This window comes from Thiohalobacter thiocyanaticus (assembly GCF_002356355.1).
In the GTDB taxonomy this organism is placed as follows: Bacteria; Pseudomonadota; Gammaproteobacteria; order Thiohalobacterales; family Thiohalobacteraceae; genus Thiohalobacter; species Thiohalobacter thiocyanaticus_A.
This window is the reverse complement of the sequence record NZ_AP018052.1, coordinates 2573566-2688908: the sequence shown is the minus strand read 5'-3', so window position 1 is coordinate 2688908 and position 115343 is coordinate 2573566. Positions and strand designations below refer to the sequence as shown.

The 115343-nt window shown below is 64.7% G+C and carries 106 protein-coding genes, 1 tRNA gene and 2 pseudogenes (2 of these 109 only partly in view); 75 read left to right on the top strand and 34 right to left on the bottom strand.

Annotation, left to right across the window (positions count from 1 at the left end):
* The 3 genes from CFK21_RS12400 to CFK21_RS12390 form a co-directional block, all read left to right on the top strand.
* On the top strand, positions 1-420 hold the 3' portion of the coding sequence (locus CFK21_RS12400; protein ID WP_096366952.1) for a cytochrome c1. Its footprint begins 324 nt before the window's first position; only the last 420 of its 744 coding nucleotides appear in the window; the start codon falls outside the window, past its left edge; its stop codon occupies positions 418-420.
* 126 nt (positions 421-546) lie between these two features.
* A complete protein-coding gene (sspA, locus tag CFK21_RS12395; RefSeq protein ID WP_096366951.1) occupies positions 547-1173 on the top strand; it encodes a stringent starvation protein SspA in 627 nt (208 codons plus the stop codon).
* A gap of 62 nt (positions 1174-1235) precedes the next feature.
* A complete protein-coding gene (locus CFK21_RS12390) occupies positions 1236-1637 on the top strand; it encodes a ClpXP protease specificity-enhancing factor (RefSeq protein ID WP_096366950.1) in 402 nt (133 codons plus the stop codon).
* On the opposite strand, the gene CFK21_RS12385 is transcribed toward CFK21_RS12390, so the two are convergent.
* Positions 1630-3042 carry an integron integrase gene (locus CFK21_RS12385; protein WP_096366949.1) on the bottom strand — a complete coding sequence of 471 codons (1413 nt, stop codon included), beginning with the start codon at positions 3040-3042 and terminating at the stop codon, positions 1630-1632. The two genes, CFK21_RS12390 and CFK21_RS12385, sit on opposite strands and share 8 nt — an antisense overlap.
* A gap of 239 nt (positions 3043-3281) precedes the next feature.
* On the opposite strand from CFK21_RS12385, the gene CFK21_RS12380 reads away from it, so the two are divergent.
* The 20 genes and pseudogenes from CFK21_RS12380 to CFK21_RS12300 all read left to right on the top strand — a co-directional run bounded on the left by CFK21_RS12380 (position 3282) and on the right by CFK21_RS12300 (position 18741).
* A complete protein-coding gene (locus CFK21_RS12380; RefSeq protein WP_157745181.1) occupies positions 3282-4514 on the top strand; it encodes an IS91 family transposase in 1233 nt (410 codons plus the stop codon).
* A gap of 104 nt (positions 4515-4618) precedes the next feature.
* On the top strand, positions 4619-5851 hold the full coding sequence (locus tag CFK21_RS12375; protein WP_157745181.1) for an IS91 family transposase: 1233 nt from the start codon (positions 4619-4621) through the stop codon (positions 5849-5851).
* Between the two features lie 970 nt (positions 5852-6821).
* Positions 6822-7208, top strand: a complete 387-nt coding sequence (locus CFK21_RS15315) for a hypothetical protein (RefSeq protein ID WP_157745671.1) — start codon at positions 6822-6824, stop codon at positions 7206-7208.
* A 100-nt stretch (positions 7209-7308) separates the two neighbouring features.
* The gene (locus CFK21_RS12370) at positions 7309-7872 is read left to right on the top strand and encodes a hypothetical protein (RefSeq protein ID WP_096366948.1); all 564 of its coding nucleotides are present in this window, start codon (positions 7309-7311) and stop codon (positions 7870-7872) included.
* Positions 7873-7896: 24 nt separating this feature from the next.
* The gene (locus tag CFK21_RS12365; protein ID WP_096366947.1) at positions 7897-8208 is read left to right on the top strand and encodes a DUF2695 domain-containing protein; all 312 of its coding nucleotides are present in this window, start codon (positions 7897-7899) and stop codon (positions 8206-8208) included.
* Between the two features lie 882 nt (positions 8209-9090).
* Positions 9091-9453 (top strand): hypothetical protein, encoded by a 363-nt coding sequence (locus CFK21_RS15310; RefSeq protein WP_157745669.1) that lies wholly within the window; start codon positions 9091-9093, stop codon positions 9451-9453.
* Between the two features lie 103 nt (positions 9454-9556).
* Positions 9557-10294: an adenylosuccinate lyase gene (locus CFK21_RS12360; RefSeq protein ID WP_096366946.1), complete on the top strand. Its 738-nt coding sequence runs from the start codon at positions 9557-9559 to the stop codon at positions 10292-10294.
* A 96-nt stretch (positions 10295-10390) separates the two neighbouring features.
* Complete coding sequence (locus CFK21_RS12355; RefSeq protein WP_096366945.1) at positions 10391-11041, top strand: DUF4145 domain-containing protein; 651 nt, start codon at positions 10391-10393, stop codon at positions 11039-11041.
* 72 nt (positions 11042-11113) lie between these two features.
* Positions 11114-12301: pseudogene (locus tag CFK21_RS12350) on the top strand (IS3 family transposase).
* Positions 12302-12409: 108 nt separating this feature from the next.
* Positions 12410-12781 carry a transposase gene (locus CFK21_RS12345; protein ID WP_096366944.1) on the top strand — a complete coding sequence of 124 codons (372 nt, stop codon included), beginning with the start codon at positions 12410-12412 and terminating at the stop codon, positions 12779-12781.
* Entirely contained in the window at positions 12778-13632 is an 855-nt protein-coding gene (locus CFK21_RS12340; RefSeq protein WP_157745667.1) for an IS3 family transposase, read from the top strand. Before CFK21_RS12345 ends, CFK21_RS12340 begins: the two co-directional genes overlap by 4 nt.
* 86 nt (positions 13633-13718) lie before the next feature.
* Positions 13719-14078 (top strand): hypothetical protein, encoded by a 360-nt coding sequence (locus CFK21_RS15305; protein ID WP_157745665.1) that lies wholly within the window; start codon positions 13719-13721, stop codon positions 14076-14078.
* Between the two features lie 169 nt (positions 14079-14247).
* Positions 14248-14529 (top strand): type II toxin-antitoxin system RelE/ParE family toxin, encoded by a 282-nt coding sequence (locus tag CFK21_RS12335; protein ID WP_096366942.1) that lies wholly within the window; start codon positions 14248-14250, stop codon positions 14527-14529.
* An 11-nt stretch (positions 14530-14540) separates the two neighbouring features.
* On the top strand, positions 14541-14840 hold the full coding sequence (locus CFK21_RS12330; RefSeq protein WP_096367609.1) for a HigA family addiction module antitoxin: 300 nt from the start codon (positions 14541-14543) through the stop codon (positions 14838-14840).
* 83 nt (positions 14841-14923) lie between these two features.
* Entirely contained in the window at positions 14924-15241 is a 318-nt protein-coding gene (locus CFK21_RS12325) for a DMT family transporter (protein ID WP_096366941.1), read from the top strand.
* Between the two features lie 98 nt (positions 15242-15339).
* Positions 15340-15663, top strand: a complete 324-nt coding sequence (locus CFK21_RS12320) for a helix-hairpin-helix domain-containing protein (RefSeq protein ID WP_096366940.1) — start codon at positions 15340-15342, stop codon at positions 15661-15663.
* Between the two features lie 255 nt (positions 15664-15918).
* Positions 15919-16458, top strand: a complete 540-nt coding sequence (locus tag CFK21_RS12315; RefSeq protein WP_096366939.1) for a PEP-CTERM sorting domain-containing protein — start codon at positions 15919-15921, stop codon at positions 16456-16458.
* A gap of 821 nt (positions 16459-17279) precedes the next feature.
* Entirely contained in the window at positions 17280-17696 is a 417-nt protein-coding gene (locus CFK21_RS12310) for a hypothetical protein (protein WP_096366938.1), read from the top strand.
* A 112-nt stretch (positions 17697-17808) separates the two neighbouring features.
* Positions 17809-18444, top strand: coding sequence for a LysE family translocator (locus tag CFK21_RS12305; RefSeq protein WP_096366937.1), 636 nt, complete (start codon positions 17809-17811; stop codon positions 18442-18444).
* Between the two features lie 54 nt (positions 18445-18498).
* Positions 18499-18741, top strand: coding sequence for a DUF4282 domain-containing protein (locus CFK21_RS12300; RefSeq protein WP_096366936.1), 243 nt, complete (start codon positions 18499-18501; stop codon positions 18739-18741).
* A 14-nt stretch (positions 18742-18755) separates the two neighbouring features.
* Here the strand turns inward: CFK21_RS12300 and CFK21_RS12295 are convergent, their stop codons facing one another.
* Positions 18756-19667: an ATP adenylyltransferase family protein gene (locus tag CFK21_RS12295; RefSeq protein WP_096366935.1), complete on the bottom strand. Its 912-nt coding sequence runs from the start codon at positions 19665-19667 to the stop codon at positions 18756-18758.
* A 137-nt stretch (positions 19668-19804) separates the two neighbouring features.
* On the opposite strand from CFK21_RS12295, the gene CFK21_RS12290 reads away from it, so the two are divergent.
* The 3 genes from CFK21_RS12290 (at position 19805) to CFK21_RS12280 (ending at position 22833) form a co-directional block, all read left to right on the top strand.
* Entirely contained in the window at positions 19805-20866 is a 1062-nt protein-coding gene (locus tag CFK21_RS12290; RefSeq protein WP_157745661.1) for an NnrS family protein, read from the top strand.
* Positions 20867-20941: 75 nt separating this feature from the next.
* Positions 20942-22045 carry a PAS domain-containing sensor histidine kinase gene (locus tag CFK21_RS12285; protein WP_096366933.1) on the top strand — a complete coding sequence of 368 codons (1104 nt, stop codon included), beginning with the start codon at positions 20942-20944 and terminating at the stop codon, positions 22043-22045.
* A 23-nt stretch (positions 22046-22068) separates the two neighbouring features.
* Positions 22069-22833: an EAL domain-containing protein gene (locus CFK21_RS12280; protein ID WP_096366932.1), complete on the top strand. Its 765-nt coding sequence runs from the start codon at positions 22069-22071 to the stop codon at positions 22831-22833.
* Between the two features lie 6 nt (positions 22834-22839).
* Here the strand turns inward: CFK21_RS12280 and CFK21_RS15295 are convergent, their stop codons facing one another.
* The 5 genes from CFK21_RS15295 to CFK21_RS12260 all read right to left on the bottom strand — a co-directional run bounded on the left by CFK21_RS15295 (position 22840) and on the right by CFK21_RS12260 (position 26736).
* A complete protein-coding gene (locus CFK21_RS15295; RefSeq protein ID WP_157745659.1) occupies positions 22840-22995 on the bottom strand; it encodes a hypothetical protein in 156 nt (51 codons plus the stop codon).
* A 187-nt stretch (positions 22996-23182) separates the two neighbouring features.
* Positions 23183-23767, bottom strand: a complete 585-nt coding sequence (locus CFK21_RS12275; protein WP_096366931.1) for a BON domain-containing protein — start codon at positions 23765-23767, stop codon at positions 23183-23185.
* 2 nt (positions 23768-23769) lie between these two features.
* Positions 23770-24366: an SIS domain-containing protein gene (locus CFK21_RS12270; protein WP_096366930.1), complete on the bottom strand. Its 597-nt coding sequence runs from the start codon at positions 24364-24366 to the stop codon at positions 23770-23772.
* Positions 24367-24389: 23 nt separating this feature from the next.
* Positions 24390-24776: a YraN family protein gene (locus CFK21_RS12265; protein WP_157745657.1), complete on the bottom strand. Its 387-nt coding sequence runs from the start codon at positions 24774-24776 to the stop codon at positions 24390-24392.
* Positions 24676-26736, bottom strand: coding sequence for a penicillin-binding protein activator (locus CFK21_RS12260; RefSeq protein WP_157745655.1), 2061 nt, complete (start codon positions 26734-26736; stop codon positions 24676-24678). The genes CFK21_RS12265 and CFK21_RS12260 overlap by 101 nt, the downstream gene beginning before the upstream one ends.
* 197 nt (positions 26737-26933) lie before the next feature.
* Between CFK21_RS12260 and rsmI the strand changes: the two genes are divergently transcribed.
* On the top strand, positions 26934-27788 hold the full coding sequence (gene rsmI / locus CFK21_RS12255) for a 16S rRNA (cytidine(1402)-2'-O)-methyltransferase (RefSeq protein WP_096366927.1): 855 nt from the start codon (positions 26934-26936) through the stop codon (positions 27786-27788).
* A 235-nt stretch (positions 27789-28023) separates the two neighbouring features.
* On the opposite strand, the gene trhP is transcribed toward rsmI, so the two are convergent.
* On the bottom strand, positions 28024-29331 hold the full coding sequence (trhP, locus tag CFK21_RS12250) for a prephenate-dependent tRNA uridine(34) hydroxylase TrhP (protein WP_096366926.1): 1308 nt from the start codon (positions 29329-29331) through the stop codon (positions 28024-28026).
* A 289-nt stretch (positions 29332-29620) separates the two neighbouring features.
* The gene (gene queG, locus CFK21_RS12245) at positions 29621-30709 is read right to left on the bottom strand and encodes a tRNA epoxyqueuosine(34) reductase QueG (protein WP_096366925.1); all 1089 of its coding nucleotides are present in this window, start codon (positions 30707-30709) and stop codon (positions 29621-29623) included.
* Between the two features lie 284 nt (positions 30710-30993).
* Between queG and CFK21_RS12240 the strand changes: the two genes are divergently transcribed.
* The 13 genes from CFK21_RS12240 to CFK21_RS12180 all read left to right on the top strand — a co-directional run bounded on the left by CFK21_RS12240 (position 30994) and on the right by CFK21_RS12180 (position 45512).
* Entirely contained in the window at positions 30994-32496 is a 1503-nt protein-coding gene (locus CFK21_RS12240; protein ID WP_096366924.1) for an NAD(P)H-hydrate dehydratase, read from the top strand.
* The gene (gene tsaE, locus CFK21_RS12235; protein ID WP_096366923.1) at positions 32480-32944 is read left to right on the top strand and encodes a tRNA (adenosine(37)-N6)-threonylcarbamoyltransferase complex ATPase subunit type 1 TsaE; all 465 of its coding nucleotides are present in this window, start codon (positions 32480-32482) and stop codon (positions 32942-32944) included. The genes CFK21_RS12240 and tsaE overlap by 17 nt, the downstream gene beginning before the upstream one ends.
* Before the next feature lie 165 nt (positions 32945-33109).
* Positions 33110-34417, top strand: a complete 1308-nt coding sequence (locus CFK21_RS12230; RefSeq protein WP_096366922.1) for an N-acetylmuramoyl-L-alanine amidase — start codon at positions 33110-33112, stop codon at positions 34415-34417.
* Between the two features lie 140 nt (positions 34418-34557).
* Positions 34558-36375 (top strand): DNA mismatch repair endonuclease MutL, encoded by a 1818-nt coding sequence (gene mutL / locus CFK21_RS12225; protein WP_096366921.1) that lies wholly within the window; start codon positions 34558-34560, stop codon positions 36373-36375.
* A 41-nt stretch (positions 36376-36416) separates the two neighbouring features.
* Positions 36417-37328: a tRNA (adenosine(37)-N6)-dimethylallyltransferase MiaA gene (miaA, locus tag CFK21_RS12220; RefSeq protein ID WP_096366920.1), complete on the top strand. Its 912-nt coding sequence runs from the start codon at positions 36417-36419 to the stop codon at positions 37326-37328.
* Positions 37329-37519: 191 nt separating this feature from the next.
* A complete protein-coding gene (hfq, locus tag CFK21_RS12215; protein WP_096366919.1) occupies positions 37520-37789 on the top strand; it encodes an RNA chaperone Hfq in 270 nt (89 codons plus the stop codon).
* Between the two features lie 29 nt (positions 37790-37818).
* Positions 37819-39138 carry a ribosome rescue GTPase HflX gene (gene hflX / locus CFK21_RS12210; RefSeq protein WP_096366918.1) on the top strand — a complete coding sequence of 440 codons (1320 nt, stop codon included), beginning with the start codon at positions 37819-37821 and terminating at the stop codon, positions 39136-39138.
* A 146-nt stretch (positions 39139-39284) separates the two neighbouring features.
* Entirely contained in the window at positions 39285-40433 is a 1149-nt protein-coding gene (gene hflK / locus CFK21_RS12205; protein WP_096366917.1) for an FtsH protease activity modulator HflK, read from the top strand.
* Positions 40433-41305 (top strand): protease modulator HflC, encoded by an 873-nt coding sequence (gene hflC / locus CFK21_RS12200; protein WP_197702953.1) that lies wholly within the window; start codon positions 40433-40435, stop codon positions 41303-41305. The genes hflK and hflC overlap by 1 nt, the downstream gene beginning before the upstream one ends.
* 59 nt (positions 41306-41364) lie before the next feature.
* Positions 41365-41550, top strand: coding sequence for a DUF2065 domain-containing protein (locus CFK21_RS12195; protein WP_096366916.1), 186 nt, complete (start codon positions 41365-41367; stop codon positions 41548-41550).
* 152 nt (positions 41551-41702) lie between these two features.
* Entirely contained in the window at positions 41703-42881 is a 1179-nt protein-coding gene (locus tag CFK21_RS12190) for an ATP phosphoribosyltransferase regulatory subunit (RefSeq protein WP_096366915.1), read from the top strand.
* Between the two features lie 140 nt (positions 42882-43021).
* Positions 43022-44335, top strand: a complete 1314-nt coding sequence (locus tag CFK21_RS12185; protein ID WP_096366914.1) for an adenylosuccinate synthase — start codon at positions 43022-43024, stop codon at positions 44333-44335.
* 157 nt (positions 44336-44492) lie between these two features.
* The gene (locus CFK21_RS12180; RefSeq protein ID WP_096366913.1) at positions 44493-45512 is read left to right on the top strand and encodes an MBL fold metallo-hydrolase; all 1020 of its coding nucleotides are present in this window, start codon (positions 44493-44495) and stop codon (positions 45510-45512) included.
* A 104-nt stretch (positions 45513-45616) separates the two neighbouring features.
* Here the strand turns inward: CFK21_RS12180 and CFK21_RS12175 are convergent.
* Positions 45617-45703 (bottom strand) — tRNA-Leu (locus CFK21_RS12175).
* Positions 45704-45795: 92 nt separating this feature from the next.
* Here CFK21_RS12175 and rnr point away from each other — a divergent pair.
* From rnr to CFK21_RS12115, 12 genes are all read left to right on the top strand, one after another.
* Positions 45796-48117 carry a ribonuclease R gene (gene rnr, locus CFK21_RS12170; RefSeq protein WP_096366912.1) on the top strand — a complete coding sequence of 774 codons (2322 nt, stop codon included), beginning with the start codon at positions 45796-45798 and terminating at the stop codon, positions 48115-48117.
* Positions 48117-48809, top strand: a complete 693-nt coding sequence (locus CFK21_RS12165) for an OmpA family protein (protein ID WP_096366911.1) — start codon at positions 48117-48119, stop codon at positions 48807-48809. The genes rnr and CFK21_RS12165 overlap by 1 nt, the downstream gene beginning before the upstream one ends.
* A gap of 333 nt (positions 48810-49142) precedes the next feature.
* Complete coding sequence (gene rlmB, locus CFK21_RS12160) at positions 49143-49898, top strand: 23S rRNA (guanosine(2251)-2'-O)-methyltransferase RlmB (RefSeq protein ID WP_096366910.1); 756 nt, start codon at positions 49143-49145, stop codon at positions 49896-49898.
* A 114-nt stretch (positions 49899-50012) separates the two neighbouring features.
* Positions 50013-50393, top strand: coding sequence for a 30S ribosomal protein S6 (gene rpsF, locus CFK21_RS12155; RefSeq protein ID WP_096366909.1), 381 nt, complete (start codon positions 50013-50015; stop codon positions 50391-50393).
* 22 nt (positions 50394-50415) lie between these two features.
* The gene (gene priB, locus CFK21_RS12150) at positions 50416-50742 is read left to right on the top strand and encodes a primosomal replication protein N (RefSeq protein ID WP_201344919.1); all 327 of its coding nucleotides are present in this window, start codon (positions 50416-50418) and stop codon (positions 50740-50742) included.
* A gap of 15 nt (positions 50743-50757) precedes the next feature.
* Complete coding sequence (gene rpsR / locus CFK21_RS12145; RefSeq protein ID WP_096366907.1) at positions 50758-50982, top strand: 30S ribosomal protein S18; 225 nt, start codon at positions 50758-50760, stop codon at positions 50980-50982.
* A gap of 55 nt (positions 50983-51037) precedes the next feature.
* Positions 51038-51949 carry a DUF2232 domain-containing protein gene (locus CFK21_RS12140; protein ID WP_096366906.1) on the top strand — a complete coding sequence of 304 codons (912 nt, stop codon included), beginning with the start codon at positions 51038-51040 and terminating at the stop codon, positions 51947-51949.
* A 34-nt stretch (positions 51950-51983) separates the two neighbouring features.
* On the top strand, positions 51984-52430 hold the full coding sequence (gene rplI / locus CFK21_RS12135) for a 50S ribosomal protein L9 (RefSeq protein ID WP_096366905.1): 447 nt from the start codon (positions 51984-51986) through the stop codon (positions 52428-52430).
* A gap of 135 nt (positions 52431-52565) precedes the next feature.
* Entirely contained in the window at positions 52566-53963 is a 1398-nt protein-coding gene (gene dnaB / locus CFK21_RS12130) for a replicative DNA helicase (RefSeq protein ID WP_096366904.1), read from the top strand.
* Positions 53960-55033: an alanine racemase gene (gene alr, locus CFK21_RS12125; RefSeq protein ID WP_096366903.1), complete on the top strand. Its 1074-nt coding sequence runs from the start codon at positions 53960-53962 to the stop codon at positions 55031-55033. Before dnaB ends, alr begins: the two co-directional genes overlap by 4 nt.
* Positions 55034-55226: 193 nt before the next feature.
* Complete coding sequence (locus CFK21_RS12120; RefSeq protein ID WP_096366902.1) at positions 55227-56549, top strand: tetratricopeptide repeat protein; 1323 nt, start codon at positions 55227-55229, stop codon at positions 56547-56549.
* A 12-nt stretch (positions 56550-56561) separates the two neighbouring features.
* Positions 56562-58340: a FecR domain-containing protein gene (locus CFK21_RS12115; protein WP_096366901.1), complete on the top strand. Its 1779-nt coding sequence runs from the start codon at positions 56562-56564 to the stop codon at positions 58338-58340.
* 27 nt (positions 58341-58367) lie between these two features.
* Here the strand turns inward: CFK21_RS12115 and CFK21_RS12110 are convergent, their stop codons facing one another.
* The gene (locus CFK21_RS12110) at positions 58368-60593 is read right to left on the bottom strand and encodes a CHASE2 domain-containing protein (protein WP_231971511.1); all 2226 of its coding nucleotides are present in this window, start codon (positions 60591-60593) and stop codon (positions 58368-58370) included.
* Between the two features lie 523 nt (positions 60594-61116).
* Here CFK21_RS12110 and radA point away from each other — a divergent pair.
* The gene (gene radA / locus CFK21_RS12105; RefSeq protein WP_096366899.1) at positions 61117-62478 is read left to right on the top strand and encodes a DNA repair protein RadA; all 1362 of its coding nucleotides are present in this window, start codon (positions 61117-61119) and stop codon (positions 62476-62478) included.
* A gap of 44 nt (positions 62479-62522) precedes the next feature.
* On the opposite strand, the gene CFK21_RS15670 is transcribed toward radA, so the two are convergent.
* From CFK21_RS15670 to CFK21_RS12090, 4 genes and pseudogenes are all read right to left on the bottom strand, one after another.
* Positions 62523-62870 (bottom strand): PilZ domain-containing protein, encoded by a 348-nt coding sequence (locus CFK21_RS15670; protein WP_369801271.1) that lies wholly within the window; start codon positions 62868-62870, stop codon positions 62523-62525.
* A 426-nt stretch (positions 62871-63296) separates the two neighbouring features.
* Positions 63297-63509, bottom strand: a pseudogene (locus CFK21_RS15665) (FHA domain-containing protein); the annotation flags it as partial.
* Positions 63510-63724: 215 nt separating this feature from the next.
* Positions 63725-65002: an HlyC/CorC family transporter gene (locus CFK21_RS12095; RefSeq protein ID WP_096366897.1), complete on the bottom strand. Its 1278-nt coding sequence runs from the start codon at positions 65000-65002 to the stop codon at positions 63725-63727.
* Positions 65003-65061: 59 nt separating this feature from the next.
* A complete protein-coding gene (locus CFK21_RS12090) occupies positions 65062-65871 on the bottom strand; it encodes a cytochrome C assembly family protein (RefSeq protein ID WP_096366896.1) in 810 nt (269 codons plus the stop codon).
* 191 nt (positions 65872-66062) lie between these two features.
* On the opposite strand from CFK21_RS12090, the gene CFK21_RS12085 reads away from it, so the two are divergent.
* The 11 genes from CFK21_RS12085 (at position 66063) to CFK21_RS12035 (ending at position 76587) form a co-directional block, all read left to right on the top strand.
* Positions 66063-66854, top strand: a complete 792-nt coding sequence (locus CFK21_RS12085) for an MBL fold metallo-hydrolase (RefSeq protein WP_231971510.1) — start codon at positions 66063-66065, stop codon at positions 66852-66854.
* A 174-nt stretch (positions 66855-67028) separates the two neighbouring features.
* The gene (ffh, locus tag CFK21_RS12080; RefSeq protein ID WP_096366895.1) at positions 67029-68384 is read left to right on the top strand and encodes a signal recognition particle protein; all 1356 of its coding nucleotides are present in this window, start codon (positions 67029-67031) and stop codon (positions 68382-68384) included.
* 855 nt (positions 68385-69239) lie between these two features.
* Positions 69240-69491: a 30S ribosomal protein S16 gene (rpsP, locus tag CFK21_RS12075; protein ID WP_096366894.1), complete on the top strand. Its 252-nt coding sequence runs from the start codon at positions 69240-69242 to the stop codon at positions 69489-69491.
* A gap of 33 nt (positions 69492-69524) precedes the next feature.
* Positions 69525-70022, top strand: coding sequence for a ribosome maturation factor RimM (rimM, locus tag CFK21_RS12070; RefSeq protein ID WP_096366893.1), 498 nt, complete (start codon positions 69525-69527; stop codon positions 70020-70022).
* A 28-nt stretch (positions 70023-70050) separates the two neighbouring features.
* A complete protein-coding gene (gene trmD, locus CFK21_RS12065; protein ID WP_096366892.1) occupies positions 70051-70830 on the top strand; it encodes a tRNA (guanosine(37)-N1)-methyltransferase TrmD in 780 nt (259 codons plus the stop codon).
* Complete coding sequence (gene rplS, locus CFK21_RS12060) at positions 70827-71171, top strand: 50S ribosomal protein L19 (protein ID WP_096366891.1); 345 nt, start codon at positions 70827-70829, stop codon at positions 71169-71171. The genes trmD and rplS overlap by 4 nt, the downstream gene beginning before the upstream one ends.
* A gap of 197 nt (positions 71172-71368) precedes the next feature.
* Entirely contained in the window at positions 71369-73135 is a 1767-nt protein-coding gene (locus CFK21_RS12055; protein WP_096366890.1) for a hypothetical protein, read from the top strand.
* A complete protein-coding gene (locus tag CFK21_RS12050; RefSeq protein ID WP_231971509.1) occupies positions 73113-73613 on the top strand; it encodes a methylated-DNA--[protein]-cysteine S-methyltransferase in 501 nt (166 codons plus the stop codon). Before CFK21_RS12055 ends, CFK21_RS12050 begins: the two co-directional genes overlap by 23 nt.
* 69 nt (positions 73614-73682) lie before the next feature.
* On the top strand, positions 73683-75563 hold the full coding sequence (htpG, locus tag CFK21_RS12045) for a molecular chaperone HtpG (RefSeq protein WP_096366888.1): 1881 nt from the start codon (positions 73683-73685) through the stop codon (positions 75561-75563).
* A 3-nt stretch (positions 75564-75566) separates the two neighbouring features.
* The gene (locus tag CFK21_RS12040; RefSeq protein ID WP_096366887.1) at positions 75567-76196 is read left to right on the top strand and encodes a DsbA family oxidoreductase; all 630 of its coding nucleotides are present in this window, start codon (positions 75567-75569) and stop codon (positions 76194-76196) included.
* Between the two features lie 7 nt (positions 76197-76203).
* Entirely contained in the window at positions 76204-76587 is a 384-nt protein-coding gene (locus CFK21_RS12035) for an RNA-binding S4 domain-containing protein (RefSeq protein ID WP_096366886.1), read from the top strand.
* Between the two features lie 369 nt (positions 76588-76956).
* On the opposite strand, the gene CFK21_RS12030 is transcribed toward CFK21_RS12035, so the two are convergent.
* Together CFK21_RS12030 and CFK21_RS12025 are read right to left on the bottom strand one after the other, a co-directional pair.
* Entirely contained in the window at positions 76957-77799 is an 843-nt protein-coding gene (locus CFK21_RS12030) for a universal stress protein (RefSeq protein WP_096366885.1), read from the bottom strand.
* Positions 77800-77815: 16 nt separating this feature from the next.
* Entirely contained in the window at positions 77816-79294 is a 1479-nt protein-coding gene (locus CFK21_RS12025; protein WP_096366884.1) for a SulP family inorganic anion transporter, read from the bottom strand.
* A gap of 276 nt (positions 79295-79570) precedes the next feature.
* On the opposite strand from CFK21_RS12025, the gene CFK21_RS12020 reads away from it, so the two are divergent.
* On the top strand, positions 79571-80005 hold the full coding sequence (locus tag CFK21_RS12020; RefSeq protein WP_096366883.1) for an NUDIX domain-containing protein: 435 nt from the start codon (positions 79571-79573) through the stop codon (positions 80003-80005).
* 111 nt (positions 80006-80116) lie between these two features.
* Here the strand turns inward: CFK21_RS12020 and CFK21_RS12015 are convergent, their stop codons facing one another.
* Entirely contained in the window at positions 80117-80953 is an 837-nt protein-coding gene (locus CFK21_RS12015) for a response regulator (protein WP_157745653.1), read from the bottom strand.
* A gap of 256 nt (positions 80954-81209) precedes the next feature.
* On the opposite strand from CFK21_RS12015, the gene CFK21_RS12010 reads away from it, so the two are divergent.
* The 5 genes from CFK21_RS12010 to trxA (CFK21_RS11990) all read left to right on the top strand — a co-directional run bounded on the left by CFK21_RS12010 (position 81210) and on the right by trxA (CFK21_RS11990) (position 87180).
* On the top strand, positions 81210-82256 hold the full coding sequence (locus CFK21_RS12010) for an AAA family ATPase (protein WP_096366881.1): 1047 nt from the start codon (positions 81210-81212) through the stop codon (positions 82254-82256).
* Between the two features lie 10 nt (positions 82257-82266).
* Complete coding sequence (locus tag CFK21_RS12005; RefSeq protein WP_096366880.1) at positions 82267-83493, top strand: vWA domain-containing protein; 1227 nt, start codon at positions 82267-82269, stop codon at positions 83491-83493.
* 235 nt (positions 83494-83728) lie between these two features.
* Positions 83729-84649 carry an HDOD domain-containing protein gene (locus tag CFK21_RS12000; protein ID WP_096366879.1) on the top strand — a complete coding sequence of 307 codons (921 nt, stop codon included), beginning with the start codon at positions 83729-83731 and terminating at the stop codon, positions 84647-84649.
* Between the two features lie 577 nt (positions 84650-85226).
* Complete coding sequence (locus CFK21_RS11995; RefSeq protein ID WP_157745651.1) at positions 85227-86681, top strand: GGDEF domain-containing protein; 1455 nt, start codon at positions 85227-85229, stop codon at positions 86679-86681.
* Positions 86682-86802: 121 nt separating this feature from the next.
* The gene (trxA, locus tag CFK21_RS11990) at positions 86803-87180 is read left to right on the top strand and encodes a thioredoxin (RefSeq protein ID WP_096366877.1); all 378 of its coding nucleotides are present in this window, start codon (positions 86803-86805) and stop codon (positions 87178-87180) included.
* A gap of 260 nt (positions 87181-87440) precedes the next feature.
* Here the strand turns inward: trxA (CFK21_RS11990) and lon are convergent, their stop codons facing one another.
* The 4 genes from lon to mobA form a co-directional block, all read right to left on the bottom strand.
* A complete protein-coding gene (gene lon / locus CFK21_RS11985; RefSeq protein ID WP_096366876.1) occupies positions 87441-89852 on the bottom strand; it encodes an endopeptidase La in 2412 nt (803 codons plus the stop codon).
* 277 nt (positions 89853-90129) lie between these two features.
* Positions 90130-91386: a molybdopterin molybdotransferase MoeA gene (gene moeA / locus CFK21_RS11980; protein WP_096366875.1), complete on the bottom strand. Its 1257-nt coding sequence runs from the start codon at positions 91384-91386 to the stop codon at positions 90130-90132.
* A gap of 10 nt (positions 91387-91396) precedes the next feature.
* Positions 91397-91918 carry a molybdopterin-guanine dinucleotide biosynthesis protein MobB gene (gene mobB / locus CFK21_RS11975; protein WP_096366874.1) on the bottom strand — a complete coding sequence of 174 codons (522 nt, stop codon included), beginning with the start codon at positions 91916-91918 and terminating at the stop codon, positions 91397-91399.
* A 133-nt stretch (positions 91919-92051) separates the two neighbouring features.
* Positions 92052-92654 (bottom strand): molybdenum cofactor guanylyltransferase MobA, encoded by a 603-nt coding sequence (mobA, locus tag CFK21_RS11970; protein ID WP_096366873.1) that lies wholly within the window; start codon positions 92652-92654, stop codon positions 92052-92054.
* A gap of 124 nt (positions 92655-92778) precedes the next feature.
* Between mobA and CFK21_RS11965 the strand changes: the two genes are divergently transcribed.
* The 3 genes from CFK21_RS11965 (at position 92779) to CFK21_RS11955 (ending at position 94607) form a co-directional block, all read left to right on the top strand.
* Positions 92779-93459 carry an SIMPL domain-containing protein gene (locus tag CFK21_RS11965; RefSeq protein ID WP_096366872.1) on the top strand — a complete coding sequence of 227 codons (681 nt, stop codon included), beginning with the start codon at positions 92779-92781 and terminating at the stop codon, positions 93457-93459.
* Positions 93460-93564: 105 nt separating this feature from the next.
* Positions 93565-94125 (top strand): ribosome hibernation-promoting factor, HPF/YfiA family, encoded by a 561-nt coding sequence (gene hpf / locus CFK21_RS11960; RefSeq protein WP_096366871.1) that lies wholly within the window; start codon positions 93565-93567, stop codon positions 94123-94125.
* Between the two features lie 5 nt (positions 94126-94130).
* Complete coding sequence (locus CFK21_RS11955) at positions 94131-94607, top strand: aminoacyl-tRNA deacylase (protein ID WP_096366870.1); 477 nt, start codon at positions 94131-94133, stop codon at positions 94605-94607.
* 7 nt (positions 94608-94614) lie between these two features.
* Here CFK21_RS11955 and CFK21_RS11950 read toward each other — a convergent pair whose 3' ends face one another.
* A complete protein-coding gene (locus CFK21_RS11950) occupies positions 94615-97422 on the bottom strand; it encodes a 1-acylglycerol-3-phosphate O-acyltransferase (protein ID WP_096366869.1) in 2808 nt (935 codons plus the stop codon).
* Positions 97423-97497: 75 nt separating this feature from the next.
* Here CFK21_RS11950 and xerD point away from each other — a divergent pair, with 75 nt between their 5' ends.
* Together xerD and CFK21_RS11940 are read left to right on the top strand one after the other, a co-directional pair.
* Complete coding sequence (gene xerD, locus CFK21_RS11945; RefSeq protein ID WP_369801269.1) at positions 97498-98391, top strand: site-specific tyrosine recombinase XerD; 894 nt, start codon at positions 97498-97500, stop codon at positions 98389-98391.
* 106 nt (positions 98392-98497) lie between these two features.
* Entirely contained in the window at positions 98498-99232 is a 735-nt protein-coding gene (locus CFK21_RS11940) for a DsbC family protein (RefSeq protein ID WP_096366868.1), read from the top strand.
* A gap of 216 nt (positions 99233-99448) precedes the next feature.
* On the opposite strand, the gene trxA (CFK21_RS11935) is transcribed toward CFK21_RS11940, so the two are convergent.
* The 11 genes from trxA (CFK21_RS11935) to CFK21_RS15420 all read right to left on the bottom strand — a co-directional run.
* Positions 99449-100312 carry a thioredoxin gene (trxA, locus tag CFK21_RS11935; RefSeq protein ID WP_096366867.1) on the bottom strand — a complete coding sequence of 288 codons (864 nt, stop codon included), beginning with the start codon at positions 100310-100312 and terminating at the stop codon, positions 99449-99451.
* A 151-nt stretch (positions 100313-100463) separates the two neighbouring features.
* Complete coding sequence (locus tag CFK21_RS11930) at positions 100464-103850, bottom strand: UvrD-helicase domain-containing protein (protein WP_172844301.1); 3387 nt, start codon at positions 103848-103850, stop codon at positions 100464-100466.
* Positions 103851-104199: 349 nt separating this feature from the next.
* The gene (locus tag CFK21_RS15605; protein ID WP_157745649.1) at positions 104200-107073 is read right to left on the bottom strand and encodes a PD-(D/E)XK nuclease family protein; all 2874 of its coding nucleotides are present in this window, start codon (positions 107071-107073) and stop codon (positions 104200-104202) included.
* Positions 107074-107258: 185 nt separating this feature from the next.
* Positions 107259-107582 (bottom strand): ferredoxin FdxA, encoded by a 324-nt coding sequence (gene fdxA, locus CFK21_RS11920; protein WP_096366865.1) that lies wholly within the window; start codon positions 107580-107582, stop codon positions 107259-107261.
* Between the two features lie 85 nt (positions 107583-107667).
* Positions 107668-108720 carry a response regulator gene (locus tag CFK21_RS11915; protein ID WP_096366864.1) on the bottom strand — a complete coding sequence of 351 codons (1053 nt, stop codon included), beginning with the start codon at positions 108718-108720 and terminating at the stop codon, positions 107668-107670.
* A gap of 13 nt (positions 108721-108733) precedes the next feature.
* Positions 108734-109765: a chemotaxis response regulator protein-glutamate methylesterase gene (locus CFK21_RS11910; protein ID WP_096367604.1), complete on the bottom strand. Its 1032-nt coding sequence runs from the start codon at positions 109763-109765 to the stop codon at positions 108734-108736.
* 164 nt (positions 109766-109929) lie between these two features.
* Positions 109930-112641 carry a hybrid sensor histidine kinase/response regulator gene (locus CFK21_RS11905; RefSeq protein ID WP_096366863.1) on the bottom strand — a complete coding sequence of 904 codons (2712 nt, stop codon included), beginning with the start codon at positions 112639-112641 and terminating at the stop codon, positions 109930-109932.
* Positions 112638-113327, bottom strand: a complete 690-nt coding sequence (locus tag CFK21_RS11900) for a chemotaxis protein CheW (RefSeq protein ID WP_096366862.1) — start codon at positions 113325-113327, stop codon at positions 112638-112640. The genes CFK21_RS11905 and CFK21_RS11900 overlap by 4 nt, the downstream gene beginning before the upstream one ends.
* The gene (locus tag CFK21_RS11895; RefSeq protein ID WP_096366861.1) at positions 113324-114595 is read right to left on the bottom strand and encodes a CheR family methyltransferase; all 1272 of its coding nucleotides are present in this window, start codon (positions 114593-114595) and stop codon (positions 113324-113326) included. Before CFK21_RS11895 ends, CFK21_RS11900 begins: the two co-directional genes overlap by 4 nt.
* Positions 114586-115050 (bottom strand): chemotaxis protein CheW, encoded by a 465-nt coding sequence (locus CFK21_RS11890; protein ID WP_096366860.1) that lies wholly within the window; start codon positions 115048-115050, stop codon positions 114586-114588. Before CFK21_RS11890 ends, CFK21_RS11895 begins: the two co-directional genes overlap by 10 nt.
* Before the next feature lie 18 nt (positions 115051-115068).
* Positions 115069-115343, bottom strand: the final stretch of a protein-coding gene (locus CFK21_RS15420) for a methyl-accepting chemotaxis protein (protein WP_197702951.1). Its footprint extends 1744 nt past the window's final position; the window shows 275 of its 2019 coding nt (coding positions 1745-2019); the start codon falls outside the window, past its right edge; it ends in the stop codon at positions 115069-115071.

The window sequence follows — 115343 nt, the reverse complement described above, 5'->3', positions numbered from 1 at the left end:
CCTGACCTGTCGCTGACCGCCCGCTCCCGCGGTCCGGACTGGATCTACACCTACCTGCGCTCCTTCTACCTGGACGATTCACGTCCCTTCGGCGTGAACAACCTGATCTTCGACAAGGTGGGCATGCCGCACGTGCTGTGGCAGCTGCAGGGCTTCCAGCAGCCGGTCTACGAGACCACGGTCGACGAAGAGGGCAAGGAGCACAAGGCGATCGTCGATCTGGAACTGGTCGAACAGGGCAGCATGAGCCCGGCCGAATACGATCAGGCCGCACGTGACCTGACCGCCTTCATGACCTATATCGCCGAGCCGATCCGGCTCGAGCGCAAGCGCATCGGTCTGTGGGTGATCGGCTTCCTGGTGATCTTCACCATCCTGGCCTACATGCTGAAGAAGGAATACTGGAAGGACGTGCACTGACAACACGTTCCAGACAGTACAGGTAAGCCCCGGGCCGGTGGCGTTCGAGTACGCCCCGGCTCGGTGCTTTTCAGGTATACTCTGCGCACGTACGCCCAACCCGGAGTCGCCCAGGAGTAAATCCAGATGGCTGTAGTCGCCAATCGCCGTTCCGTCATGACGCTCTTTTCCAGTGCCAACTGTCCCTACAGCCACCGCGCGCGCATCGTGCTGGCCGAAAAGGGCATCACCGTGGAAGTGGTCAATGTCGATCTGGACAACCTGCCGGAAGACCTGATCGATTTGAATCCCTACCAGACCGTGCCGACGCTGGTGGACCGCGAACTGGTGCTCTACGATTCCCACGTCATCATGGAGTATCTGGACGAGCGTTTCCCGCACCCGCCGCTGATGCCGGTGGACCCGGTCTCCCGCGCCAAGGCGCGCCTGGCCATGTACCGTATCGACCAGGACTGGTACGGCCTGCTGCGCGATATCGATACCAAGGGCGAGAAGGCCGCCGCCAAGGCCCGCAAGATGCTGCGCGACAGCATCGCCTCCAGCGCCGAGGTGTTCGCCGCCATGCCGTTCTTCCTCAGCGAGGAATTCAGCCTCATCGACTGCTACGTGGCCCCGCTGCTGTGGCGGCTGCCGGTCTACAAGATCGATCTGCCCAAGCAGTCCAAGGCCGTCTGGGACTACGCCGAGCGCATCTTCGCCCGCGACTCGTTCCAGCAGAGCCTGACCGACGCCGAACGCGAAATGCGCGACTGAAACTCACCGGCCGGAACGCCGCCGTTCCGCGCCGCATCTGCAAGTCCGGTCCTATGGAAGACATGAGCCCCAGCCGGCCGTACCTGATCCGCGCCATCAACGATTGGATCATCGACAACGGCCAGACCCCCTATCTGCTGATCAATGCCGACTATCCCGGCGTCGAAGTCCCGCAACAGTTCGTCGACGAGGGCAAGATCGTGCTCAACATCAATCCCACCGCCGTCGCCGGGCTGGAACTGGGCAACGAGTACATCCTGTTCAGCGCCCGCTTCCAGGGCCGCGCCTGGGAGATCGTCATCCCGCTGCCCGCCGTGCTCGCCATCTACGCCCAGGAAAACGGCCGCGGCATGATGTTCAACGAGGACGAATACGGCCCCGAGCCGCCCGACGGCGGCGGTGGCCCGGACCAGGGCAAGTCCGTCGACGACAAGGGCCGGCCCTCGCTCAAGGTGGTCAAGTAACCCCGCCCCGACCGATATCCAGCGGACTGCACACGCCCACCCCGGGCCGGTTCATCACATGCGTGTAGACCATGGTGGTGGAGACGTTGGCATGCCCCAACAGTTCCTGCACCGTGCGGATGTCGTGTCCGGCCTCCAGTAAATGCGTGGCGAAGCTGTGCCGCAGGGTATGGCAGCCCACCCGCTTGTTCAGCCCGGATACCGCCGCAGCCCGTTTTACCGCTTTCTGCAGCGCGCTCTCGTGCAGGTGATGACGACGGATCGTGCCGCCGTAAGGGTCTGCCGCCAGGCGAGTGGACGGGAACAGGTACTGCCATTTCAACTCCCGCCCGGCGTTGCGGTATTTGCGTGCCAGGGCATCGGGCAGCCTGACCTCTCCGTGCCCGGCCGCGAAATCATCGCGATGCAGCCGTTCCACCGTTCTGATCTGCTCCTTCAGTGAGTCCTGAAGGCTGATCGGCAGCGGGACGTAGCGGTCCTTGTTGCCCTTGCCGCGGTGGACATGGATGCGCCCATTGGCGAAATCGATATCCTGGACCCTGAGTCTCAGCCCCTCCAGCAGGCGCATACCGGTTCCGTACAGCAGGGAGGCGATAAGATGTGCAGTGCCTGTAAGATGTGACAACAGGACAGTGACCTCGTCCCGGCTGAGTACCACCGGCAGATTCCTCGGCCGCCGGGCGCGGACAAAGCTATCAAGATCGCCGGGATCACGTCCAAGGACCTGCTTGTAGAGAAAAACCAGGGCATTGAGGGCCTGGTTCTGGGTGCTGGCACTGACATGGCGGATGACGGCGAGATGATCCAGAAACGCCCTGACCTCGGGCGGGCCCACCGACTCGGGTGATGCCCCCTTACAGAACAGGATGAAGCGGCAGAGCCACTGCTCGTAACTCTGTTCGGTGCGGTAGGCGAGACCGCGGGCACGGATCTCGGTGGTGAAACGGACCAGCAGATCGCGGTGACTGGCCCTGACATGGTTGAGCGGCCCGCTGCCGGAGCGTTCCTTGAGATGGCCTAGCTCCTCTGGCGTCAGCTGCCTTGCCTGTGAGGGATGATCGCTGCCGAGATGCTGGGATGCATCGATCCAGTATTGCCAGTCAATTTCCTGACACAACGGGGAAGCCAGAAGGCCGCAGTACAATATCCGGATAGCATGAACGATCTGCCGAAACTGCCAGTCAGTAAGCCGTTTCCGGCGGCCTATCGTTTCCAGGTACTGGCTGATGTTTGCGGCTGAAAGGGTTCTGATCCCGCGCCCGCGTTGCGCCTCGACAAAGCCTTCGATATGCTTGACAAACCAGCGCCGCTGTTTCTGGGGGATGCCGGCATTATGCAGACATTTCAGATAATTATCATAAAAACGAACTACGGCGGGATCGCCGCCGCCAGGGGATTCGGACATATGAACACTCCTTGTTCAGGTCGGGCATCCTGCCCGGATAAACCAGTCCGGCAACAAAAATACTATGCCGAATCGGCTGTTCGCACAATATCCCGATTCCGCACTATTACCAATACTAAAGAATCCGTCTAAGACACTGTTGCACAAATAAAAGGAAGGTTAAGAGAAGTGATCGCTAACGTACATTGGCGAGCGATTACAAGATAATAGCACATAAAAAAAACACGGAGGAGGATCGCATGGAGGCGACCCTGAAGAACATCCTGGCACAGAGTTATGCGTGCTACCGGGATAAGCATGGAGTGAGTGTCGACCAACATCACGCAGCCATGGCAATAATGCAATGCTGTGAGAATGAATTGGGTTATGAGGAATGGCTGTGTGAACGGGACGGGCATATTGAGCAACAGGCCCATGCCTGCCGTCATCGCAGCTGCCCACGGTGTCAGCATGCCTACAATCAGCAATGGCTGGACAAGACGCGTGCAAGGCTGCTGCCGTGCACGCACTACCATGTGGTATTCACATTGCCGCATGAGTTGAATGAGCTTTGGCAATACAATCGCCAATGGAGCGCCGATCATTTATTCAAGGCAGCGGCGGAAACGCTACGGGAGCTGCTACGCGATGAGCGTTACCTCGGCGCTGAGGTGGGGATCCTGGCCGCGCTGCACACGTGGGGGCGGACAGCGTCGTTTCATCCGCATGTCCACATGCTGGTGACAGGAGGCGGCGTGTCGGGTGAGGACTGGCGCGAACTGAAGAAGCCCTTTTTGCTACCCGTTGGCGTACTCAAAGCCAAGTTCCGGGGGAAATGGCTGAATTGGTTGAACGTGGCCTATGCTAAGGGAGACCTGAGACTGCCGAGACATTGGCAGGACCGTGACTGGCGGCGTGTGCTTGCCCGGGTGGCACGTAAAGGGTGGAATGTATGTATCCAGGGGCCCTACGATCACGGCAGCGGCGTGACCAACTATCTGTCCCGCTACCTCCGTGGCGGGCCGATCAAGGATGCGCGGTTGATCCGTTATGACGACGAGCAGGTGAGCTTTCGCTATCGCGATCATCGGGATGGGAAAGACAAGTCAATAACGCTCAAGACTGAGGAGTTTATCCGACGGCTGCTGTGGCATGTTCCCGTGAAAGGCCAGCATAATCTGCGCTACTATGGGCTCTACGTGCCCGGAGCGCGCGACAAGCGCGATTGCGTCCGCGAGCAGCTGGGACGGCCTCGGGGTGAGGAGGTCATACTTCCGCCCAAGGCAACGCGGGTTTGTCCGGATTGCGGCGCGGCCCTACTGCACTATCGCAGCACCCGTCGCAAAAAATCCTATATAAAGAGTCCCTCGCCGGCCGCGCACGAGGTGGGGCTTGTGCAACAAGGCGTTCGAGCCGACCGTACAGGCATTGGGTGGTCCCCGCCAAGTGGGATGGATGAAAAATTTTTGGCCGGAGGGCGGCGGCTCAACTAAAACGTTGCACAAATAAAAGGAAGGTTAAGAGAAGTGATCGCTAACGTACATTGGCGAGCGATTACAAGATAATAGCACATAAAAAAAACACGGAGGAGGATCGCATGGAGGCGACCCTGAAGAACATCCTGGCACAGAGTTATGCGTGCTACCGGGATAAGCATGGAGTGAGTGTCGACCAACATCACGCAGCCATGGCAATAATGCAATGCTGTGAGAATGAATTGGGTTATGAGGAATGGCTGTGTGAACGGGACGGGCATATTGAGCAACAGGCCCATGCCTGCCGTCATCGCAGCTGCCCACGGTGTCAGCATGCCTACAATCAGCAATGGCTGGACAAGACGCGTGCAAGGCTGCTGCCGTGCACGCACTACCATGTGGTATTCACATTGCCGCATGAGTTGAATGAGCTTTGGCAATACAATCGCCAATGGAGCGCCGATCATTTATTCAAGGCAGCGGCGGAAACGCTACGGGAGCTGCTACGCGATGAGCGTTACCTCGGCGCTGAGGTGGGGATCCTGGCCGCGCTGCACACGTGGGGGCGGACAGCGTCGTTTCATCCGCATGTCCACATGCTGGTGACAGGAGGCGGCGTGTCGGGTGAGGACTGGCGCGAACTGAAGAAGCCCTTTTTGCTACCCGTTGGCGTACTCAAAGCCAAGTTCCGGGGGAAATGGCTGAATTGGTTGAACGTGGCCTATGCTAAGGGAGACCTGAGACTGCCGAGACATTGGCAGGACCGTGACTGGCGGCGTGTGCTTGCCCGGGTGGCACGTAAAGGGTGGAATGTATGTATCCAGGGGCCCTACGATCACGGCAGCGGCGTGACCAACTATCTGTCCCGCTACCTCCGTGGCGGGCCGATCAAGGATGCGCGGTTGATCCGTTATGACGACGAGCAGGTGAGCTTTCGCTATCGCGATCATCGGGATGGGAAAGACAAGTCAATAACGCTCAAGACTGAGGAGTTTATCCGACGGCTGCTGTGGCATGTTCCCGTGAAAGGCCAGCATAATCTGCGCTACTATGGGCTCTACGTGCCCGGAGCGCGCGACAAGCGCGATTGCGTCCGCGAGCAGCTGGGACGGCCTCGGGGTGAGGAGGTCATACTTCCGCCCAAGGCAACGCGGGTTTGTCCGGATTGCGGCGCGGCCCTACTGCACTATCGCAGCACCCGTCGCAAAAAATCCTATATAAAGAGTCCCTCGCCGGCCGCGCACGAGGTGGGGCTTGTGCAACAAGGCGTTCGAGCCGACCGTACAGGCATTGGGTGGTCCCCGCCAAGTGGGATGGATGAAAAATTTTTGGCCGGAGGGCGGCGGCTCAACTAAAACGTTAGCCGTAAGGTAAAAGAATTAAGTGAAACTTAACGTTAATAACTCCCCTTTGTTAAAGCGCATCTCTATGGCTATAGCTGAACATGAAGGTCCAGGCTGTACCTTGCATGTTAGTGTGTCAGGTGAACCTGTCTGGGAGAAATCCTCGAATGGGGAGGAGGTGTATGTGCGGTGGCTTTGCTGGAGCATCGAGAATGGGGATTCAGAATTGGTTCCGCCTCAGTTTGAGGTTGTGAGTCCGGAGATAACGCTGGAATGCCTAAAATATGATTTACCTCATGTGTTTAGTGAAGTTAGTGTTGTGGTCGACAATGACATTGAGGTTTGATTATACGGCTAACAATGCCATGCACCGGATAAAAATCCTTCGCTTCGCTTCGGTTTTTCACCGGTGATGCAGTGCGTTAGGGCGAAAACATGGAGATACTTGGTACGCACAAGGTTACATATGATCTATTGCGGACGCTTGCAATCCAATGTCATGCCTTAGATCTAGCCGCCTATCATCTGTTTGTCGATAGCACATGCCATGGAGGGCTAGAAAAGACAAAGGCTGCGTATCAAGAATTGTTTACGGCCAGCCTGCTAAACCTCGCGATTGGACTCCGCACCAAATTCTATCAAGGCGTCGATCACGCATCTACAGTGGCTTATGTTTCTAATTGCGGGTTTCTTTATAAATATCGAAACAACGCTGATCTCCTTACCAACTTCTCGATAAAAGATGTTTGCGACAAAATCATTCATGCTGATTCTGTGTCCAGATACTTGGAGAACGGGGTAAAGATACCGACTACCACTTTCCGAGGCGCCGAACAGGAAGGAAAGCGGTCATGGGAACTGTCAATGTCAGTCAGCCTATTTAGTGAAGGTGTACTGAACTGGATTGATGGCGTGGAGAGCGCTAATACATAATATACGATCTGGAGAACCGCTAATGAAAACATTGTACGCAGTCATAATAATGACATTGCTGCTAACTGCCTGCGCAATGAGCTTTGATACATTTAACCGTGCGCTGCCAAAGCTAAAAGATAAAAATATCAATGTTGCAATCGACTATCTTGGTATACCGGATCATGAGTATGTCGTCGCGGGAAAGAAAGTTTATGTGTGGACCACATCGGAAAGAAATCCATTTCCCACAGCTGTCACCACAACAACTACTGGAAACGCAGGAAACCAGCCTTTTAATGCAACATCAACATCTTATATTCCTGATCCTGGTCCACTGAGCTGTACGATTAAAATGCAGACCGAGCAGGATATTGTCAGACGAATTGAATATGAGGGAAATAATGGCACTTGCTTCAAGTATTCGGACCGTTTGAAGCCGCTGATAACTCAATGACATCATATGGAAAAGGCCGCCCTAACAAACGCCTCCAAAGCGACGCGGCTACGCCGCGCGCTTGAGGCGAACCGTTGTGTGTCCGTAACGAGGTACTGCTATGGCCCTTTTGGCCGAAGAAATTGTTGAAGAGTGGTTGAATAGGCAGGGTTACTTCACTATCCGTGGCATCCGTCTTGGTGTTAACGAAATTGATTTGGTTGCGGTGAAGTTCAGATCAAGCGAAAGCCCTGTCTGTCGCCATGTTGAGGTCCAGGCTTCAATGAGGCCAGTCAGCTACATCTCTAAGGTGCCGAAAGCCGCACGAAAGACTGGTCGGGCTGCGAATAGCGCAGCACGTTCGCCGGAGGAGCTTGTTAAAGGTGTCGCCGAGTGGGTTGAGGGAAAGTTCCATGCCGCCAAGAAGCGGTCGCTTATGGAAACTCTGTGGAGAGGCGAGTGGTCCTCGGAGCTAGTCATAAATAACGTCAAATCTGAGCAGGAAGTAGCGCTTATTGCCGAGCACGGAATAACCATACACCGGCTTCCAGAGATTGTTCGGGAGCTTCAAAATAACGAATTCCCCATCAAGAGTGCTGCTGGTTCAGATTTTATAGATCTATTACAGATGGGAGCCAACACACAACAAGGCGCTCTACCGGACGCTCCTTCGTCGCGCCGGTAAACTCTGCGTTATGCGTAAGTAAAAATGGATAAAGAAAAGAAAAAGAAACTGAAGGCGCAGTATAAGCAAAACGAGCAGGATGCTATCCGTGCGTCCATCCCAATGGGCATCGAAGAGTTAAAAAGTCTTTTGAGCTTTCTAAACCGGGAAGATGCTCCCGAATGTGATCATACACTTAAGGAATCAATTGAATTCCTTGAAGCTAATAATCTCAATCCAGAGCTGGTTGTTCCCTGGCTCATCGAACATGGTGGCGGATGTGATTGCGAGGTCATATACAATGTATATGATGATGTTGGGGATATTGTAGGTTGGCACCTTGATGAAGACGCATAACAAGGCGCTTAAGACGGGACCGCAAAACCGCTTCGCGGTTTCCTGCGGCCCCTTAGCTTAAACGTTATATGTCAGTGATTAAATGTTGAGCATTGTTCTTCTCTTATTTTCATTTCTATTTATTGGGGTAGGTCTTTGCTTTGCTGCCTGGGAAAGGAAAGAAATTCGAACTGATATTCCGGATCATGAATTTGAGCATTGGAGTAAAAGCCACGATAAATACGGGCCTGGTGTCGCGGTTAAGTCGCCGCCGTATTCGGTATTAACAAAACGTGGGCAGTTTTATTCAAAAGCAAAATTTGTATTTTTGGGTCTAGGCATGGTTGCCTTCGTTGTTCTTGTCGTAAACGCAAACACGTAGAAAGTGCTATATGCCATATAACAATTCGTTCAAGTCGCCCTTCGGGCTGGGACGTCGTGCTTCGCACGTCGCCCCTTAACTCAGGCGTTAGGCCCAATGAAATATATCAGGTTCTATTTTTTTACATTACTAATGGTATCCGCGTGCTCACTACCGATGCATAAAATGCAGGCCGCTTTCTCTGAAAGTCTGGAAAACACCATTGGTCGGACACTCAAAGATTTAAAGCATCATCCAGGACGAGCATTCGTGGGTGAAAGAGAGCCAACTCAAGTAAGGACCCTGGCCAACGGAAACACCCTGTACGTTTATGAAAACTACTGGGCACAGTATGGAATAGACAGAGAATCTTGCACGGTATTTCTGGAGTTTGAGTCGAAGGAAATGAGGGTCGTTAATGCCAGTTCCGAGGGGGAGGGGTGTTACAGAGCATACTGAGAATACGTGGTAGCGGGCCTAACAATTCAGCCCAGGCCGACGCCTGCTTCGCAGGCGCGGCTGGCTTCAACCGTTAGGCCGATATGAACGCTCGCCTATTTCAAAGCCTTGCCATTGTCAGCGTTGCAGCCCTTCTCGGTCTGTCGCTTGCCAAGGTTTCAGCCGCGGACCCTTGGGCCTTTTCGGTCGGGGCGGCGGTTATTGCGGCTATTGCTGTTGGCATTGCCGGGCTATTCCGGCAATCAACTGTATCGTTTGAAAAAGCCACACCACCTAGAAAGCTTCTCGGTTTACGTATTGGAGTCGTTGGTTTTGTCGTCGCACTTTGTGGCTGGTTAGTCGCAGTGTTCTTATCGGCTTCAGTTGGTTACTACATCGTGGTTCTTGGGATTGTAACAGGGTTTGTTGGCTTCCCCATCCACATCTACAACATGTTCCGCACATGAACCGCGGCCTAACACGTCGGTCGAGAGGGACCTCGGGTCCCGCTGGCGCGGGCGCCTCGGCCCCTCACCTCCAGCGTTAGGCGCTTTAACGAAGGTAATATTGATGAGCCCAGGATTCAGTGAAAGGACTTTTGAGTTCTGCTTCAACGCAGAATACTGCCAAGTCAATGCTGCCTTGCTCGCAAGCCATCCACATATTCCATCTCAGCAGATGGAGAAGGATTTAGGCTACGATGTTGAGTTCAGGTTGAACCATGGGCACTATACTCGGTCGGTGTTTTTTCAACATAAGGTTGCTGCATTCGCCGAAAAGAAAGCCGGGAGAAATGCTCATTTTTATGATGCTCACGGAGGCCCTTATTTTCGGTTTCCGGTAGATAACGAACAGCACAACACGCTGTGTGAGTTGAGTAGAACAAAAGGCAATGCTTTTTACTGCGCGCCACGCTTTCATCTAAGCCATGAGCTAGAAACACATTTCCGAGCAAATAGTATTGCAGGTAATGCAATCCTTCTTGATCCTCTTGATGTTGGTGATATTTATGATGCTGATCGTCACAACATAACATTTGCACCAAATGGTACAAATCCGACACTCCACTCTGAAGTCCGAAAATTTAAAAAGTCGTACTCTGGAGGGGAAGATAACAGACCTGAATTGAAACAGAATGTGCTGGACGAAGGTTATATTGAAGCATTGAGTCAAGAGTTGGTAATGCGTACGAGGGACTCTCGTTTTCAAGCAGCCATAACTAAAGCTGTGGAACGCTCAAAACCGATTGAGCGCGTACAATACTTGCTCGGGCATGTGTATCAAGTTACTTGGTTACTTCTTCCGTGACAAAATCGCCTAACAAGGCGCTCGTTCGGACGCAAACTACACTGCGCTTCGTTTGCGCCGCACAGCTTTATCGTTAGGTGCCAATAGGAATAGCAGATGCAGCATAAATACTATCCACCAACGTACCAGGAAAATCAGTTTCATTGTATTTATTGCAATGTTTTCGCTCGCCAATCCTGGTTCAGTCTTTATACCCATATGCATAGTAATGCTCGTGGCACCGATTTCGAGGCATCGGTATGTAGTCATTGTGGCGAACATACTTATTGGTACCAACAAAGAATGATCGTGCCATCTGATTCGCCAGTCCCACCTTCGCACCCAGATTTACCTGAGTCCTGTGAAGCTGAATACGAAGAGGCTAGATCTGTTTTTGGTCGTTCCCCTAGAGCTGCAGCTGCTCTATTGCGGTTAGCTGTTCAGAAATTAATGGCCGAACTTGGGCAAAGCGGAGAAAACATCAACAATGATATAAAGTCTTTGGTGGCAAGCGGGTTGCCAATTCAGGTTCAGAAAGCACTAGACTTTTGCCGGGTAGTCGGCAACAACGCAGTACATCCTGGTGAAATAGATCTGAATGACACTCCAGATATCGCACAAAATCTTTTTAGTATGATTAACTTTATCGTCGAAGATCGCATTACGCGGCCGAAAGAAATTGATGAGTTATATTCTCAACTGCCAGAAGGTGCAAGAGATGCGGTGCAAAAAAGGGATGGCGACGATAATGAAAAAGAAAGCACCTAACCAAGCGCCCCAGCCGACGTTGTAGTTCCCCCGCTTTAGTGGACACCTTCTGATAACTCAGGAGGTGTGAAAATGGCAAGATACACGCAACCCAGAAAGACCTGGCAATATACAAACGATTTCAAAGTTAAGGCGGTACGGCTTAGCTACCAGGAAGGAATTCAAGTCAAGCAAGTGGCTGAAGGGCTGGATATTCATCCTTTCATGTTGTCACGCTGGCGAATGGAATACCGCGACGGAAAACTACAAGAGGATGGCCGGAAACGCGTGCGAGTGGACAAAGAGAAAACGACGATTAATCTACAGGATTTATCAGAGATTGATCGACTAAAACGGGATAACGAGCGCCTGAGAAAGGAGAACGATCTCCTAAAAAAGTGGCAACGGTATCTGGCGGAACAACATCAGAACGATTTGGATTCGTCCAAAGATACCGGGAAATCGGAGTGAGGTTTCTATGCCACTGGCTGGGCGTCTCCACCAGTGGCCTTTATGCTTGGGAGAAACGCAAGCCTCGCAGCGCCACCAGGAAGATCAACAGCTCCTGAAGCATATATCGCGCATCTATTGGCGAAGCGAGGGTCGCTACGGGAGCCCCCGGGTCCATCAAGCCCTGCGACAACAGGGGGTATTGGTGGGCCGGAAGCGGGTAGAAAGGCTAATGCGAGGGCAGGTTTGAGGGCCAGGGTGACGCTGGTCACGCGCCGTCAGCCAGGACTGATGCGCTTCAAGACGGCAGGCGAGAATTTATTGAAAGGCCTGGAAGCGCCCACGGCTATCAATCAGGTCTGGGTGGCGGATGTGACGTATTTGAAAGTCAATCAGCAATGGCGCTATCTTGCTACCGTCATGGATCGATATTCGCGACGGATAATAGGCTGGTCACTGGCAGCCACGCGCACGACAAAGCTCACTCAAGCCGCCCTGGCATATGCGCTGAAGAAACGAGGGCGTCCAAGCAACATCATTCTACATACTGACAGAGGAATTGAGTTTACCGGATATGAGTTCCGAGATCTGATGAAACAGCATGGCATTCGCCAGAGCTTCAACCGTCCGGGGCGCTGTACGGACAACGCGCACATGGAGTCGTTTTATCATAGTCTCAAAGGGGAGCTTGTTCGTGGCTCGGTATATAGACGGACAAGCACATTGCGCAGATCCCTGTCCCGATACATCAATCGGTTTTACAATGCGGTGAGGTTGCACTCGGGTTTGGGCTACCTGTCGCCGATAGAGTATGAACAAAAAACAGCGTGACAAACCGGGTGTCCATTTTATCGGGGGAATATCACGCAAACTACACTGCGCTTTGATCTAGCACCACTTTGGTAGACAGTTTACCACTGTACTACTGAAGAGGGTCAAATGGGAAAAGTCATCAAGAAGAAGTACGACCGCTATACACTGGAATACAAGCTGCGAGCGATTCAGCTGGCAGACCACCCCGATATCACTGCCATTGCCGTTGCCGAATCGCTGGGGATACACCCCGTCATGTTGTATCGTTGGCGCCTGGAGAAAAAGAACGGTACCTTGCGGAGTGGATATTCAGTGAAAAAGAAATCGACAACGAAAACCAAGCCTGCGCGGGAACCAGGGGCCAACCTTGAGGCAGAGGCGGAACTCGTCAAGGCGCAGAAACGGATCAAGGAACTAGAAAAGTCACTGGCTGCAAATCAGGAGGAGCTGGATATCCTAAAAAAAGCCAAGCGGTTCTTCTCGAAAGCAAAGAAGTGAAATTTACCTTCATTGAGAAGAATCGCGATTTTCATAAAGTCTCAACACTCTGTCGGTTATTGGGCGTTTCACGTAGTGGTTTCTATGCCTGGCGCGAACGCCCTATAAGCGAGCATCGTCAATACGACAAGCAGCTGATGAAGCTAATCAAGGAGCTACACCAGGGCCTTCGTCGTTGCTATGGTGCGGCCCGAATGCATCAGGAACTGCGCCGGAGAGGCTATAGCTGTAGCCGTAGGCGCGTTAATCGACTCATGCGAGAAATGGACATCAAGGCGGCGACAACAGGACTGTATGTCTGGCGGCCAGGGCAACATGAATTTTATTCCTCAACCGGTAATCAGCTCGCGAAGATGGAAGCACCAATGCGGGCTGGTGAGCAATGGGTCGGTGACTTCACCTATCTGCGCACACGCTCAGGCTGGCTCTATCATGCCGTGGTGCTCGATCTGTTTACCCGCAAGGTTGTCGGCTGGTCATTCAGCAAGAAGCGTAATACCGAGCTCACGAAAAGCGCGTTACGAATGGCGTTGTTGAGAAACCAACCAAAATCGGGCTGTCTGTTCCACTCTGATCAGGGGATAGAATATGCCGCGCATGAGTTCCGAGATATGCTGACGGAGTCAGGCTTCAATCGCAGCATGAGTCGTAAAGGTAATCCGTTGGATAACGCCGCGATGGAATCTTTCTTTCATTCCATGAAAGCAGAGCTCATTCACCAGCGCACCTTCGAGAATGAAATCGAAGCTGTGGCTTACGTCGTGGAATATATCGAATTTTATAACCGTGAAAGATTGCACTCATCACTTGGCTATCAATCACCAGAGAAATATGAAAAACTCGGCGCTTAATGTGTCCACTAAAGTGGTGCTAGATCACTTCGTTTGCGCCGCACAGCTTTATCGTTATGTGTAACAACAAGAGAGAGGTTTGAGAAATGAAGAGTATTACTAATTTATTCTTATTTTTTGTCGTTTGGCTGCCTATTATTGCGACTGCGAGCGATGATTACAAGATCACAGGGAAGTCAGGGATCATGCATTTCGTGGCTGTAGATGCCACACAAAAAGACAATGAAGATGTCTATCGCCTTGCGGTAGGTAATGCTTGTGCTGGTAAAGCAATATGTCAGGTTCAATTCTGGGTAGGTAGTGCGCCTAGCAAATTCCCATTAACGGATGCACAGGTAGAGTCAAAATTGGTGCAGTGGCAACAGAATCTTAATACCGGGCTCCGCCGTTGGTTAGTGAAATGCAGCTCATCAAATTTATTTTCAAAAGAAAGAGAGTGCATGTAACTGGTCTAGGAGTGCGAAGTGAGCTTGTGCATCGAAGTAACACATAACACGTCGCTCCATCCGACATCGGCGCTGACGCGCCTCCTCGGCTGAGCTAGGCGTTAGAACTCACGAGACCCAAAATAGTGTTGCTTGACAATACTAACGCGATACAATAGTATTCCTCGCTATGATCAAATCGTTCAAGGGCAAGGAAGCTGAGAAGATTTATCAGGGGTGCTATTCGAAGCGGATTCCCAAAGACATTCAACGCCTTGCGGCACGGAAACTGGAAATGCTCGCTGCGGCGAGCGATCTCAAATCATTGAGAATTCCACCGTCCAACCGTCTTGAAAAACTGAAGGGTGACAGGGCAGGTCAATACAGTATACGAATCAACGATCAATGGCGTATCTGCTTTATCTGGAAAGCCGGTGATGCTCATGAGGTGGATATCGTTGATTATCATTAGAGGTGTCAGTCATGGCTAAGAGAGATTTCGATCCCATTCATCCTGGTGAAATTCTGCTTGAGGAATTCTTGCGGCCCATGGGTATATCTCAATACCGCCTTGCAAAAGATATCAGTGTGGCGCAACGCCGTATAAGCGAAATTACCCAAGGCAAGCGGTCTATTACAGCTGATACGGCGTTGCGCCTCGGTCGGTACTTTGGCATGGAGGCGCAGTTTTGGCTCAATCTTCAGTCGCGTTACGATCTTTTGTGTGCAGAAGCGGAGCTCGCCAAACGGCTGGACAAAGAAGTTACGCCCCATGCGGCATAGAAAAGGGTACTAACCAGCCCATCATGCCGACAGGAAGATCGCGCGGCTTATGGGCGACGTTAGCAATCAATAGGAGTTTCGTAGTGGGTTGGTTTTATTTGTTGCTTGCTGGCTTGTTGGAGATCGGCTGGCCCGTTGGGCTTAAGATGGCACAAATTTCAGAGACCCGCTGGACCGGAATTGGTGTTGCTGTTCTGTTCATGGGTATGAGCGGTTTCTTTCTTTTTCTCGCTCAGCGCTCAATCCCCATTGGCACTGCATATGCTGTTTGGACTGGAATTGGCGCGGCAGGCACTTTCTTGGTTGGGGTCATGTATTACGGCGATCCGGCGTCAATTCTTCGTTATCTCGGCGTCGTGCTGATTGTGGCTGGGGTAGCAACATTAAAATTGGCGCATTAAGTGCTAACAAGCTGCTCAAATTCGTTCCGGCCACAAAAGCTGTGGCCTCCACCGGACTCGCTAACGCTCGACGATTAGCGGGGCGTTAGCTGCTATCTATGAACCCGAACAAAGTCGAAAGAACCAAAACCAAGAAGCTTACCGATCTTCCGAACATAGGTCCGGCAATGGCGCAGGTTCTTGAATTGATCGGAATCGGTGTGCCAAAGGATCTGGAAGGCCGTGACGCATGGGAGCTTTATGAAATTCTATGTGAACGCACAGAATCTCGCCAGGACCCATGCGTGCTGGACATATTCATGTCCATAACTGATTACGTCGGCGGAGGTATCCCTAAACCGTGGTGGGCATATACAGAAGAGCGCAAACGCCGTTACGGTAGAATACTCAATGAAGGCCGAAATAAACGAGTACACGGCTAGCAAGTCAGCCAGTCCGGCGTGGGCATTGATGAGCTTTGATTGCGCTACGCAGCTTGAACGTAAGCATTGAAACTTGGTACTTAGTCAAGTGTAGAATTCTTTTAGCCTGTTCCCGATAGGTGTCAGTGATTTTTACACTCATGCAAAAGGCAGACTGCGCAGCCAATAATATTATCCGAAAAACAATAAGCTGAAGTTATGGCATTATTGTTGCTCGGCTGATCACTTAAGAACATTTAATAATTGGAGAAGAAAATGAAAAAAATCGTTTGTCTGTTTGTGTGCCTGTTTGTTGGGACAGCAAATGCAGGATTGATTACAGTTGACTTCCCGAGCAGCACGTCAGCATCGACGGCATCAGCCGGGGAATATTTTTTTCTCACTTCACATTCCGTTCAGGAAACTTTTTCAGGCACTGGGATAAATGGCGTCACCTCACTCGACCTGGCGCTTGAGCTTGATTACAACAGTTTGAACGGCGGTGCGTTTGTTGATTTTGATGTGCTCATTAATTCCGTAACAGTCGGCAGTTTTTCATTCGTTCAGACTGATGCGCTTGGATTATATGATTTCAGTTACAGTTTTCCGGAAATCATAGGGTCAGGAACATACGAATTGGCTTTGCAGGTTACCAATAATGTTCCAATTGGCCTTGGGTCCGTTGGGTTTTCCGAAACGAACAGCACTGCTGATCTGACAGGTGATGTTTCTGCGGTTCCGGAACCCGCAAGTATTGCATTGCTCGCGCTCGGGTTGGCTGGAATAGGGTTTTCGAGAAGAAGAAAAGCATCTTAACCAAGTGGCCATATTTAAAAGCCTCGTTCATCAACGGGGCTTTTTTTGCTGAACCAAAAAGCACTCGGACGAATAAAAGCAGCTTCGCTCCTGTTGTCGCATAGCTGCTTTGATTTGCCAATTGAAAATGGATTTTCCCGGCGTTCCCGCCGACTCTCTGCGAGATTTGCGAGGCCCCGGTTGACGCCATTGGCGTACGCCGTGTCGAGTTGCGGGCTTCTGCCTGGTGTCATCGTGACTGCGCCTGGCACTTATGTGGATTTTGTCTGTCGTTTCTGTGCTCCAAAGATGGGGGTCCCAGAAGATCCTGTCATGGCTGCGGCTCATTGCAAGCCCGCGCCGTACGAGTCTGGCAAACCCGGGAAAAACACACTGTTCGCCAGGCAGGTACCCAGGCGTGCTGCCAGCCTTGCATGTGAAGGGAAGGGCGACCGGGGCGTGCTGTATGGAGGTGCCGTAACGTTCATGCCGGCAGAAATCGTTTTCGAAGCCTGACAATGGTTAATCCCGGACGCATGTTCCGCTCACGTCGTTCGCTGCGAATACGTCGATCACGGCTGCTGCCATGCGCAGTCTCTGTAATACGGCGTCCGGCACTCCTTCAATTGCCATCTCCCCCGGCTGTCTGTGCCAGCCGCTGAACGCTGCCGGCCCTGTGCCTTGGCGGCACATGGGAAGGGGACGGCGACCGAATCCTCTCCGGTTGATTTGCATCAGGAAAGCGGGCTGGTATTCCCGTGAAATTCGTTTATGTTTTAGATGCCTGGACGGGTACCACGTCCGGTGCAGGATTTTCCGGATATTTGAGCAAGGAGTGAGTCATGAACACGAAGATGTTGACGATTTCAGCGCTGTCTGCCTCGCTGCTGCTGTCTTCCGGGCTGGCGGTCGCGGCGGATCAGGACCGCGACCAGGTCCGGGACCGGTCCGAGCAGCAGGAGCAGGTCTACGGCAGCCAGCTGATGACCGAGCAGGAGCGCAACGAGTACCGTCAGCGCATGCGCTCGGCCGGTTCCGCCGAGGAGCGCGAGCAGATCCGCCAGGAGCACCATGAGCGCATGAAGATGCGCGCACGGGAACGCGGCGTCACCCTGCCCGACGAGCCGCCTGCCCGCGACAGCGGCAAGGGCATGGGCAAAGGCGACGGCCAGGGCCAGGGCGGCGGTATGGGCCAGGGCAACGGCATGCGCAAGGGTGGCGGTATGGGCCAGGGCGGCGGCATGGGCCAGAACCGCTGATCGCGCCTTTGTCTGACTGCTCGTCCACTGACATGCGTCCGGGGCTGCACCGTCTGACGGTGCGGCCCTTTCGTTGTGTCCGGCCCCGGCGCGCGGGCGCACCTCCGGTGGCATGATTCCCCTGCCGGAGTTGGGGGCCTTTGTCGCCGCCTCGGTCCTGCTCGGTCTGGCGCCGGGACCGGACAACCTGTTCGTCCTCACCCAGTCGGCGTTGTTCGGGGCCCGGGCCGGGCTGCTGGTGGTGCTGGGGTTGTGCACCGGGTTGCTGGTGCATACCGCTCTGGTTGGCCTGGGCGTGGCGGCCCTGCTGCTGGCCTCGCCGCTGGCCTTTGCCCTGCTCCGGCTCGCCGGTGCCCTGTATCTGCTCTACCTTGCCTGGCAGGCCTTTGCTGCCGCGGCTGCGCCGGGCCTGGCAGGCGAGCGTTCCAGCCTGCTCTCCGGGGGGCAGTTGTACCGTCGCGGCATTATCATGAATCTCACCAATCCCAAGGTCTCGCTGTTCTTTCTGGCGTTTCTGCCGCAGTTCGTCGTGCCTGAATACGGCCGGGTGGGGCTGCAGGTGGGGCTGCTCGGGGCGCTGTTCATCGCGGCGACCCTGCTGGTGTTCGGTGCCGTTGCCCTCATGGCCGGGCGGCTGGGCGAGTGGCTGTCGGGATCGGTCCGGACGCAGCGCTGGCTGCACCGGCTGGCCGGGGGCGTCTTCGTGCTGCTGGCGCTGCGGCTGGCATTGCCCACTGGAACGGTCTAGGCTTCAGGGGGTGCAGAGTCAGATCACCTAACCGGGAATAAGGGAGAAACAACAATGAAAGATATCCTTTTCTTCGACAGCATGCTCACCCCCAAGATCATCACCGTGGTTTACTGGCTGTTGCTGCTGGGAGTGCTGATTTCGGGGCTGGGTTTCATGTTCAGCGGCCAGACCGGCGGCTTCCTCGGGGGTATCGCGATGATCGTCGGCGGGGCGATCGGTGCGCGGATCTGGTGCGAACTGCTGATCGTGCTGTTCAAGATCCACGACAACATCAAGCGGGTCGCCCAGAACTGATCTCCTGACCGCGCTCAGTCCGTTACCGCCTGCAGCAGTGCCAGCGGGCCGCTGGACCTGATCCGCTCGAGCTGCCCGGCCTGCATCACGAACAGCGAGCCGGCAAAGCCCAGGGCGTTGACGGAGATGCCGTCGTGGCACTCGCGGGTGCGCGGCACGGCGAGCATCCAGTCGCGGGTCAGCAGCAGGTTGTAGGGGGCGGACTGGCGGGTCTCGTCACCGAGGCTCAGCGCCTCGATGCCGATGGCCTCCAGCAGGGCGATATAGTGGTGATACAGGTCGCCGTTCCCGTGCAAGGCGTCGGGCGCCAGGCGCACGAAGGCATGCGGCAGCGGCAGGGCAGGACAGCGGACGATGCGGCCGGGCGCGTCCGGCCCGTCGAGCAGCGGCGCGATGGGCACGGCCGGGCCGGTCTCGAGCAGCGGCAGGGGGATCCACTGCAGGTGCTTGTGCGTCTGGCTGGCGCCGGCCACCCGGCCGCCGTTGTAGAAGCCCAGTCCGCCCCGTTCGCGCATGCACCAGGCCAGGGCGCTGAAGTCCGCGGGCGTGAGCAGACATTCCTGGTGCTCGAACGCCCGGGTGACGAGCAGGATGTGATGCTCGATCACGTTGAACTTGTTGAAGATGCACAGGTGCCCGTGCCCGACGGCGCCGATGGTGAGATCCGCCTCGGGCGGCAGGAAGGGATTCGACGGTCCGGCATCATTCTGCGTCTGCCGGCGCTCTCTGTCCCTGGCCTTGCGTGCCAGGCTCGATACCTGGCGCACCACCCAGGTGACGCCGTCGCGTTCCAGCAGCGCCTGCTGCGTCTCGATCGGTTGCAGCGCACCGCGCTCGAGCGCATGCCGTTCGCGTTCCAGCAGCCGCGGCCAGAACTCGCCGTGGGCGAGTGCCGCGGTCCCGGGCCTGGTTCTCTCAGGGTGCATGGCGCTAGCCTACTACAGGAACGGTTGACCGCGGCAAGGGGTTGGCCTGGATCAATTGCGGCCATCGCCGCCAACCCTATGCTGTGTCCATGCCTCAACGGATAGAGACCCCCAGGCCGGCAGGGCGGCCTCGGCGGGTGCCGCATCACATCCTGTTCCCGCTGGCGCTGGCTTTCGGCGCGCTTGTGCCGCTGCTGTGGCTGGGTCTCGGCGGCAGCGTCTTCTGGCACGCGCATGAACTCCTGTTCGGCTATGCCATGCTGATGGCGGCGGGATTCCTGGTGACCCGGGCGCGTCCCGCCCTGCTGATCGGTCTGGTCGCCGCCTGGGGCGTGGGCCGATCGGCCGCCCTGGCGCCGGCGTCGGTTGCGGCCATCCCGGCCGGCGTGGCGTTCCCGGCGCTGCTGGCATGGCTGGCCGGCCGGGCCCTGTGGCGGGGCGCCAAGCGGCCGGAGAACCGCATCCTGCCGCTGCTGCTGGTACTGCTGCTGGTGCTGGACGCGCTCTGGTGGCTGGGGGCGGTGCTGCAGCAGCCCCAGCTGCAGCAGCGGGCGCTGCTCGGGACGGTGGATCTGTTCACCCTGATGATGCTGCTGATCGCCGGCCGGGTGCTGCCGGCGGCGCTGGGCGGCTGGCTGGAACGCCGGGGCATCGCCCGGCGCGATCACCGCCGCCGGGCCTGGGAACTGCCCCTGGCGGCGGTGATGGCGGGCCAGTTGCTGGGGGACCTGGCCGGCCTGGAAGGCCTGGCCGGGGCAATGGCCCTGGCGGCGGCGGGCCTGGCGCTGGCCCGGGCGCGCGCCTGGCAGCTGGGCTATACGTGGCGGCGTGCCGACCTGTGGCCGCTGGCGCTGGGGTATCTGTGGCTGCCGGCCGGGCTGGCGCTCAAGGGGCTGGCGCAGATCACCGCTGTGCTGCCGCCCGGCCATGCCCTGCACGCCCTCACAGTGGGGGCGCTGGGGACGATCACCCTGGTGATGTCGGCGCGCACGGCGCGCCTGCAGCGTCACCTTGCGCTGGACGGGCTGCGCCTGCTCGGCCCGGCGGTGGTGCTGGCGGGGCTGGCGGCCCTGGTCCGGCTGGCGGCGCTGCCGGCGACCCCGGCCAGGGCGGCGCTGTTGTGGTCGGGGGCCGGCCTCTGGTGCCTGGCGCTGCTGCTGGGGCTGTGGCTGCAGGGGCAGGCCGCCCGGCGCCGGTGAGCCCGCTTCCCGTCGGGCTTGCGTTTTTGCCTGCGCGCCCGATACTCGCACCCTCATCCTCAGCCCGCGCGACGCATGGAGAACAGCTTGGATCCGGATTTCGATTTCAAGGACATCATCGCCAACGCCAACGATATCGTGATCGTCACCGAGGTCGCGCCGCTGGACGAGCCGGGGCCTCGCATCGTGTATGTGAACCGGGCCTTTACCGATCTCACCGAATACACGCCGGAGGAGGTGCTGGGCAAGTCCCCGCGCATTCTGCAGGGGCCGGATACGGATCCTGCGACCCGCCGGCGCATTCACGAGGCCCTGGCCCGCAACCAGCCGGTGCGCGAGGAGATACTCAACTACAGCAAGTCGGGGCGCAGGTACTGGCTGGACATGAACATCGTGCCCCTGGTCGATCCTGACGGCGGGGTGCGCTATTTCGCCGCCATCGAGCGCGACCTGACCGAGCGGGTGGCGGCCGAGGCGATGAAGGACGAGTTCATCTCCACGGTCAGTCACGAGTTGCGCACCCCCCTAACCGCGCTGCGCGGGGCCATCGGCATGCTCAATCCGCAGGTGATGCCGGAACTGTCTCCACAGGCGCTGGAACTGGTCGATATCGCCCAGCGCAACTGCGCCCGGCTGCTGTATCTGATCAACGACCTGCTGGATATGGAAAAGCTCGCCTCCGGCGGCGTGCCGTACAGCTTCGCGCCCCTGGCCCTGGCCCAGGTCATCCGCACGGCGCTGGATATCAATGCGCCCTATGCCGACCAGCATGAGGTACGGCTGGTGTTTGCGCCGCCGCGGGCGGATCTGCAGGTCATGGCCGACGAACAGCGCCTGCTGCAGGTGCTGGGCAATCTGCTGTCCAACGCGGCCCGTTTCTCCCCGCCCGGCAGCGAGGTGCGGGTGGACCTGCAGCCGCAGGATGATCGGGTGCGGGTCAGCGTCTGCGACGACGGCGAGGGCGTGCCGGAGAGCTTCGTGCCGCGCCTGTTCCAGAAATTCGCCCAGGCGCCGCTACGCTCGGGTGAACGCCGCAGTGGTACCGGTCTGGGACTGGCGATTTCACGCGGCATTATCGAACAACACGGCGGCGAGATCGGCTATTACCCGAACCGGCCGCACGGCAGCTGCTTCTATTTCGTGCTGCCGCGCATCGAGGACCCGGCCGACAGCCGCTGAAACCGTGCTGGTAGAACCCTGGTATGAATGAAGCAATCCTCTCCCGCCCGGGCTGTCGCGAATGCGTCGAGGGCAAGGCACTCGAATTCGACTTCACCATGGCGTTTCAGCCCATCGTCGATCTGCACCAGGGCAGGGTATTCGCCCATGAGGCGCTGGTGCGTGGACTGAATCAGGAACCCGCCGGGCAGATCCTGGCCCGGGTCAACGACCGCAACCGTTACCGCTTCGATCAGACCTGCCGGGTCAAGGCCATCAGCCTGGCCGCGCAACTGGGCCTGGAGGGCATGCTGTCGATCAACTTCCTGCCGCATGCCATCTACCGCCCGGAGACCTGCATCCGGACCACCCTGGATGCCGCGCAGCGTTACGGTTTTCCGCAGGAGCGGATCATCTTCGAGGTGACGGAGGGCGAGCAGGTGCAGGATCACGCCCATCTGATCGGCATCTTCGACGAGTACAAGCGGCTCGGGTTCAGGACCGCGATCGACGACTTCGGCGCCGGTTATTCCGGGCTGAACCTGCTGGCCGAGTTCCAGCCCGACATCGTCAAGCTGGACATGGTCCTGGTGCGCAACATCAACGCCGACAAGGCCCGGCGCGCCATCGTTCGCGGCATTGTCGATGTCTGCCAGGAACTGGAGATCACCCTGGTGGCCGAGGGGATCGAGACGCTGGAGGAGAAGCAGGTGTTGCTGGATCTGGGGATTGCGCTGCAGCAGGGCTTCCTGTACGCCCGGCCGGCGTTCGAAGCGGCGGCCGAATTGTCCGCGGCGGCGTTCGAATAGCCCGGGCTAGAGCAGCCGCCGGCCGCAGCGCCCGCATTCGCGTTTGACCGCGATCAGGCTCCACACGGTGAAGGCGATTGCGGGCAGCAGGAAGAAGGGCCAGTAGCCGTGGCTGAGAAAGGCGATGGGAACCAGCCAGACCAGCAGCGTGGCAGGGATCAACCAGATGTTTTTCAATACGGGCGGTTGAGTATTCCCGCAATAGGCGCATTTGTGCATTGTAGTTCTTGCCGCAAGGCCGCTCTGACGGGCAGCCGGGTTGGCGGGCTCTGACGGCCCTGTCTCCCTCTGGTGCCAGCGAGATTGCCACGATCGCCGGCCTGCCGCAAGAATATGCTCAATCCGGGGCTCAGTCGATATATTCGAACAGCTTGACCACGCGCTGCACCCCGCCGACGCTGCGTGCCTCCTCGGCGACCGCGTCCCCTTCGCGCCGGGTCAGCAGCCCCATGAGGTAGACGGTGCCGTTCTCGGTCACCACCTTGACCCGGGTCGGGTCGAAACCTTCCATGCCCTTGATGCTGAACAGGCTGGTCTTGACCTTGCCGGTGATCAGGGTGTCGCTGGAACGGCTCATCATGGAACTGGGCGCGGCCACGCGCAGTTCGTTGTATACCCGCCGTACCCGCTCGATCCCGCTCACGATCTGCTCGGCCCGCTGCTTGTAGCCCTCGGTGGGCGTCTCGCCCGACAGCAGCACCATCATGTTGTAGCTGGTCACGTTGAGGTGGGACTGTTTGTACAGTTCCTCGTCCTTGCGCAGGGCGCTCAGGGCCTTGAGTTCGATTGACTGGTCCTCGAGCACGGTGCCGGCGGTGCGCCGGTCATGCACCACGGCGACGCCGGTGGCGGTGCCGCCCACCACCAGCGGGGCGCAGCCGTTGAGGACGAACACAGCGGCAACGGCAACGAACAGAGCTTTGATGGCATACATGCTTAATTCTCCTGTCCCAGTAACTGGTAATCGATCAGGTCGCACAGACAGTGGATGATCAGGGTGTGCACCTCGCGGATGCGCGCCGCCGAGGAGACCGGTACCCGGATCTCGACGTCCTGGTTGATGAGCAGGTCCGGCAGCGCGCCGCCGTCGCTGCCGCCGGTCAGCGCCACTACCGTCATGTCGCGGTCATGGGCGGCATGCACCGCCTGCAGGATCGCGTCCGGGCTGCCGCCGGCGGCGATCGCCAGCAGTATATCCCCCGGCGCGCCCAGTGCCGTGACCTGGCGGGCAAAAACCGACTCCCACCCGAAGTCCTCGGCGATCGCGGTCAGCGTGGGGCCGTCGGTGTTCAGGGCCATGGCCGGCAGGCCCGGACGCGCCAGTTCGAAGCGGCTGAGCATGGCGGCGGCGAAGCGCTGGGCCTCGACGGCGGCGGCGCCGCTGCCGCAGCTGAGGATGCGCCGCTCATCGAGCAGCGCCCGCAGCATGGCCTCGGCGGCATGGGCGATGCCGGGGGCAACCGCTTCCATGGCGCTCTGCTTGGCGTGGATGCTGTCGTTGAAATGCTGGGTGATGCGGGCAAAGAGATCCATGGTTTCTTCTGTATTCGTATCCGTCAGCCGTCATCGGCGGAAAAGGCATTGGGCAACCAGTCGACCCGCGCGCCGCCGGCAAGTTCCCCATGCACCCCGACCACGTCGAAGCGCGGCGCATAGCCGGCCAGGCGCGGATGGGTGAGCAGAAAGTGTTCCGCGCTGCGGATGATATGCCGGCGCTTGCGCCGGTCAATGGTATCAAAGCCGTGTCCGAAGCGCGTGCTGCGGCGGTAGCGCACCTCGATGAAGGCCAGGCTGGCGCCGTCGAGCATGATCAGGTCGATCTCGCCCGCACGACAATGATAGTTACGGCTGACCAGTTTCAGTCCCCGCTGCTGCAGGTAGCGGAGCACGTAGCGCTCCACCGCCTGGCCGCGGGCCCGGGTATGGGTCGGGGGTTGCTGCATCGGACTCATCCTTGAGTGGCAATGGGGGCGTGGGGCCCGTCCCGGCCTCCGTGGCCGGGGCGGGAATGACGGGCGGCAGCGTCACCGGGACGCCGCCCTGGAACCGGGCCCAGGCCAGTTCGCGATGGATGCGGCCGGCCGCATCCAGGCTCAGCGTGCCGCTGGCGCCGGCATGCGGGCCGGTCAGTCCGCCGGGGTTGGGGGCGGACAGCCAGGCCAGCAGGTGCAGGGCGTCATGGCCGAAGGCATGCAGGCGCGGGTACTGGCGGGTGGCCTCGGGCCAGAGCCGCTCGGTGGTGGCGCGCAACGGCTCGAAGGCGGGCTCGAGCAGCCAGGGGGCGTCGCAGAAGCGGATGTCGTTCATGTCCTGGTCGCGGTCGCGCTCGATGTGGCCGGTGAAGCAGTGCGAGGTGCTGTACAGCGGCAGGTCGCTGGCGTGATGGAAACGGAACAGCGGCCGGAGCAGGCGCGCCGTCTCGGGCCGGGCCAGCAGGAAGACGAATTCGGCGTCCTGGCGTCGGCGGGGTTCGAATTCCACCTGGCGGCCCAGCAGCCTGACCAGCCGGGTGCGGCGGCTCTGGCTGGCGTCCAGGTTGAGCAGGGTGCGGACCTGGTCCGACAGGCCGCGGGCCTCGCGGCCGTAGTACTGCACCTCCAGCAGTTCGCCGCCCAGTGTCTCCCAGCGCTCCAGAAAGGCGGTGAAGACGCGCTCGCCCCAGGTCCCTTCCGGCACCAGGGCCAGGGCCCGGGTCATGCCGCTGTGGAAGGCCCGTTCGGCCACCTGCCGCGCCTCGTCCTCCGGTGCCAGGCTGAACTGGAACAGGTTGGCGGGCAGTTCGCCGGCATCGGTATCGGGGATCCAGTTCAGGGCCAGCACCGGCACTTCCAGGTGCCCGGCGCGGGCCAGTTCGGCGACCGACTCCTTGCTCAGCGGACCGATCACGAATTCCGCGCCCTCGCGGATGGCCTGCTGATACAGGGACCAGGCGCGGCCCGGTTCCTCGCCGATGTCGTAGAACCGCAGCCGCGGCCGCGGGTCCACGGTGTCCAGACTGTAGTGGGCGGCGAGCAGGCCGTTGCGGATGGCCTCGCCGGCCTCGCCCAGGCGGCCCGACAGCGGCAGGATCACGCCGACCTGGCCGGGATAGCGGCCGCGCTCGGCGACCTGGGCCTGCAGACGTTCCAGCGTGGCGGTCAGCACCGGATGGCGCGGGTTGCGCAGGCGCCAGTCCCCCAGGGCCTGGTCCAGCGCGGCCGGCGCGGCCTGGTGACGGCGGGCCAGTTGCACCAGTTCCATCCAGCCGCCGAGCACCGGGTCGCCGGCCGGACGCAGCATCTCCAGGGCCCGGGGGTTGAGGCGGGACAGGGCCTCGATGATGGCCTGCTGGTTGGCCTCGCGCTCGGCCGCGTCCTCGAGCAGCCCATCCAGCCAGATGCGTTCGCGCGCACTTTCCAGGTGATGGTTCTGGCGGGCGTAGGCCGTGGCCCGCAGCCGATGATGGCGGCGCTGCTGCTCCAGGCTCGCGGTCTCCGGCGGGGCCTGTTCCAGCTGCGCCAGGGCCGCCGCCGGATCGTCTCCGGCCAGCGCCAGGGCCGCGCGGCGCAGGTCCAGCCGGAACCGCGTCAGGGGGTCGGTCGGCCGGGCGGCGATGTCGTCGAGCAGCAACCGGGCCTGCTCCAGCTCGTCGTATTCGATCAGGATGTCCGCGGCCTGCAGCCGGTAGTCGAGGGCGCGCTCGGGCGGCGCGGTCTCCGCCGCCTGCAGGTAGAGCTGCACCGCCCCCTGCGGGTCGCCGGCGGCCAGGCGCGCTTCGGCCGCCGGCAGCGTGACCGGCGCCGCCACCGGGGCCGGGGCCTCGCGCGGAGGCTGGCCGGCGCAGCCGGCCAGTGCGGCCAGGACGAGGAGGATCAGTAACTGCGGGATCCGGAAGAGGGCAGTGGACCGGGGAAGCGGGGTCACGATGGATGCGGGCTCCGATGTTCTCTCATAAACCCGGCAATTCAATATCGAGCAAGTTCTGATCGATTTCCTATTCGTCATGCCGGCCTTCGGCGGCATGGCGGAGCGATCAGAGTTTCCTCAGATTGCCGGGTTGATTATTGTACCCTCCTTTATCGGGACGATCGAATGGATGCCGGCATGCGGCGGAGCGGACAATGAGTGAGACGGGCGGTGTGCTGTATGTGGTGGCCACGCCGATCGGCAACCTGGGCGATCTCAGTCAGCGGGCGATCGAGACCCTGCGCACGGTCGATCTGATTGCCGCCGAGGATACCCGCCATTCACGGCCGCTGCTGCAGCATTACGGCATCCGCACCCCGTTGCAGTCCTGTCATGAGCACAACGAGGCGCAGGTCAGTCCGCGTCTGGTCGAACAGCTGCAGGCCGGACAGCGCATCGCCCTGATCTCGGATGCCGGCACCCCGCTGGTCAGCGATCCTGGCTATCAGCTGGTGCGCGCGGCGATCGAGGCGGGGGTGCCGGTGCTTGCCGTGCCCGGCCCCAGCGCCCTGGTCGCGGCGCTGTCGGTGTCCGGGCTGCCCACCGACCGCTTCCGTTTCGAGGGATTTCTGCCGGCAAAGGCCGGGGCGCGCCGGGAGCGCCTGCAGGCACTGGCCGCCGAGACCGCCACCCTGGTGTTCTATGAATCCAGCCATCGGATCGAGGCCTGCCTGGCCGACATGGCCGCGGCCTTCGGCGATGCGCGTCACGCGGTACTGGCGCGCGAGCTGACCAAGCGTTTCGAACAGACCGAGCGCGGGGCCCTGTCGCATCTGCGGCAGTGGCTGGGAGCAGACGCCAACCGCCGCAAGGGCGAGTTCGTGGTGATGGTGCAGGGGGCGGAGGCGGCCACCGGGCAGGACGCGGCCGAGACCCGCCGCATCCTGGAGCTCCTGCTCAAACAGCTGCCGGTCAAGCAGGCCGCGGCAATCGCCGCCGAAATCACCGGCGAGCGCAGGAACGCCCTGTATCAGCTGGCGCTGGAGTTGGGGAACGACGAGTCTGAATGATGCGTAGGATGGATGAAGGCGCAATGCGCCGTAACCCATCTCCGGCCCGCCGCGATGGGTTGCGCTGTGCTCCACCCATCCTACAGGCTGTGGCGCTGGCGTTGGGGGCTGTATAACGGGGTGTCGGGCAGGCTACCGCGTACCCCGTAGGATGGGTGAAGGCGCATGCGCCGCAACCCATCATTCAGTCGCGCCGCGATGGGTTGCGCTGCGCTCCACCCATCCTACTCGAAATCTATGCGGCGTCTCCGTGCAGCTCCCGCGCAATCAATCCGAGCTCATACTCCCCCGGCTCCAGCGGAATCCGCACCCGGTAACCGCCGCCGGGCGCCTCCTGCATCGGGTTGCCGCCGCTGTCCTGCATTGAATCCAGCCGCAGCCGGCGGTTGCCCTGCGGCAGGATCAGTTCCAGTTCATCGCCGACGCCGAACTTGTTCTTGACCGCCACCTCGGCCAGGCCGCTGGCCGGGTCGTAGCCGCTGATCTCGCCCACGAACTGCTGCCGCACCTGATCGGAGCGGCTGCTGAGGTAATTCTGGTAGTCCTGGTCGGCATGGCGCTGATAGAAGCCGTCGGTGTAGCCGCGGTTGGCCAGGTTGTCGAGGCTGTTGAGCAACTCGGGGTCGAAGGGCCGGCCGGCGACGGCGTCGTCGATGGCCCGGCGATAGACCTGGGCGGTACGGGCGACATAGTAGTGCGACTTGGTCCGGCCCTCGATCTTGAGGCTGTCGATGCCGATTTCCACCAGGCGGTGGATGTGCTCGATGGCGCGCAGGTCCTTCGAGTTCATGATGTAGGTGCCGTGCTCGTCCTCCTCGATCGGCATCAGCTCGCCGGGGCGTTCCTTCTCCTCGATGAAATGCACCGGCGCATCGTTCAGGCTGAGCTCCTTCGGCCGGGCATCGCCGCTGGCGTCGCGTTCGCCCTCGTGGACCTGGTAGTCCCAGCGGCAGGCGTTGGTGCAGGTGCCCTGGTTGGCGTCGCGGTGATTGAAATAGCCCGACAGCAGGCAGCGTCCGGAGTAGGCGATGCACAGGGCGCCGTGGACAAACACCTCCAGTTCCATGTCCGGGCACTGCTGGCGGATCTCGGCGACCTCGTCCAGCGACAGCTCGCGCGACAGGATGATGCGTTTGATGCCGAGCTGCTGCCAGAAGCGCACCGCGGCGTAGTTCATGGTGTTGGCCTGCACCGAAAGATGGATCGGCAGCTCCGGCCAGCGCTCGCGCACCAGCAGGATCAGCCCCGGGTCGGCCATGATCAGGGCATTCGGGCCGAGTGCGACCACCGGCTCCATATCCCGGATGAAGGTCTTCACCTTGCTGTTATGCGGCAGGGCGTTGCTGGCCAGGAAGAACTGCCGGCCGGCCGCGTGCGCGGTCTCGATGCCCTGCTGCAGGTTGTCCAGGCGGCTGAAGTCGTTGTTGCGCACCCGCAGGCTGTAGCGCGGCATGCCGGCATAGACGGCGTCGGCGCCGAAGGCCAGGGCATAGCGCAGGTTGTTCAGGGTGCCGGCCGGGGCCAGTAGTTCGGGGCGGTTCATGGTGTGACGGCCTGTGGGTATGGGCTGCGAATTCTAGCACTCTATCCGACTTGGGCGGGAGTCACGCAGAGGACGTTTATGCCCTATGGGTACAAAGACGCAGAGGTTTTTATAACGAATTCTGCATTTATGCCGTCATCCCGGCGCAGGCCGGGATCCAGAAACCGCCGCGGTCACTGGATTGGGGCATGTGCCGGAATGACGGGGAGTTTTTGTAGGTCGGGTTAGCCCGCAGGGCGTAACCCGACGGGATCCGCGTTTGTGTCGGGTTACGCTGCGCTAACCCGACCTACCGGGCTGCGTCCTGTGCGTTGTTATCGCCATGCCGTGACAGCGCCCACGCCACATGCTCGCGCACCAGCTCCGAGGAATGATCGGACCGCGCCTGCAGCGCCGTGATCACTTCAGCCGATGTCGGCGCATTGCCCAGCGCCACGGCGATGTTGCGCAGCCAGCGTTCATGGCCGATGCGGCGGATGGCGCTGCCCTCGGTGCGATCGAGAAAGGTCGCCTCGTCCCAGCCGAAGCATTCGATCAGCCCGGCCGTGTCCAGGCCGTGGCGGGGCTGGAAGTCGTCCTCCGCCGTCAGCTGCGCGAAGCGGTTCCAGGGGCAGACCAGCTGGCAGTCGTCGCAGCCGTAGATGCGGTTGCCCAGCAGCGGGCGCAGCTCGACCGGGATCGGGCCGTGCAACTCGATGGTGAGATAGGAGATGCACAGGCGGGCATCGAGCTCATAGGGGCCGACGATGGCGCCGGTGGGGCAGGCATCGAGGCAGCTGCGGCAGGTGCCGCAGTGATTGTCGCCGGGGGCGTCCACCGGCAGCGGCAGGTCGGTGTAGAGCTCGCCCAGAAAGAACCAGGAGCCGGTCTGCTTGTGGATCAGGTTGGTGTGCTTGCCGATCCAGCCCAGGCCGGCCTGTTCGGCCAGGGCCTTTTCCAGCACCGGCGCGCTGTCGGTGAAGGCGCGGTAGCCGAACGGGCCGATGGCCTGCTCGATGCGCCGGGCCAGTTGCTGCAGCCGCTTGCGCAGCAGTTTGTGATAGTCGCGGCCCAGGGCGTAGCGGGAAATGAAGGCCTGCGCCGGAGACTGCAGCACGCTGTCGGCATCGGCGGCCTCGGGCCAGTAGTTCAGGCGTGCCGAGATCACCCGCAGGGTGCCGGGCTCGAGTGCGGCTGGACGACTGCGTTTGGTGCCGTGACGGGCCATATAGTCCATCTCGCCGTGGCGGCCGGCGGCCAGCCAGTTCAGCAGGTGCGTCTCGGCGTCGGACAGGTCGGTGCCGGTGATGCCGATCTGATCGAAGCCCAGTTCCGCGCCCCAGGACTTGATGTCGCGGGCAAGCTGGTCGAGGTCGTCAATGACAGGGTTCGCGGGCATGGGGAATCGGGTGTCGGGTGTCGGGAGGCAAGTGGCTGGGCAGGGCTTCGTCATTGCGAGGCGCGCAGCGCCGTGGCAATCTCCAACCGATTGAATCCGCATTATGAGATTGCCGCGCTTCGCTCGCAATGACGGATTGATCACGACGTTCCCGGTGAATTCGGAATTCTTTCCCCACCAGGTAGGTCGGGTTAGCGTAGCGTAACCCGACAGCCCGTGGCATGTTGGGTTACGGTGCTGCGCACCTGACCCAACCTGCATCGTATGCAACGATTGAGATGAGTATGCAACCCGGTTGTGAGCCGCTCTACAGCGCCGCCCAGGTCCGCGAACTGGACCGCCTCGCCATCGAGCAGCGCGGCGTCCCCGGATATGAGCTGATGACACGCGCCGGCGCGGCCGCCTTCGCGGCCCTGCGCCGGCACTGGCCGGAGGCGCGGCGGGTGCATGTGCTGTGCGGCGCCGGCAACAATGCCGGTGACGGTTATGTGCTGGCGCGGCTGGCGCGGGCGGAGGGCTGGTATGCCAGCGTGGGCTGGCTGGCCGATCCCGGACGGCTGCAGGGCGCTGCCCGCACGGCCTGGGAGGATGCGGTCGAGGCCGGGGTGACGGTCGCGCCCTTCGACGCCGGGCGGCTCACTGCCTGTGAGGTCATCGTCGACGGCCTGCTCGGGACCGGACTGCAACGCGGGGTCGAAGGCGACTGGGCCGCGGCCATCGCGGCGGTCAATGCCAGCGGGGTGCCGGTGCTGGCGCTGGACATCCCTTCCGGCCTGGCCGCCGACACCGGCCGGGTGCCGGGCACGGCCATCCGCGCCGCGCTGACCGTGACCTTCATCGGCCGCAAGCTCGGGCTCTATACCGGCCAGGCGGCGGATTATGTCGGTGAGTTGGTGTTTGCCGGGTTGGAGCTGCCGGCCGATCTCGCCGCGGACATGCCGCCGCGGGCCTGGCTGGCCGGATATGACTGCGCCGCGGCCCGGCTGGCGCCGCGGTCGCGCACGGCGCACAAGGGGGCGTTCGGCCATGTGCTGATCGTCGGCGGCCGGCCCGGCATGGGCGGGGCGGCGCGTCTGGCCGGCGAGGCCGCGGCCCGGGTGGGGGCGGGGCTGGTCAGTGTGGCCACCGATCCCGGTCATGTCGCTGCCGTGCTGGCGGCCCGACCGGAACTGATGGCGGCCGGCGTGGACGGAGCGCCGGACCTGGAACCGCTGCTGGAACGCGCCAGCGTGATCGGGCTGGGGCCGGGGCTGGGCCAGGGCCGCTGGAGCCGGGCGCTGTTCGAGCGGCTGCTGCGGGCCGAGCAGCCGCTGGTGCTGGATGCCGATGCCCTCAACCTGCTGGCGGCCGCGCCGCTGCGCCGCGACGACTGGGTCCTCACGCCGCACCCCGGCGAGGCCGCGCGCCTGCTCGGGACGGACACCGCCGCGGTCGAGGCCGATCGGGTGGCCGCGGTGCAGCAACTGCAGCAACGCTATGGCGGTGTGGTGCTGCTCAAGGGGGCGGGCAGCCTGGTCTGTGACGGCGCGGTCGTCTGGATCGCTGCCGGCGGCAACCCGGGCATGGCCAGCGGCGGCATGGGCGATGTGCTGACCGGTGTGATCGCCGGCCTGCGCGCCCAGGGCCTGACCCCGGCCGAGGCCACGGTGGCCGGGGCCGTCCTGCATGCCGCCGCCGCTGACCGGGCCGCCCGCGACGGCGAGCGCGGGCTGCTGGCCGGCGATCTGCTCACACCGCTGCGCGCCCTGGTCAATCCCGGACAGGATCACCATGCCGCGCACGATTGAACTCGACGGAGAGGCCGCCATGGAGGCCTTCGGCGCGCGCCTGGCGCAGGCGCTGCCGCCCGGGCTGCAGATCCATCTGCAGGGGGATCTGGGCGCCGGCAAGACCACCCTGGTGCGTGGCTTCCTGCGCGGTCTCGGTCACAGCGGCAGGGTCAAGAGCCCGACCTACACCCTGATCGAGCCCTACCGGATCGGTGAGCGCCAACTCTACCACCTGGATCTGTACCGCCTGGCCGATCCTGAGGAATTGGAATTTCTCGGAATCCGCGACCTGTTCGACCCGGGCGTGACCAGCCTGATCGAGTGGCCGGAGCGCGGGGCCGGGTTGCTGCCGCCGCCCGATCTGCTGATCCGCATCGAGCACCTCCCGGCGGGCCGGCGACTGTGGCTGGAACCCGGCCCGGCGCGGCGCGCGGAACTGGAATCCGGGCTCGATGCGGCCATGTGAGTCCGGAATCCGCCGGATGCTGTCCCAATGCCTTAGACCGGTTTCACAGGTTTGCCCTATATCCCCTCGATATGGAAAGAAAAACACTTGAATTTCGCCGCTGTGCGGGTTAGATTCAAAGGGAATATCACCCGCAAGCGGCCGGGGAGGGACAGCAGCATGCGGATGACAAGCCGATTCGGATTCCTGCTACTGGGGTGGCTGACCGCTCTCTGGGTCGGTGCCGCCGAGGTGACCGATGTGCGCGTCTGGGCGGATGCGGAGTGTACCCGCCTGGTGCTGGACCTGGATGCCCCGGTCGAACACAAGCTGTTCACCCTCAGCGCCCCCGACCGTGTGGTGGTCGATCTCGAAGGGGCCCGCCTGCGTGCGGACAATCTTGATGACGCCGCCAGCGGGCCGATCCGCAACCTGCGTCACGGCGTACGCAACGGCCGCGACCTGCGCCTGGTGATCGACCTGAGCGGTCCGGTCAAACCCAGAAGCTTCCTGCTCAAGCCCGATCAGCAGTCCGGCCACCGGCTGGTGGTGGACCTGGAAACCCCGGGGCAGGCGCGCCGCTCCCCCGAGCGTCCGACCAAGTCCGTCGATCAGATCCGCGCCCCGCGTGACCTGGTCATCGCCGTCGACCCCGGCCATGGCGGCAAGGATCCGGGCGCGCGCGGCAGCCACGGCACCAACGAGAAGCAGGTCGTGCTCGAGATTGCCCGCCGGCTGGCGCGACATATCGATCAGGAACCGGGGATGCGTGCCATCATGACCCGGGACGGCGACCGCTTCCTGTCCCTGCGCCAGCGCATGGACATTGCCCGCGACCACGATGCCGACCTGTTCGTCTCCATCCACGCCGATGCCTTCCGCGACCGCCGGGTGCAGGGCTCCTCGGTCTATGTCCTGTCCCGGCGCGGCGCCAGTTCCGAGATGGCGCGCATCCTGGCGCAGTCGGAGAACGCCGCCGATCTGGCCGGCGGGGTGAGCCTCAACGACAAGGACGAACTGCTGCGCTCGGTGATTCTGGATCTGTCGCAGTCAGCCAGCATCGAGGCCAGTCTGGAGGTGGCGGACAATGTGCTGCAGGGCCTGAAGCAGGTCGGCAAGGTGCATAAGGACCACGTCCAGCAGGCCGGCTTCGTGGTGCTGAAGTCGCCGGACATCCCCTCCATCCTGGTCGAGACCGCCTTCATCTCCAACCCGAGCGAGGAGCGCAAGCTCAAACAGGCCGCGCACCAGGACAAGCTGGCCCGGGCCATGCTCGCCGGCATCCGCAACTACTTCTACAGCAACCCGCCGCCCGGCACCTATGTCGCCATGCACAATCCGCGCGAGCATGTGATCCGCCGCGGCGACACCCTGAGCGAGATCGCCAGTCGCTACAACGTCAGCCTGCGGGCGCTGCGTGCGACCAACGGTCTTAACTCCGACCGGGTCTACGTCGGCCAGACCCTGCGCATCCCCGGCGCCGGCGAGGGCTGACCCGGCGATCGGGTAGGATGGGTGGAGGCGCTTGCCGCCGTAACCCATCGGCTCGCCCCGCTCCTGCCTCTTCCAACGATGGGTTGCGCTGCGCTTCACCCATCCTACGGGTCCTGCCGCGGCTCTGATAAACTGGCGGCATGTCCATCCGCCTGCTGTCCCCGCAACTCATCAACCAGATCGCCGCCGGCGAGGTGGTGGAGCGGCCGGCCTCGGTGATCAAGGAACTGCTGGAGAACAGCCTCGATGCCGGCGCCCGCCAGATCGAGATCGACGTGGAGCAGGGCGGCAAGCGCCTGCTGCGGGTGCGCGACGACGGCACCGGCATTCCGCAGGACCAACTGGCGCTGGCCCTGTCGCGCCATGCCACCAGCAAGATCGCCAGCCTGGAGGAACTGGAACAGGTGGCCTCGCTGGGGTTTCGCGGCGAGGCCCTGCCCAGCATCGCCTCGGTCTCGCGTCTGAGCCTGACCTCGCGCGCGGCGGGCGCCGAGACCGGCTGGACGGTCGAGGCCGACGGTTCCGACCGGGTCGAGACGCCGCGCCCGGCGCCGCATCCGGTCGGCACCAGCGTCGAGGTGCGCGAACTCTTCTTCAACACCCCGGCCCGGCGCAAGTTCCTGCGCACCGACGCCACCGAATACAAGCACATCGAGGACGTGGTGCGGCGCCTGGCCATGAGCCGGTTCTCGGTCGGCCTGACCCTGCGCCACAACCGCAAACAGGTGTTCCGGCTGCCGCCGGCGGCCACGCAGGAGGAGGGTGCCCGACGCCTGGCCCGGCTGTGCGGCGCACCCTTCGTCGACCACAGCCTGCACGTCAGCCAGCAGAGCGGCGGGCTGCGCCTGAGCGGCTGGGTCGGTCTGCCGACCTTCTCCCGCAGCCAGGCCGACCTGCAGTATTTCTTCGTCAACGGCCGCATGGTGCGCGACAAGCTGATCACCCACGCCGTGCGCCAGGCCTACCAGGACGTGCTCTACCACGGCCGCCATCCGGCCTATGTGCTCTACTTCGAGCTGGATCCGACGCTGGTGGACGTGAACGTGCATCCGGCCAAATCGGAGGTGCGCTTCCGCGACAGCCGCGCCATCCACGGCTTCATCTTCCAGGCCCTGCACCAGGCGCTGGCCGGGCTGCGGCCCGGCCGGGAACAGACCGCGCAGGCGCCGGTCCCGCCGCCGCGGCCCGAGCCGGCGCCTGCCGCCGAGGAACACGCGGCCGCGTCGGCCGGCGCTCGTCAGCAGGCCATGCCGCTGCGGGCCATGGAGCAGATGGCGGCCTATGCCGCGCTGCATCCTGCCCGGTCCGCGCCCGCGCCCGCGCCGGCGCCGCAGGCCGGCAATGCAGTGGAAGCAGAAACGCAGGCCGCCGAGACGCCGCCGCTGGGTTACGCCCTGGCCCAGCTGCACGGCGTCTATATCCTGGCCCAGAACGCCCGCGGCCTGGTGCTGGTGGACATGCACGCCGCGCACGAACGCATTACCTACGAGCGCCTCAAGGCCATGCAGGCCGAGACCGGCATCCGCTCCCAGCCGCTGCTGGTGCCGGTGACGGTCAGCGTGAGCGAGCGCGAGGCCGCACTGGCCGAGTCCGAGCCCGAGGTGTTCCGCGAACTGGGCTTCGAGGTGGACCGGCTGGGACCGGAGCAGCTGGTGATCCGCCAGGTGCCGACCCTGCTGGCGAGCGCCGATGCCGCCGCGCTGGTGCGCGACGTGCTGTCCGATCTGCTGGAGCACGGCGTCAGCACCCGGCTGCGCGAGGCCATGAACGACATCCTTTCCACTCTGGCCTGCCACGGCTCGGTACGCGCCAACCGTCAGCTCACCCTGGCCGAGATGAACGCCCTGCTGCGCGACATGGAACGCACCGAGCGCAGCGGCCAGTGCAATCATGGCCGCCCGACCTGGGTGCAGTTCAGCCTGGCCGAACTCGACCGGCTGTTTCTGCGCGGCCAGTGAAGTCTGTGAGTACGGCAGCGGAACAGCCCGTGGTCTGTCTGATGGGGCCGACGGCGGCGGGCAAGACCGATCTGGCCGTGGCCCTGGTCGAGGCGCTGCCGCTGGAGATCATCAGCGTCGATTCGGTGATGGTCTACCGCGACATGGACATCGGCACCGCCAAGCCCGATGCCGAGACCCTGCGCCGGGCCCCGCACCGTCTGATCGATTTCCTCGATCCCGCCGACGCCTATTCCGCCGCCCGCTTCGTCGCCGATGCCAGGCGCGAGATGGCGGCCGTGCGCGCGGCCGGCCGCATCCCGCTGCTGGTCGGCGGTACCGGGCTGTATTTCCGTGCCCTCGAGCAGGGGCTCGCCTGGCTGCCGGAGGCCGACCCCGAACTGCGGGCACGCCTGAGCGCCGAACTGGCCGAGGCCGGGCCGGCGGCCCTGCATGCCCGCCTGGCCGCGGTCGACCCGGAGGCCGCCGCCCGCATCCATCCCAACGATCCCCAGCGCCTGCAGCGCGCGCTGGAGGTGCATGCCCTGACCGGCCGGCCGCTGAGCGCCTTCCACCGGGAGCAGTCCCCGCCGGGCCGTCCGAACTGGCTGAAGCTGGTGCTCGCGCCGCAGGACCGGGGCTGGCTGCACGCCCGCGTCGAACGCCGCTTCGACGCCATGCTGGCCGCCGGATTTGTCGAGGAGGTGGAACATTTGTGCCGCCGCGGTGATCTAACCCCGCAGATGCCGTCAATGCGCGCTGTCGGCTATCGCCAGGTCCGGCAGTACCTGGCGGGGGAATATGATTATGCGGAGATGCGTCTACGGGGCGTGTATGCCACGCGTCAGTACGCCAAGCGCCAGCTGACCTGGCTGCGGGGCGAGCGCGACGCGCACCGCTATGCTGCCGACCGGCCTGGATATGCCGCCCGAATGCTGTCGCGGGTGACGCGGGAACTGTCCGGCTGGATTTGAAAAAAGTTAAATTAGATATACAGTTACAACTATCGATACCGATTGTGAAATCGCACTATTATCGCTATGCTTAGGTCTGTATTCAGCGTATGAATATGCCTCACCTTCCCCGGTCGTCCGGGGGCTCGAAGACAATGAGACAGAACAGCAGCAGTCCTGGCTGGCATAATTAGAAAAAAAGGAGAAATCAGATGTCGCGTGGTCAATCACTTCAGGAACCTTTCCTCAACACCCTGCGCAAGGAGCGGGTGCCGGTCTCCATTTATCTGGTCAACGGCATCAAGCTGCAGGGCCAGATCGAATCCTTCGATCAGTTTGTGGTGCTGCTCAAGAACAGCGTCAGCCAGATGGTCTACAAGCATGCCATCTCCACCGTGGTGCCGGCCCGCAATGTCCGGTTCAGCAACAACGGCGGCAACAGCCCGGCGGCCGATGAAGGACCTGAACCCGGGAATGTCTGACTGTCACAGCGTCCTGCGGGGTGCGTTCCTTGTTTGAACGCCCCCGCCTCGGCGAACGCGCGCTGCTGGTTCATCTTTTCCTCCCCCAGGACAAAGACCAGGAAGATATCCACGAATTCGAGGAACTGGCCCGCTCGGCCGGCGCCGAGGTGCTGGGTGTCGTCACCGCCACCCGCGGCAGCCCCCATCCCAAGTATTTCGTCGGCACCGGCAAGGCCGAGGAGATCCGCGAGCGGGTCGAGGCCGAGGCGGCCGAACTGGTACTGTTCAATCATGCGCTGAGCCCCAGCCAGGAGCGCAACCTGGAGCAACTGCTCAAATGCCGGGTGCTGGACCGCACCGGCCTGATCCTGGATATCTTCGCCCAGCGCGCCCGTTCCCACGAAGGCAAGCTGCAGGTGGAACTGGCCCAGTTGCGGCATCTGTCCACCCGACTGGTGCGCGGCTGGACCCACCTGGAGCGGCAGAAGGGCGGTATCGGTCTCAGAGGTCCCGGCGAGACCCAGCTGGAGACCGACCGCCGCCTGCTGGGCGAGCGCATCAAGCAACTCAGCCGGCGCCTGGACAAGGTGCAGCGGCAGCGCGCCCAGGGCCGGCGTGCCCGCGACCGCGCCGAGGTGCCCACGGTGTCGCTGGTCGGCTACACCAACGCCGGCAAGTCGACCCTGTTCAACGCCCTGACCACCGCTGAGGTGTATGCCGCCGACCAGTTGTTCGCCACCCTGGACCCCACCCTGCGTCGGGTGGAACTGCCGGGGCTGGGCGAGGCGCTGCTGGCCGACACCGTCGGCTTCATCCGCCATTTGCCGCACGATCTGGTGGCCGCCTTCCGTTCGACGCTCGAAGAGACGCGCGAGGCCGATCTGCTGCTGCATGTGGTCGACGTGCACGACGAGGCGAGCCGCGAACGCATCCAGGAGGTCGATGCGGTGCTGGCCGAGATCGAGGCCGGTGAGGTGCCGCAGCTGCGGGTCTACAACAAGATCGATCTGGCCGGGCTGGCACCGCGGCTGGAGCGCGACGGCGAGGGCCGGCCGCGGGCGGTCTGGGTCTCGGCGCAGACCGGCGCCGGGCTGGACCTGCTGCGCGAAGCGCTGGCCGAACGCCTGAGCGGCGGCATCGTGCGCGGCTGGATCTGTCTTCCGCCCCAGGCCGGCCGCGCCCGGGCGGAGTTCTTTCAGCGCCATGCGGTGCAGCGTGAAGAGACCGACAGCGCCGGCCAGACCTGGCTGCTGATCCAGATGCCGCGCAGCGATTTTCGTCGCCTGTGCATCCGCACCGGGCTGACGGAGGAATTACACCCGGAAGACGCGCGGGATAACCTTGCGACTGTCAGCCATGGCCCATAAAATCAGCGCTTTGTGTTTTCAGCTGACAGGGTTCACCGGATCGGCCGGTGACATGCGCGCAGCAAGCCGGCCCCTAAACGACTGTTAATACGAGATAAGCCTACGGTCGGGCGCGAGCCCGACGACCTGCAACGGAGATAATCGGCATGGCGTGGAACGAACCCGGCGGCGGCAATCGGGACCCCTGGGGCGGACGAGGTGGCAATGACCAGGGTCCGCCCGATCTCGATGAGGTCGTGCGCAAGATGCAGGACAAGTTCGGCGGCCTGTTCGGCGGCCGCAAGGGTTCGGGCGGCGGTGGCGCCGGTCGCGGCGCCGGCGGTTTCGGCATCGGTCTGATCATCGGCCTGGCGGCGCTGGTGTGGCTGGCTTCCGGCATCTACATCGTTGACGAGGCCGAGCGCGGCGTCGTGCTGCGCTTCGGTGAATACCAGAAGACGGTCGGGCCGGGCCCGCACTGGCATGTGCCTTATCCCATCGACACGGTGCTCAAGGTCAATGTCGATGCCCTGCGCACCACCCAGCACAGCGCCCAGATGCTGACCAAGGACGAGAACCTGATCCGGGTCGGCCTGTCGGTGCAGTATCAGGTCAGCAACGCCGAGAATTACCTGTTCAACGTGCGCAATGCCGACTACACCCTCAAGGAGGCGTTGGAAAGCGCGGTGCGCGAGGTGGTCGGCTCCAAGACCCTGGACGATATCCTCAGCGAGACCGGCGGCCGCCTGGTGCTGGTCAACGAGACCCAGGAACACATGCAGAAGCTGCTGGACCGTTACGGCGCCGGGCTGCAGGTGGTCAAGGCCAACCTGGAAAGCGCCCAGCCGCCGCAGGAGGTGCAGGGTGCATTCGAGGATGCCATCAAGGCGCGCGAGGACCAGGACCGGCTGAAGAAACGCGCCGAGGCCTATGCCCGCGACATCATCCCCAAGGCCGAGGGTACCGCGCAGGGCCTGATCGAGGAGGCCGAGGCCTACAAACAGAAGGTCGTCTCCCAGGCCCAGGGTGAGACCAGCCGCTTCCTGCAGACCCTGGCCGAATACAAGCAGGCCCCCGACGTGACCCGCAAGCGTATGTACATCGAAAGCATCCAGAACGTGCTGCAGAACACCAGCAAGGTGATGGTGCCGGCCGACCAGGGCAACAACATCATGTACCTGCCGCTGGATCAGCTGCTGCGGCGTGCCCCGGCCTCTGCGTCCGGACAGAACCAGTATGACAGCGACGGCTATCAGCTGCCGTCCTCGTCGGGTCAGGGCAATTCGGGTACCAATCAGCTCAGGGAGGGCAGGTAATGGCTGCCATGCGTTTTCCGCTATTGATCGTCCTGGTCATCGCCCTGGTGCTGGGTTACCTGTCCCTGTTCACCGTCGACGAGCGCGAGAAGGCCATCATGTTCCGTCTGGGCGAGATCGTGCGTTCCGACTTCGAGCCGGGCCTGCATTTCCAGCTGCCCATCGTGAACAATGTGCGCAAGTTCGACTCGCGCGTGCTGACCCTGGATTCGCGGCCGGAACAGATCCTGACCGGTGAGAAGAAGAACGTCCTGATCGACTACTACGTCAAGTGGCGTATCGAGCAGGTCGAGGATTATTACCGCGCCTTCAGCGGCCGTGAGTCCGATGCCGTCTCGCGCATGGCCCAGACCATCAAGGACGGTCTGCAGGCCGAACTCGGCAACCGTACCATCCGCGAGGTGGTTTCCGACGAACGCACCCAGATCATGCAGAACGTGGCCACCAAGGCTGACGAGAAGATGGCGCCCTTCGGCATCGACATCATCGATGTGCGCATCAAGCAGATCGAACTGCCGCCCAATGTCGCCACCTCGGTGTTCGACCGCATGCGCGCCGAGCGCGAACGCATCGCCAAGGAACACCGGGCCGAGGGCGAGAAGGCCGCGCGCATCATCCGTGCCCGGGCCGACCGCCAGCGCACCGAGCTGCTGGCCGACTCCCGCCGTCAGGCCGAGGAGATCCGCGGTGCCGGGGATGCCCAGGCCACCCAGATCTACGCCGATGCCTTCTCCCAGGACGAGGATTTCTTCGACTTCTATCGCAGCATGCAGGCCTACCGCGAGTCCTTTGCCAGCAAGCAGGACATCCTGCTGCTGCAGCCGGATTCGGAATTCTTCCAGTACTTCTCGGGCGGTACCCAGGGCCGCTGAACGCGGGCCCGGGCGCACGGCGTACCGGGTCCCGCGCCGGTCGGATGGATTGAATCGTCATGTGGAACGAGCTGCTGATCGCGCTGGCGCTGATGCTGGTCATCGAGGGGGTGCTGCCCTTTCTCAGTCCTGACGGATTCCGGCGTACGCTGGTCAGCATGATCCAGCTGGACGACCGCGGCCTGCGTCTGGCCGGGCTGGTGAGCATGCTGATCGGCCTGACGCTGCTGTACTGGGTGCATTGAGTCCTGCAACCGCTGTAGCCACGGAATCACACGGAAAGACACGGAAGGAAAGCGGCCCGTCGTAATCGTCGGAATGCCTCGAACCAATCTTGTTTCTGTCCGTGTGTTTCCGTTGTCATAATGATTTTTTTATCTGATACCTAGAACCGAAGATGAGCGCGATCAATCACTGGCTGTTGCCTGAAGGCATCGAGGAAGTCCTGCCCGAGCAGGCCTGGCGCATCGAGCAGCTGCGCCGCGGTCTGCTCGACACCTATCGCGGCTGGGGCTATCAGCTGATCATGCCGCCGATGATCGAGTTCCTGGAGTCCCTGCTGACCGGCGCCGGCAACGACCTGGACCTGCAGACCTTCAAACTGATCGATCAGCAGAGCGGGCGCCTGCTGGGGCTGCGTGCCGATATGACCCCGCAGGCTGCCCGCATCGATGCCCATTCACTCAAGCGCGAGGCGCCGACCCGGCTGTGCTACCTCGGCACGGTGCTGCACACCCGTCCGGACGGCTTCGCCGGCTCGCGCTCCCCGCTGCAGGTCGGTGCGGAGCTGTTCGGGCATGCCGGCATGGAAAGCGATCTCGAGATCATCGGTCTGATGCTGGAGACGCTGCGCCTGACCGGCATCGAGACGGTGCATATGGACCTCGGCCACGTGGGTATCTTTCGTGGCCTGGCCCGTGCCGCGGGCCTGGACGGCGAGGCCGAAACCGACCTGTTCGACGTGCTGCAGCGCAAGGCCATCCCGGAGATCGAGGGGCTGCTCGGCGACATGGACCTCAATGCGGCCCAGCGCGAGGGCTTTGCCCGCCTGGCCGAACTGCATGGCGGGCGCGAGGTGCTGGATGCAGCGCGCGAACGGTATCGGGGGATTGCGCCGGTGCAGGAGGCGGTCGACAATCTGGCCGCGATCGGCGAGGCGGTGCATGCACGCTGGCCGGAGTTGCCGGTCAACTACGATCTTGCCGAGCTCAGGGGCTATGCCTACCAGACCGGCGTGGTGTTCGCCGCCTTCACCCCCGGCTGCGGCCAGGAGGTGGCGCGCGGCGGGCGCTATGACAAAATAGGCGAGATCTTCGGCCGGGCCCGGCCGGCCACCGGCTTCAGTGCCGATCTGAAGACCCTGATGGCGCTGGGTCGGACAGCGGCGGCTTCCGACGGGGCGATCTACGCGCCGGCCGATGGCGATTCCGGCCTGAACGACCGGGTGCGTGAATTGCGCAGCCAGGGCGAGCGGGTGATCCAGGGGCTGCCCGGTGAGGCCGGCGGGGCACAGGCGCTTGGCTGCGACCGCCGGTTGGAGTTGCGGGACGGAGTCTGGGAAGTCCGGAACTTATAGAACGCATTGATTATTTCCTTACCGTCATCCCCGCGAAGGCGGGGATCCAGCGCGTAGCTGATCTACCGGACACTGGATTCCCGCCTTCGCGGGAATGACGTGACTAAAGTTAAGTACCGTTCAGGGCAGAGAGAAGCATAATGGGCAAGAATGTTGTTGTAATCGGCACCCAATGGGGCGATGAAGGCAAGGGCAAGATCGTGGATCTGCTGACTGATCGCGCCGCTGCCGTGGTGCGGTTCCAGGGCGGGCACAATGCCGGTCATACGCTGGTGATCGAAGGCGAGAAGACGGTGTTGCACCTGATTCCTTCCGGGATCCTGCGCGAGAAGGTCCAGTGCCTGATCGGCAACGGCGTGGTGCTGTCCCCCGATGCCCTGAAGGAGGAGATCGACATGCTGGAGGCGCGCGGCGTGCCGGCCCGCGAGCGTCTGCGCATCAGCGAGGCCTGCACCCTGATCCTGCCCTATCACGTGGCGCTGGATCATGCCCGTGAACAGGCGCGCGGCAAGAAGGCCATCGGTACTACCGGACGCGGTATCGGCCCTGCCTACGAGGACAAGATCTCGCGGCGCGGCCTGAAGCTGGGCGAGATCTTCTCGCGCGAGCATCTGGCCGCGCGCCTGGGCGAGGTGATGGACTATCACAACTTCGCCCTGCAGCATTATTTCAAGACCGAGCCGGTGGACTTCCAGCAGGTCCTGGATCACACCCTGGAGATGGCCGAGCTGCTGCAGCCCATGATCGGCGATGTACCCGAGATTCTCGATCAGGTGCGCCGCGACGGCGGCAATGTCATGTTCGAGGGCGCCCAGGGGGCGTTGCTCGACATCGACCACGGGACCTATCCCTATGTGACCTCGAGCAATACCACCGCCGGCGGCGCCTGCACCGGCAGCGGGGTGGGGCCGCGCAATATCGACTATGTGCTCGGCATCACCAAGGCCTACACCACCCGCGTCGGCGCCGGGCCCTTCCCGACCGAACTCTACGACGGCGTCGAGCTGATGGACGAGACCGGCGCCCACATGGCGCGCCAGGGCCATGAATTCGGTTCCACCACCGGCCGGCCGCGGCGCTGCGGCTGGTTCGACGCCGTGGCCCTGCGTCGCGCCATTCAGATCAACAGCGTCAGCGGTCTGTGCCTGACCAAGCTGGATGTGCTGGATGGCCTGGACATGCTGCGCATCTGCGTCGGTTATCGCTATGACGGGGTCGAACGGCTCACACCGCCGGTCGGTGCCGAGGCCTACGCCCGCTGCGAGCCGATCTACGAGGATATGCCCGGCTGGAAGGACTCCACCGTCGGCGTGCGCGACTTCGATAAGCTGCCGGCCGCTGCCCGCGCCTATATCAGGCGCATCGAGGAAGTGGTGGAAGTGCCGGTGGACATCGTCTCCACCGGCCCGGAGCGCAACGAAAACGTCATCCTGCGTCACCCCTATGATGTCTGAGGCAGGCCCACGCTTCGCCGGCAGTTGTTGTGTAGGTCGGGTTAGCAGAGCGTAACCCGACATGCCGCGGTATGTGTCGGATTACGCACTGCGTGCTAATCCGACCTACGGACTATACTTGCCGCCACGGAGACGGCCTGAAGGAGAGAGACAGATCATGATCCACCTGCTGCGTATCCTGCTACTGGGCCTGGGCCTGACCCAGCCCGCCCTGCTGAGCGCCGCCGGACCGGTGGCCACTCCCTACGGCGAGGTGAGCCTGCCGCTGGAACTGCACCAGGTGCCGGATGCGCCGGTCTATTACCTGGTCGGGCTGTCGGGGGTGCCGGGCGCGGAGAACGAGGGGCATACCTCCAATGCCGGGTTCGTGGTCACCGATGCCGGCGTGGTCGTCTTCGACGCCCTCGGCACGCCGGCGCTGGGCTACCGCATGCTGCAGCGTATCCGCGAGGTGACCGACCAGCCGATCGAACGCATCATCGTCAGTCATTACCACGCCGATCATATCTACGGCCTGCAGGCCTTCGAGGAGCATGCCGGCGACCCGCCGGTATGGGCGCAGCAACTGGCCCTGGGGTATGTCGGAGGCTCCAGCGCCAGCCAGGGCGAGGACGCCGAGCGACGCCTGGCCCAGCGGCGCGAGGCCCTGTTCCCCTGGGTGGACGAGAACACCCACATCGTCGCGCCCGACCACACCTTCGAGAAGGAACTGCGCTTCGAGGTCGGCGGCGTGGAGTTCCTGGTCCGGCACCTGGGCCCGAGCCATGCGCCGGGTGACAGCATCATGCTGGTGGAGGACTACGGCGTGCTGTTCAGCGGCGATGTCATCTACCAGGGCCGGGTGCCGTTCCTGGACAGTCCGCAGACCGACAGCCAGCGCTGGCTGGAGGGGCTGGAATACCTCACCCTGCTGGAGCCGTCGCCGCGCTTCATCATTCCCGGCCACGGCGATGCCTCCGCCAATCCGGAGCAGGCGGTACGCGCCACCCGTGACTACATCCGCTATGTGCGTGAGGCGATGCGCAAGGCGGTGCAGGACTTCATGTCCTTCGACGAGGCCTATGCGCAGACCGACTGGTCAGATTACGAGCACCTGCCGGCCTTCGATGCCAGCAATCGCGGCAATGCCTATCGTATCTTCCTGGAGATGGAGGCGGCCGCGCTCGGCGGTGAGTGAAAAGCAACGGGGCGGTACGCTGATGCGTACCGCCCCGTCAGTTAAAAATACTTTTGGAACAATTACTTGTGCTTGCCATAGCCGTCTGCTATGGTGCGGTGATTTGGTGCCGAGGAGAGGACTTGAACCTCCACGGGGTTACCCCCACTAGCACCTGAAGCTAGCGCGTCTACCAATTCCGCCACCTCGGCAGAGCGGGCGAGCCCGCTCAGAAGCCGCGCACTTTACCCGCCGGACGCAGCCTTGTCAATGCGATCGCGCGGGCTTCGAGATACGAGGAGTTATGACTCAAAAACGCAGAAAGAAAACCGCCGGCCGGATCGACTGGCGGCGTCAGGACCCGAACTATGCCCGGGAGAAGGCCAAGTACGGCCACCCCGTCCCCAGCCGCGAATTCCTGCTGCAGTGCATCAAGGATCTGGGGGTGCCGACCGCCTGGCAGGAACTGGCCGACCGGCTCGGCATGGAGGAGGAGGACGACCGCGAGGCGGTCCGCCGCCGGCTCAAGGCGATGGAACGCGACGGCTCACTGCTGCGCAACCGCCGCGGCGGTTATGTGCCGGTCGGCAAGCAGGACCTGGTGCGCGGGCGGGTCACGGCCCATCCCGACGGCTTTGGTTTCCTGATTCCCGATGAGGGCGGCAATGACCTGTTTCTCTCGGCGCGCGAGATGCGCCGGGTCTTTCACGGCGACCGGCTGGTCGCCCGCGTGGTCGGCGAGGATCGCCGCGGCCGGCGCGAAGGCGCGGTGGTGGAGGTGCTGGAACGCAACACCCATCGGGTGGTGGGGCGTTTCTTCCGCGAGGCCGGCGCCACCTTCGTGGTCCCGGACAACAAGCGCATCGTCCACAATCTGGTCATTCCCGGCGAAGAGGTCGGCGAGGCGCAGCCGGGCCAGATCGTCGTCGCCGACATCCTGGAACAGCCTACCCTGCGCAATCCCCCGATCGGGCGCATCGTCGAGGTGCTGGGCGATCACATGGCGCCGGGCATGGAGATCGACGTCGCCGCGCGCAGCTACGAGCTGCCCTGCGAATGGCCCGAGGCGGTGGAAGAGGAAATCTCCGGCCTGGGCGCGAAGGTCACGCCGGCGGCCAAACGCGGCCGCGAGGACCTGCGCGAACTGCCGCTGGTGACCATCGACGGCGCGGATTCGCGCGATTTCGATGATGCCGTCTACTGCGAAGCCAAGCCCAAGGGCTGGCGGCTGCTGGTGGCCATCGCCGACGTGGCCCACTATGTCCAGCCCGGCACCGCGCTGGATCAGGAGGCGATCAATCGCGGCAACTCGGTGTACTTCCCCGAGCGCGTCATCCCGATGCTGCCCGAGGTGCTGTCCAACGGCCTGTGTTCGATCAATCCCGGCGTGGACCGCCTGTGCATGGTCGCCGACATGTACATCAACCAGGAAGGCAAGCTGCTGCGTTCGCGTTTCTTCGAGGGGCTGATGCGCTCGCATGCGCGCCTGACCTATGACGAGGTCGCCGCCATGCTGCTCGAGCGCGACCCGGCCACGCGCAAGCGTCATGCGCCTGTGGTGCCGCACGTGGAGGAACTGCACCGGCTCTATCAGGTGCTGCGCAAGGCCCGGCTCAAGCGCGGTGCGATCGATTTCGACACCACCGAGACCCGGATCGTGTTCGGCGACGAGCGCAAGATCGACCGCATCGTGCCGGTGGAACGCAACGACGCCCACAAGCTGATCGAGGAATGCATGATCTCAGCCAACGTGGCCGCGGCCCGCTTCCTGTCGCGCCACAAGATGCCCGCTCTCTACCGGGTGCACGATGGCCCCAAGAGTGAAAAGATCGAGGATCTGCATACCTTCCTGGGTGAGCTCGGGCTCAAGCTCAGGGGCGGCGACAAGCCGCAGGCACAGGACTATGCCCGGCTGCTGGAAAGCATCCAGGACCGGCCGGATGCGCACCTGATCCAGACGGTGCTGCTGCGTTCCATGTCGCAGGCGGTCTATACCCCCGACAACGCCGGCCACTTCGGTCTGGCGCTGGATCAGTACGCGCATTTCACCTCGCCGATCCGGCGTTATCCGGATCTGCTGGTGCATCGCGCCATCCGGCATGTGCTGCGCAACAGCAAGCGCAAGAAGGCCCAGGCCTTCAATTATTCGCACACCGACATGCAGAAGTTCGGCGAGCAGTGCTCCATGACCGAGCGCCGCGCCGACGAGGCCACCCGTGACGCCGAGGACTGGCTCAAGTGCGAATTCATGATGGACAAGGTGGGCGAGGTCTACGACGGCATCATCAGCAGTGTGACCTCGTTCGGGATTTTCGTGGAACTGCGCGATATCTTCGTCGAGGGCCTGGTCCACATCACCGCCCTGAAGAACGACTACTATCATTTCGAGGCCCACGGCCACCGTCTGATCGGCGAGCGCACCCACAAGATCTATCGTCTGGGCGATGCCATCCGGGTCAAGGTGGTGCGGGTGGATCTGGACGAGCGTAAGATAGATTTCGAACTGGCCGAGGCCGCTCCCGAGGCGCCTGCTGCACCCGCGGAGAAGAAACGCAAACGCCGCCGGGGCGGCAGGAAGCGCGGGGGGCATTCCTCGCAGCGCAACAAGAAGAGGTCGACATCATGATGAAGAAAGTCCTTCCCCTGGCCGTGACCGCCGCTCTGGTGGCGGGCTGCGCCGCCGATGATCCCAACCGCCGGGCCAAGACCGGTGCGGCCATCGGTGCCATTGCCGGCGCCGTGCTCGGTCATCAGATCAATGACGAGAAGGGCGCGGTCATCGGCGGCGTGGCCGGTGCCGTTGCCGGCGGCGTGGTCGGCAACTACATGGACAAGCAGCAGCTGGAGTTCGAGCAGGCCCTGGCCGAGGAGCAGCGTCAGCACGAGATCGAGATCCAGCGGCTGGAGGACGAGAGCCTCAAGATCGACATCGCCAGCGAGGTCTCCTTCGATTTTGACAGCGCCGAACTCAAGCCCAGCTTCCGGCCCACCCTGGACAAGGTCGCCGATATCCTGCAGCGCTACGAGCGCACCGTGGTGCATGTGGTCGGCCACACCGACAGCGTCGGTGCCGAGGAATACAACCAGCGCCTGTCCGAGCGTCGGGCCCGCAACGTGGCCGAGTACTTCGCCTCGCGCGGGGTACTGAGCGAACGCCTGCGCGCCGAGGGCCGCGGCGAGCGCGAGCCGCGCGCCACCAACGACACCGCCGCCGGACGTCAGCTCAACCGTCGCGTCGAGCTCTACGTCAAGCCGATCGTCGAAGGCCAGGAGCGCGAGGCCTACGAGGCCCCGGCCGGGCCGGCCAGCTGGCAGTAAGCTGTTACGGGTACAGCCGCGCCGCGCGTCGTCTCGACGGGCGGCGTTTTTTATTCACGGCGGCGAGAAAAACGCAGAGTGCGCAGAGACGCAGAGACGCAAAGTTTCTAAATTACAAAGCTGTTATAAATTGTTGCAGGCCGCGCCCCTGTGGGCTCATTCCGACGCAGGCCGGAATCTGATGGCCACGGCGGTTTCTGGATTCCGGCATTCGCCGGAATGGCGGGAAATATATCAGGTAATACTGTGAGTCTTGCATGACTGAAATGAACTTCACTGCGCCTCTGCGGCCTCTGCGTTATTGTCACGCAGTCTGGAGATTAGTCTTCAGCCATGGCTAAATCCGAACATATCTACGGCATCCACGCGGTCGAGGCGTGGCTCGGCCGCTCTCCCGAGCGTCTGCGCCAGCTGTGGCTGCAGGAGGGGCGTGACGATGCCCGCCTGCAGCGTCTGGCGGCCGCGGCCGAGCGGGCGGGCGTCAAGCCGCAGCGGGTGCCGCGCACGACCCTGGAGCGACTGGCCCCGGAGGCGCGCCACCAGGGCGTGGTGGCCGAGGTGCTGCCGCTGCCGCCCGGCGATGAATCCGGACTGCAGAATCTGCTCGCGGACCTGGGGCCGCAGGCCCTGCTGCTGGTGCTGGACGGGGTGCAGGACCCGCACAACCTGGGGGCCTGTCTGCGCACGGCGGATGCCGCCGGTGCCGACGCCGTGGTGCTGCCGCGGGACAAGTCCGCCGGCCTCACCCCGGTGGCGCGCAAGGTGGCCTCGGGGGCGGCGGAGACGCTGCCGGTCTTCACCGTGACCAACCTGGCCCGCGTCCTCGAGCGGCTCAAGGCGGCCGGCTTCTGGCTCTACGGGGCTGCCGGGGAAGCCGATCAGAGCCTGTACGAACAGTCACTTGAGGGACGCGTGGCCTGGGTGCTCGGGGCCGAGGGCAAAGGTCTGCGGCGCCTGACCCGCGACCACTGCGACGTCCTGGTGCGCATCCCCATGGGGGGCACGGTCGCGAGCCTGAATGTCTCGGTGGCCACCGGGGTGGTGCTGTTCGAGACCCGCCGGCAACGGCTGCTGTTGCCAAGTGATTGATCCTGCCGGCAACGGCGCGTAGAATACACCGCCTTTCGGGTCGCCGGCAGGCGAACCGATTCCCTTGCCGCACCGGAATGGCCGGGCGGCTGCTGAATCCACAAGGGGTTTACAATGCGACACTATGAAATCGTGTTTCTGGTCCATCCGGACCAGAGCGAGCAGGTCAATGCCATGGTCGACCGCTACCGTGCGACGATCGAGAACGGCGGCGGCAGTATCCACCGGCTCGAAGACTGGGGCCGCCGGCAGCTGGCCTATCCCATCCAGAAACTCCACAAGGCCCACTACGTGCTGATGAACGTCGAGTGCGGCCAGGACGTGCTGGACGAACTCAACAGCGCCTTCCGTTTCAACGACGCCGTGCTGCGCAGCCTGGTCATTGCCCGGGACGAGGCCGTGACCGATGCCTCGCCGCTGGCACGCAAGGACGACAAGGACAGCGACGAGGGCGAGTCCAGGAGCGGTTCCCAGGACAGCGAAGACGCCGCCTGAGCGGGCGGACGCGGGCGCGCGCTTGGAGCGCAATCAGGTCCGGATCGACGGCCGGGTGAGCCGGGCCGCGCAGTTGCGTCAGTCGCCGGCCGGCATCCCCATCGCGCACTTCGTCCTCGACCACCAGTCGGAACAGACCCAGGCCGGCCTGCGCCGGCAGAGCCGGTTCCGCATCGCGGTGGTCGCCGCCGGCGCCGAACTGGCTGCGCAGGCCGGGCGGCTGCAGCGGGACGACCGGGTCCGGGTCAGCGGCTTTCTCAGCCGCGCCGATTCGCGCAGCGGGGACCAGCGCCTGGTCATACACGCACAACAGATCGAATACGCGGGGCTCGCAGAGCCCGCAGACTGAAGAGGAAGACAACAGATGGCACGCTTTTTTCGTCGCAGGAAATTCTGCCGCTTCACCGCCGAGGGCGTGAAGGAGATCGACTACAAGGATCTCGGCACCCTGAAGAACTACATCACCGAGACCGGCAAGATCGTTCCCAGCCGGATCACGGGCACCAGCGCCAGGTATCAGCGCCAGCTGGCCACCGCCATCAAGCGCGCGCGCTACCTGGCCCTGCTGCCCTACAGCGACTCGCACTGAGGCCTTGGGCGGCGCAGGCGCGGCCGCCCGGGCATCCCGGACCGCCGGGGGCTGAATGCGGGCACTGGCCAACTATGTCATGCGCGGCCGTCTGGCCGCGATCGCGGTGCTGGTGGTGAGTTCCTTCGCCGCCCTGCTGCTGCCGCCGCTGACCTCGCCGCTGGCCTATGTCGGCGGCGGCGCGCTGGGTCTGGTGACCCTGCGCCGCGGGGCCGGGGAGGGCGGCATCGTGCTCGCCGGCGGCCTGGTCGGCATGAGCCTGCTGGGCCTGGCCCTGGGGGATACGCCGACCGTACTGGTCCTGACCGGCCTGATCCAGTGGCTGCCGCTGTGGCTGGTCGCACTGGTGCTGCGGGTGACGGTGTCCTGGCAGCGCACCGTGCAGGCGATCCTGGGCCTGGGCGCGGCCTTCGTGCTGCTGCAGTACCTGTGGCTGGGGGATCCCGGCCAGTGGTGGGAGGCGCAGCTGCGGCCGGTGGTGGAACGGATGCAGGCCGGCGGCGGCCAGGACCTGGAGGCCATGCTGGTCCAGGTGGCGGGCTGGATGCCGGCCCTGGTGGCCACCGCCCTGATTGTCGGCATCACCCTGAGTTTGGCCCTGGCGCGGGCCTGGCAGTCGCAGTTGTACAATCCGGGCGGCTTCGGCCGGGAGTTCCGGGAATTCCGGCTGGGCACCGCGACCGCGCTGCTGAGCGTGGCGCTGCTGCTGATCGGCATCGCCACCGAAGGCGCTCTGGGCGGGCTGGCCGCCCAGCTGGTCTGGATTCTGGCCGCAGGCTGCCTGTTGCAGGGCATTGCCGTGGCCCACGGCATCGTCAACCGGCGGGGGCTGGCCCGCGGCTGGCTGGTGGCCATCTATGTACTGTTGCTGTTTGTCCAGCCTTACAGCGGCCTGGTGCTGGCCCTGACCGGGCTGGCGGACAACTGGTTCGATTTTCGTCAACGCGTCGCCGCCCCCCCGGCATGAGGGCGGCGGCAACGATCACAGCGTGAGGTGTGTCATGGAAGTGATTCTTCTGGAAAAGGTGGCCAATCTGGGCGCCCTGGGCGACCAGGTCAGGGTCAAGCCCGGCTATGGCCGCAATTATCTGATCCCGCAGGGCAAGGCCACCCCGGCCACCCCCGAGAACATCGAGAAGTTCGAGCAGCGCCGGGCCGAGCTGGAGCGCCAGGCCGCCGAGGCCCTGGCTGCCGCCCAGACCCGGGCGGAGAAACTGGAGGGCTATGAGCTGACCCTGACCGCCAAGGCCGGCGACGAGGGCAAGATGTTCGGCTCGGTCGGCACCTCCGACATCGCCGAGGGCCTGCAGGCGGCCGGTCACGAGGTCGAGCGTCAGGAAGTGCTGCTGCCTGAGGGCGCCTTCCGTCAACTCGGCGAATACGAGGTCCAGCTGCGCCTGCACGCCGACGTGGAAGCCACCATCAAGCTGGTGATCGTCGCCGAGTAAGGCCAACCCCCTGATATCCATCAGGGCTGTTGCACCTCATGCCAACCCCCGGCCGCGGCCGCTTGTCCGTGGCCGGGGGGCTTTGTATGCTGGCAGGCAATCCCGGACACGCCGCCCGCAGGTATAATCACACTCATGCCAGATACCCTTTCCACGGCCGATGCCCTGGCATCACAGACCGAAGCGCTGAAGGTCCCGCCGCACTCCATACCCGCCGAGCAGTCGGTGCTGGGCGGTCTGATGCTGGACAACGAGGCCTGGGACCGGATCGCCGACCGGGTGGCCGAGGATGATTTCTACCGCCGCGACCATCGCCTGATCTTCCGCGCCATCGCCGAACTGGCCGAGCACGGCAAGCCGCTGGACGTGGTCACCCTGGGCGAGTGGCTGGAAAACGCCGACCTGCTCGAGGAGGCCGGCGGCATGGGCTACCTGGGCGAACTGGCCCGCAACACCCCCAACGCGGCCAATATCACCGCCTATGCCGACATCGTGCGCGAGCACTCTATCCTGCGCCAGCTGGTGCAGGTCGGCACCGATGTGGCCAACAGCGCCTACTTTCCGGAAGGGCGCAACGCCCAGGAACTGCTCGATCACGCCGAGCAGAAGGTGTTTACCATCGCCGAGCAGGGCAAGCGCGGCCGCTCCGGTTTCACTGCCATCAAGGATCTGCTCACGAAGACGGTCGATCGCATCGACTACCTGTTCCAGCTCGACAATCCCATCACCGGCGTGCCCACCGGCTTCAACGACTTCGACGAGATGACCGCCGGGCTGCAGCCCTCGGACCTGGTCATCGTGGCCGGCCGCCCCTCCATGGGCAAGACCACCTTCGCCATGAACATCGTCGAGCACGCCGCGATCAAGAACAAGACGCCGGTCGCGGTGTTCAGCATGGAGATGCCGGGCGAACAGCTGGCCATGCGCATGATGTCCTCGCTCGGGCGCATCGACCAGCACAAGGTGCGCACCGGCAAGCTCGAGGACGAGGACTGGCCGCGGCTGACCTCGGCGGTGAGCATCCTGGCCGACGCGCCCCTGTTCATCGACGATACCCCGGCGCTCAGCCCCAATGACCTGCGGGCCCGTGCCCGGCGCCTGAAGCGCGAGCACGACCTGGGCCTGATCGTGATCGACTACCTGCAGTTGATGCAGTCCTCCAGCCGATCCGACAACCGCGCCGCCGAGATCTCGGAGATCTCGCGCTCGCTCAAGGCCCTGGCCAAGGAACTGCACGTGCCGGTGGTGACTCTGTCGCAGCTCAACCGCAGCCTGGAGCAGCGTCCCAACAAGCGCCCGGTGATGTCGGACCTGCGCGAGTCGGGCGCCATCGAGCAGGACGCGGACATGATCGTGTTCATCTACCGCGACGAGGTCTACAACGAGGACAGCCCGGACAAGGGCACCGCCGAGATCATCGTCGGCAAGCAGCGTAACGGCCCCATCGGCACCCGCCGGCTGACCTTCCTCGGCCAGTACACCCGGTTCGAGAATTTCACCATGGACGACTACGGCGTCGAGGACTTTGCATGACCCGTCCCGTCCGTGCGCGCGTCGCGCTCGACGCGCTGCGGTCCAATCTGGAACTTGCCCGCCGCACCGCCCCGCACAGCCGTATCCTGGCCGTGGTCAAGGCCAATGCCTACGGTCATGGCCTGGTGCCGGTGGCTCAAGCCCTGGAGGCCGCCGATGCCTTCGGCGTGGCCGGGGTGGAAGAGGCGCTTTTCCTGCGCCAGGCCGGCATTAAAAAGCCCATTGTCCTGTTAGAGGGCTTCTTTCATGGCGCCGAACTGGATGAGGTCATCCGGCATCGCCTGAGTCTGGTGCTGCATGCCGCGCATCAGCTCGAGGCACTGGCTGCGGCCGCGCCCGCGGCGCCGCTGCGGGTCTGGGTCAAGCTCGATACCGGCATGCACCGGCTGGGCTTCGCGCCCGGCGAACTGCCGTCCGTGCTGCAGCGGTTGCAGGCACTGGAGGGGGTGGAGCTGGCCGGCCTGATGACCCATTTCGCCTGCGCGGATGACCGTGCCGATCCCGCCACCCGCCGGCAACTCGAACGCTTCGACGCGCTGGCCGGGGGACTGGAGGGTGAACACAGCCTGGCCAATTCCGCCGCCCTGCTGGGCTGGCCGCAGACGCATGCCGGCTGGGTCCGGCCCGGCCTTATGCTCTACGGCATCTCGCCCTTCGTTGACAGTCTGGCCGTTGATCACGGTCTGCGCCCCGCCATGACCCTGGAGACCGAACTCATCGCTATCCGCGACTGCGCCGCCGGCGATGCCGTCGGCTACGGCGGGGCCTGGGTCTGCCCCGAGGCCATGCCGGTGGGGGTGGCCGCCATCGGTTACGGCGACGGCTATCCGCGCCATGCCCCGGCCGGTACCCCGGTGCTGGTCGACGGTCGGCCGGCGCAGCTCGTCGGGCGCGTCTCCATGGACATGATCACCCTCGATCTGCGCGGCCTGCCCGAGGCCCGGGTGGGCAGCCGGGTGAGCCTGTGGGGCGAGGGGCTGCCGGTCGAGCATATCGCCCGCGCGGCCGGGACCATCCCCTATGAACTGGTCTGCGCCGTGACCGCGCGGGTGCCGCTGGTGTATGAGTGAGTAGGATGGGTGAAGGCGCGCAGCGCCGTAACCCATCATCCGGCCGGGGTACAGCGATGGGTTGCGCTGCGCTTCACCCATCCTACCTGCTGACCACTGACCCCGGCACATCCCTTGCATTTCTTCCGGCAGACGCCGAAACGTCAAATCCGTGACTGCGCGTCATTATTGAGAATCAGCCGGAGTCGGACTCTTGGAAATCGCTTTCCGCCGCTGTCGCGGCCTGTGTCTGCTGGTGAATTGCCTGCTGTTGTGTCTGCCGGCCGCAGCGGCCGGATCGGAGGATATCGCCCGCCTGCTGCGCGACGGCGACACCACGGCCGCCTGGGAACAGGCCCGGATGCTTGCCCCCGAGCGGGCGGGCGAGCCGGCGTTCGACATGCTCTACGGCCTGGCAGCGGTGCGGTCCGGGTATCCCGAACACGCCGTGTTCGCCTTCGAGCGGGTGGTGGCACTGGAGCCGGGCAATCACCGGGCCCGGGTGGAGCTGGCCCGGGCCCATTATCTCGCGGGCAACCTCAACCTCGCCAGCGCCGAGTTCGAGCGGGTGCTGGCCATCAATCCACCGCAGCGGGTGCGTGATAACGTACATACCTTTCTGGATGCCATCGAGCGCCGCCAGGCGAGCCTGTCGACGCGGGTCACCGGCTATCTGGAGTTGCGGGCAGGCACGGACAGCAACGTCAACAGCGCCACCTCGGATGACACCCTTGAGATCCCGGCGCTGGGCACCTTCACGCTCAATGGGGCCAGCCTCGACCGCAGTGACGAATTCGTGGAGAAGAATGCCGGCCTGGCGGTGGTGCATCCGCTGACCCGGCGGCATGCCCTGTTCGCCGACCTTACCTACAAGGACCGGGAGAACATCGAGACCCAGGCCTACGATCTGCGCTCGGTGACGCTCAATGCCGGCCCCATGCTCGCCGTTGCCGGCGGCCGGCTGCGGCTGCCCCTGAACTATCAATTCCTGTATCTGGACAACAGCAAGTACCGCCGCCTCGGCAGCGTCGGTTTCGACTGGACGCGTGACCTGGGACGGCGGGACCAGCTGCAGCTGTTCGGCCAGTACGGCAGCCTGCGTTACCCGGACAACGCGGCGCGCAACGCCCGGCTGGCGCTGGGCGGCGCCGGCTGGAGCCATCGCTTCCCCGATCCGGATGTGCAACTCTCGGCCAGTACCTATGTCGGCGACGAGGCCACCCACGATACCGTCGGCGAACACAACGGCAAGCAGTATCTGGGCCTGCGCCTGGGCGGCCAGTGGACGCTCACCCCGCACCACAGCCCCTATTTCTCGCTGGCGGCGCAGTGGAGCGAACACGACGCGAGGGATCCGGTCTTCGCCCCGACCCGCGAGGACGAGTTCGCCGAGGCCCGCCTGGGCTGGGCCTGGACACCCGCCGATGCCTGGCTGTGGCGGATCGAGCTGGCCTATACCCGCAACGATTCCAATATCTCGCTGTACCAGTACACCCGCAGGCAGGCCTTTGCGGGCGTGACCTGGCGGTTCAATTGATCGAGGTGTGACATGCAAGCGATCGCGCGTTCAACCCTTGCCCTTCCGGGGCTGCTGCTCGGTCTGTGTCTGCTGTGCGGGCTGACGAGCGTGCAGGCCGCCCCGGCACCGGCCGGCCATGTGATTATCGCCCGGGGTGAGGTGCAGGCCATCTCAGCCGCGGGCGAGGCGCGCGACCTGCGCCGTCGTTCCCCCTTCTATGCCGGGGAAACGCTGATGACCGGCACCGATGCCACGGCCCAGCTGCGCTTCAGTGACGGCGCCCTGGTCGCGCTCAGGCCGGACACCGAGTTCCGGGTCGACCGCTACCGCTACGAGGCCGGGGGCGGGGAGGGCGACGAGAGCATCTCCACCCTGATCAAGGGCGGCTTCCGCACCATCACCGGCGCCGTCGGCAAGCAGGACCCGGACAGCTATCGGGTCGATACCCCGGTGGCGACCATCGGCGTGCGCGGCACCCATTATGAAGCCGTGGTGGGCGCAGGCCTGGCGGTTGCCGTCTGGCAGGGCGGCGTCACGCTGCGCAATGAAGGCGGGGCGCTGAATCTGGGGCAGGGTGCCAATTACAGTTTCGCCACCATCGCCAGTGCCGACCGTCCGCCGCGGGGACAGCTGCAGCCGCCGCCCGGACTGAAAGCCCCGGCGGATGAGTTTGCCCCCGGTGGCAGTGACGATCCCGCCGGCGAAGAAGATGGGGGCGAGGGCGAGGATCAGACCGCCGCGGACACTGATGCGACGGCGACTGACAGCGGAACTGCGGATGAGGACAGGCAGACCTCGGAGTCGACAGCGACCACAACGGGGACCGGGAGCGAGGGCGACAGTGCGACCGCGGACTCCGGCGATGACACCCTGGTGGCTCCTGTGTCGGAGGCGGATACCCTGGACGCTGAAACCTCACTGGATACGACCACGGACACCACGCTCAGCGGCACCACCACCGACACCACGCTGGATACGACCTTTACCGTCTCCGAGCCGGTGGATACCGTCAGTGACATCACCAGTCAGGACGCGCGGCTGTCGGATACGGAATGGCAGCAACTCTACAGCGGCAGCCACCTCGGCCTCATCCTGGAGGCGAACAGCGCCACGCAGGGGATGCGCGGCGGGCGTGCGATCGCCGACCCTGCCGGCTCGCCGGTGTTCACGGAGAACGGGTATGCGCCGTTCGAACCCGAGTATGCCGATGCCCCGATAAAGGAAGTGTTCCGCCGTGGCGGCGCGGCACTGGATGCGCTCGGCAGCCATACCGTCGACAGCAACCATACGGTGTACTGGGGGGTGTGGAACGGCAATCCGGATCCGGTGATCATCCAGACCGATGCCACTGATCCCGATGTCATTCGCACCAGCAACAAGCCCTTCTTCTGGGCGACCCTGCAGCCGACGGACCCGGCGGTACTGGATGCGCGTAGCGGTGTGGTCAGCTACAACAATGTGATCGCGGTACAGGGGGGCGGCAGCGGCGGCCAGATCACTGCGGCCGATGTGACCTTCACGCTGGATGTGAACTTCGATACCGGCGCCGTGAGCAATGGCAATCTGCAGATCGGCAATGGCGCCGAGTACTGGAATATCGATCTCGCCGGCCAGATCAAGGGTTCGTTTGCGGATCTGGAGATAGAGCCGACCAGCAGCGTGACCGTCAGCCCGTCGAACTACGGTGTCCTCGGCGAGGTCGTTACGGGCTTTACCGGCAACAACGGCGAAGTGCTGGGCGGCGGTTTCCTGCTTGAGGCCCAGGGTGATCCCGGCATCCATGCCGAGGGCATCCTGCTGGTGGACTAGGGTCGGGGAAGAGCCTCCGGCTGCAGGCTATTTTTCCCGGCGTTCGAACACCCCGTCCCAGTCCGGCGGCAACTCACGCCGGCGCAGCTGATCGATGCGTTCCAGATAGAGCTTGTAGAGCCTGTCGCCGGGCCGCTCGGCGGCCAGTTCGCGAAAGCCGCGGTCGGCCGCGTCCCAGTCCTGGTTCCAGAAGGCCGCCAGCGTGGCGTCGTGACGCTGCAGCCAGTCACTCATCGCGGGCGTCAGTTCCGTCTGCGCACACAGCGGTTCATACACGGTCACCCCCTGCCGCTTGCCCTTGACCCGTACCCGGTCCAGGGTGCGGTAGACGAAACCCGGCGCCAGTTCCCGGGTGCGTTCCCCGACCACCAGCCGCACGCCGTAGTACTTGGTCACGCCTTCCAGCCGTGAAGCGAGATTCACGGCATCGCCCAGCACCGTATAGGCACGGCGGTATTGCGAGCCCATGTCGCCGACGTTCATCACGCCGCTGTTGATGCCGATGCCGATGTTGATCTCGGGCAAGCCCTCGGCCAGGAACTGCGCCCGCAGCCGGTCGGCGGCGGCGAGCATCCCGAGCGCGCCCTCGATGGCATGCCCGGCATGCTGCGGGTCGCTGACCGGCGCGCCCCAGAAGGCCATGATCATGTCGCCGACGTATTTGTCGATGGTGCCGCGGTGATGAAAGATGGTCGCGGTCATGGGCGTGAAGAAACGGTTGAGCAGGTGCTTGAGCTCGCCCGCGCCGAGACTTTCCGAGATGGTGGTGAAGTTGCGGATGTCGGCGAACAGCACGCTCATCTCGCGGCTTTCGCCCTCGGCGTGGAACTGGCCGGGATTGCGGCTCATCTCCTCGACCAGCTGCGGCGGGACATACTGGCCGAACATGCCTTTGAGCTGGCGCCGGCGGCGGGCCTCGCCGAGGAAGCCGTAGCTCAGGTTGAACAGCATGATGGCCGCGATGGCCAGCGTCGGCGTGGTGGTGGCCAGCGCCAGCCGGTGCTCGGTCCACAGCCAGAAGTTGCCGGCGATGAAGCCCGACAGCACCAGGGCGGAGAGGAGCAGGATCCACACCGGCCCGAGAAAGGGCAACAGCAGCGCCAGCAGCGAACCGACGCCGATGATGATGAATACATTGGCACCGCTGGCCCAGTCCGGCTGGTAGGGGAAGTCCCCTGCCAGCAGCCCGGCGATGATGCTGGCATGGATCTCCACCCCGGGATAGACGTTCTGCACCGGTGTGGGCTTGACGTCGGCCAGGGCCAGCGCGGTGGCGCCGACCAGCACGATCCGGTTCTCGACCCGGGCCGGATCGAAGTCGCCCGCCAGCAGGTCCGCGGCGGACAGGTGGTCGAAACTGCCCGCGGGGCCGGTGTAGGGCACCAGCACCTGGGCACCGGCGTCGGTATGAATGCGCTGGTCGCGGGCCAGTGACAGGTATTCCACCACCCGACCGTTGCCGACCTCCGCGGTGTCGATGCCGATCTGCCGGGCGAACAGATAGACCCGGGCGGTCTCCAGTGCCAGCGAGGGGTACAACTCCCCCTGATGCCGGACCAGCAGGGGGACGCGCCGGATCACGCCGTCGGCGTCAGGCATAACAGTAATGAAGCCGCCATGCCCGGCTGCCTGCTGCAGCAGCGGCAGGTTGGCGGTGTGGGTGGGAAGCTCGGGAACCGCGAACAGCGCGTCCGTCTCACCGGCCAGCGGCGCCGGTGCCGGCAGGATGCCGCTGCTGTCCGCCCGCGCCGTATGCAGGACATAGCCGAGCACGGTATCCATGCCGGTCAGGGCACGGGCCAGCCGCCGATCGCCGTCCCGGGCGCGCGCCAGCGCCAGCAGCGCCTCATAGCGGCCGGCAGCGGGGTCGGCCTGCTGCGCGATCAGGGCCTCCAGGGTGTCGACCTCGCTGCGTTCCGGCTCGGACATGACCAGATCGAAGGCAACCACGGCCGCGCCGGCATCGCGCAGGCTGTCGACCACCTGCGCCAGTCGCTGTCGCGGCCAGGGCCAGCGGCCTTCCTGTTGCAGACTCTGTTCGTCGATGTCCAGGATCAGGATGGTGTCATTGGCGGCCGGCGCGGCCGGCAGGCCCAGGTTGAGCCGCAGGTCATAGCTCAGATACTCGAGCCGCTCGCGCAGTGTACTGACCGGTTCCCGTCCGGTGGTTTCCACCCAGGTGCCGATCAGGGCCAGCAGCAGGCCGGCCAGGATGGCGGCGACACGGGGTGATCTGTGCAGGGCTGCAGGCAAACGGGTGCTTCCCTCTCCAAACGCAAGGCCCGGGCGGTCCGACGCTCGGGGTGACTGTAAAGACGTCGGCAGCTTTGACAGCTTCTGCGAAATACCAATCATTCGCGTCTGCAGTCCACCCGTCTGATCGGGCGTGGGATTTCCTGCCGTCCGCTCGTGACCGCCGCGCGTTGCTCGTCACCGGATTTTACAGCATCCCGGGCAGGTTAATCTCAATTTATTGTTTTAATTATATTTTATTTCAAGGCATGCATGTTGCTCCTGTCTTCCTGTCCCCATGCAGGAGCGACCGCCATGAAGACACAGCCTACCCAGCTCGAGAACATCGTCGGCCTGCTGGTCCTGGTGGCCGTGCTGTTGCTGGCGGGCATGGATCTGGGGCCGCTGGTCTGACCCCGCCCTGATTCCTGCCATTGCCGCCGCCTGTCATCTGGCGGGACGGGCGGCGATACAGTGCCTCTTCCCCATCCCCGAACCAGTCCGTAGACTTCCAGTCTCTGCCCGGACTGGACGAGGATTCACCGTGTCGAAAGGCAAGACCGCCTACAGTTGCAGCGCCTGCGGGGCGCAATCGCCCAAGTGGGCCGGCCAGTGCCCCGAGTGCGGCGAGTGGAACACCCTGGTGGAGGTCGTCGCCATGGCGGCCGCTCCGGCCGCCCCGCGCTTCGCCGGCTATGCCGGGGCGGCCGAGACCCGGGTGCGCGACCTGGCCGATGTCCAGCCAGAGTCGGCCGAGCGCATCCCCACCGGCAGCGAGGAACTCGACCGGGTGCTCGGCGGCGGACTGGTGGGGGGCTCGGTGGTGCTGCTGGGCGGCGACCCCGGCATTGGCAAATCGACCCTGCTGCTGCAGACCCTGACCGATCTGGGCACACGCCTGCCCGCGCTCTATGTCACCGGCGAGGAGTCGCCCGAGCAGGTCGCCCTGCGCGCGCGCCGCCTGGGCCTGGCCAGCGAGCACACCCGGCTGCTGGCCGAGACCGCGGTGGAGCGCATCATCGAGATCGCCCGGCGCGAGCAGCCCCGGGTGCTGGTCATCGATTCCATCCAGACCCTCTACACCGCGGTGCTGCAGTCCGCGCCCGGGTCGGTGGCGCAGGTGCGCGAGAGCGCGGCCCAGCTGGTGCGCTACGCCAAGGCCAGCGGCACCGCCCTGTTCCTGGTCGGGCATGTGACCAAGGAGGGCACCCTGGCCGGTCCGCGGGTGCTGGAGCACATGGTCGACACCGTGCTCTATTTCGAGGGCGATGCCGGCGGGCGTTACCGGGTGGTGCGGGCGATGAAGAACCGCTTCGGCGCGGTCAACGAGATCGGCGTCTTCGCCATGACCGAGAAGGGACTGAAGGCGGTGAGCAATCCCTCCGCGATCTTTCTGTCGCGTCACGACGAGCCGGTGCCGGGCAGCGTGGTGATGGTCACCCGCGAGGGTACCCGACCGCTGCTGGTGGAGGTGCAGGCGCTGGTGGCCGACAGCCACCTGTCCAACCCGCGCCGGGTCACCCTGGGCCTGGAGCAGAACCGGCTGTCTATGCTGTTGGCCGTGCTGCACCGCCACGGCGGCATCGCGGTGGCCGATCAGGACGTGTTCGTGAACGTGGTCGGCGGGGTGCGGGTCAGCGAGACAGCAGCCGACCTGGCGGTGCTGGTTGCCGCCCTGTCGAGCTTCCGCGACCGGCCGCTGCCGGCGGACTGGATCGTGTTCGGCGAGGTCGGCCTGGCCGGCGAGATCCGCCCGGTGCCGAATGGCGCGGAGCGGCTGCGCGAGGCGGCCAAGCACGGCTTCAGAAAGGCGCTGGTGCCGGCGGCCAACCTCAAGCAGGTGAAGGTGGAAGGCCTGGAGACGGTACCGCTGAAGCGGCTGGCGGATCTGTTCGATCAGATCTGAGTAGTGATCTCTGCGTTATTGTCACCCAGGCTGACAGGATCCACTCACCCCAGGCTGGCCAGTTCGCGCTCCAGCAGGTCGGGGTTGCCCAGGTTGAGTTCCACCAGCCGGCGCAGGTGGGTGATGCTGTCCAGGTCGATATCCTCGCAGCGCAGACCCAGTCGGTCCTCCTCCTGATGGGCGACGCTGACATCCATGGCAATGACCGCGTCCTCGCCCAGCCGGAGCTCCAGCCGGAACGGCCCTTCGGTGCGGCCATCCCAGTCATCGGGCCGGGCGATCAGCGCGCCCTTCAGCGAGATGTCGAGCAATTCCACCGGCCACTGCCGATCGCCGGCGGACAGGCGGGCATCGGCATCGAAGGGGATGCGGGTGAAGCGGCGCCGCTGCACCGGTTCGGGTTCGGAACCCGCGGCGGCGGATGTGGCGGCGGTCTGCGGCTGATCGAGAAAGAACTGCAGTTCCAGCCGGCCGATCTGCAGCCGATCGCCCTCGTGCAGTTCGCGCGAACTGTCACCGATGTCCTCGCCGTTCACGCGCGGCGCGGTGTCGCCCTCCAGGTGGGACAGGTAATAGCCCCTGTCGCGGCGGGCGATCATGGCGACATGTTCGCCCTGCTTGCCCACCCGGGTCAGGGCGCGGTCGAGGCGGATGGTGCGGCCGAAATGGCTGCCGCTCATGATCTGCATCCAGCCGGTGCTTCGGTGGCGGGTGATGGGGGTGACGTTGGTCTGTTCCGTGCCGCCCTCGCTGCTGTAGGTGAGCAGGTGCTTGCCGATCTGGATGCGGTCGCCCTCGGCGAGGGTGTGCGCGGCCTCGATGGCCGTGCCGTTGACCTGGACAACGGCCTCGGGACGCGGTGTGAGATGGATACCTGCGGCATCGAGTCGGAGATCGGCGTGCTGCGGCTCCACGGCCAGGCTGTCGATATGGATCTGACACTGGGGGTCGCGGCCGATGCACAGGTTCTCCCCCAGCAGGGGGAATATCCTCAGTACCCGCTCTTTGAATGTCAGTGTCAGTTTGGCCATGTCTCTCCCCGCCACCCGGACGGATGAAAATTCCAATGGGAATCACGTGCCTGGCAGGCATTTTCGATTCGAGCATGGCAGAACGGGGCGTCCGCCTCCATGCCACTTGTCAGAGTATCGGCGCCGTTGGTCCGTTTATTTAGGGCCTGTTGACAGGCCCTGGCGCCCGGGGCGGCAAGGCAGGGCTGGGGGATGGGGCGTGGGGCCGGCGCGGGTCAGTGTCGGGCCTGCGGCTTACGCAGCTTCGGAAACACCCGCACCGTCTTCACCGCATTGTCCTTGGTCTGGACGATCTCCACCGGATAGTCCGCGAGCAGCAGGCTGGTGCCCGGCTCGGGGATGTCCTCCATGTGTTCCAGGATCAGGCCGTTGAGCGTCTTCGGGCCGCTGGTCGGCAGTTCCATCTTCAGGGCCCGGTTCAGTTCGCGCACCGCGGCGGTGGCGTCGACCAGAAAGCTGCCGTCGTCCTGCGGGGTGATGTCCTTGTAGAGTGAATAGGGATCGGTGGTGAACTCGCCGACGATCTCCTCCAGGATATCCTCGAGCGTGGCCAGGCCCAGGATGTCGCCGTACTCGTCCACCACCAGGCCGGTGCGCCGGCCCTCGCGCTGGAAGTTCAGCAGCTGCCGGTTCAGCGGCGTGCCCTCGGGGATGAAGTAGGGGTCGCGGGCAATGCGGCGGATGCTCTCGTGGCTGAGTTCACCGGCGCGCAGCAGCGGCGTGACATTACGCATGTGCAGGATGCCGACCACGTGATCGATGGATTCCTCGTAGACCGGCAGCCGGGTGTACTGGGTGTGGGAGAGGAAATCCTCGATCTCCTCCAGGCTCTCGGTCAGGTCCACGCCGTCGATCTCGTTGCGCGGCACCATGATGTCCTCGACCGTGATCTTTTCCAGGTCGAGCAGGTTGAGCAGCATCTTCTGGTGGCGCTTGGGGATCATGGCGCCGGCCTCCAGCACCACGGTACGCAGTTCCTCGCTGGACAGGGCCGTGTCACCGGCCTGTTCGGGCGAGACCCCGAACAGGCGCAGAATGCTGTTGGCGATGACATTGATCACCCAGACCAGCGGGTAGAACAGGCGCAGCAGCGGCCCGTAGACGAAGGCGGCGGGAAAGGCGATGCGTTCCGGTCGCAGGGCCGCCAGGGTCTTGGGCGTGACCTCGGCGAACAGCAGGATCACGACGGTCAGCAGTGCGGTGGCCACCATGATTCCGGCCTCGCCCAGCAGCCGCAGGGCGATCACCGTGGCCAGGGCCGAGGCCAGGATGTTGACGAAGTTGTTGCCCAGCAGGATCAGGCCGATCAGGCGGTCGGGACGCTCCAGCAGCTTCTGGGCGCGTCTGGCCCCGGCATTGCCGCCGCGCGCCAGGTGGCGCAGCCGATAGCGGTTCAGCGTCATCAGGCCGGTTTCCGAGCCGGAAAAGAAGGCCGAGAGGATGATCAGGAAAAACAGGACTCCCAGCAGGACGCTAAGGGGAATATCAGCCAAGGGATCGGTTGCTCCGGATTCTTATAAGGATGAAATTGTAGGTTAAGGCGTGGAGCCTGTCAGGCCCGGAGAAGGATCTCCAGCACCAGCTTGGTGCCGAAATAGGACAGCATGAGGAAGATGAAACCGCCCAGGGTCCAGCGAATCGCGGTGCGGCCGCGCCAGCCGAAACGCCAGTGCCCCCACAACAGTACCCCGAACACGGCCCAGGCGATGATCGACAGCACGGTCTTGTGCACCAGATGCTGGGCGAAGATGTCCTCCAGGAACAGGACCCCGGTGACCAGTGCCAGGGTGAGCAGGGCGAAGCCCACCCCGATCAGCTGCATCAGGATCAGTTCCATGCCGCGCAGCGGTGGCAGCACCTGCAGGATGCCGCCCAGCCGGTGATGGCGCAGCTGGTGTTCCTGTACCGCCAGCAGCAGCGCCTGCAGCGCGGCCAGGCCCAGCACGCTGTAGGCGATGACCGAGATCAGCACGTGCAGGTCCAGCTGCCAGCTGGACTGGTCGAGAATGATGTGCTCGGTCGAGTAGGCGAACATCAGGGCGATGGTGAGCGCCGCCACCGGCAGCAGCAGCACGCCGAGATTTTCCAGCGGCCGGTACAGCGAGGCCAGCAGCAGCAGGGCGGCGCTGAGCAGGGCGATCAGGGAGGCGGCATTGAAGAAGCCCAGGTTCAGCCCCGAGGCCGTGACCAGGGCCGGCCAGAGCACCACAGCATGCAGCACCACGCCGGCAAATCCTAGTCCGATCACACTGTTACGACCGCCGGCACCCGGCTCCAGGCCGCGCACCATGCGCGCGACCAGCAGGCTGCTGGAGGCGAGGTAAAGAAGTATGGCCAGGATGCCGATGAGGTGCGTATGCATGTGCTAAACAGCGGATTTCCGGAAGCTATTCCGACGAATGCCAGCAGGCAGGATAAAGCCAACCCCGGCGGACTGCAATAAGGGTCCGGGCGGGCAGCTGGCGATGCAATGCGGATGACAAAGGGCGAAATGTGAAACCTTCGACAGCCAGACCGGGACCGATGGGCGCAGAGTGTCGACAGGATACGGACATGGAACAGGCAGTCGGACTGGACACAATGCAGATTCGAACGCTGGGCTGCAGCGGCGGCATCGGCGGCGAGCTGCGCACGACCTGCTTCCAGGTCGATGACGACATCCTCATCGATGCCGGCACCGGCCTGGGCAACCTGTCGCTGGAGGAAATGAAGGCCATCCGCCATATCTTCCTCACCCATTCGCATCTGGATCATCTGGCCGGCATCCCGCTGATGGTGGATTCCATCTTCGGCGATATCACCGAGCCGGTGGTGGTGCATGCCGCGCCGCCCACGCTGAGGGCGCTGCGCGAGCATATCTTCAACTGGGTGATCTGGCCCGATTTCTCCGTCCTGCCCACGGCCGGCCGGCCGGTGATCCGCTTCGAGGAGATGCATCCGGGCGAAAGCGTCGAACTCGGCGGTCGTCGTATCGAGATGATCGAGGTCAACCATGTCGTGCCCGGCGTGGCCTACTGCATTCAGAAGGGCGGACGGACGTTCGCCTTCAGCGGTGATACCACCACCAACGACACCCTGTGGCCGGTACTCAACCGCCAGGCCCGGCTTGATGCGCTGGTGGTGGAATGCGCCTTCGCCGACGAGGACGAGGAGCTCGCGGGCAAGGCCTTCCACTATTGCCCCCGCACCCTGATTGCGGATCTGGCCAAGCTCGAGCACGCCACCCGGGTCTTCATCACCCACCTCAAGCCCGGGGCCGAGGATCGCATTCTGGCCCAGCTCCGGCGCCGGCTGCCGCAACTGGATTTCCGGCGTCTGGCCGGCGGCCAGCTGATCCAGCTATAATTCCCTCTGTATTCTTTTCAGAACCTCCGAATCTCCTTTTCGTCATCCCGGCGCAGGCCGGGATCCATGTATTCTGAAACCGACTGGATCCCGGCCTGCGCCGGTATGACGGATTGAACAGAGGTTCCCTGGTATGACCGGCGGCGCATGGCGCCGAGGGTGGATTGCAAGTCTATGTTTGAAAATCTCTCCGATCGTCTCGGCCAGACCCTGAAACGGCTGCGTGGCCAGGGCCGCCTGACCGAGGACAACATCAAGGACACCCTGCGCGAGGTGCGCATGGCCCTGCTGGAGGCCGACGTGGCCCTGCCCGTGGTCAAGGCCTTGATTGACCGGGTGCGCGAGCGCGCCGTCGGTCAGGAAGTGCTCAAGAGCCTCACGCCCGGCCAGGCCCTGGTCAAGGTGGTGCATCAGGAACTGGTCGCCACCATGGGTGAGGCCAACGAAGGCCTGAACCTCAATGTGCAGCCGCCGGCCGTGATCCTGATGGCCGGACTGCAGGGCTCGGGCAAGACCACCAGCACCGGCAAGCTGGCGCGCTGGTTGAGCGAGAAGCAGAAGAAATCCGTACTGGTGGTGAGTTGCGACATCTATCGTCCGGCGGCCATCAAGCAGCTGGAGACCGTTGCCGGCGAGGTCGGTGCGCAGTTCTTCCCCAGCAGTACCGACCAGGACCCGGTGGATATCGCCACCGGCGCCATCGATCAGGCCCGCAGGCAGTTCATCGACGTGGTCATCATCGATACCGCCGGCCGGCTGCACATCGACGCCGACATGATGGAGGAGATCCGGCGCCTGCATGAGGCGGTCAACCCGGTCGAGACCCTGTTCGTGGTCGACAGCATGACCGGCCAGGACGCGGCCAACACCGCCAGGGCCTTCCATGATGCCCTGCCGCTGACCGGCGTCGTGCTCACCAAGACCGACGGCGATGCCCGCGGCGGTGCGGCGCTGTCCATCCGCCACATCACCGGCAAGCCGATCAAGTTCCTGGGCGTGGGCGAGAAGACCACCGCGCTCGAACCCTTTCACCCCGAGCGGGTGGCCTCGCGCATCCTGGGCATGGGTGACGTGCTCAGCCTGGTGGAAGAGGCCGAGCAGAAGGTCGACCGCGAGAAGGTCGAGCAGCTTGCCACCAAGCTCAAGAAGGGCAAGGGCTTCGATCTGGCGGACTTCCGCGACCAGCTGCAGCAGATGATGAGCATGGGCGGTCTGGCCGGGCTGATGGACAAACTGCCCATGGGGGATCTGCCCAAGGGGGTGCAGGGGCATATGGACGACCGCGAACTGGTGCGCATGGTGGCCATCATCAATTCCATGACCCCGCAGGAGCGCCGGCGCCCGGACGCCATCAAGGGCTCGCGCAAGCGCCGCATCGCCAACGGCTCCGGCACCCAGGTGCAGGACGTGAACAAGCTGCTCAAGCAGTTCACCCAGATGCAGAAGATGATGAAGAAGATGTCCAAGGGCGGCATGGCGAAGATGCTGCGGGGCATGAAGGGCAAGCTGCCGCAGGGATTGCCGTTTTAGGAGTGGGGAGCAATATTGCTCTCTGTCATCCTGCGCATTCCCCGTCATCCCGGCGAAGGCCGGGATCCAGTGACCGCAAGGGGGTGTGGATCCGGCCTTTGTCGGGAAGAGGGCCGAGGTAAAATGCGGGCCTGCAGAAAAGCTGCCTCACTTCTCACTTCTTACTGAAAAAAGAAAAACGGCGGACCGTTTCCGGTGCCGCCGCCAATGTCGCGCTGTCGCGTAGCAGACTTTCAACAGATGTTTTTATATTTGCTCGCTGTCGTCAGGCTGCCGCTGAAACCCGTTTATTTTGTTATCCGGGCAACTCCTCCATTTCTTGTTTGTTGTAAAGCTCGACTCCACCGACTGGATTGTTGTTGTTTTGTGCCCCAATGACAGAGCAATGCCTGTGCCAGTTTTTGTTTCATATTGAACATCAGTCAGTTAGAGTGAAACAGTCAGTCTCTGGCAGAAATCGGATTGCAAATTGCAAAAAATGTCGACAGTGAATCCCACCCCGCATGTCCGGTATTCAGTGCAAAAACGAATTCAAAAACAAGGGCTAAACTTAAATATAAGAAATAATTAATATTTGTTTTTCGTAATGTAAGTTATTTCGACGCCACGCAGCACATCTGGGGTGCGCGGGCGGGATCGGGCGACAGGGCCATAATTCCGTAAAATCTGCCGACAACGCCCTCGCAGGCGGGCCTGTTGTCGGGTCCCGCGCCACCGGCGTCGGTCGGCGGGCTTCACATTTGCTGGAAATTGCGTAGAATGCGCCGTTTACCGAATCTGGGTGCCGCCGGAGGGCGCACCTTTGGCTGAATCGAAATCCAGCGCAAGCACGAAGTCACAGAGGTCAGGATATACATGGTCACGATACGACTGGCGCGCGGCGGCGCCAAAAAGCGTCCCTTCTACCACATCGTGGTGACGGACAACCGCAATCGCCGTGACGGTCGCTACATCGAGCGGGTGGGCTTCTTCAACCCGATCGCCAGCGGTCAGGATGTCAAGCTGCAGATGGACCAGGAGCGTATCGGCTACTGGCTGTCCAAGGGCGCCAAGGCCTCCGAGCGCGTGGCCAAACTGATCGAGCAGGACCGCGCCAGCGCGGCCTGAATTTCCGCTGCCTGAGGGCAGGACGGGGGGTGCGTGAGCAGGGTCGTCCTCGGTCGTGTCAGCGGGTTGTTCGGTGTGCAGGGATGGGTAAAGGTCTATTCGCATACCGAACCGCGGGAGAATATCGCCACCTATCGCAACTGGCATCTGCAGTGCAACGGTGAGTGGCAGAGCGTCCGCGTCGAACAGGGCCGCCGCCACGGCAAGGGTGTGGTGGTCAAGCTGGCCGGGATCGAGGATCGCGACCAGGCGGCGGCGCTGATCGGCTGTGACATCGCCATCGAGCGCGATCAGCTGCCGCCGCTGCCGCCGGGCGAGTATTACTGGACCGACCTGGAAGGACTGCGGGTGGTCACGCTGGAGGGAACCGAACTGGGGCGGGTCAGCCACCTGTTCGCCACCGGTGCCAACGACGTGATGGCGGTGCAGGGTGAGCGCGAACGCCTGCTGCCCTTCGTGCAGCCGGACGTGATCCGCAGGGTGGATCTGGAGCAGGGTCTGATCGAGGTCGACTGGGACCCGGACTTCTAGGCACCACCCGGCCCGAGTTCAGGAACAGGTGAACATGCTCCGAATCGACGTCCTCACCCTGTTCCCGGAACTGGTGCAGGCGGTGGTCGGCAGCGGCGTGGTCCGCCGCGCCGCCGAGCGGGGCCTGCTGCAGCTGGTGTGCTGGAATCCGCGCGACTATACGCACGACCGGCACCGCACGGTGGACGACCGGCCCTACGGCGGCGGCCCCGGCATGGTCATGCTGTACCAGCCGCTGGCCGACGCCCTGGCCGCGGCCCGGGCGGCGGACCCGGCTCCGGGGCGGGTGGTGTGTCTCTCGCCTCAGGGCCGGCGGCTGGATCAGGCCGGGGTCGAGCATCTGGGGGCCTGCGAGCGGTTGCTCCTGGTCGCCGGGCGCTACGAGGGCATTGACGAGCGCTTCATCGAGGCGCATGTCGATGAGGAGTGGTCCATCGGCGACTATGTGCTCAGCGGCGGCGAGTTGCCGGCCATGGTGCTGATCGACGCCCTGACCCGACAGCTGCCGGGAGCGCTTGGTGCCGAGGATTCGGCCGCGCAGGACTCGTTCATGAACGGCCTGCTCGACTGCCCGCACTACACCCGCCCCGAGCGGATCGGCGGGATGGCGGTGCCGGAAGTGCTGCTGCAGGGCAATCACGCCGCGATCGAGCGCTGGCGGCTGCAGCAGGCACTGGGCCGCACCTGGCGACGGCGGCCGGAACTGCTGGAACAGCGGGATCTTACGGACGAGCAGCGCAGGCTGCTCGAGGCATTCATCGAACAATCGGGTAACAACGACAGCGACGCTGGTAGGGGAAGGTCATGAGTAACATCATCCAGGAACTGGAACAGGAACAGATGGGGCGTGAGATCCCGGAATTCGCCGCGGGTGACACGGTCGTGGTCAATGTGAAGGTGGTCGAGGGCAGCCGCGAGCGTATCCAGGCCTTTGAAGGCGTGGTCATCGCCAAGCGCAACCGCGGCCTGCATTCGGCCTTCACCGTGCGCAAGGTCTCGCACGGCGAGGGTGTGGAGCGCGTGTTCCAGACCTACAGCACCACCATCGACAGCATCAAGGTAAAGCGCCGCGGCGACGTGCGCCGGGCCAAGCTGTACTACCTGCGCGAGCGCTCCGGCAAGTCGGCGCGGATCAAGGAAAAGATCTGACCGCGTTCCTGCCGGAACCGAGCTCACAGAGACGCCATGCGGGTCACTCGCGTGGCGTTTTTTTTGGAATGAACCAAAACCCTGTAGGATGGGTGGAGCGTAGCGCAACCCATCGTTGCATGGCGTGCCGTGCGATGGATGGGTTGCGATGTGAACTGAACATCTCCACCCAGCCTGCACATTGATCCGCATAACCGATGCCCATCCCCGACCTGAAGCCGTTCCTGCTGCTGACGCTGTTCTGCGCCAGCCCGCCGCTGGCAGCCGATGAACTGCAGGCGGTGATGGATCTGGCCCGCGCCGGGGCACACGGCCTGGCCCTGCAGGAGATGGATGCCCGCCAGCCGGCGTTTTCGGCCGACCCGTCCGGCTGGATCCGTTGGGAGCAGGAGCGCCTGTACATACTGGAACTGCGCCGGGACTGGGCGGGCATTGCCGAGCGCGTGCGCCAGGCCCCGGCGGAGATCCCCGAGAGCCTGGCCCGGGATTTCGTCACCCGCCGGGCCGAGGCCGAACTGGAACTGGGGCGGATCGAGGCCGCCCGTCAGCGGCTGCGCCGCAGCCTGTGGGAGGCCGCGGCGCCGCCGTCGGTGCGTCAGCGCTGGCGACGGTTGCTGATCCGCGGCTACCTGCAGGCGGGGGCGATCGGCGATGCCCGGGCCGCCATGCTGCGGTATCAACAGGACTATGCCGATACCAGTCCGGAATGGTATCTGCTGGGCGCTAAGGTACTGCTGCGTGCCGGTCAGCCCGGCCGGGCCCTGGAACTGCTGGAGGGGGTGGAGCAGGCGCAGGTCCGGCCCTACCGCTGGCTGGCCCGGCTGCAGTCGACACCGGACAGTGCCGGCGCCCTTGCCGAGGAGGTCGACCGTGTGCTCGCCCAGGCGCAGGACGACATGGCGCCGCTGCAGCGTGCCCGTCTGTGGGCGGTGCGGGCCCGTGCCGATGCCGTGCGCGAGGCCCGGGCCGGGCAGGTGGCGGCCCTGGAGGCCGGACTGGGGCAGGGTGCGTCAATCGATCCGACCCTGTTCGAACTCAGCGGCGAGGCCCTGTGGGGCGCCTACCTGGCCTGGGGGGAACAGCTGGGCAATGCCGAACAGCTGCTGATCGGCCAGGACCAACGCTGGTACTTCGCCGCCACCGAGTCGATGGAACAGCAGCCGCGCCGGGCCCGGGCCCTGTTCGCGGTATTGGCCCTGCAGGGCCAGACCGCCGAACACCGCTCGCTGGCGCATGATTACCTGGCCCGGCTGGTGCTGGCCGAGCCGGGCGGCGGGCACCTGCTGTATGCGCTCTATCTCGACAGCAGCCGGTTTCCGGACATTGCGGACATCCCGGCGCCGGTGCGCTATCTTCTGGTGGACCTTGCGCTGGACCGTCAGGATCTGGAAACCGCCTCGGCGCTGATGCAGGATCTGGCAGCGCCGGCGCAGGATCAGCAGTTCGCCTGGCAGCTGCGGCGGGCCCGGGTGCAGGTATTGAACGGGCGGATCGCCGCCGGGGTGGCGCTGCTGGAGCAGCTGCTGGCCGATCAGGCGAACTGGCAGAATGACGCGCATGATCGCTTTCTGCAGGTGGTGTTCGATCTGCAGCGCCTGAAGGAACATGAGCAGGCCATCGCGCTGCTGGCGCGGATCGATCCGACCCGTCTGGCCTTGCAGGGGCAGCGCGAACTGCTGTTCTGGCTGGGCGAGTCGTATGCCGCATTGGACCAGCACCGACGGGCCGCGGCGCATTTCCTGCGCTCGGCGATCCTGGCCGATCCCTATGCCATGGATCCCTGGGCCCAGACGGCACGCTATCATGCCGCCCGCGCGCTGGCCGCGGCCGGCCTGCAGGGGGATGCGGCCAGTCTGCTGAAAGGTCTGCTGAAGGCGACCCGCGACACCAATCGGCGCGAGGTGCTGCGCCATGAACTGCAACAGCTGGAGGCCTCCGCTGGTGAAGGCAACTCCCCTCCCTGATGCAATCGAGTATGCGGCCGTCCATGCCTCGCCCGTCGGCTGGCTCGGCATCCGGCTCGACGGCCATGACCGGCTGCGCGGGCTCGAGCTCCTGGAGCAGCCGCCACGACGCCAACCGGTCGCGTCCGCTGCAGCGCCTGTCCTGGCCGCCCTGGAGGCCTATTTCGCCGCTCCCGCCAGCGCGCTGAACCTGCCGGAACTGGCCCCGTTGACTACGGCCTTCCAGCAGCGGCTGCGACAGGCCCTGCTCGCGATCCCGGCCGGCACGGTGCTGACCTACGCCGAACTGGCCGCGCGCCTGGGCAGCGCTCCACGCGCGGTCGGTCAGGCCTGTCGCCGCAATCCCATCCCGGTCCTGGTGCCCTGTCACCGGGTGGTGGCCCGCACCGGCATCGGCGGTTATGCCGGTGCCACGTCCGGCCCGCGGCTGGCCATGAAGCAGTGGCTGCTCGCCCACGAGGGATATCCCGGGGCTTGAAAAACCGGCCCGCGGCCCATATCTGCGCACCTGATCCGAATCGATAGCAGACGGGAGGACTACCAGCCCATGACGGTCGCGGCACAGAAGGAAACCCTGGAATTTCAGACCGAGGTTCGCCAACTCCTGAACCTCATGATCCATTCGCTGTACTCGAACAAGGAGATCTTCCTGCGAGAGTTGATCTCCAATGCCTCGGACGCCTGCGACAAGCTGCGCTTCGAGGCCCTGGGCGACGACGCCCTGTTCGAGGGCGAGACCGGACTGCGCATCCGGGTCGAGTATGACAAGGAGGCGCGCACCGTCACCGTCAGCGATAACGGCATCGGCATGAACCGCGAGGAGGTGATCGAGAACATCGGCACCATCGCCAGATCCGGCACCCGCCAGTTCCTCGAGGCCCTGTCCGGCGACAAGGCCAGGGACGCCAACCTGATCGGCCAGTTCGGCGTGGGTTTCTATTCTGCCTTCATCGTCGCCGATGAGGTCACCGTGACCACCCGCCGCGCCGGCCTGGGACCCGAGCACGGCGTGCGCTGGGTCTCGCAGGGCGAGGGCGAGTTCACCATCGAGAACATCGACCGGCCGAGCCGCGGCACCGAGGTCACCCTGCATCTGCGCGAGGACGAGGACGAGTTCCTCGAGCCCTTCCGGCTGCGCAATATCATCCACAAGTACTCGGATCATATCTCGCTGCCCATCGAGATGAAGGCCGAGGACAAGGACGAATACGAGACCGTCAACAGCGCCTCCGCCCTGTGGGCAAGACCGAAGTCCGAGATCAGCGACGAAGAGTACAAGGCGTTCTACAAGCATGTCGCCCACGACTTCGAGGACCCGCTGACCTGGACCCACAATCATGTCGAGGGCAGGCAGAGCTACACCTCGCTGCTGTATATCCCCCAGCGCGCGCCCTTCGATCTGTACGAGCGCGAGCGCCGGCGCGGCATCAAGCTGTATGTGCGCCGGGTGTTCATCATGGACGACGCCGAGCAGCTGATGCCGCAGTATCTGCGTTTCGTGCGCGGCGTGGTCGACTCCGACGATCTGCCGCTCAACGTCTCGCGCGAGATCCTGCAGCACAACCGCATGATCGACACCATCCGCGGCGCCTCGGTGAAGAAGGTGCTGGGGTTACTGGAAAATCTGGCGAAGAACGAGCCGGAGCAGTACCAGGCGTTCTGGCAGCAGTTCGGTATGGTGATGAAGGAAGGCCCGGCCGAGGACTTCGCCAACCGCGAGCGTATCGCCAGGCTGCTGCGCTTCGCCTCCACCCACAACGAGGGCGCCGAGCAGACGGTCTCCCTGGACGATTACATCGGCCGCATGCAGGAAGGCCAGGAGAAGATCTACTACATCACCGCCGAGAACCACACCGCGGCCCGTCACAGCCCGCACATGGAGGTGTTCCGCAAGAAGGGCATCGAGGTGCTGCTGCTGTCCGACCGTGTCGACGAGTGGCTGGTCTCGCATCTGGCCGAGTACGACGGCAAACCGCTGGTCTCCATCGCCAAGGGCGACCTGGACCTGGACCAGCTGGAGGATGAGCAGGAGCAGGAGGGGATCAAACAGGCCGAGGGCGAGTACAAGGACATCCTCGAGCGCATGCAGACGCTGCTGGGCGAGGAGGTCAAGGAGGTCCGCCTCAGCCACCGCCTGACCGATTCCCCCAGCTGCCTGGTGCTGGAGGAGAACGAGATGGCCATGCATCTGCAGCGGGTGCTGAAGCAGGCCGGGCATGATGTGCCGGTGTCCCAGCCCATCCTGGAGATCAATCCGAACCATGCCCTGGTCGCCCAACTGAAGGCCGAGCAGGACGAGGCCCGGTTCGGCGACTGGACCCGGGTGCTGTTCGAACAGGCCATGCTGGCCGAAGGCGGCCAACTCGAGGACCCCGCAGCCTTCGTGCGCCGGCTCAACGGCCTGTTGCTCAAGGTTGCCGGGCAGTGATCCGTGACTGATGCCAGGCGCGAACTGCTGGTCACCGCCTTTTCGGACTATATCTGTCCGTTCTGCTATGTGGGTGATGCGCGGCTGAACCGGCTGCGTGAATCCTTCCGGGTGAAGATCAACTGGTGCCTGCTGGAGATCCATCCGGAGACGCCGGCCGAGGGCCGTCCGGTGAGCGAGCTCGGCTACGATCCCGAGACCTGGGAGCAGCTGATGGCCGCCCTGGATGTGCTGGCGGCCGAGGAGGGGCTGGAGTTCGCCGAGCACAGCTTCACAGCCAACTCGCATCAGGCGCTGCTGCTGGCCGAGGCGGCCAAGGAACTGGGCGCGGCCAGCTTCTATCCCCTGCACCGGGCCCTGTTCGAGGCCTTCCTGCGCGACGGCCGCAACCTCGGCGACGAGGCGGTGCTGCGCGCCATTATCGAGGAGCAGGGGCTGGAACAGTCGCTGGGCGATCAGGCCTGGTCCGATCCCCGCTTCGAGGACAACCTGAAACGCTACCGTCTGGCCGCAGCCCAGCTCGAGGTGCGCGCCACCCCGACCTTCTTCGTCGGTACCCATCGCCTGGACGGTGCCGTGCCGTTCGACGAACTGTGGCAGGCGGCACAGCTGGCCGCGGATGAACCCTCATGAGAGCCGCATGAGCGCAGACAGGGTCCGCATCGACAAGTGGCTGTGGGCGGCGCGCTTCTTCAAGACCCGTAACCTCGCCACCGAGGCGGTCAGCGGCGGCAAGGTGCATCTCAACGACAGCCGGATCAAACCTTCGCGTGCCTTGTGCATCGGCGACCGCCTGCGCATCCGCAAGGGCGAGCTGGAATTCAGCGTCGAGGTGACCGGCCTGTCCGAACGCCGCGGTTCGGCCAGCGAGGCGGAAAGGCTCTATGTCGAGGATGCGGACAGCATCGCCGCGCGCGAGGCCCGGCGCGACGAACGCCGCCTGTTGCACAACGCCGCACCCCAGCCGCACGGCCGCCCGGACAAGAAGGCGCGGCGTGAATGGCGGCGGCTGACGGGGAAGTGAAACATGATTTCATACCAAAGCGCGCCAAGAGCGCAAAGCGAAAAATCCTGTCTCAAGATGCAGGTTGGGTTAGGCGCATAGCGCCGTAACCCAACACTGGGCAGCGACTATCCTTCGTCATTGCGAGCGCAGCGCGGCAATCTGTTTCGGCTTTCCTGTCTGGTAATGAGGTTGCCGCGGCGCTACGCGCCTCGCAATGACGAACAATATGGATATTAGGAGTATCGTAGGTTGGGTTAGCCCGTAAGGGCGTAACCCAACAAACCGGGCGGCGATTGTTGGGTTACGGCGCTACGCGCCTAACCCAACCTACATATATATCTGCTGCGTGCTCCTGGTGTCCTTTGTGGTGAAATCCTTTCGTCACCATCAGCGCAGCAGCAGCACCGGCACCGAGGCGTTGCGCATCACATTGGTGGTGGTGCTGCCGACCAGGAAGCGGCGGATCACCGAGTGGCCGTAGGCGCCCATCACCAGCAGGTCGATATTGTTCGCCGAACGGTAATCGCACAACACCCGCTCGACCTCGCCGCTGTGCAGCGCAACCGGCGCCTCGAAGCCGGCGGCCTCCAGGGTGCGGCGGGCCCAGTCCAGCTGCTCGTGATTGGCCGCATTATCGCTGCCGATCATGACCAGGTGGCAGGGCAGGCCGCGGAACAGGGGACTGCCGGCGACCATCTCCACCCCCTTGCGGGTGGTGTCGCTGCCGTCGAAGGCGAGCATTACCCGCTGCGGCGGGGTGAACTCGGGAGTGGTGATCAGGATCGGCCGGTGCAGCATGCGCACCACGCTCTCCAGCCGGCTGCCGACATGCTCGCCCAGGTTCTCGTCATGCTTGCCCATGACCAGCAGGCGGATGTCGTCCTCCATCTCCGCCAGGGTCTCGACCAGGCTGCCGTGGCGCTGGCGGCTGGTCGGAGCCGCGACCCCGTCGGCAATGGCGCGTTCCCTGGCCGCCTCCAGCATCAGCTTGCCCTGTTCCAGGGCCAGGCGGCCGCGCTTCTCGTCCAGCGCGGCCAGTTCCTCCAGCAGCGCCTCGCGGCTGCCCAGGCCGATGTTGCCGCTGAGGTTGCTCTGCTCCGGGTACTCGGTCTTTTCGAGCACATGCAGGAATTCCAGCGGGGCGTCCAGGCGCAGGCTGGCCCAGGCGCCGTAGTCGCAGGCCGCGGTGGAGACGTCGCTGCCGTCGATGCAGGTGATGACATGGCTCATGGTGCGGGTCTCCCTCTCAGTGGCCCATCAGGTTCTGCACCGCGTCGGGCTTGTCATGCACGGCGAAGCGGTCGACGATGGTGGTGCTGGCCTCGTTGAGGCCGATGATCTCCACCTCGGTGCCCTCGCGGCGGAACTTGAGTACCACCTTGTCCAGGGCGGCGACGGCGGTGATGTCCCAGAAATGCGCCTGGCACAGGTCGATCACGACCTTGTCCACGGCCTCCCGGAAGTCGAAGAATTCCACGAATTTGTCCGCCGAGGCAAAGAACACCTGGCCGACCACCCGGTAGGTGCGGGTCGATGCGTCCGCGCTGAGCTCGGATTCGACATACTTGTACTGGCCGACCTTGTTGGCGAAGAACATGGCCGCCAGCAGTACGCCGACGAACACGCCCCAGGCCAGGTTGTGCGTGGCGACCACCACCACCACGGTGGTGAGCATGACGATATTGGTGCTCATCGGGTGGGTCTTGAGGTTGCGCAGCGACTCCCAACTGAAGGTGCCGATGGAGACCATAATCATCACCGCGACCAGGGCGGCCATCGGGATCTGCGCGACCCAGTCGTCCAGGAATACGATCAGCAGCAGCAGGAACACCCCGGCGGTGAGGGTGGACAGGCGGGTGCGGCCGCCCGATTTCACATTGATCACCGACTGGCCGATCATGGCGCAGCCGGCCATGCCGCCCATCAGGCCGGCGCCGATGTTGGCAATGCCCTGGCCCTTGCATTCGCGGTTCTTGTCGCTGTCGCTGTCGGTGAGGTCATCGATGATGGTGGCGGTCATCAGCGATTCCAGCAGCCCCACCATGGCCAGTGAGACCGAGTAGGGGAAGATGATGCTCAGGGTTTCGAGGTTGAGCGGGACCTCCGGCCACAGGAACACCGGCAGGGTGTCGGGCAGCTGGCCCATGTCGCCCACGGTGCGGATGTCCAGATCCAGGGCGATGGCCACCGCGGTCAGCACGACGATGGTCACCAGCGGCGAGGGCACGGCCCGGGTGAGGTAGGGGAACAGGTAGATGATGCCCAGACCGGCGGCGGTCATGGCATAGACATGCCAGGTCACATTGGTGAGTTCGGGCAGCTGGGCCATGAAGATCAGGATGGCCAGCGCATTCACAAAGCCGGTGACCACCGAATGCGACACGAAGCGCATCAGCGAACCGAGCTTCAGATAGCCGGCCAGGATCTGCAGCACCCCGGTGAGCAGGGTCGCGGCCAGCAGGTATTCCAGCCCGTGTTCCTTCACCAGGGTCACCATCAGCAGGGCCATGGCGCCGGTGGCCGCCGAGATCATGCCCGGCCGGCCGCCGGTGAAGGCGATCACCACCGCGATGCAGAAGGAGGCGTACAGGCCCACCTTCGGATCCACCCCGGCGATGATGGAAAAGGCGATCGCCTCCGGGATCAGCGCCAGGGCCACCACGGTGCCGGCGAGGATGTCGCCGCGCAGATTGCCGAACCAGTTGTGCTTGAGATAGGGCGTCATCTTGTTGTCCAGTTAAAACGCGCGCGAGCGCTGCGTGCCGTGATCCGCATGTCGCCGCGGAAGAGATTCAATACGGGCCCGGCCCGGGCGCGTGCGCACCCGGGAGGCGCCAGGCTCACTGGCGAGACAACCGGAACGGATTCAGAAGGGGGGTAAGTCGACTGGAAGCGTCCAGGACGACAGGGGTACCCTTGCGTACGGGTGATTCTCGACCAACTATATCGTTGAGAATATTAGCATAAACTTAAATGTAGCTTCAATCCCGGATCCGCAATCATGGCCCGTCCCGACACACCGCTGCTGACCGTTGACGTGATCATCGAACTGACCGACCGCCCGGGCCGGCCGGTGGTCCTGATCGAACGGGCCAATCCGCCTTACGGCTGGGCGCTGCCGGGCGGTTTCGTCGATCAGGGCGAGCGGCTGGAGGTGGCCGCGGTGCGTGAGGCACGCGAGGAGACCTCGCTCTCGGTGCGGCTCAAATTCCTGTTAGGCTGCTATTCCGCGCCGGACCGTGATCCGCGCGGGCATACGGTGAGCGCGGTCTATGTCGGCGAGGCGGGCGGCAAGCCGCAGGCGGCGGACGATGCGACGCATCTGGAACTGTTTGATCCCCGCGAGCCGCCGGCGCTGGCCTTCGACCACGAACTGATCCTGCGGGATTATCTGCGTTGGCGGGAGACCGGCGAGCCGGCGCCGTTGCGGCGGTAGTAACAGGCCTGTGATGCCTGGCCAGAGTTGCAAGGCGTCATTCCCGCCTGCGCGGGGATGACGACGCTCGGGTCCAACCAGCAGACTGCGTGGGCGGCCGTGCGGAGCCCTTCACGCGTGGGCGACTTCCGGGACATCCATGTTGTACAGCACCCGCTGGCGCAGGGCCTCGATCAGCCCCAGGCCGATGCTGCCGGTATCGTTGTCGATGGGATGAATGTCGCTGCCGTTCGGGGTGAAGGCGTACTGTGACTGCAGCACGATCGGCACCCCGGGAAAGGCCCAGGAGACCTGCTGCAGGGCCGAGTGGCTCTGCTCCTCGTCCATGGAGGGATTGAGCAGGATCACATCGAAGGGCCCGGCGCACAGGGCATCGGGCAGCCGCTCCACGCCGCTGACATGCTCGATGGTGCAGTTCCTGTTCAGCGCCGCGTTCACCAGCCCGGCGTTGAAGGCATCCGGTTCGATATGCAGGATGCGGGGCTGATAGCTGCGCGAGCGCTGGCAGGCGGTCTTGATGGCGAAGATCACCCGCGCCTGGTCGGCGGCCTTGCGCACCCATTCGGGCTCGGTGCCGTCGTCATCGAGTTCCAGGTCGACATCGAGCTGCGCAGCCAGCCGGGTCGGCAGGGTGGATGCGCGCTCGGTGCGCATGGACGTGACCAGAATCGGCAATTCCACGCCCAGTACACTCAGATCGTGCAGGAAGGTGATGCTGTCCTGGTCCGCCAGCAGCAGGCTCAGGGTCATGGCATCAAAGCTGTGGCATTCCAGTTGCCGCAGCGCCTGGCGGGCGTTGCCGGCGGTATCGACCCAGAAACCGGCGCTTTCGAGTTTGCGTGCCAGCTGGATGCGGAGTGCTTCGTCATGTTCGCAGACCAGGATTCTCGGGCTGTGCCCCATATCAGACCTCTTGTCGTTCTTGTCCGGTGTTCTGTTGTCACCCATCCCTGACCTCGTTGTTTCCGCCGGCCCCCCTGTGCCCGGCGTCTGCGCTGTTAAGTGCATATCGACCCGCGAGCGCGTTTATTTAGCGGAGCCCGGGATGCGCCGACGAGCGTGCGCCTGCATCCGGCACGAACTCAAAACCCTGAATTTTTCAGGGCCTTGACCATGCATTTCGGTGCTGATGTGCGTAAGATTGTGGTTTTGAGACTGAACCGCCGACAGCCGGGCTGTCGGCGGCTGATCCGATGGAGGATGCATGCGGCCCTCACAGTTGATGACGGTCCTGGAACGCGAGTTTGTCAGTGCCGAAGAAGGCCATCACACCCCGGTCATGGTCTGGGGACCGCCGGGCGTGGGCAAGTCGCAGATGATCACCCAGATCGCGGAAAAGCACGGCGTGCCGGTGATCGATATCCGGCTCTCGCAGATGGAACCGAGCGATCTGCGCGGCATTCCGTTCCGGGTGGGGGATTTCGTCGAATGGTCGATACCGGCCATCCTGCCCAATGCCGAACGCCATGGCACGGCCGGCATCCTGTTCCTGGACGAGATCACCTCGGCCCCGCCCAGCGTCTCGGCCGCCGCCTATCAGCTGATCCTGGACCGGCGCCTGGGCGAGTACCGGGTGCCGGATGGCTGGGCCATCTTCGCCGCCGGCAACCGCCAGGGCGACCGCGGCGTGACCTACACCATGCCGGCACCGCTGGCCAACCGCTTCTCGCACTTCGAACTGGACGTGAACCTGGACGACTGGGTCGCCTGGGCCTATGCCCATGGCATCGACGAGCGCCTGATTGCCTTCCTGCGCTTCCGGCCCGAGTTGCTGTTCGATTTCGATCCCGCCCACAACCCGGTGGCCTTCCCGTCGCCGCGCTCCTGGGAGTTCGCCCACCGCGCCCTGCACAAGTTCGCCGGCCAGCCGCGGCTGCTGGTCGAGACGCTGCAGGCCTGCGTCGGCCCCTCAGCCGGCATCGAACTGGGCGCCTTCGTCGACAACCTGGACAAGCTGCCGGACGTCGACGCCATCGTGCGCGGCGAGACCGTGCCGGTGCCGAAGGAGACCGATCTCCAGTACGCCGTGGCCAGTGCCCTGGTCGGCCGGGCCATCCGCTATCGTGAGACCGGGGAGGCCCAGGAGGTCTATGGCCGCATCATCGACTACGCCGGTCAGTTCCCCGACCGCGAGATGGGCGTGATGCTGGTCTCGGACATGCACCGCGCCGTCGGCCAGGAACTGTTCAACGTGCCGCAGTTCTCCAGCTGGGCCAAGGCGGTGGCCGACGTGATGCTCTACGACGTCTGAGGAACGGTTCATGGCAGCGGATGTCGAGACCAAGCTGAGTGCCGCGCGCACGCGGCTGATCCTGGACAAGCCCTTCCTGGGGGCGCTGGTACTGCGCCTGCCCATGGTCGCGGCAGACCCGAAATGGTGCAGAACCACCGCCACCGACGCCCGCAAGTTCTACTACAACGCCCAGTACATCGACAGCCTCAGCCTGGAGCAGGCCCAGTTCATCCTGGCCCACGAGGCGCTGCACTGCGCCCTGTCGCACTTCGCCCGCCGCCAGCACCGGGTCAAGCACCGCTGGGACCTGGCCTGCGACCTGGCGGTCAATCCGCTGCTGATCAAGGACGGGCTCAAGCCGCCGCCCAACGCCCTGGTGATGGACGAGTTCGACGGCATGACCGCCGAGGAGATCTACCCGGCGCTGGACGACATGGATGACGAGCCCGAAACGCTCGACGATCACCTCTACGACAGCGATGATGCCGACGACGGCCGCAGCAACGACGGCGGCGGCGCCGGCCGGCCGAAAAACGACGATCAGGGCGGGGACGGCGAGGCCTCCGAGGGCGAGCTGGATCCGTCCGCCGGCGGTGCGCCCCAGCCCAAACCGCTGACCGAGGCCGAGAAGGAATCGCTGCAGGTCCAGTGGCAGCAGCGTCTCGCCGGCGCGGCCCAGCAGGCCCTGCAGGCCGGCAAGCTCAGCCCCGGCATGGCGCGGCTGGTCGATCACCTGCTCGCCCCCAAGCTGCCCTGGCGCATGCTGCTGGCCAAATACATGTCCTCGGTGGCGCGCGACGATTACAACTATTCCCGCCCCTCGCGCCGGGAGGGGGCGGCCATCCTGCCCAGCCTGCGCACCTCGCAGATCGACGTGGTGGTGGCCCTCGATACCAGCGGCTCCATCAATCCCGAGGAGATGGCCGAGTTCGTCTCCGAGATCGATGCCATCAAGGGCCAGGTGCGGGCGCGGGTCACCCTGCTGGTGTGCGATTCCGAACTGGCCGGAGACGGCCCCTGGGTATACGAGCCCTGGGAGGAGTTCAAGCTGCCGCGGGAGTTCAAGGGCGGTGGCGGCACCCGCTTCACCCCAGTGTTCGACTACGCCGCCCGGCGCGACCGCGCCCCCGATCTGCTGATCTACTTCACCGATGCCGAGGGTGAATTCCCCCGGCAGGAGCCGGTCTACCCGGTGTTGTGGCTGGTCAAGGGCAAGGCCGGGGTGCCCTGGGGCCAGCGGGTTCAGCTCAACTGACAGCGGCAGGTTCCGCTGGAATTTGCCAATCCAGTCAAAAAAACGTCATGCCCGGCATGACGTGTCTCCCCGAATGTGATCCAGTTCCGCTTTGGGCTTCAAGGCGCTCTGCCAGCATGACGCTAGTCGAGACAGGCACAGGGAACCCGAGCGCGACTGGAACGCATATTGCTTCGGTCCGGTGGTGCCATCCATTTTCCGAGTTGCCTCAGGGTTGCCTGAATCGAGAATCGCCATGCTGTCAGAGACCGCGACCAATACTGCGCGCCACGGCGACATCTGCCGTCGCATCGAATGCGTCTACGAACTGCCGCCCATGCCGGAAATGGCGCGTCGGGTGCTCGAGCTGCGCCACAACCCCGACGCCGACATCAGTGACCTGGCGGCGATCGTGGAACTCGACCCCAGCCTGGCCGCCCAGGTGGTGCGCTATGCCACCTCGCCGCTGCATGGCTACCGCGGCCGTATCAACTCCATCCAGGATGCCATCACCCGGGTCCTGGGCTTCGATCTGGTCATGAACATGGCCCTGGGGCTGGCCACCGGCCGCTCCTTCCGCAATCCGGTCGACGGCCCGCTGGGCCTGCACGCTTTCTGGCGCCACGCGGTCTACAGCGCGGCGCTGGCCCAGGCCATCGTGCGGCGGATGCCGCGTGAACTGCGTCCCGAACCCGGCATGGCCTACCTGGCCGGGCTGCTGCACAACTTCGGATTTCTGCTGCTGGGCCATCTGTTCCCACCCGAGTTCAAACTGCTCAACAAGCTCGCCGCGGCCCAGCCGGATGCCTCGGTCACCGCACTGGAACGGTGCATGCTGGGCATGGGGCAGGCACGGGATGCCTTCGAACTGGGCCATGCCCGTCTCGGCGGCTGGCTGATGCGCTCCTGGGAACTGCCGGCCGAGATCCAGATCACGGTGTGCGAACACCACAATCCGGACTACGCCGGTGAGCATGCCGTGTATTCGCATCTGGTGCTGCTGACCGACCATCTGCTCAAACGTCATGACATAGGTGACGCCCCTGACGGGGAACTGCCGACTGCCAGCCTGACACGAATCGGTGTGGAACCCGATGTCCTGGAGGCGTTGACCGCGTCCTTGATCGAGCAGGGCGGCGAACTGGACGGTATGGCCGGCACGCTTGCCGGGACCTGAACAGGCGTCTGGACAGTTGCCGGGCGCCGCAGATGTGCCAAAAATACGGCACGGATTGCCCGTGGAAACAAGGAAAATTCAATCCAGGTGATCAAAATAATTTATGGCAATCTGTAAGTTATTTCTTACATAAAAATCATATCATTAGAATATTCGTATTGACTTCCACGGATTTTTAAAACTTAACATTCTGATATAAATAAAAATAATTTAGTTTTTGTCAGAAACTCTCCCACACTGTGCCCGCCCCGGTCATAGCAAAAACTTAACAGGCGTAATGTAAAGTTTTCCAGACGCTCTGAGCGCGCGTTGTCGTTTGATGGTGATCAGGGTAACTTACCCACAACTGCGGTCTTCGGGAAAAGGGGCTATTCCTGCAGATCGTCAGATTACAGGCGGGTGATGCAGGACCAGTGCAGAGACTGGAAGCCGAATAATAAACGGTATATAGAATCAGTAGATCACGCAGTCTATACCGCGGCATACCAAACCTCATCTCCGGATACCCTCGCTTGTTCTTTTCGGGCGGCATGCGCCCAGCAAATGCACATGGACGTGATGAACGGGGACCGTGATCATGGCCGGTGCAGAGGAAAAACCAACCACAGTGACCGGGGCGGGCACCAAGATCCTGCGTCTGATCGCGGCCCTGCGCCAGAGCGAGGCGGGGGCGCTGATCTACAACCAGGTCGAGTCCATGCTGCGCGACCTGCAGGGCGAGAACTGCGACGTGCAGACGGCCTATGCCGCCATTGCTGCCGGCCTGCTCGACGCCTGGATCCGGATGCTGCCCGCCGGTCACCCGCTGCAGGTCCAGCTGCGCCTGCTGCAGAACCAGCTCCAGCCACCCCTGTCACATGCCGAACTGCAGGCACTGCGCCTGAGCATTGAACGGCTGCCCGAGCAGGCGCCGCATCCCGCTGATATCGATCCCGCCGTGCTGGGCCAGGCGGTGCGCCCACTGCTGGAGGCCTTCGGTATCGAGGCCCCGTCCGCGGCGGCCGGGGCGGGGCAGGCCACAGCCGGGCGGGCGCAGGCGGAAGCGCCGCCGCCGCCCCCGCCGGCAGAGCCCGAGGCGCCCGGCCACGAAGACGCCAGTCCCCGGGCCGTGCTGCGGCGCGAGACCCCGGCGGCGGACAACGCCGAACTCCCGGAGCCCGACCTGACCGAAGAGCAGCGTGACAGCCTGCGCCGGCGCGGCTTCGATGAACTGCAGGCCGGGCTGGCCCAGCATGTGCTCGAGTCCATCAATCAGAACCAGGAATTCGGCGTACTGCTGGAGGTGGTGGCGGGCGAGCTCAAACAGTCGGAAGGTATCCAGCAGCTGGAGGATCTGCGCTGGACCCTGCTGCGCGAGGTGGAAAAACTGATCGCCGGCAATCGGGAACTGGCCGAGAAGCTGGACCATACCCACCAGTACCTGCGGGTGCTTGAATCCGACAGCCGCCAGCTCAGCGACGAACTCTCCCGCGTGCGCATGCTGAGCCTGACCGACGAGTTGACCGGCCTGTCCAACCGCCGCGCCTTCCTGCGCCGGCTGGAAGACGAGGTCGCCCGCGTCCAGCGCTACGGCTTCCCCCTGACCCTGGCCCTGATCGATCTGGACCACTTCAAGGAGGTCAATGACGAGCACGGTCATGCCGCCGGCGACGAGGTACTGCGGGTCTATTCCAAGAACATCCTGTCCATCTTCCGCCATCACGACCTGGTGGCGCGCTATGGCGGCGAGGAATTCGCCGTGCTGCTGCCCAACACCGACATCGACGGTGCCAGCCGGGCCCTGCACAAGGTGGCCGAACGCTGCAAGGAAACCCGCTGGCAGGCCAATGGCGAGGTGCATCCGGTGCCGACCTTCTCCGCCGGCCTGGCGCTGTACAAGCCCGGCGAGACCTCCAGCGGTTTCATCGAGCGGGTGGACAAGGCGCTCTATCGCGCCAAGAGCCTGGGCCGCAACCGCATCGAGCTGGATATGACCTACCAGAGCCAGGGCCGCAAGAGCGCCGGCGGCCACAACGGCGACCCGAGCGACTGAAAATCCCGCGGTTTTTCCCTGATTTCCCCGTATCCGGCCGGGATTCCGCCGGCATTCCTGGGCATCCGGCCGGACGGGCCGTTATACTGGAGATCAAACCTACCCCGACTGGAGAACCGTTTTGGCTACCGTCGAACTGACCAAAGAGAATTTCGAGCAGATCATCACCGACAACGATTTCGTGCTCATCGATTTCTGGGCCGAGTGGTGCGGCCCATGCAAGAACTTCGCCCCCATCTTCGAGGAGGCCTCGGAGAAATATCCGGACATCGTTTTCGCCAAGGTCGACACCGAGGCGCAGCAGGAACTGGCGGCCTACTTCCAGATCCGCTCCATTCCCACCCTGATGATCTTCCGCGAGCGCGTGATCATCTTCTCCCAGCCCGGCATGCTGCCCGGCAGCGCCCTGGACGAGCTCATCGGCAAGGCCAAGGAGTTGGACATGGATCAGGTGCGCAAGGAAATCGAGGAACAGCAGCAGAACCAGCAGCAGGGTTGAGCCTGTTCAGGCTTCTACGCCACTGACGCAGAGGGCGCAGAGACGCAAAGGAAAGAATGATTGCCACACAATGAACGGCATTCACTTCAGCCGTCATTCCCGCGAAGGCGGGAATCTATTGACCACAGTGGCTCCTGGATCCCCGCCTTCGCGGGGATGACGTAAGATCTGTCAGGCATTCAGCAGGTTTGATTTTTTCGATATTTCTCAGCGCCTCTGCGCCTCCGCGTCCTCTGCGTTCCCACCCCCTGTAGTAATATTCATTCCGGAAACACCAGCCTAACCACATCCTGATAACGTGCGGCGAAATGCGCCGTCATCTTCTCGGTGATGTGCCCGGGCAGTTCCTCGTAGTCGCGCCGGTTGGCCTCGGGCAGGATCACCTCGAACACCCGGTTGCGCCGCGCGGCGATGACCTTCTCGCGGATGCCGCCCACCGGCAGTACCCGCCCGGTCAGGGTCAGCTCGCCGGTCATGGCGACCGGCCGTTTGATGCGCTGGCCGCGGGCCAGGGACAGCAGGGCGGTGGCCATGGTGATGCCGGCCGAGGGCCCGTCCTTGGGGGTGGCGCCCTCGGGCACGTGCAGGTGGACGAAGGCCTCGTCGAAGAAGTCCCGGCGCCCGCCGAATTCCTGCAGGTGACTGGCGACGTAGCTGTAGGCGATGTCGGCGGACTCGCGCATGACTTCGCCCAGCTGGCCGGTGAGCTTGAAGCCGCGGTTCCTGCTGTGCACCAGGGTGGCCTCGATGTTGAGCGTGGCGCCGCCCAGGGCGGTCCACGCCAGGCCGGTGACGATGCCCACGCCGGCAAAGGGCCGTTCGCGGGCGAACACCGGCTTGCCCAGCAACGCCTCCACCTGCTGCGTGCCGATGCGCACCGGTTTCGCCTTACCCTTTGATTTTCTGCCCACGAACTGCACTGCGGTCTTGCGGATCAGCTTGCGCAGCTGCTTCTCCAGGTTGCGCACGCCCGCCTCGCGGGCATAGCCCTCGATGACGCGGCGGATGGCCGCGTCGGTGATCCGCAGTCGGGTGCGCGGGATGCCGGCCTTGTCCAGCTGCCGCGGCCACAGGTGGTGCTTCGCGATCAGCACCTTCTCTTCGGTGATGTAGCCCGACAGCCGGATCACCTCCATGCGGTCGAGCAGCGGGGAGGGGATGGTGTCGAGCTGGTTGGCGGTGCAGATGAACAGGGTCTTCGACAGATCCAGCCGTACGTCCAGGTAGTGATCCAGGAACTCGCTGTTCTGCTCCGGATCCAGCACCTCCAGCAGGGCCGAGGCCGGATCGCCGTGGAAGGAGGCGCCGATCTTGTCGATCTCGTCCAGCATGATCACCGGGTTGACCACCCCGGCCTCCTTGAGTGCCTGGGCGAACTTGCCCGGCATGGCGCCGATGTAGGTGCGGCGGTGGCCCTTGATCTCGGCCTCGTCGCGCATCCCGCCCAGGCTGAAGCGGTAGAAGCGCCGACCCAGGGCATCGGCCACCGAGCGGCCGATGGAGGTCTTGCCCACGCCGGGCGGGCCGACCAGCAGCAGGATGGAGCCGGCCACCTCGCCCTTGAGGTTGCCGACGGCGAGAAACTCGATGATGCGGTCCTTGACGTCTTCCAGCCCGTCATGGTCACGCGCCAGGATGTCCCGGGCATGGTCCAGGTCGAGGTTGTCCTCGGAGTAGCGGCCCCAGGGCATGCTCGTCATCCAGTCGAGGTAGTTGCGGGTGACGGCGTATTCGGGCGAGCCGGATTCCAGTACCGAGAACTTCTGCAGTTCGTCGTCGATGCGCCGCTGCACCGCCTCCGGCATCGCCAGGTTCTCCAGCCGCTGTTTGAAGCGTTCACTGTCGGCGGTCCGATCGTCCTTGGAGATGCCGAGTTCCTTCTGGATCGCCTTGAGTTGCTCGCGCAGGAAGAACTTGCGCTGCTGCTCGCTCAACTTCTCCTCGACCTGTTCGCGGATCTCGACCTGCAGGCGGGCGACCTCCAGTTCCTTCTTGATCAGCACCAGGACCTTCTTCATCCGTTCCAGCACGTCAAGCGTCTCCAGCACCTCCTGCAGTTCGTCGCGCGAGGCGGTGGTCAGGCTGGCGGCGAAGTCGGTCAGCGCCGAGGGCTCGTTGGGATTGAAGCGGTTGAGGAAGAACTTGAGTTCCTCGCTGTAGAGCGGATTGAGCGGCACCAGTTCCTTGAGGGTGTTGATGATGGCAATGCCGTAGGCCTTGAGTTGCTCCTCCTCATCGAGCACGTCGTCGGGGAATTCCACCCGCACCAGGTAGGGCGGCTGCTTCGATATCCAGTCCAGGATGCGGAAGCGCTGCAGGCCCTCGGCGATGAACTGGAGCTTGCCCGAATTGCGCATGGGATGATGCATGCGCACGGCGGTGCCGATGAGGCGGAAATCCTCGGGCTGCGCCTGGTCGGCGTCGCGGGTATCGACCACCACCAGCCCGGCCAGCTGATGGGCGGTATCGCCGATGGCCTTGATGGTGTCCACCCAGGGCGTGTCGTTCATCAGTACCGGCACGCTCTGGGCCGGAAAGAAGGGCCGTTCGGTCAGCGGCAGCAGGTGCAGGGTGTTGGGCATGACCTCGCCCGGCAGGGCCAGGTCCGAGCCCGGTTCCGGGGGCGGCTGCGAGGTGATGATGCGTTCGGCGTCGTCGGAGGGGCTTGTCATTGGTTGTTCCCGTCGTCGATGATAGATCGCAAACATGGGACGGAATGCGGGCTGTTTCAACCCGATCATTGCATGATTGCGGTTGCCCTGCCCATTGTCGTCAGCCCGGCCTGTGCCGGAATGACGGGAAAACATAGTCTTGTAGGTCGGGTTAGCGCAGCCTAACCCGACAGCAGGGCGGTCCGGGTGTCGGATTACGCCCTTCGGGCTAATCCGACCTACGGGTTTGGCGATGGATTCATGATTGTTCCGTGTGCTTCCGTGGCCGTAAACAGCCTTATACCAACCCGGCAAAGGGCTGGATCTGCACCATCGCGCCGGCCTCGGCGCCGCCCGATTCGGCCGGTAGAATGATGAAGCAGTTGGCCCGGCTCATGGACGTCATCAGGTGCGAGCCCTGGCCGCCGGTGGGGCGGACATGCAACTCACCGTTGGCGGTCGCCTCCATGAAGCCGCGCTGGAACTCCAGCCGGCCGGGGCTTTTCTTCAGCGCTACGGCGACGCGTGCCTGCAACAGCGGCGGCGGCGCCGGGGTGGTGCCCATCATCTTCTCCAGCGCCGGCTGGGTGAACTGGTAGAAGGTGGCCATGACCGAGACCGGGTTGCCGGGCAGGCCGAAGAAGCGCGCTGCGCCCAGGCGGCCGATGGCCAGCGGTTTGCCGGGCTTCATGGCGATGCGCCAGAAGTCGATTTCGCCCATGGCCTCCAGGGTCTCCTTGACATAGTCGGCCTCGCCCACCGAGACCCCGCCGGAGGTGATGACTGCGTCGGCCTGGGCGGCGGCGTCGGCGAAGGCCATGCGCACCGCATCGCGGCTGTCGGGTATCACGCCCAGATCGATCACCTCCGCGCCCAGCCGGGTCAGCATGGCGTGCAGGGTGTAGCGGTTGCTGTCGTAGATCCGGCCCGGTCCCAGCGGCTGGCCCAGCCCGACCAGTTCGTCGCCGGTGGAGAAGAAGGCCACCCGCAGCCGGCGCCGGACCCGCACTTCGGCCTGGCCCAGCGAGGCGATCACGCCCAGCTGCGGCGGCAGCAGCCGGATGCCGGCCTCCAGCACCGTCTCGCCGGCACGGATGTCCTCGCCGGCGTGGCGGACATTGGCACCGGCCTTCTGCCCCGGACCGATGCGCACGCGCCTGCCGTCGACTTTGACCTGCTCCTGCATGATCACGGTGTCGGCCCCCTCGGGTATCACCGCCCCGGTCATGATGCGCACGGCCTGGCCCGGGCCTACGCTACCATCGAAGGGGGTGCCGGCCATGGCCTGGCCGATCAACTCGAATGCGCAGGCAGTGTCGGCAGCGAGGTCGGCACCGCGCACGGCATAGCCGTCCATGGCCGAATTGGCGAAGGCAGGCACGTCAATGCCGGCGCGCACCGGCTCGGCCAGGATGCGGCCGAGGGCGCTGCGCAGCGGCAGCATCTCGTCACCCTCGATGGGCGCGACGGCGTCGAGGATGCGGCTCCGGGCCTCGGCGACCGGCAGCAGTTTCTGTTCGGGGGCGGCACAGGGGTCCTGGTTACTGGCTGTCATGGCGAATCCATCAGGTTGAACGGACGTAGTCGAGAATGAAGGCAGTGATGGCCGGGATGTCGTTGATGTCCAGCTGCGGCAGTGTCGTGTCCACCACGGCATCGCTCAGCACGGCCATGATCGAGTCGTCGTCGGGATAAAGCAAGGGTTTGCCGGTGGCCGCGCGATGCAGTTCCAGCTTGGGAAAGCGTTCATGGCGAAAGCCCTCGACCAGGATCAGGTCCAGTGCGTCGCGGTCCAGCTGCCCGATGAGTTGGGTGAGGTCGGCCTCGTCCTGTTCCGGGGTTTCCGTCATCAGCGCCCAGCGCCGGCGGGAGGCGATCAGCAGCTGGCCGGCACCGGCCTGGCGCAGCCGGTGGCTGTCCTTGCCGGGGTGGTCGATATCGAAGTCATGGTGGGCGTGCTTGATCAGACCGATGCGCAAGCCCTGTGCGCGCAGCCGTGGCAGCAACTGTTCCAGCAGGGTGGTCTTGCCGGTGCCGCTCCAGGCGGCGAAGCCCAGCACCGGCGGTCGGTTGAACAACTCTTGCATCACTGCAACCCCTTGATGGCCACGCAATCCACGAAACCCACTAAAGGGGTTATTGCTTGCATTGCCATGGCGCTATGCGCCTGGCAATGCATACACAAGGCATTTTTGTGGTTTTCGTGGATTGCGTGGCCATTCACAGCATAGCCTCGATGCGCCGCAGATCCTCCGGCGTGTTGACGTTGGCGAACCAGTCCGGGTGGTCGCTGCAGTCCACGATCACCGGCGTCAGCGACTGCAGCCAGGTCTGCGTCTTGCGCTCGCCTGCGTCCAGGAACCGGCGCAGCGACGGCGCCACTTCGCGTTTGAGCAGGCAGAAGGTCGGCTGCAGCCGTCCGCTGTCGCGGGCCAGGCAGGCGATGCCGCCCTGACTGTCCTGGGCGGCGACGAGCCGGTCAAACAGTGCCGGCGATGCCAGCGGGGTATCGCAGGGCATGACCAGCAGGCGCTCTGTTTCCAGCTGTTCCAGCGCAGTCAGGATGCCAGCCAGCGGGCCGGGGTAATCGACCAGCGCGTCGGCCAGTACCGGCCAGCCGCGGCGGGCGTAGTCGGCCCGGTGGCGGTTGGCGCTGATCAGGATGCGCGGTGTGAACTGGCGCAGGACGGCGATGGCGTAATCGACCAGGGCGTGGCCGCCCACCTCGATCAACCCCTTGTCCCGCCCGCCCAGCCGGGTGGCCCGGCCGCCGGCCAGAATCAGGCCGGTGAGATCATGACACACAGTGGCGGTGGCGGACATGGTTGAGGACAGGGCAGCTGGTACGGTTGCATCAAGGGGATTCTAGCACTGTGCGCTGTTTCATTTCCGCGGGCGGACGGGGGTAGAATCCCACGCATCCATTCATCGCTTCCGGAGACCTTCCATGACGCCTTTGCTTCGCGGGTTCCCCCTCCTGTTCGCCGCCCTGGCCCTGCCGCTTGCCGCTGCCGAGGACGACCACTACAACCGCATCCGCTTCCAGGTGGAGGTGAGCGAACGCGTCGCCAACGACCGCATGCAGGCAGTACTGGCCGCCGAAACCGAGGCGGCTTCGGCCGATGAGGTGGCCGACAGCATCAACCGGAGCATGCGCTGGGCGCTGGAGCAGAGTCGCGACATCGAAGGCGTCACGGTCAGTACCGGCAGCTACCGCATCACGCCCGTCTATCGCAAGGACCGGCCGGAACGCTGGCGCGGGCTGCAGGAACTGCGCCTGGAAGGCCGTGACTTCGCCGCGCTGGGGCAGCTGATCGGCACCCTGCAGCAGCGGCTGCAGATCAAGCACACCGGCTTTTTCATCGCCGCTGCCACCCGCGAGGCGGTCGAGACGCGCCTGATCGATCAGGCGATCGAGCGCTTTCAGCAGCGGGCCGGTCAGATCCGTCAGCGTTTCGGCGCTGAAACCTACCACCTGGTCGAGGCCAGTGTGAACGCCGCTGGCGGCGGCCAGCCGCAGCCGCTGCTGCGGATGCAGGCCATGGCCGAGGCGGCGGCGCCGCCGGCCCTGGAAGGCGGAGAGGGCGAGGTCACAGTCAGCGTCAGCGGGGTGATCGAACTGGAGTGAACAGGCCGGGGATTCGTCCCGGCCTTGATTTCGGTCATTACCCGTGGCGCGGGATCTGTACTAGATTCAAAGACAGGGAAGAACATCAGCGCCGGGGAGGTGCCCATGCAGATTCCGCTGGAACTCACTTTTCGCAATATGGATCCCTCGGATGCCGTGGAAGCGGCAGTTCGGGAAAAGGTCGACAAGCTGGAACAGTTCCACACCAGCATCACCAGTTGCCGGGTGGCGGTGGAGGCGCAGCACCGTCACCACCACAAGGGCAATACCTACCGGGTGCGGGTTGACCTGACCCTGCCCGGGCACGAGTTGGTGGCCAGCCGCGACCCCGGTCAGAATCACGCCCATGAGGACGTCTATGTCGCGCTCCGCGATGCCTTCAATGCCGCCCGGCGCCAGCTCGAGGCGCTGAACCACAAGCAAAAGCGCCACGTTAAGTATCACGAGGCGCCGCCGCACGGGCGCATCCGCCTACTGGACCGGGATCACGGCCGCATCGAGACCGCCGACGGCAGGGATATCTATTTTCATCGCAACAGCCTGGTCAATGGGGATTTCGATCAGCTCGAGCCGGGGGACGAGGTCCGCTTCGACGAGGAAATGGGCGACGACGGGCCGCAGGCGAGCAGCGTGCACGCCATCGGCAAGCATCATATCGTGGGGTAAGCCCGGTGGCCCTGGCGCAGACCCTGAAGGCGCACCTGGAGCGTCACGGTGTTGCCTGGCGCACGCTCCGGCATCCCGCCACCGCTTCCAGTCACGACACGGCAGCCGTCGCGCACGTCCCCGAGGACCACATCGCCAAGGCCGTGGTGGTGCGGGATGAGCGGGGCCCGGCCATGGTGGTGATCCCGGCCAGCCACTGGCTGCGCCTGGAAACCCTGAACGCAAAGCTCGACCGCGGCTTCGGCCTGGCGGACGAGTCCGGGTTGGACCGGTTGTTTCCGGATTGCGCCGCCGGCGCCATTCCACCGGTCGGTCCGGCCTACGGCCTGGAAACCTTCGTCGACGAAAACCTCGCCAGCCTGGCCCGGGTCTTCCTCGAGGCGGGCGATCATGAAGCGCTGATCGAGGTCAGCGGCGAGGATTTTCTCCGCCTGCAGGACGGGGCCCGCCGCGATTATTACAGTCACGACGGCACCACCTGAACCCTCGTCACATACCCGGGTCCCGGACCAGATCCGGTTCCGCGCACTGCGCCAGGATCACCGCCCGCGCCCGGTCGCGCAGCGCGATGACCGCGCTCCAGCCTTCGCCCGCGGACGCGAGCGGCTCGCCGGTATGGACTTCCACCCGGCCGCGGCGCGGGAACCAGCGGTCGCCGCGCAGGATCTGCCGGGTGCCGCGGATGGCCACCGGCAGCACCGGGGTGGCGGTGTCCACCGCGATCTGGAAGGCGCCCGGCTTGAAGGCGAGCAGGCCCGGGGCGGCGGTGAAGGTGCCCTCGGGGAAGAACACGATGCCGTTGCCCTGCTGCACCCGCCGTACCAGCCGTTCACTGGCGGCGATGCTCTCCCTGACGTCGTCCCGCTGCACGAACTCGTTGCCGAGCCTGCGCAGTACATGCCGCATCAGCGGAAAGCGGGCCAGTTCCTGCTTGGCGACGAAGTGCAGTGGGTGGTCGTAGGCGGCGGTCAGCACGATGGCATCCAGGTAGCTGGCATGGTTGGCGACCACCACCAGGGCGCGGTCGCGCACGAAGCGTTCCCGGTGCCTGACGTCCAGGCTGATGCCGGCCAGCCACAGGCCGGCCCGGGCCCCCCAGTGGGCGCTGCGCTGCGCCAGGCGTCGGCTCGGCAGGACCAGTACCAGCAGCCCGACCGCCAGGGCGCACAGGCCGAACAGGCTCCAGGCCCAGCCGGCATAGAGGAGGTCGACGCTGTGGTGGAGCAGGCGCCGCAGCCCGGTCATCGCGGCCCCGGCATATAACCTGGTTTTAAGCCGCCTTTCCACCTGTCCGGTCTCGCCGCCCTCGCCCAGTTTCCCCTGCTCGTAGAGGTGACGGCAGTCGCGGCGGCGGATCTTGCCGCTGGAGGTCTTGAGCACGCTGCGCGGCGGGGCCAGAACCACGTCGTCGACCGGCGTCTCCAGCAGGTCGATGCCGAGTTGGCGGATCTGTTCACGCAGTCGCTCTCGGGTGTCCGGGTCGCGCTCGCGGGTCTCGGCCAGCACCACCAGGCGTTCGGTATCCTCCTCCGCGGAGTTGGCGCCGAACACGGCCACCGAGCCCTTGCGGATGCCCTCCAGGTCGCCCACGGCCTGTTCCAGTTCATAGGGATAGAGGTTGCGTCCGGCGCGGATGATCACGTCCTTGGTGCGGCCGGTGATGAAGATCTCGGCATCGGCCAGGTAGCCGAAGTCGCCGGTGTTGCGCCAGTCGCCGCGGCACAGTCCGGCTGTGGCCTCGGGATTGCGGTAATAGCCGGCGCTGGCGGAGGGGCCGCGGAACTGGATCTGTCCCTGCACCCGCTCGGGCAGCGGCTGATCCTGCTCATCCACCACCCGGATGGCGTGGTCGGGCAGGGCCCGTCCGCCGCTGACCACGGCCAGGGCCTGTGGCTGGTCGGCGGCGACTGCGTCGGCGCGATTCGTGGTTGCCAGGCGTTCGCGGTCGATGTGATCGATGCGCGGGCCGCGCTCCAGCGGCGGGAAGGCGAGTCCCACGGCGTTCTCGGCCAGACCGTAGACCGGGGTCATGGCCTGACGCCGGAATCCGAGCGGTTCAAACCGTGTTATGAAATCCTCCAGGGTGCCGGCATGCACCGGCTCGGCACCGTTGAAGGCCAGCCGCCAGCTGGACAGGTCCAGGCCCTCGAGGTCGGCATCCTGCAGTCGCGAGGCGCACAGCTGGTAGGCGAAGTTGGGTGCGGCCGACAGGGTCCCGCCGTGACGGTCAATGAGTTGCAGCCAGCGGATCGGCCTGGCGATGAACGACAGGGGCGACATCAGCACCAGCGGGATGCCGTGATAGAGCGAACCCAGGCAGGCGCCGATCAGGCCCATGTCGTGATACAGCGGCAGCCAACTCACAAACACATCGTCGGCCGTGGCCGCGCTGGCCTCGCCCATGGCACGTACATTGGCCAGCAGGTTGGCGTGGCTGAGCATCACCCCCTTGGGGGTGCCGGTGCTGCCGGAGGTGTACTGCAGCAGGGCCAGGTCCGCGCCGCCGCCGGGCAGGAAATGTTCGGGCGCGGCCGCGCGGTAGTGCTCGGGCGTATGCACCGCCTGCAGGGATTCAACCTGCTGCTGCAGCCGCTCGGCGAAGGGCGCGACCTGGTCATCGGTGATCAGCAGCCGGGCGCCGGCGTTGGTCAGGATACTGACCTGGCGCTGCATGAACTCCAGGATGCGGGCGCGGCTGGCCGGCGGGTACAGCGGCACCGGCACGGCCCCGGCCAGCAGGACGGCGTAGAAGCATTCGAAGAAGTCGACGCCCGAGGGCAGCATCAGGGCGACGCGGTCGCCCGGCTCCACCGGGATGCGGCGCAGGTGGCCGGCGACCTGCCGGGCGCGGCTGAACAGCCGGGTGTAGCTCAGGTGCGTGACCTGGTCTTCACTGGCGTAGAAACTGAGATGGGTGCGCTCGCCGTGGTGTTCGGCGTGATGGGCCAGCACCGCGCCCAGGCTGTCGGCGCTCACCGGCAGCGATGCGATGCGCACCTCGCGGTTGGCCGTGGCAGCGGGCGCGGCGGCCGCTGCCGGCGGCGGTGTGCGGCCCAGCAGTTCCAGCCACTGCCGCGGGGTTTCCAGTGGCAGGGCGCGGTCCTGATCGATGGGCAGTTTCAGGTCGCGCTCGATCCGCAGCAGCAACTCCAGCCGGCCCAGACTGTCCAGGCCCAGCGTATCCAGCGAACTGTCCCAGTCCACCCGCGGCGGCCGGCGGCCGGGCTGGGTTTCCTCGACCAGCTGCTGGACCAGGGCCAGGAAGCGTCTGGCGATATCGGTGTCGGACTCGGTCATGGGTACGGACAATGGACAGGTTTACGGCCACGATGCCATAGTAACCGGGTGATTTCACCGGATACCCTCCCAGCGCTGCCGGAATCCGATCGTCAGGAGATCGAGGGCTTTCTCGACCGCCTGTGGATGGAGGCGGGTCTGAGCGAGCATACCCTTGCCGCCTACCGCAGCGACCTGAGCCAGTTTGCCCGCTGGCTGGCCGGACGCGGCTGCAGCCTGCGGCAGGCCGGCCAGGCCGACCTGCTGGCCTACCTGGCCCACCGCGCCGGCAATGCCAAGGCGCGCAGCGCCGCTCGCGGCCTGTCCAGCCTGCGCCGCTTCTACCGCTTCCAGGTGCGCGAGGGTCGGCGCCGGGACGATCCCACTGCGCGCATCGACTCGCCCAAGCTGGGCCGGCCCCTGCCCAAGGCGCTGACCGAGGCCGAGGTGGAGGCCCTGCTGGATGCACCGGACACCCGCACTGCCCTGGGGCTGCGCGACCGCACCCTGCTGGAACTGGTCTATGCCTGCGGCCTGCGGGTGAGCGAACTGATTGCGCTCACGCTGCCGCAACTCAACCTGCGCCAGGGGGTGGTGCGGGTCACCGGCAAGGGCAACAAGGAACGGCTGGTGCCGCTGGGCGAGGAGGCCGCCGGCTGGGTCGAGCGTTATCTCGGGCAGTCGCGGCCGGCACTGCTGCGCGGCCGGGTCAGCGATTACCTGTTTCCCGGCCGCGGTGGTGCGCCCCTGACCCGCCAGGCCTGCTGGCACCGGATCAAGCGTTATGCCCTTGCGGCCGGCATCCGCAGTCCCATCTCGCCCCACACCCTGCGCCACGCCTTCGCCACCCATCTGCTCAATCACGGTGCCGACCTGCGCGTGGTGCAGCTGCTGCTGGGCCACAGCGACCTGTCCACCACCCAGATCTACACCCACGTGGCCCGGGCCCGGCTGCAGCAGTTGCATGGCGAGCATCACCCGCGCGGCTGATCGCGGTGTGCGGTTGAAATGTGTAAACTTTCCGTCCCATCCGGCGTCTATACTGGCGAACCCACTGGGCAGACGCCTTTCCCGACCATTGCAGAGATTGTGATTTATGTCTGATTTGAAACGAATTGTGGCCGGACTCACGGCCCTGCTGGCGAGTCTTGTCAGCGTACCCGCACTGGCGCTGGAACTGCCGGAGAAGGTCAGCCAGGCGCTGGAGGACTTCCAGCCCGGGCGCAGTCCGGACGCGGTCAGGGAGGGGCCGATCGCGGGCCTGTACGAGGTCGCCTATGGGGCGCAGATCTTCTATGTCAGCGCCGATGGTCGCTTCCTGTTGCAGGGCGCCTTTCTCAATACCGAGACCGGCGAGAACGTGACCGAACAGCGCCGGGGCGAACTGATCCAGGCCGAACTGCAGCGCATCGGCGAGGAGCGGATGGTGATCTTCGCCGCCGACAAGCCCGAGCACACCGTGACCGTGTTCACCGACATCGACTGCGGCTACTGTCGCAAACTGCACCAGGAGGTCGATGAGCTCAACGCGCGCGGCATCACGGTGCGCTACCTGTTCTTCCCCCGCAGTGGTCCCGGCACGCCGTCCTGGCGCAAGGCCATCTCGGTCTGGTGCGCCGATGACCGTCAGCAGGCCCTGACCGACGCCAAGAACGACAGGCCCGTGGCGACCGCGCACTGCGACAACCCGGTCGACGCACACATGGAACTGGTGCGTGGTTTCGGCCTGCGCGGCACTCCCGCCATCGTCATGGAGGACGGCAGCATCATCCCCGGCTATGTGCCGGCGGAGAAGCTGGCTGCCGCGCTGGACGGCAAGCCCTTGCGATGATGTAGACGCAAGAGACAAGGTGCAAGGATCAAAGGGGTTTGACTTGAATGGCACTTGGTTGGCTGTCATTGCGAGCGCAGCGTGGCAATCTCATACTGCAGAATCAATTGATTGGAGATTGCCACGTCACTTCGTTCCTCGCAATGACGGGTGTTATGTGGCTTAACTAAGCGCCATTCGGGTTTGACTTGTATCTTGTATCCTGAATCTTGTATCTCATAACAGGTAATTGGACATCTGCCGCCGGTAGCGGCTGACCAGTTCGCCCTGGTTGCCGAGGATCTCGAAGATGTCGATCAGACCGCGCCGGGCGATGCCCTCGTTGTAGTTCTTGTCCCGCTTGAGGATCTCCAGGTATTGCTGCATGGCGGCCTCGTAGTCGCCGGCCAGGGCGTGGCGGGCGGCCAGCTGTTCGCGCGCCTGCAGGTTGGCGCCGTCGTCGGCGACCTGCTGTTCGAGCGCTGAGGTATCCGGCGCATCCTCCGCCGCCCGTGCCAGTTCCAGCTGCGCGAACAGACGCTTGGTTTCGTCTTCTTCCTGGATTGCCAGCGGCAGGCTGGCCAGGGCCTTGCGCGCCTCCTCCAGCCGGCCGATGCGCATGGCGATGCGGGCGATGTCGAGCTGGATGCGGCTGTTGTCGGGGTCGTCGGCGGCGGCGATCTGCAGCATGCCCAGGGCCTCCTCGCCCTGGCCGGCCTCGGCCCTGGCCAGCGCCTGCTCGCGCACCGCGTCGGAGGGGCGCGGCAGGTAGCGGTCCAGCAGTGCGCGCAGGGCGGACTCGGGCTGGGCGCCGAGGATCTCCTCGACCACCTGGCCGTCGCGGAACAGCTTCATGGTGGGGATGCTGCGGATCTGGAAATACTCGGCCAGTCCGCGCTCGGCCTCGGTGTCGACCTTGGCCAGCAGGAAGCGGCCGGCGTATTCCTCGGCCAGCTGCAGCAGCACCGGTAGCTGCATCTGGCAAGGGCCGCACCACTCGGCCCAGAAATCGACCAGCACCGGGACCCGGCGGGAGTTTTCGATGACGACCTGTTCGAAGGTGTCGAGGGTGACATCCACTACGTTCGGATGGTCGCTCATGGGGGCTCCTTCAATACTCTTACTGAATCATTGCATGGATGCATGTAGGTCGGGTTGGCGAAGCGTAACCCGACAGAGATGCTGCGCCGTGAACGTCGGGTTACGCCCTTCGGGCTAACCCGACCTACGAGGTTCGCAGGATATGCAGGTATCAATCGATATCCAGCAGCACCAACTCGCGCGAATGGGTGTAGAGGATACCGCATTCAATGGGCAGTTGCGGCCACAGGCGCCGCGCGCCGGCGGCATAGTAACGCATCTGGCCCTGGAAGGACGCGGCATGCTGCGCGGCCGGCGCGGTGCCCAGCCGATGGGTCTTGTAATCGATGAGCAGCAGCCGGTCGGCCCGGCGCACCAGCCGATCGACGATGCCCTCCACCAGGACGCCGTCGTCCAGGTACTGCAGCGGCACCTCCTTCCAGGCCATTTCATAGCGGGCCGGGTCGAACAGGTCGGCCAGTCCGGGGTGGGCGAGCAGGGCGCGGGCCTCGGCCAGCCAGGCCTGCAGGTCGTCCTGCATGGCATCCCGGCCCGCCCAGGCGGCCAGCCGCTGCAGGGCGACCCCTGCGCTGATCGGGGCCGGCGCGCTCAGCCACTCCAGCAACAGGTGCACCGCCTGGCCGCGCAGGCGGCCGTCGGCATCGAAACCCTCGCTGTCGGCGATGGTCTCGTTGCGGCGGCTCGGCGCCAGCCGGTCGCGCGGCAGGGCAAATTCCAGCGGTCGGGCCAGGCGCGGATCCGGGGCCGGTGCTTCGGCCGCTGCCGGCGTTGCAACATTCGCCGCCGCAGCCGGCGCCACGCCGGTCTCCAGCACCAGCGGCGTGTCGAGGGCTTGCGTCTCCGGTGCCAGCCCGGTGCGGATCAGGTCGTGCCAGCCGCTGCCGCTGCCCCGGGCCGGGGCGGTGCCGGAGACGATCAGCAGCTGCCGCGCCCGGGTCAGGGCCACGTACAGCAGGTTGGCGTCCTCGCGCGCCTCGGCCTGCTGCTGGGCCGCCTGCCAGTCGCGGCTGATGCGGTCGCGCCGCGCCTGGCCCGGGTTGAGCAGGAAATAGCGGGGGCGCGCGTCGCTTGCCGGCCAGTCCACCAGCGCCTGCCAGGCGCTGCGGTCGCGTTCCGCCGCGGCGGCATCCAGCAGCAGTACCACCGGTGCCTCCAGGCCCTTGGCGCCGTGGATGGTGAGCATCCGCACCCGGTCGCCCGCCGCCGGCGGGGCGTCGTCCGGGGCCTCGTCGCTGCGTTCGCGCAGGCGGCTCAGCTGCTGCAGGAAGCGCGGCAGGCTGGGGTAGCGGCCGCTGTCGATTTCCAGCGCCAGTTCCAGGAATCGCTGCAGGTTGGCCAGTACCTGCGGCCGCAGCGCCGCCGGCGTGGCCGCGGCGTAGCGCGCCAGCACGTCCCCCTCGAAGAAGACCCGGTCCAGCAGGTCATGCACCGGCAGCCGTCCGACCCGTTCGTCCCAGCGCGGCAGGCAGTCGGCGGCCCGGCGCAGGGCTTCCGGCGTGGCCGGATCATCGGCCAGTGCACTCAGCCGGGCCATCCAGTCGCCCTGCTTCAGTCCGGCCAGGCGGACCAGGTCGGCATCCGTGGCGGCAAACAGGGGCGAGCGCAGCACCTGGGCCAGGGCCAGGTTGTTGTGCGGCGCGATCAGGGTCTGCAGCAGCGCCTCCAGGTCGCGCGCCTCCAGGCTGTCGAGCAGGGCGCCGCGGGAGGTGCCCAGGCAGGGGATGCCGGCGTCGCGCAGGGCGCGTTCGTAGTCGGCGGCATGGGTGCGGCTGCGCAGCAGGATCAGGATGTCGCCGTAGCGCACGGGGCGGGCCCGGTCGCCTTCCTCCAGCAGGCAGCCGCCGGCGATGAGCGCCTGGATGCGCTCGGCGGTCTGGCGGCCTTCGCGGTAGTAGCGATCATCCAGCGGCAGTTCCCGCGGCTGGCGCAGCGGATCGCGCAACCCGGTGGGTGCCGGCACCGGTTCGGCTTCAGGTGCGGCCTCGGCCTGGATCAGGGGCAGCAGTTCGACCCGGCCCCACAGATGGGGATGAAAGGTGCCGTGCGGTTCGAAGTGCGGCATGCGGCTGTGCAGTTCGGGCTGGGCGAAGACCCGGTTCACGCAGTCGATGATGGCCGCGGCCGAACGCCGGGAGTGCGTCAGGCTGTGGCGGCGGCTGGCGAGATGTTGTTCCAGCCATTCGCTGGCCGCGCCGAGCAGGCGCGAATCGGCGCGGCGGAAACGGTAGATGGACTGCTTTTCGTCACCGACCAGGAACACGCTGCGCGCCCGCTCGCTGCCGGCGGCCAGTTCCTCCAGCAGCGGCAGCAGCAGGCGCCACTGGGTGGGGTTGGTGTCCTGGAACTCGTCGACCAGCAGGTGATCGATGCGATTGTCGAGCTTGTACTGTACCCAGTGCGCCTGCTCGCTGCGGTTCAATAACTGATAGGCATGCCATTCCAGGTCGCTGAAATCCAGCTGACGCTGGTTGCGTTTGATGGCCTGGAACTGTTCCAGCAGCCGGGCGCCGGCATGATACCAGGCGCGATTGAGCTCCCAGTTGGTGCGGCGCTGGCGGGCGTCGAGCAGGTCGAGGAACTGCTCGCACAGCCGGGTATGCAGTCCCAGCAGCCGTTCCATGCCGTCAGCGCCGAGTTTCTTTTCCAGCGTCTTGCTGGCCTTGCGGCTGAGCGGTTCGCCTTTCTGCGTCAGCAGCGCCGGCCACAGGGCCTCGATGCGCGTCGGTGCCGGTGTGCCGGTGTTCAGGGCGGCATCGATGGCCGCGGCCTGCCGGGTGTGGGTATCGGTCGGATGCAGCAGCAGCAGGTCACGGAACTGCTGCAGCCGCTGACAGGTCAGGTCATTGAAGAAGACCTGTTCCGGATCGGTGTCCGGATCGATATCGAGTTGTTCGCGCAGCCGCTCCCCGGCCCAGGCGACCGGGTCGTCCCGGCCGTCGGTGTAGGCCCACCAGTCGATGCGGTGGGCGAGAAAACTGCCCAGCGCCGTCTGCACGCTGCCCAGACCGCCGCAGCCGTCCATCAGGGTATCCAGTGCCCGTCCGATGTCGCCCTCGGGCGCGGCGGTGGCCTCGGCATAGAGGGCATCCCAGGCGGCGTCGCGGGCGTCGCCTTCGGCCTCCAGCAGTTCGAAGCCCGGCGGGACCCCGGCCTCCAGCGGGAAGCGCTGCAGGATCTCCTGGCAGACCGAATGGAAGGTGGTGGCGCGCAGGTTGAAGTCGGCGCGCAGCAGGGTCTCATAGAGCCGGCGGGCCTGCCGGCGGAGTTCCGGCTCAGGTGCCACGCCCATCTGTTCCAGCAGCGGATCGAGGTCCGCGTCCGGCACCGTGGCCAGCAGACGCAGGCGTTCGGTGAGCCGCTCCAGCATCTCGGCGGCGGCCTTGCGGGTGAAGGTCACCGCCAGGACCCGGCCCGGCTCCACCCCCGCCAGCAGCAGCCGCATCAGCCGGGTGACCAGCAGCCAGGTCTTGCCGGTGCCGGCCGAGGCATGGACGGTGGCGTTGGCCGCCGGCCGGGTCGCATCCAGAGGGGAGTTCATGGCGGCAGAGCATACGTCAGCCCCGCAGGCCGGTAAACTCGGCGGCGGAATGTCGGCGGCAGCGGCGTATTTCCGCCGCGTGAGGGCAGCGATCGCTGCTGCCGACAACAGCTGATTCGATTAAAATATATTGAAAACAGTAAACAAAGTATTATTCCTGGGATGGTACGCCAGCTTTGGCACGGAATTCGCTTGTTTCATGGCGAAACACAGTACAGGGACAACTGTGCAAGCCAGGGGAAGCAACAGGGACAGGTCCGGGACGGACAGGATTACAGGGAAGTAAGGGGACAGGGATGCCCGTGGGAAGGGCGGCCATGCGGCCGCCCTTTTTCTTTATAGTCGGTGTCTACTCATCCCATACCGCCTTGCGGCACAGGCCATCCAGGTCGCAGCGGCGGCAGGTTGCCTCGTCACCCCAGGCCGGCAGGCCGGCGCCGGCGTCGATTTCCGCCGTCACTGTCTCCAGGCGCGCCTGTACCGCCCGGCTGAGGTGATCCAGATCCTCGGTTTCCAATGCAATGCGGTCCTGGATTTTCCTGCCCCTGTCGTCCAGCGGCAGGTAGCTGCTGCGTCTCACCGGCTGATCCAGCAGCAGCCGATAGAAGGGCAGCTGCACGGCCTCGCCGGCCTCGACCTGTTCCTGGTCCGGGGTGTAGCCGGTCTTGTAGTCGAGGATGGCCAGTCCCTCGGCGCCGCGGTCGATACGGTCGAGGCGGCCGCGCAGGGTCAGTTCCGGGTCCAGCGTCCGCTCGATGCGCTGCTCCACTGACTCGACCTGCCAGCCGCGGGCCTGCCGGATCTGCCAGTCGATGTATTCCGGGATGCGTACCTGCCAGCGTTTGAGCCAGCCGCGGTGCTGGAAGTTGTCTTCCAGATCGCGGGCGAACACCGCCTCGCTGATGCGGTTGAGCAGGGCAGTGGCTGCCTCCCGGTTGGCTTCGGTCAGGGTTTCCGCGAAGGGGCCGGGCAGGCCCCGCACCCGGCCGTGGAAGGCCTCCAGACATCTGTGCACGCGCTCGCCGTAATCCTGTTTCTGCAGTGCCTCGCGGATGGCCTCGGGCGGTTTCAGGCCCAGGCCGTCCGCGGCAAACCAGGCATAGGGACAGTCGATCAGGCGCTGGTGGCTGCTGGCGCTGACCCGGGGCGGGCGCAGGCCCGCGGGCAGGATCGGGCGCGGACGGTCCGGCGGTTCGGGCAGCGGCGGCGGGGCGGCGGGGCGGACCCGGCTGGCGGGCTGGTCGAGCGCGGCGGCCAGCCCGGTGTCTTCCAGGTCGTCATTCCAGGCCAGGCGGTGGAAGCCCTGCAGCAGTTCCAGCCAGGGGCTGGGCAGGACCGGCTCGCCCTGATCCTCGCGCCGGTGGGTGAGCAGGACCTGCCCGGCAGCGCCGAGCAGGCAGCGGAACAGGGCGAAGCGCCGGTCCAGGCGTTCGCGCCACACCGGCAGGCCCAGTTCGCGCCGTACCCGGTCGTTGAAGAAGGGGCCGGTGGGCGGACCGCCGGGCAGATGCCGGGCATCGCAGGCGGCCAGGATCAGCCCGTCGAAGCGCAGGCCCTGGCTCTGCTCCAGCGACAGCAGCCGCACCGGGCCGCCGGTGCCGGGCGGCGTGAAGTGGGCCGTCTCCAGGCTGCGGCCGAACCAGGTGCGGAACTCGGTCCAGTCGAGTTCCAGCGGGGTCAGGTTCACCGCGCTGTGCAGCCGCTCCCACACCCGCAGGATGCGTTCGCCCGCCGGATCCTGTTCCAGGGCGCGCCACACGCCCAGTTCGTCCAGACTGTCGCGCAGGGCCTGCAGGAGTCGTTCGGCGGGATGTCTGCCGGTCAGGCATTCGCGCAGGCCCGCGGCGGCTGACTCCAGCCGGTCGAGCAGGGCGAACAGGCCCTGGTACTCGGCGGCCGGCCAGTCGCCCAGCAGTTCCTGACGGGTGCCCAGCTGCCGGCGGTAGCGGGGGATGCCGCGGGCGATGCGGCCCTGCAGGATGACATCCTGCTCCAGCCGGTAGACCTGCAGCAGGTGCTGTTCGCGGTCGGCGCCGCTGGCGAAGGGGGATTTGAGGAAATCCAGCAGCGGCCGGTGTTCGAAGTCCTGCTCCACCGATTCCAGCCAGCGCTCCACCACGGTGGCCGCGCTGGTGGTGGACAGGGCCCAGCCGCCGGTATCGTTGAGCGTCACCCCGGCGCGCTCCAGCAGGGCGCGCACCCGCCGCGCCAGGCGCCGGTCCTCGGTGACGATGCCCAGGCGGCGCCGGCCCTCCAGCAGCCACTGGCGGATGCGCAGTTCAATGGCGCGCGCCTCCTGCTCGGCCGAATCGGCACCGAATACCGCCAGCTGCCCCTGCAGCGGGCTTGCCGGATGCGCCGCGGCGAACTCCAGTGCGCGCCGGCGCAGCTCCGGTGCGGTCCCGGTGTCGGCATAAATGCTGTCCAGACAGCGGGCCGCGGGCGGTGTGGGGTCGGCAACGATGTCGATGCCGGGGCAGAGCGCGTCCAGGGCGGTGTTCCCGTCCTGGCGCAGCCACAGGCAGTCCGGGTGCTGCAGGCGCTGCGCCAGCCAGGCGCGTTCGGCGCTGTTGAGCTCCGGTTCGCCTACCAGCACCAGCCCGAGTTCACCGGCGGCCGGTACAGCGGCCTGTATCAGGCACTGCAGCCTGGCCCGGGCCGGATCCTCGACCCGGAGCGCGGCAAGCTGCTCATGCCAGGCCCGCCACAGACGGTGGACGATCCCGGCCTCGCGTTCCAGTGCCGGCGGGGGGCGGCCGGCGATGCGGTAGGCCTGCCCCAGACGCCGGTGAAAGCCGTCCGCATCCGCCAGTTCGACCCGGTTCAGGGTCAACTCCTGGAACAACTCCAGCAGGTGTTCGGCCAGGCGCCAGGTATCCTCGTCGCCGAACAGCGCCTCGTGACCGCGCAGGGCCTCGACCAGGGCCAGCAGCCCGGCCTCCCGGCTCCAGACCGGCTGCGGGGCATCCAGGTGGGTGTCGAGGTAGTCGGACAGGGTGAGCAGGCGCGGGCCGAGCAGGCTGCCCGGGCCGCCGGCGGGCAGGGCCGCGAGCAGACGGCGGCGCAGGTCGGAGGCCGCCAGCGGCTGCGGCAGGATGACGTTGAGCCGCGACAGATCCGGCAGGTGTTCGTGCCAGCGTTCCAGGATGGCGTGGGCGGCCGCGGCCAGCAGGTCGGTGTGCCAGGGGTGGCGCTGGACCGTGGATACAGGTGATGTGTGCATGTGCCGACCGCGGTCTGGTAGTCCGGTAGGGTGGGTGAAGCGCAGCGCAACCCATCGCAGTGGCGGCAAACGATGGGTTGCGGCGCAAACGCCTTCACCCATCCTGCGCCTTCAGGCAGTCCGCAGGTTGGGCTTTACTGCGTTCAGCCCAGCCTGCACCTGACGACGACATCCCACGCCGTCTTCTACTTTTCCAGCAGCTTCAGCTTGTCCGGCTTGCCGTTCCATTCGTCGGCGTCGTCCGGCGCGTCCTTCTTCTGGGTGAGCACCGGCCAGTTCTGCGCCAGTTCAGCGTTGAGTTCGAGGAAATGCTCCTGGCCCTCGGGGATGTCGTCCTCGGCGAAGATCGCCTCGGCCGGGCATTCGGGCTCGCACAGGGTGCAGTCGATGCATTCCTCCGGATCGATGACCAGGAAGTTGGGGCCTTCGTGGAAGCAGTCGACCGGGCAGACCTCGACACAGTCCGTGTACTTGCACTTGATACAGTTCTCAACCACGACAAAGGTCATAACGGGCTCCGTAATCAGTTCCGGTCAACGGCCCGTAATGATAGGGGATTACGCAGGGTTTGGCGAGACCGGCCGGGCGGCCGGGTCAGCCCGCGACGGGGATGTCGGACTTGACCACGATGCGGTTGCGGCCCTGGCTCTTGGCCTCGTAGAGGGCGGCATCGGCCTGCTTGAGCAGGTCGTCGGGCAGGCCGCCGCGCGGACTGGCGGTGGCGATGCCGATGCTGAGCGTGATGCGGTCGGAGACCTTCGAGGCCTCGTGCTCGATGTTGAGGTCGTGGATGACCTGCTGCATCTTCTCGGCCACCTGCAGCGCGCCTTCCTCGTCGGTGTCGGGCAGGATCACTGCGAATTCCTCGCCACCGTAGCGGGCCACCAGGTCGGAGGGACGGTGCACGACATGATCGAGTTCGCGCGCCACGACCTTGAGGCAGTCGTCGCCGAGCTGATGGCCGTGGGTGTCGTTGTAGAGCTTGAAGTAGTCGATGTCGATCATGACCAGCGCCAGGCCGGTGCAGTTGCGCAGGGCCCGCTGCCATTCCTTGTCCAGCATCTTGTCGAACTGGCGGCGGTTGGCGATGCCGGTCAGGCCGTCCAGCGAGGACAGGCGCTGCAGCTCGCGGTTGCTTTCCTCGAGCTGGGTGTTGCTTTCCTCGAGCTGGCGCTGGATCTCGCGCAGGGCGTGATAGGCCGCGTCGCGCTCCTTCTGCAGCAGGTAGCTGCGCGAGTGGGCGCGGACCCGGGCCACCAGTTCGATCTTGTCCGGCAGCTTGACCAGGTAGTCGTTGGCGCCGCAGCTGAAGGCGTCGCTCTTGATGGACGGATCCTCCTTGCTGGAGAGCACGATCACGGGGATGTCCTGGGTGACCGGGTTGGCGCGGTAGAAGCGCACCAGCATGATGCCGTCGATCTCGGGCATGACCAGGTCCTGGAGGATGGTCGTGACCTTGAGCTCAGTGGCCATCTGGATGGCGTTGCGCGGGTCCTGGCAATAGTGCAGCTCGATGCCCGGTTCATCCTCCACCATGCGGCGGATGCCCTCGGCCACCATCTCCTGGTCGTCGACCAGCAGCACCACGCACGGCTGATCCGTGTCGGTCTCGCTGGCCTGCGGCTGCATGAGTGCGGATTCCTTCATGAGCTGTGTGATGCTATCCCTTGTTGCGGCTGATCGCCTCTTCAATGGCGACGGCAATCTGATTCAACGGCAGGATTTCACTGGTTGCCTGCAGGTCGGCGGCGGTTTTGGGCATGCCATAGATGGCGCTGGTCTCACGATCCTGCGCGATAGTATGACAGCCGGCCTGTTTCAGGGCCAGCAGCCCGGCGCCGCCGTCGCGGCCCATCCCTGTCAATAAGATACCAACGGCATGATGCGTCCAAAATTGAGCCATGGATTCGAAAAAAACGTTAACCGACGGGCGGTAGGGGTAGTTTTCCGGCTCCCGGGCGTAGCCCAGGCGCTGCCGCTCGTCCATCACCAGATGGGCCTCGCCGCCGCCGGCGACCAGCACCTGGCCGACCCGGACCGGGTCGCCCTGGCGGGCCAGACGCACCGGCAGGGCCACTTCCTCGTCCAGCCAGCGGGCGAAGCTGGGCGCGAACTGCTCGTCCACGTGCTGGATGATGACGAAGGCGGCCGGGAACCCGTCCGGGAAGGCCGACAGGATGGTGCGGATGGCGGCCGGCCCCCCGGTGGAGGCGCCGATGGCGACCAGGTACTCGCCCCGGTGCGGTACGGCCGGCGGTGGCGGCTGCGGCCGGTCCAGCGGCTGGACCCGCCGCGTGGCCTCGACCAGCCGGGCGATGGTGTCGAGCTTGTAGAGCAACTGCTCCCGGCCCTCCTGTTCGCCCGACAGCCCCAGTACCGGGGTGTTGATCGCGTCCAGGGCGCCCGCGCCCATGGCCTCGAACACCCGTGCGGCGTTGGTGTTCACGCTGGAGGTGACGATGACGATGGCGCAGGCGGCCCGCTGCATGATCCGCCGGGTGGCCTCCACGCCGTCCAGTTCCGGCATGATCAGATCCATCAGGATGATGTCGGGTTTGTCCTGTTCGGCCAGTTCCACGGCCTGGGCGCCGTCCTCGGCCACCCAGGCGATGCGGTAGCGACCGCTGGCCAGGATCAGCTGCTGCAGCACCTGGCGGGCAAGCGGCATGTCGTTGACGATGGCGATACGCAGCATGTGCGGTTAACTCCGTTTAAACAGCAAAAAAGCAACTCAAAAAAACAAATCATATGCAGGTCGGGTCAGCGGCAGCGTAACCCGACAGGCATGGCGGCCAGCGTCGGGTTACGCCCAGCGGGCTAACCCGACCTACGTCTGCAGACCCGAATAAAACACGCTCACGGCTCCCCGATCAGGTCCTGCACGGCATCGATCAGGGTGGCGTCCTGGAAACTGCCCTTGGTCAGGTAATAGTCGGCACCGACCTCCAGCCCGCGGGTGCGGTCCTCGTCGCGGTCCTTGTAGGAGACGATCATCACCGGGGTATGTTTCAGGTTCGGGTCCTGCTTGATCTGGCTGACGAACTCGAAACCGTTCATGCGCGGCATGTCGATGTCGCTGATGACCAGGTCATAATCACCCATGCGCACGGCGTTCCAGCCGTCCATGCCGTCGACGGCCACCTCGACCTGGTAGCCGATATTGGCGAGCATGTTGCGCTCGACCTCGCGCACGGTGATGGAGTCGTCCACCACCAGGATGCGCTTGCCGGTCTTGACCGCCTGGTGCGAACGGGCCTGTTCGATCCGGTCCAGACGCCCGCCGGCGATCACCAGGTCGGCCGAGCGCAGCAGATCGTCCACATCCAGGATCAGACAGGGACGGCCGTCTTCCAGTATGGAGCAGGCGGCGATGTCCTTGAGCTTGCCCAGGCGCTGATCCAGCGGGTTGACCACCAGCGTCCGTTCGCCCAGGAACCGGTCGACCACGAAGCCGTAGCGGTCCAGGCGCTCGCCCAGCACGACGATGCAGGCCTCGTCTTCATCCGGCGGCCCCTCGGGCAGGCCCAGCAGCTGGTTGGCCGCCACCAGGCCGATGTGATGATTGCCCAGGGTGAAGTACTGGCGCCCCTCCAGGACCTGGATCTGGCCGCGGTCGAGCTTGAGCGTGCGGTTGATCTGGGCCAGCGGCACGGCATAGGGTTCGCCGGCGATCTCCACCAGCAGCGAGCGCATGACGGAAAGCGTGAGCGGCAGCTGCATGTGGAAGCGCATGCCCCGGCCCGGGTGCGAGACCGCGTTGACCAGGCCGTGCATCTCCTGGACCACGCTGTGCACCACGTCCAGACCGACGCCGCGCCCGGAGATCTCGGTGACCTCGCTGCGGGTGGAGAAGCCGGGCAGGAAGATGAACTCCATCAACTCGGATTCGCTCAGATCCTTCGCCATTTCCGCGCTGACCAGCTGCTTGTCCACCACCTTCTGCCGCAGCAGCTCCAGGTCCATGCCGCGGCCGTCGTCCTCGACGATGATCGACAGCATCCCGGCACTGTGTATCGCCTCCAGACGCAGCCGCGCCTGTTCCGGCTTGCCGGCCGCGGCGCGCGCCTCCGGCGTCTCGATGCCGTGATCCAGGGCGTTGCGCAGCAGGTGATTGAGCGGCGCCTCGATCTTTTCCAGGATGTCGCGGTCGACCCGGGTCTCCAGCCCGCGGATGTCCAGCCGCACCTGCTTGCCCAGCGCGCGGCTGATGTCGCGCACCATGCGCTGGAAGCCATGCACGCCGTCGGCGAAGGGCCGCATCCGGCTGGCCACCACCTCGCGGCTGAGCCGGCCGGCCAGGTTGTGGGTGCGGCGGTCGTATTCCTCCAGTTCACCCAGGCGATCGCTGAGCAGATGCCGGCAGTCGCCGGCCCGGCGCAGGGCGTCGTTGAACAGGTTGCGGCCGAAATCGTCGACCCGGGGCGAGTCCATGTAGTCGCGCAGTCGGTCCAGCAGCCCGATCAGTTCCGACTGATACTGCTTGATGTGCTGCAGGCCGTCGGCGAAGGGCCGCAGCCAGCGCGCCTCGACCTGAACCTCGCCGGCCAGACCCATCAGCCGGTTGAGGCTTTCGCTGGAGACCCGGATGGCACTGTCCGCGGCGTGAGTTGCGCCGCTGCCGGCGGCCGGCTGGGTGGGTTCCGTGCTGGGGGCGGTCGGAGCCGGGGGCTGAACCTCGCGCCCGGCCAGGACGTCGGCCAGCAGGCCGCCCAGCCGGTCGACCTCGCCGGCATGCTGGCGGCACCAGTCACCGATGTCGGGACTCTGGCTCAGGCGCTGCAGCATGTCGGTGCTCTGCAGCAGCACGTCTATCGCCTCGGGACTGGGTTCCAGCCCGCCCTGCTGGGCGGCAACGAAGATATCCTCCATGGCGTGCGCCAGCCGCACTCCGGTGTCGATGCCGACCATGCGGGCCGCGCCCTTGAGCGAATGGGCCGCGCGCATCAACTGCTCGTGGGCGACACTGTCGCCGGGTGCGGATTCCAGCTGCAGCAGTCCGTCCATCAGCATGGCCAGCTGGGCCCCGGCCTCGCCGCGGAACAACTCCAGCATGGCGGGCTCGAGGTTCGCGTCCGGCGCGGCGTCTGCCGCTTGCGCCGCGCCGCCGGAAGCGGCGGACCCGGGGGTGACCGGCGCGGTGGGCTGTGCGCCGGTGGGCGGATCCGTTGCCGCCGCGGCCTCACCGCCCAGGGACTGTACGATGGCGTCGATGGCCGCCTCCTGCTGCTGCAGCCAGGCCGGGTCATCGGCATGGGCGGCGATGCCGCGCACCAGGTCGGTGGCCCGCAGCAGGGCATCGATGTGTGCGGCGGCGGGGGCGCGACGCCCCTGCTGGGCAGTGACGAACACATCCTCCATGGCATGCGCCAGCCGTACCGCCGGCGTGATATCCACGATCCGGGCCGCGCCCTTGATGGAATGGGCGGCGCGCATCAGGCCCTCCAGCGGGGCGCTGGCCGCGGGATTCTCCTCCAGCTGCAGCAGGCCCTCGCCCAGCGCCCGGGTATGGCTTTCCAGTTCCGTGCGGAACAGTTCCAGCATCACCGGGTTGATCGACTGGCCGCTCATCGCAGGCTCCGTTCCAGGCTGTGGAAGATCAGGTCGTCGTCGAGGATCCCTACCTGGACCTCGCGCCAGCTCAGGACGCCGCGGGTGTAGGTGCCGCGGGCCTTGCTCAGCGTCGCCGGCGGGCTGTGCAGTTCACTGTCATGATAGCGATGCAGCCCGTGCACTTCGGTGACCGGGAACACATAACGCTTACCGTCGCGCTGGACCTGGATCATGCGATCGCCGATGCCGACGCTGCCCATGCGCGGGGTGTGGTCGCCGCGCTCCAGCCCCAGCAGTCCGCCGAGCGAGACGCACAGCTGCAACTCGCCGCGCAGGTTGACCAGTCCCTTGACCAGGTTGCCGGGTACGTTCGGCAGTCGCTGCACCGGACGGGCGCCGGTGATCTCGTCGACGCTGCGGCCGTTCAGGCCCAGCCATTCGTCGCCCAGCCGGAAGATGAGGGCACTGCGGTTGTGCCGCTGTGCCGCCGCCGGCGGCTCGGCATAGCTGCGGGTGAACTCGGCGCGCACCGACTCGGCCAGCGGGCGTTCCAGCATGCGTCGGCCAGCGCGGGAATAGACCTCGCAGTTGTGACAGTGCATGAGCTCGGCCAGCCGTGGGCAGGGCTCGCCCCCACGGCGCCAGATGCCGATGCGGTTCCAGCAGTCGTCGATGGTGAATTCCCTGTCGGCACGCGTGTTCATCGTGTATTGGCAGCCTCGCGTTGCTGGCAGCGTTCAAGGCGTTCCTGCATGCGTTGCGCCGCCCGGGCCTCGCCGCGGCGCTGCAGCACCAGGGCCAGGTGCAGCATGGCGGGACAGTGCGCCGGATCCAGGTAGATGGCCTGGCGCAGCAGACGCTCGGCTTCCTCGGGCTCGCCGGCGGCATCACGGATCAGTCCCAGCAGATACAGGGCCTGGGCCTGGGCGCCCTGGGCCTCCAGCAGCTGCTCGCACAACTCGGCCGCCTCGACCAGGTGGCCGTCGTCGGCCAGCCGGGTGGCCTGTTCGAGTTGCTCCACGCCCGGGTCGGCCGCGCTCTGCGGCGGCGCGGCCACGGCCTGCTCCCGCTGGTCGATCCAGTGCGGCCGCGGCTGGCGGCGCGGCCTGATCGGCGTGCGCCGTGACCGGCGCGACTGGCGCAGCCGGGGTGCGTCCGGGACTGCGGCGCCGGCCGTTCCGAGCTCGCGGTGAAAACCGAAACTCTGCGGCAGGTTCAGTGACCGGAAGCCGCGACCGGCGAGCACCCCGGTCTCGGCATGGCCGACGAACAGCAGGCCGTCGCGGCCGAGCAGTCCTTCCAGGATGTCGATGGCCTGCGCCTGGGTCGGGCGGTCGAAATAGATGAGCAGGTTGCGGCAGAAGATCACGTCGTAGGGTGCGCGGTCGCGGCTGAATTCCGGATCGAGCAGATTGCCCTGCTCGAACCGGACCCGGTCGCGGATGTCGGGGTGCAGGTGGTAGCGGTCATCGGTCTGGCGGAACCAGGTGTCACGGTAATCGAGATGGTCGCCGCGGAAGGAGTTCTGGCGGTAGATGCCCAGGCGCGCGGTATCGATGTTGTACCGACTGATGTCCACGCCGTGCACCTCGGTCTGGTCCGGGGCCAGCCCCAGGTCGGCCAGCACCATGGCCAGGGTGTAGGGTTCCTCGCCGGTCGAGCAGGGCAGGCTGAGCAGGCGCAGCCTGCGCTCGCCCGCGCGCGGCAGCCAGTGCTGCTCCAGGTGCCGCTTCAGGGCCTGGAACGGGTGCCAGTTGCGGAAGAACCAGGTCTCGGGGATGACCACCAGTTCGATCAGCTCGCGCATTTCCTCCGGGCTGCTTTCCAGGCGCTGCTGATAGCGTTCGCTGTCGTCGATGTGGGTGCGCCGCATGCGCTCGCGCACGGCACGCTGGATGGCGCTGGAGCCGATGGAGGCGGCATTCAGCCCCATGGTGTCCTGCAGCAGTTGCTCGATCCGGGTCAGCTGCATGCGGCCACGTCCCGGAACAGCAGCGCTTCCACCTCGGGGGTGAGCAGCGCATCCGCCTCCACGGCCTGAAGCAGACCGCGTTCATCGCGGGCCACCCGGCCGAGATAATGGGCATCGGGGATCTCCACCCCGGTGTCGGTGAAGGCCTCCGGCGCCAGCGTGAGGGTTTCCACGACCTGTTCGGCCAGCAGGCCCAGCGGCCGGCTGCCGCCGGCCGTGAGCGGATGGTCGATGACCAGGATGCGGGTGCTGTGCAGGACCCGGCTGGACCGACCCAGCGTCAAGGCGGTCAGGTCGATGACCGGCACCGTGCGGCCGCGGTAGTCGAACAGGCCGGCCACGTATGCCGGTGCCCGCGGCAGTGGACGCAGTTCCACGAAGGGCACGATCTCGATCAGCCGCCCGGTGTCCAGGGCGTAGCGCTGGGCGTCGAGATGAAACAGCACATGAAGCATGGCGGTTGCCGCTCCCGCTCAGGCATTGAGCCTGATGTGCGAGACGCCTTCCTGCAGCCGGCGCGCCGCCTCGTTGAGTTGCTGGATGGCGCCGTTGGACTGGCGCAGCGACTCGGCCGTCTGCTGCGAGGTCTCGGCCAGCTGCACCATGGCATCGTTGATCTGGTTCGCACCCTGGGCCTGCGACTGCATGCCCTCGTGCACCTCCTCGTAACGCGGGATGAGATTCTCCACCTCCTCGATGATGCGTCCGAGTTGCGAACTGACGTTGCGCACATCGTCCACGCCGGTGC

Excerpts from the sequence above, each read along its gene's own strand:
- sspA (WP_096366951.1), top strand. The coding sequence starts at position 547 with ATGGCTGTAGTCGCCAATCGCCGTTCCGTCATGACGCTCTTTTCCAGT.
- CFK21_RS12390 (WP_096366950.1), top strand. The coding sequence starts at position 1,236 with ATGAGCCCCAGCCGGCCGTACCTGATCCGCGCCATCAACGATTGGATC.
- CFK21_RS12385 (WP_096366949.1), bottom strand. The coding sequence starts at position 3,042 with ATGTCCGAATCCCCTGGCGGCGGCGATCCCGCCGTAGTTCGTTTTTAT.
- CFK21_RS12380 (WP_157745181.1), top strand. The coding sequence starts at position 3,282 with ATGGAGGCGACCCTGAAGAACATCCTGGCACAGAGTTATGCGTGCTAC.
- CFK21_RS12375 (WP_157745181.1), top strand. The coding sequence starts at position 4,619 with ATGGAGGCGACCCTGAAGAACATCCTGGCACAGAGTTATGCGTGCTAC.
- CFK21_RS15315 (WP_157745671.1), top strand. The coding sequence starts at position 6,822 with ATGACATTGCTGCTAACTGCCTGCGCAATGAGCTTTGATACATTTAAC.
- CFK21_RS12370 (WP_096366948.1), top strand. The coding sequence starts at position 7,309 with ATGGCCCTTTTGGCCGAAGAAATTGTTGAAGAGTGGTTGAATAGGCAG.
- CFK21_RS12365 (WP_096366947.1), top strand. The coding sequence starts at position 7,897 with ATGGATAAAGAAAAGAAAAAGAAACTGAAGGCGCAGTATAAGCAAAAC.
- CFK21_RS15310 (WP_157745669.1), top strand. The coding sequence starts at position 9,091 with ATGAACGCTCGCCTATTTCAAAGCCTTGCCATTGTCAGCGTTGCAGCC.
- CFK21_RS12360 (WP_096366946.1), top strand. The coding sequence starts at position 9,557 with ATGAGCCCAGGATTCAGTGAAAGGACTTTTGAGTTCTGCTTCAACGCA.
- CFK21_RS12355 (WP_096366945.1), top strand. The coding sequence starts at position 10,391 with ATGCAGCATAAATACTATCCACCAACGTACCAGGAAAATCAGTTTCAT.
- CFK21_RS12345 (WP_096366944.1), top strand. The coding sequence starts at position 12,410 with ATGGGAAAAGTCATCAAGAAGAAGTACGACCGCTATACACTGGAATAC.
- CFK21_RS15305 (WP_157745665.1), top strand. The coding sequence starts at position 13,719 with ATGAAGAGTATTACTAATTTATTCTTATTTTTTGTCGTTTGGCTGCCT.
- CFK21_RS12335 (WP_096366942.1), top strand. The coding sequence starts at position 14,248 with ATGATCAAATCGTTCAAGGGCAAGGAAGCTGAGAAGATTTATCAGGGG.
- CFK21_RS12330 (WP_096367609.1), top strand. The coding sequence starts at position 14,541 with ATGGCTAAGAGAGATTTCGATCCCATTCATCCTGGTGAAATTCTGCTT.
- CFK21_RS12320 (WP_096366940.1), top strand. The coding sequence starts at position 15,340 with ATGAACCCGAACAAAGTCGAAAGAACCAAAACCAAGAAGCTTACCGAT.
- CFK21_RS12315 (WP_096366939.1), top strand. The coding sequence starts at position 15,919 with ATGAAAAAAATCGTTTGTCTGTTTGTGTGCCTGTTTGTTGGGACAGCA.
- CFK21_RS12310 (WP_096366938.1), top strand. The coding sequence starts at position 17,280 with ATGAACACGAAGATGTTGACGATTTCAGCGCTGTCTGCCTCGCTGCTG.
- CFK21_RS12305 (WP_096366937.1), top strand. The coding sequence starts at position 17,809 with ATGATTCCCCTGCCGGAGTTGGGGGCCTTTGTCGCCGCCTCGGTCCTG.
- CFK21_RS12300 (WP_096366936.1), top strand. The coding sequence starts at position 18,499 with ATGAAAGATATCCTTTTCTTCGACAGCATGCTCACCCCCAAGATCATC.
- CFK21_RS12295 (WP_096366935.1), bottom strand. The coding sequence starts at position 19,667 with ATGCACCCTGAGAGAACCAGGCCCGGGACCGCGGCACTCGCCCACGGC.
- CFK21_RS12285 (WP_096366933.1), top strand. The coding sequence starts at position 20,942 with ATGGAGAACAGCTTGGATCCGGATTTCGATTTCAAGGACATCATCGCC.
- CFK21_RS12280 (WP_096366932.1), top strand. The coding sequence starts at position 22,069 with ATGAATGAAGCAATCCTCTCCCGCCCGGGCTGTCGCGAATGCGTCGAG.
- CFK21_RS12275 (WP_096366931.1), bottom strand. The coding sequence starts at position 23,767 with ATGTATGCCATCAAAGCTCTGTTCGTTGCCGTTGCCGCTGTGTTCGTC.
- CFK21_RS12270 (WP_096366930.1), bottom strand. The coding sequence starts at position 24,366 with ATGGATCTCTTTGCCCGCATCACCCAGCATTTCAACGACAGCATCCAC.
- CFK21_RS12265 (WP_157745657.1), bottom strand. The coding sequence starts at position 24,776 with ATGCAGCAACCCCCGACCCATACCCGGGCCCGCGGCCAGGCGGTGGAG.
- rsmI (WP_096366927.1), top strand. The coding sequence starts at position 26,934 with ATGAGTGAGACGGGCGGTGTGCTGTATGTGGTGGCCACGCCGATCGGC.
- trhP (WP_096366926.1), bottom strand. The coding sequence starts at position 29,331 with ATGAACCGCCCCGAACTACTGGCCCCGGCCGGCACCCTGAACAACCTG.
- queG (WP_096366925.1), bottom strand. The coding sequence starts at position 30,709 with ATGCCCGCGAACCCTGTCATTGACGACCTCGACCAGCTTGCCCGCGAC.
- CFK21_RS12240 (WP_096366924.1), top strand. The coding sequence starts at position 30,994 with ATGCAACCCGGTTGTGAGCCGCTCTACAGCGCCGCCCAGGTCCGCGAA.
- tsaE (WP_096366923.1), top strand. The coding sequence starts at position 32,480 with ATGCCGCGCACGATTGAACTCGACGGAGAGGCCGCCATGGAGGCCTTC.
- CFK21_RS12230 (WP_096366922.1), top strand. The coding sequence starts at position 33,110 with ATGACAAGCCGATTCGGATTCCTGCTACTGGGGTGGCTGACCGCTCTC.
- mutL (WP_096366921.1), top strand. The coding sequence starts at position 34,558 with ATGTCCATCCGCCTGCTGTCCCCGCAACTCATCAACCAGATCGCCGCC.
- miaA (WP_096366920.1), top strand. The coding sequence starts at position 36,417 with ATGGGGCCGACGGCGGCGGGCAAGACCGATCTGGCCGTGGCCCTGGTC.
- hfq (WP_096366919.1), top strand. The coding sequence starts at position 37,520 with ATGTCGCGTGGTCAATCACTTCAGGAACCTTTCCTCAACACCCTGCGC.
- hflK (WP_096366917.1), top strand. The coding sequence starts at position 39,285 with ATGGCGTGGAACGAACCCGGCGGCGGCAATCGGGACCCCTGGGGCGGA.
- hflC (WP_197702953.1), top strand. The coding sequence starts at position 40,433 with ATGGCTGCCATGCGTTTTCCGCTATTGATCGTCCTGGTCATCGCCCTG.
- CFK21_RS12195 (WP_096366916.1), top strand. The coding sequence starts at position 41,365 with ATGTGGAACGAGCTGCTGATCGCGCTGGCGCTGATGCTGGTCATCGAG.
- CFK21_RS12190 (WP_096366915.1), top strand. The coding sequence starts at position 41,703 with ATGAGCGCGATCAATCACTGGCTGTTGCCTGAAGGCATCGAGGAAGTC.
- CFK21_RS12185 (WP_096366914.1), top strand. The coding sequence starts at position 43,022 with ATGGGCAAGAATGTTGTTGTAATCGGCACCCAATGGGGCGATGAAGGC.
- CFK21_RS12180 (WP_096366913.1), top strand. The coding sequence starts at position 44,493 with ATGATCCACCTGCTGCGTATCCTGCTACTGGGCCTGGGCCTGACCCAG.
- rnr (WP_096366912.1), top strand. The coding sequence starts at position 45,796 with ATGACTCAAAAACGCAGAAAGAAAACCGCCGGCCGGATCGACTGGCGG.
- CFK21_RS12165 (WP_096366911.1), top strand. The coding sequence starts at position 48,117 with ATGAAGAAAGTCCTTCCCCTGGCCGTGACCGCCGCTCTGGTGGCGGGC.
- rlmB (WP_096366910.1), top strand. The coding sequence starts at position 49,143 with ATGGCTAAATCCGAACATATCTACGGCATCCACGCGGTCGAGGCGTGG.
- rpsF (WP_096366909.1), top strand. The coding sequence starts at position 50,013 with ATGCGACACTATGAAATCGTGTTTCTGGTCCATCCGGACCAGAGCGAG.
- rpsR (WP_096366907.1), top strand. The coding sequence starts at position 50,758 with ATGGCACGCTTTTTTCGTCGCAGGAAATTCTGCCGCTTCACCGCCGAG.
- CFK21_RS12140 (WP_096366906.1), top strand. The coding sequence starts at position 51,038 with ATGCGGGCACTGGCCAACTATGTCATGCGCGGCCGTCTGGCCGCGATC.
- rplI (WP_096366905.1), top strand. The coding sequence starts at position 51,984 with ATGGAAGTGATTCTTCTGGAAAAGGTGGCCAATCTGGGCGCCCTGGGC.
- dnaB (WP_096366904.1), top strand. The coding sequence starts at position 52,566 with ATGCCAGATACCCTTTCCACGGCCGATGCCCTGGCATCACAGACCGAA.
- alr (WP_096366903.1), top strand. The coding sequence starts at position 53,960 with ATGACCCGTCCCGTCCGTGCGCGCGTCGCGCTCGACGCGCTGCGGTCC.
- CFK21_RS12115 (WP_096366901.1), top strand. The coding sequence starts at position 56,562 with ATGCAAGCGATCGCGCGTTCAACCCTTGCCCTTCCGGGGCTGCTGCTC.
- CFK21_RS12090 (WP_096366896.1), bottom strand. The coding sequence starts at position 65,871 with ATGCATACGCACCTCATCGGCATCCTGGCCATACTTCTTTACCTCGCC.
- CFK21_RS12085 (WP_231971510.1), top strand. The coding sequence starts at position 66,063 with ATGGAACAGGCAGTCGGACTGGACACAATGCAGATTCGAACGCTGGGC.
- ffh (WP_096366895.1), top strand. The coding sequence starts at position 67,029 with ATGTTTGAAAATCTCTCCGATCGTCTCGGCCAGACCCTGAAACGGCTG.
- rpsP (WP_096366894.1), top strand. The coding sequence starts at position 69,240 with ATGGTCACGATACGACTGGCGCGCGGCGGCGCCAAAAAGCGTCCCTTC.
- rplS (WP_096366891.1), top strand. The coding sequence starts at position 70,827 with ATGAGTAACATCATCCAGGAACTGGAACAGGAACAGATGGGGCGTGAG.
- CFK21_RS12055 (WP_096366890.1), top strand. The coding sequence starts at position 71,369 with ATGCCCATCCCCGACCTGAAGCCGTTCCTGCTGCTGACGCTGTTCTGC.
- htpG (WP_096366888.1), top strand. The coding sequence starts at position 73,683 with ATGACGGTCGCGGCACAGAAGGAAACCCTGGAATTTCAGACCGAGGTT.
- CFK21_RS12035 (WP_096366886.1), top strand. The coding sequence starts at position 76,204 with ATGAGCGCAGACAGGGTCCGCATCGACAAGTGGCTGTGGGCGGCGCGC.
- CFK21_RS12030 (WP_096366885.1), bottom strand. The coding sequence starts at position 77,799 with ATGAGCCATGTCATCACCTGCATCGACGGCAGCGACGTCTCCACCGCG.
- CFK21_RS12025 (WP_096366884.1), bottom strand. The coding sequence starts at position 79,294 with ATGACGCCCTATCTCAAGCACAACTGGTTCGGCAATCTGCGCGGCGAC.
- CFK21_RS12020 (WP_096366883.1), top strand. The coding sequence starts at position 79,571 with ATGGCCCGTCCCGACACACCGCTGCTGACCGTTGACGTGATCATCGAA.
- CFK21_RS12015 (WP_157745653.1), bottom strand. The coding sequence starts at position 80,953 with ATGGGTGACAACAGAACACCGGACAAGAACGACAAGAGGTCTGATATG.
- CFK21_RS12010 (WP_096366881.1), top strand. The coding sequence starts at position 81,210 with ATGCGGCCCTCACAGTTGATGACGGTCCTGGAACGCGAGTTTGTCAGT.
- CFK21_RS12005 (WP_096366880.1), top strand. The coding sequence starts at position 82,267 with ATGGCAGCGGATGTCGAGACCAAGCTGAGTGCCGCGCGCACGCGGCTG.
- CFK21_RS12000 (WP_096366879.1), top strand. The coding sequence starts at position 83,729 with ATGCTGTCAGAGACCGCGACCAATACTGCGCGCCACGGCGACATCTGC.
- CFK21_RS11995 (WP_157745651.1), top strand. The coding sequence starts at position 85,227 with ATGGCCGGTGCAGAGGAAAAACCAACCACAGTGACCGGGGCGGGCACC.
- lon (WP_096366876.1), bottom strand. The coding sequence starts at position 89,852 with ATGACAAGCCCCTCCGACGACGCCGAACGCATCATCACCTCGCAGCCG.
- moeA (WP_096366875.1), bottom strand. The coding sequence starts at position 91,386 with ATGACAGCCAGTAACCAGGACCCCTGTGCCGCCCCCGAACAGAAACTG.
- mobB (WP_096366874.1), bottom strand. The coding sequence starts at position 91,918 with ATGCAAGAGTTGTTCAACCGACCGCCGGTGCTGGGCTTCGCCGCCTGG.
- mobA (WP_096366873.1), bottom strand. The coding sequence starts at position 92,654 with ATGTCCGCCACCGCCACTGTGTGTCATGATCTCACCGGCCTGATTCTG.
- CFK21_RS11965 (WP_096366872.1), top strand. The coding sequence starts at position 92,779 with ATGACGCCTTTGCTTCGCGGGTTCCCCCTCCTGTTCGCCGCCCTGGCC.
- hpf (WP_096366871.1), top strand. The coding sequence starts at position 93,565 with ATGCAGATTCCGCTGGAACTCACTTTTCGCAATATGGATCCCTCGGAT.
- CFK21_RS11950 (WP_096366869.1), bottom strand. The coding sequence starts at position 97,422 with ATGACCGAGTCCGACACCGATATCGCCAGACGCTTCCTGGCCCTGGTC.
- CFK21_RS11940 (WP_096366868.1), top strand. The coding sequence starts at position 98,498 with ATGTCTGATTTGAAACGAATTGTGGCCGGACTCACGGCCCTGCTGGCG.
- trxA (WP_096366867.1), bottom strand. The coding sequence starts at position 100,312 with ATGAGCGACCATCCGAACGTAGTGGATGTCACCCTCGACACCTTCGAA.
- CFK21_RS11930 (WP_172844301.1), bottom strand. The coding sequence starts at position 103,850 with ATGAACTCCCCTCTGGATGCGACCCGGCCGGCGGCCAACGCCACCGTC.
- CFK21_RS15605 (WP_157745649.1), bottom strand. The coding sequence starts at position 107,073 with ATGCACACATCACCTGTATCCACGGTCCAGCGCCACCCCTGGCACACC.
- fdxA (WP_096366865.1), bottom strand. The coding sequence starts at position 107,582 with ATGACCTTTGTCGTGGTTGAGAACTGTATCAAGTGCAAGTACACGGAC.
- CFK21_RS11915 (WP_096366864.1), bottom strand. The coding sequence starts at position 108,720 with ATGAAGGAATCCGCACTCATGCAGCCGCAGGCCAGCGAGACCGACACG.
- CFK21_RS11905 (WP_096366863.1), bottom strand. The coding sequence starts at position 112,641 with ATGAGCGGCCAGTCGATCAACCCGGTGATGCTGGAACTGTTCCGCACG.
- CFK21_RS11900 (WP_096366862.1), bottom strand. The coding sequence starts at position 113,327 with ATGAACACGCGTGCCGACAGGGAATTCACCATCGACGACTGCTGGAAC.
- CFK21_RS11895 (WP_096366861.1), bottom strand. The coding sequence starts at position 114,595 with ATGCAGCTGACCCGGATCGAGCAACTGCTGCAGGACACCATGGGGCTG.
- CFK21_RS11890 (WP_096366860.1), bottom strand. The coding sequence starts at position 115,050 with ATGCTTCATGTGCTGTTTCATCTCGACGCCCAGCGCTACGCCCTGGAC.